This is a genomic window from Leifsonia sp. Y878 (genome assembly GCF_057669685.1).
Genome location: NZ_JBYHFS010000003.1, coordinates 169705 through 282254, shown reverse-complemented (window position 1 = coordinate 282254; position 112550 = coordinate 169705). Strand labels below are relative to the sequence as shown.

The following is a 112550-nucleotide window of genomic DNA, read 5'->3' as shown; positions in this document are numbered from 1 at the left end:
GCGATCTCCGGGTGCTCGAAAAGCACTGCCGCGTAGCTCTCGAGGAGGTCGATCAGGCGCGCGAGCCACGGGCCGGACGTGCCGGGTCGCACGTCCGCGAGCAATTCGTCGAGGATCTGCGCGTGGAGGTCAGCGGTGTTCTGCACATAGACGTAGAGCGAGGCGGCACCGGTGTCGAGCGCGGTCGCAATCCGGCGCATCGTGACCTTGTCCATTCCCTCGGCTTCGAGGATCGACACGCCGGCCGCAATGATGCCGGCCCGGGTCAGGGGCGGCTTTGCGGGTCGTTCGCGGCGACTCACGGGGCGGGTTGACTCAATCATCCGGCAAATCTATCACGAACATGTTCGCTACGACCGGGTTCTCCGGGTATGGTGATCACGAACATGTTTGTGAAGAACATGTTCCTTGAATGTCCACCACGTCCGAACCAGCACAGGAGAACGAACTATGAGTAAGACAGCCCTGGTCAACGCCAGAATCTTCGACGGCGAGACCGTCCTCGCCGACACCACCGTGGTGCTGGAGGGTGCCGTCATCCTCTCGGTAGGCGGGGAAATCCCGTCCGACGCGGAGATCATCGACGTCAGCGGCGCAACGCTGATGCCAGGACTCATCGATGCCCACGTGCACACCTCGATCGAATCTCTTGCACTCGCGCTGACGTTCGGCGTCACGACCGAACTGGAAATGCAGGGTGCACTCACCAAGCACAATCGTGAAGCCGTCACGAACAATGATCGCGTCGCAGACGTTCGGTCGGCTGGCTTCGGCTTGACCCCTCCCGGCGGACACCCCAGCGAGTTGTTCTCTCATGAAGGAAGCGACGAACACGGTGACGACCACGAGGGAAAGTCCATGCCCCAACATGGCGAGGCTGAGGATGGTGGCGAGAACCCGTGGGCGAACATCGTCATGCCGTTTTCAACTACTCCGGAAGAAGCGGTCGCGTTCATCCCGCAGCTCGCTGCGAGTGGCTCTGACTACATCAAGTTCATGATTGACGACGGGACCGTCGAAGGCGCCCCTGGCCTGCCCTCGCTTGACCACGCCACCGTCGCAGCCGGCGTGGCAGAAGCTCACCGGCTCGAACTCCTCACCGTTGCTCACGCGCTGGCGATTGACGCAACCGTGTCGGCGATCGATGCCGGTATCGATGGGCTTGCCCACCTGTTCATGGACCAGCCAAGCACCCCGGAGGTTATCGAGCTGATTGCCCGATCCGGTGCGTTCGTCGTCCCCTGTGCTGTCTTGAACGCCTCCATGATGGGGCTCACCGGAGGGGCCTTCGCAGCCGACCCGCGCGTCTCGTCTCGGCTGGATGAGGCCTGGCTGGCCACCCTGAAGAGCAGCTTTAACAAGTACCCAGAAGGAAACCTCGATGATGTTCTCGCGAGCGTAAAAGCGCTCAGCGATGCTGGCGTCGATATCCTCGTCGGAACAGATGCTTCTGTCCCTGTGCCATCTTTCGGCGGTCTTGCGCATGGAGCGAGCGTGCACCACGAGCTCCAGCTGTTGGTCAGCGCCGGCCTGAGTCCCGTTCAGGCGCTGCGCGCGGCAACAGCCACGACGGCACGTCGCTTCGGCCTCACCGACCGTGGCCGCATTGCGCCTAGCCTCCGCGCCGATCTCCTCCTCGTCGATGGCGATCCAACGACCGACATCACCGACACTCTGAACATCCGTCAGGTGTGGCGTCGCGGCGCAGCACTCCTCCCCGCTTGAGCCATTGCAGAAGGATGCCGACCCCATCCGTGGTCGGCATCCTTCCGCCATGCTCGCCGAGCTTCGGCACACGCGATCAAAGCGCCCTGCCCCCTCGCTAAGCGACGACAGTCGACGCAGGCTCCGCCGCTCGCCGCGCGATAAACGCGATCCCGAGCGCCGAGACCAGGAACATCACGGCGAGCGCAACCCAGCCCGCCAGTCCGAACGCCAGTGCCGTCCCCGCCACGACGAACGGCGCACACATGGAGCCCAGTCCGAATCCCATCGCGAACACGCCCTGGTATGCCCCGGCGTTCGTCGGATCGGCGAGTTCAAAGCTGAGCCCCCACGTGCCGGCCTGCGACCAGACCTCGGCGAAGGCATGGGCCGCAGCCGCCACCACGAGCAGCACGACCGCTGGCACCACAGAGACCCCGGCGGCTAGCGCGTACACAACGGATGCCACCGCCATCAGTATCCCGGCGGTCGTCACGACCTTGCCAGCCTTCCTCAGGTCGTCGGTGCCGCGTGAGAGCGGAATCTGGAACACGATCACGATCACAGTGTTCAGGATGAGCAGCACGGACACGAGCGCGGTCGGCGCTTCTGTGTTGTGTGCGATCCACAAGGGGACACCGACCTCTGCCAGACCGAACTGCATGGCGAAGACGGCGGCGAGCGCCGTGAGGATCAGATAGCGCCGGTCCCGGAACGGAGAGCGCCCGGCGGGCCGTGCCGCCTCGCCCTCCTGGACCTGCCCAGCGGGAGCATTCACCCGCTTCGGCAGCCGCCAGACCGGGATGACACCGATGATGTAGACGACGCCCGCGCCGACCATGACGATTTGGTATGCGGCTACGGTGTCGGCCAGGAGTGCCACACCGGCGATGGCCGCGCCCAGCGCGATCGACACGTTCGTCACAGTGCGCAGGATGGCGCGGGTGCTCACCCGCGCAGGTCCCTCGAATGCGCGGGCAATGATCGCCATCCGCGTTGCGTTCGACGCACTCCCCACGGCTGACGCCACGCAGGCGATGACCAGCACACTCGTGAAGTCCCCTGCGAACGGATAGCAGCCAAGCGCGAGGCCCTCTGCGGCCATGAGGCCGAACAAGAGCCGTCTGGCACTGAACCTGTCGGCGAGCCGCCCGCCCAGGTACGACGTTCCCACCCCCACCGCGCTCGATATCCCGAGCACAGTGGCTGTCTCCCCCGCCGAGAGTCCGATCACAAAGGTGATGTACAGCACGGTGACGGTGAGGAAGACGCCGCGGCCCACTCGACTGATCAGGGTGGCAATCACCAGGATGCGCAGCACGGGGTCTGACATGGACTCCATCAGCCGGCGGACGAAGCCTGTCTGTTGGCCGGGCGAAGCGGATGCCAGGGGTTCAGGGAGGGAAATGACGCCCGTTGCAGGGTCTGAAGTGGGAGTGAGTGGCACAGGTCATTTGTCCCACGACCGTGATGACGGCGCGTATTGATGTAGCGTATGGCTTCATGTTGCGTTACGAGCTGAGCGATGCCGACCTGGGCGGCATCCGCTTTGGAATCTCGCCGCTCTGCGAACTCGGGCTGTCGCTGCGTGCCGTGAAAGACCCTGGACGCTATCCGCTCCAGCTGCCGTGGCTCTCGCGCACCCGCCAGGCAAGGGAGAGTCTCGACCTCGACCTGCTGCTCGGCCTCGTCAACGACCGGCTGTGGACGCCCGACTTCCTGAACCCGCGACCGTCATCGCCACTGACGCGCGTCGAAGACGAGTTCGCCGAGCTGGCCGCGCTCAGCCCTGCTCACTTCACCCACCAGCTTGAGAGTATCCATGGCAACCTGCCCGACGCGTTGAGTGGGCCACCTCGCGCAGCGATCCGTCGCATGGTGTCGGCGCTCAGCGACTATTGGGACAGCTGCTTCGCGCCACACTGGCCGCGCATGCGCACCATTCTGGAGGCGGATATCACCCACCGCGGGCGCGTGGTGGCGCAGACCGGCTTGGCCGAGATGCTGAATGGCATCTCCTCGTCGGTGTCATTCGACGGAGCGTCGTTGGACGTACAGCTGGCCTCTGTGCCTACTGACCGGACGGTGCACGCCGACGGGCGCGGCGTCATGTTGGTGCCCACCATGTTCACACGGCGCGCCTCAGCACCCGTCGACCTCGAAGAACCCCCGCTGGTGATGTATCCGGCCCGCGGGCAGGGAGCGATGTGGGAGACGGAGCGCGTGGTCAATCCGCGTGCCGTCGCACACCTGCTCGGTCAGACGCGAGCCAGCCTGCTCACCGCTCTGGCGACGCCTGCCTCATCGACAGAGCTCGGCATCCGCTTCGGCGTGAGCACCTCTGCGGTGAACCAGCATCTGCGTGCGCTGCGGGAGGTGGGCCTGGTGACGTCGACCCGATACGGGCACAGCATGCTGTATCTGCGGAGCCCGCTGGGTTCGGCGTTGCTTGGCACGGCGCAGCTGGGATAGCGCGGAGAAAAGCTAGCGCGTCGGCGGACGAACGCCGAGACGCGGCAGACGCGGGACATCCGCGACCGCTCCGGCTGACTGCGGCACGATGATCTCCTGGCTGGCGGCGATCGAGATGCCCTGCGACTCAACGTAGAGCGTGACATCCGCTGGCACAGTGCGCTTGATCACGGCGAGCGCGATCGGCCCGAGCTCATAGTGGATGGCACTGGACGTGATCGCACCGACAGGTCGACGCTCCGGCTCACCGCCGGGCAGCACCCTGGTTCCCTCGACCACGTCTCCGTGCACGGGGAGCACCGAATCTGAGCCATCGAGGTGCAGCATCACGAGTCGACGCGGCGGGTGCCCGAGATTGTGCACCTTGGCCACGGTCTCCTGCCCCCGGTAGCAACCCTTGTTCAGGTGCACAGCGGTGCGAAGCCAATCCAGTTCGTGCGGCAGCGTCTTCTCGTCAACCTCTGTCGCCGCTCGGGGACGCCAGGCAGCGATTCGCAGCGCTTCCTCGGCCAGCAGGCCAGCCGCGGCAACTTCACCGGATGCGACCCGGTCGCGAAGCGCAGGCAGGTCGCTGCGAGCAATCAGCACTTCAGACCAATTCCAGTGGATGCCGGGATGCTCGGCGACCTGGGCGTACTGGAACCCGCCAGGGTTCACACCGCTCCACGGGTCGCGCCACACCAGCGGTACTCCATTCGAGCTCGCCGGCATCAGCTGCACATCGGCGACATCGCGGGCCATGGTGCCGATCACCGCGTAGTCATCGGTGAGGTCGAGCACCTCGACGCGCAGCATGAAACGCATCTTGGACAACCAGGCATGCAGGCCAGGCAGTTCGGCCGCCTCAAGAACGAGCCAGGTGGCGACGCCGTCGTCCAACACGTGGACGGCGTACTCAAGGTGGCCGGCAGGGTCGAGCAGCAGCATCTCGGTCGACTCGCCGACGGGCAGGCCGAGCAGCGCCTGGCTGGTGAGCGAGTTCAGCCAGCTGAGCCGGTCTGGCCCAACGACCGAGAGGACGCCGCGGTTCGACAGGTCAACGACAGCCTCACCGGCGAGCAGGTGACGCTGCTCGATCATCGGGTTGCCGTAGTGCGCGGCTATGCCGGCATCCGCTCCCCCCATGGCGACAGCGCCGTCGAGTTCGAGAAGCGGTGACACGAAACGAGGAGGCACGTCGGGGGAATCCATATCCAACTTAGTTAGTCAGCTCTGGCCAGGCGGCCAGACGAGTGTGTGCGCAGGTCCTGGCCGAGAGCGGCGATGTCCCACGCCCATAGCAGGTGGTTCTCCACCAGGCCGTAGATGCGAGTTGCCGCCGCATAGGGCTTGGCGCCCTGGGTGCGCATGACGGCATCCGTTGCCAGGTCGATGCGGGGACCCTTGACCTGCCCGAGGTAGAGCTCTGCCACCCCGTCAGGGTGCGCAAGCGTCACTTCGATGTCGAAGCCGCCGTCTGCGTTCCGCAACGTTTCGACAGCCTCTGCCGTGGTGAACGGACGTTCGCCAACACCGAGAAGCATTCCGGGTCCAGGATCGCCGTCCTGTCGCTCACGGCTGAGACGCCAGTAGCCGGTCTCGGTGGCGAGCGGGATCTTCTCGTCTGACCCAGAGTCAGGTTCTGGCTCAAGCCAGGTGTACGAGTTGTAGTTCAGGTGAGGCAGACCGTCGTGGCTGAAGCTCACACGGTGGCCGAATTCACGGGTGACCGACGTGTCGCCGATGGCGTAGTCGAGTACGCCGGAACCTTCCCATACCCCGATAAGCCAGGACAGCGGAACGAGTTCAGAGGGAAGATCCACCGGGAGGTCAAACATGATGGACTACCGCTGCCCCCTGAACAGCTTGTACACAACCACTCCGGAGATCCAGACGATTGCAAGGCTGGCCAGCGCGAGTAGCCCTAGGAAGAGGATTTCGAGTGCAAGCGGCGACATGGTTCGATTCTAACCCGACGTGCGCTCAGACACGGATCAGCCGAGCTGCGCTATCCCGAAAAATGCTGTTGCGATGCCGAAGACGACAACGCCGCCCGCCAGGCTCGCGATGACCCTGGAGACGTAACCGTCCTTCTCTCCCAGCGCGATTTGAATCGCAAGAGTAACAATCGTGCAACCAGCCAAACCGAGGCTTGTCCACACGATCTGTTGCTCAGGCGTGGAAAAGACGGCGATCAACACCACAATGATCACGGCGAGGACCCACACAACGACGATGCCAGACCAGTGTTTGCTCACGTACCCATTCTGCCTGTTCAAGGCCGATTCTGAGGCACAGTAGTATGAGGGCACGATATTTGGAGGATGCGCGTGGCGCAGTTACTAATCCTTACCTCGGCTGTGGACAATGAGGTTCTGCCTGCCCTGGCTTTGCTTTCACACAGCACACGACTGATCCCCGCACGCCCGGATCAGCTGATCACAGCGCCTGATTCGGATTTGATCCTGGTCGATGCCCGCACCAACCTCATGGCGTCCAAGTCGCTCTGCCAGATTCTGCGCACAACAGGCATCTCCGTCCCCCTTATGTTGGTGATCACAGAGGGCGGGCTCACCGCCGTCAGCCCCGACTGGGGTATCGACGATGTCGTGCTCGACTCAGCAGGCCCGGCCGAAGTGGATGCCCGCATCCGTCTCGCTGTCGGCCGCGTTTCACGCATGGCTGTCTCCCCCACTATTCGTGCGGCCGGCGTTGTCATCGACGAGGCCAACTATTCGGCCAAGGTGCACGGCACCCCGCTCGACCTCACCTATAAGGAATTCGAGCTCCTGCGCTTCCTCGCCGCGCATCCGTCACGGGTGTTCACCCGCGAGCAGCTGCTCAGTGAGGTCTGGGGCTACGACTACTTCGGAGGAACGCGCACCGTTGACGTGCACGTCCGTCGCCTCCGCGCCAAGCTCGGTGACCAGGAATCCCTCATCGGTACCGTGCGCAACGTCGGTTACCGCTTCAACGTGCAGGAAGAAAACGACGAGCGTGTCGCTGGCCCTGTCTCCAGCTGATCTCAGCGATCCAGCAGTCGCAGCGCAGTTCACACACGTTGCGGATGCCGCCACTGCCGTCGACGGTTATGCCCCGTTCAACGAGCAGGCACTGCTCGACCTCGCGGCGGGCCGCCGCGAGGCATACCTGTTCCTGTTCCATGACGAGTCACACCCGGCCAAGCCGGCGAAGGTCGTCGGCGCCGCAGCCGTCGGCCGCGGAGAGAACACGGCAGAACTCGACCTCGTGATCATTCCGAAGCGCCGCGGCAAGGGCTTCGGCAACGCGGCGCTCAGCCTGCTGCTGCCGCACCTGCCGAGCGAAGTGACCGCATGGTCGCACGGCGATCATCCGGCCGCGCGCGTGCTCGCCGTACACCACCGTTTTGTCGCGACCCGCACGCTGCTGCACCTGCGCCTCTCGCCACTGCGTGTGCCTGCTGCCGCTAACTCCGCGAAACCAGAGGTGACGATCAACGCTTTCGTTCCCGGTGTCGACGATGAGGAATGGGTCGCCCTCAACGCGCTGATCTTCGCCTCGCACCCCGAACAGGGTTCCATCACCCTGGGCGACCTGGCAGACAGACAAGCCGAGTCATGGTTCAACGCCGGCGATTTTTTGGTGGCGCGCGATGCATCCGGTCGCATGATCGGATACAACTGGCTGAAGATCGAGCCGAGCACGGACCACGGCGACGATGACGACGACCCTGACGACGACGATGACGCCGGTGGCGGGGAACCTGACGCAGGCGAGATCTACGTGATTGGCATTCATCCGGATGCCGCAGGCCAGGGCCTCGGGCGCCTGCTGATGGAGCGCGGGCTGGCCAGGCTCAGCGAACGCGGCTGCACGAGTGCTTCGCTGTATGTCGAAGCTGACAACACCAGCGCCGTGCGGTTGTATCGGTCGCTCGGCTTCACCGATTTCACCATCGACGTGCAGTACAGACGGTTGTCAGTTAAGTAACCGTTCATGCCGATCGTGCGTTTCGCGCAGTCGGCAGTGTCAAGATGGTCGAATGGACGGCGAAAACATCCAAAACGACAGCGGGCTCGGCAGCGACTTTGACGACGACTTCGATCCCTATCTTCTCTCTGATGACCCCGCGCTACCAGAGGATCGCTTCCTCGACCGGGAAATCAGCTGGCTGGCGTTCAACCAGCGCGTCCTGGAACTCGCCGAAGACCCCGACATTCCCGTGTTGGAACGCGCCAACTTCCTGGCCATCTTCGCCAGCAACCTCGACGAGTTCTTCATGGTGCGAGTTGCCGGGCTGAAGCGCCGCATCCTCACGGGACTGGCCGTTCCCACGAACGTCGGACGCGCACCAGCGGATGTGCTCAGCGACATCTCGAAGGCGGCGCACGTGCTGCAGTTGCGCCATGCCGCAGCCTTCCAGGATCTGGTGCGCCCAGACCTCGCGGCGGCCGGCATCGACGTCGTCGACTGGGACACGCTGAATGACGAAGATCGCGAATCACTGCGCGACTATTTCGGGAAGCAGATCTTCCCCGTCTTGATGCCGCTGGCTGTCGACCCTGCGCATCCGTTCCCCTACATCTCCGGCCTCTCGCTGAACCTTGCGGTACGGGTTCGCAACCCGAAGACAAGCAAGCAGGAGATCGCCAGGCTCAAGGTGCCGCAGATGCTGCCCCGCTTCGTGCGAGTCGATCGCAGTGAGTCCGTCGACAAGGTGCGTTTCATCACCCTCGAAGACCTGATGGCCAACCACCTCGGCGACCTGTTCCCCGGCATGGAAATCCTCGAGCACCACATCTTCCGCGTCACTCGCAACGAAGACGTCGAGATCGAGGAAGACGAGACAGAGAACCTCATCCAGGCTCTCGAGAAGGAGCTGCTGCGTCGCCGCTTCGGTCCGCCCATCCGTCTCGAAATCACCGAAGAGATGGATGACGTCACCCTCGACCTGCTCGTGCGTGAACTCGACATCACCACACAGGAGGTCTACCGGCTGCCGACGCCGCTCGACCTCGGTGGCCTGTTCGACCTGGCGCGCATCGATCGCCCAGACCTGCACTACCCCAAGCACGTTCCGACGACGGCCGTGCAGCTCATGCCAGCAGAGCCAAACCTGGCCCCTGATGTGTTCAGGTCGATTGCACGCGGCGACATCCTGCTGCACCACCCGTACGAATCGTTCACGACAAGCGTGCAGGCGTTCCTGGAGCAGGCCGCTGCCGACCCGAACGTGCTCGCCATCAAGCAGACGCTGTACCGCACCTCCGGCGACAGCCCCATCGTCGAAGCGCTCATCGCCGCTGCTGAGTCCGGCAAGCAGGTGCTCGCCCTCGTCGAGATCAAGGCCCGCTTTGACGAGCAGGCGAACATCTCATGGGCGCGGAAGCTCGAGAAGGCCGGCGTGCACGTCGTCTACGGGCTCGTCGGGCTGAAGACCCACTGCAAGGCGGCTCTCGTAGTGCGCAAGGAAGGCAAGGTGCTCCGGCACTACAGCCACATCGGCACCGGAAACTACAACCCGAAGACCAGCCGCATCTACGAAGACCTCGGCCTGCTCACCGCAGACGACCAGGTGGGCAAGGACCTCACCAGACTGTTCAACGAACTCTCCGGCTACGCGATCGAGAAGAAGTTCAAGCGTCTGCTCGTCGCTCCCCTGCACCTGAGGAAGGGCCTGCTCAAGCGCATCGCCGATGAAACGGCCAACGCCGCGGCCGGCCTGCCATCCGGCATCCGGATCAAGGTCAACTCCATGGTCGACGAGACGATCATCGACGCGCTGTACAGGGCCAGCCAGGCCGGTGTGCCCGTCGACGTCTGGGTGCGCGGAATCTGCAGCCTGCGGCCGGGCGTCGAGGGCATGAGCGAGAACATCCGCGTGCGGTCGATCCTTGGTCGCTACCTGGAGCACTCGCGGATCTTCTCGTTCCACACCCTCGGCGACCCCCAGGTCTTCATCGGCAGCGCCGACATGATGCACCGCAACCTCGACCGCCGCGTCGAAGCCCTGGTGCGCCTGACCGACCCAGACCACCTCGTCGAGATCGACGGCCTGTTCGAGCGCGCCATGGATCCGCGCACGTCATCGTGGTGGCTCGACAGCGACGGCACCTGGGTTCGGCACTCGCGTGACGATGCCGGGCACCTGCTCGACGACATGCAAAATAGGCTTATGCAACAGATTGGCAACCGCAAGCGTACGGCCGCTCGCCGATGACCGACACAGCGGTGTACGCGGCCGGAGCCGTGTGCTGGCGTTTCATCGATGGCAAGATGCACATTCTTGTCATTCATCGGACCGTGCACGGCGACGTCACCATCCCCAAGGGCAAGGTTGACCCAGGAGAATCACTGCCTGAGACCGCCGTGCGCGAGATCAAGGAAGAGACCGGCCTCACCGTCAGGCTTGGCGTTCCCCTTGGTGTGTCCAATTACACGATGCCGGCCGGCCGCGACAAGATCGTGCACTACTGGGCTGCAGAGGTGACACCGGATGCCATCCTGCACTCCACTTTCGTGCCGAACGGCGAGGTGGCGGCCCTGGAGTGGGTGACCATCAAGCGCGCCCGCACGTACCTCAGCTATCCAGCGGATGTCGAGATCCTCGACGCATTCGACCTTCTCGTGAACAACGGGGTCACCAGCACCTTCGGGGTCATCGTGCTCCGGCATGGCAAGGCAGTCCCTGCCAACAGCTGGGACGGCCCGGACGCGACGCGCCCCCTCGCTCCGCGCGGCATCAAGCAGGCCGCGGCCCTGGTGGGCACGCTGAGCGCCTGGCGACCAACGCGCATCGTCACCAGCACGGCCACACGCTGCGTGACGACCGTTGTGCCGCTTGCCGCGGCATCCGGTGTGGAGATCAAGCGCACAGACCTCATCAGCCAGGATGCCTGGGATGCCGGCACGGCCGACGTGCGCCGCGTGGTCGGCAAGCGGGTGCGCTCTGGGAAGAATGCTGTCGTGTGCGGCCATGGTCCAGTGCTGCCAGAGATCCTGCGCGAACTCGCGCTGGCAACGGGCACCACGCTCGGCGCCTACATCTCGGATGCCGCTGACCTCGAGACCGGCGGGTTCTCCGTCGTGCACCTCTCCAGCGACAATCCGAGCTCTGGCATCATCGCCATCGAAACGCACGCGCCGCGGGTGTAGTCCCCCGTACAGGGGTGAAGTCAGGGCCGTTTGTCGGGTGTCGTTCACCTCCCGTTCACCTGGAAGCAGGAGGGTCGTTAATCGGAGCACTTAGCGTCACTTGAGGGCCAGCACCGGCCCCCACTGCATCCAAACCCCTCGAAAGGGAATCACGTGAACTTCAAGCGTTTTGGCCGCCCAGCGGTCATTGCTGTCGCAGCCGCTCTTGCACTGTCCTCATGTGCAGCAAACGAAGGGGCAACGAGCACTGACTCCGCCGCCCCCGAAAGCACGCTTTCTGGCACCATCAACGCCGCCGGCGCCTCATCGCAGGGCTCAGCCCAGGAGGCGTGGACCGCTGCATTCCAGTCCGCCAACTCCGGCGTCACGATCAACTACGACCCGTCGGGCTCCGGCGCCGGCCGCGAGACCTTCGCCGCTGGCGGCTCGGCCTTCGCCGGCTCTGACTCGTTCCTGAAGGACGAGGAACTGGCAGGGGAATTCGCCAGCTGTGTTCCAGGCACCACCGCGGTCGACCTTCCCGTCTACATCTCCCCGATCGCCGTGATCTTCAACGTCGACGGCGTCGACGAGCTGAACCTCGACGCAGCGACCCTCGCCAAGATCTTCAAGGGCGACATCACCACTTGGAACGACCCGGCCATCGCCGCGCTGAACGCCAAGGCAACCCTGCCGGCCACGCCGATCACCGCCGTGCACCGCTCAGACGACTCCGGCACCACCAAGAACTTCGCTGACTACCTGAACCAGGTTGCACCGGATGTCTGGACCGAGAAGCCCGCAGACGCGTTCCCGTTCCAGACCGGTGAGGGTGCACAGGGCACCTCCGGTGTCGTTGACGCCGTCACCAACGGTGTTGGCACCATCGGCTACGCCGACGCCTCCCGCGCCGGTGACCTCGGTGTCGCCAAGATCAAGGTAGGCGACGAGTTCGTCGGCTACACGGCAGAGGCCGCCGCCGCAGTCGTCAACGACTCCCCGATGGTCGAAGGCCGTGCCGATGGCGACCTCGCCATCCAGCTTGACCGCACCACCACGGACGCGACGCACTACCCGCTCGTTCTGGTGAGCTACGCCATCGTCTGCACCGAGTACGCAGATGCCGCACAGGGTGAGCTCGTGAAGTCGTACGTCGGCTACATGGCCAGCGCTGACGGCCAGGCTGTAGCAGCGGAATCCGCTGGCGCCGCCCCGCTGTCCGCTGAACTGCAGGACAAGGTTGCCGCAGTAATCGCGACAATCAAGTAACAACGCACCTCCTGCCCCGGCCGGGCGTAAAACCCGGCCGGGGCTCCACGCTCCAGCTACACCCCACGCTCCAGGGAGACGCCAGGCATGACCACCGCAGTTGACAAGAGGTCGCGCACGCCACGCGTGTCGGCCAAGGCCAAACAACGCCCGGGGGATCAGGTCTTCTCCACCCTGACCGTTGTCGCGGGTGGGTTGATCCTCGCCGTTCTCGCGGCCGTCGCCGTGTTCCTGATGGTGCAGAGCATCCCGGCCTTCGTCGCCCCGGCCGACGACTTCAAGGGCGACTTCACCAACTTCTGGTCGTACGTTCTGCCGCTGGCCTTCGGCACCATCTGGTCGGCGTTCCTCGCCCTGCTGATCGCCGTTCCGATCGCCATCGGTATCGCACTCTTCATCTCGCACTACGCCCCGCGCAAACTGGCACAGGGCCTCGGGTACATCATCGACCTGCTGGCTGCTGTGCCATCCGTCGTTTTCGGCCTCTGGGGCATCGGCGTTCTCGCCCCGCTCGTGCAGCCGTTCTACACGACCCTCGTCGAGTGGTTCGGTTGGATCCCCCTCTTCGCCGGCCCGGTCTCTGGTACCGGCCGCACCATTCTCACCGTCGCCATCGTGCTGGCCGTGATGGTGCTCCCGATCATCACCGCGATCTGCCGTGAGGTCTTCCTGCAGACGCCTGTGCTGCACGAGGAGGCCGCACTGGCCCTCGGTGCAACACGCTGGGAAATGATCAGGATGGCCGTGCTGCCGTTCGGTCGCCCCGGCATCATCTCTGCGTCGATGCTCGGTCTTGGCCGGGCACTCGGTGAGACCATGGCCGTTGCCATGGTGCTCTCCCCCAGCCCGCAGATCCTCTTCCAGCTGCTCACCTCGCAGAACCCGACGACGATCGCAGCGAACATCGCCCTCAACTTCCCTGAAGCGCACGGCACCGGCGTGAACATCCTGCTCGCCACCGGCCTGATCCTCTTCATCATCACGCTCGCCGTGAACATGCTGGCGCGGTACATCATCAACCGCCGCAAGGCATTCTCTGGAGCGAACTGATGACGACGATGACCTCCACCCCGACTCCCTCCTCGCCGGCATCCGGCGGACTGACTAACTCGCTGACCGCCGGCAAGCTCCCCAAGCGCTCATCGCTCTGGGTTCTGCTCGGCAGCTGGTTCGTAACCGCCCTCGTCTTCGTCGTGCTGCAGCTGTCAGGTGCAACGGACAGCTTCAACATTGTCGGCACCCTGTTCTTCGGCACCGTGCTGTACTGCTTCGCGATCTACCTGCTGTCGTTGTTCGTCGAAGGATCGCGCAAGGCGAAGGACCGCCTCGTCACAGCCCTGGTCACCTCGGCATTTGTGATCGCCCTGCTCCCGCTCGCCTCGCTCATCTACACGACGGTGACGAACGGCCTGCCGGCGTTCCTGACGCCCACCTTCTTCAACGAGTCCCAGCGCAACGTCGTCGGCGAGGGTGGCGGCGCACTGCACGCCATCGTCGGCACACTGATGATCACCGGTGTCGCCACACTGATCTCGGTGCCGATTGGCCTGCTCGCCGCGATCTACCTCACCGAATACGGCCGTGGCCGGCTCGCTCGTGGCATCACGTTCTTCGTCGATGTGATGACGGGCATCCCGTCGATCGTTGCGGGCCTGTTCGCCTTCGCCCTCTTCTCGCTGCTCTTCAACGACCCGGGCATCCGCTTCGGTTTTGGTGGTGCCATCGCGCTGTCTGTGCTGATGATCCCTGTCGTCGTGCGGTCAAGTGAAGAGATGCTGAAGCTCGTGCCGAACGAGCTGCGTGAGGCCGCGTTCGCGCTCGGTGTGCCGAAATGGCTGACCATTCTGAAGGTCGTGCTGCCGACATCCATCGCCGGAATCGTGACGGGCATCATGATCTCGATCGCGCGCGTCATTGGCGAGACCGCCCCGCTGCTGATCATCTCCGGCTTCACCTCAAGCATGAACTACAACCTGTTCAGCGAGCGGATGATGACCCTTCCCGTCTTCGTGTACACCCAGTACGCCAACCAGGGAGCGAATGCGCAGGCCTATATCGACCGCGCGTGGGCCGGCGCCCTCACCCTCATTCTCATCGTGATGCTGCTCAACGGGCTCGCCCGCCTCATCGCCAAGATCTTCTCTCCCAAATTCGGCCGCTAACGCGTCCAGAACCCCAAAGGAATCCCCGTGTCAAAGCGCATTGAAGTCAACGACCTCAACGTCTACTACACCAACTTCTTAGCCGTCGAAGGCGTCTCGCTGACGATTGAGCCCCGTACCGTCACTGCCTTCATCGGCCCGAGCGGATGCGGCAAGTCGACATTCCTGCGCACGCTGAACCGCATGCACGAAGTGATTCCAGGCGCGCGCGTCGATGGTGAAGTGCTCATCGACGGCAACAACCTTTACGGGCCTGGCGTCGACCCCGTGCTCGTGCGCCGCCAGGTTGGCATGGTCTTCCAGCGCCCGAACCCGTTCCCCACCATGTCGATTCAGGACAACGTGCTGGCCGGTGTGAAGCTCAACAACCGCCGGATGTCCAAGAGCGACGGCGACGCGCTCACAGAGAAGGCCCTGCGCGGCGCGAACCTCTGGAACGAGGTCAAGGACCGCCTCGACCGTCCGGGCTCAGGCCTCTCCGGTGGCCAGCAGCAGCGACTCTGCATCGCCCGCGCGATCGCGGTGCAGCCAGACGTGATCCTGATGGACGAGCCATGCTCTGCCCTCGACCCGATCTCGACGCTGGCCATCGAAGACCTCATCGAGGAGATGAAGGCCGAGTACACGATCGTGATCGTGACGCACAACATGCAGCAGGCATCACGCGTGTCAGACCGCACCGCATTCTTCAACATTGCGGGCACCGGCAAGCCTGGGAAGCTCATCGAGTACGACGACACCACGACGATCTTCTCGAACCCGAGCGTGCAGGCGACGGAAGACTACGTGTCTGGCCGCTTCGGCTAAAGTGCAGGCACCTGCTGGCACGCAGCGGCGGCTATGCCGTGCGTGCCAGCAGGTACGCGTTGATCGCGTGGGTGAGCGGGAAGTCCACCGGGAACGGTTCATTGTCGAGAGCCGTGATTGCGACGGCGAGACGCACGCTGGAGACGAGCCAGGCGGCATCCGCTGAGCGGAGTTCGTCGACGGTGACGTCGCGGTACTCGGTGGTCTGCCCCTGCGACTCGAGGTATTCGAAAACAGCCTGCTGCGTGGTGCCGTGCAGGATGGCGCCGCTCGGCGCCGGGGTCACGTAGACGCCCTTGGTGCGCAGGATGACGCTTGACGTCGGCCCCTCCATCACGTAGCCGTCTGTGGTGAGGAAGATGGTGTCGTCTGCGCCTCGGCGGTGCGCCTCACGGAGCGCGGCCATATTCACGGCGTAGCTAAGCGTCTTAGCGCCCATCAGCAGCCATGGAGCGCGCTCTGCGACGCCGCGGGGGTAGCCGCGGTCCAGCGTCACCACCCGGATGCCGTTCTCGCGCACAGCGGCGAAATCGGGGGTGGCCGTGGCGTGCAGCCACGCGGTGGGAGCAGGTCCGGCCTCCACGCCGCGGCTGAGCACGAACTTCAGCGAGAACTGTCCTTCGGCTGGCAGCTGGCTCACCGCATAATCGATCGCAGCGCGCCACTGGTTCTCGTTGGGCATCGGCAGCTCGCAAATGCGTGCGGAGTTGCTGAGGCGCGCAATGTGCGGCTCGACCTCCTGCGGGTGCGAGTCGACGACGCTGAGCGTCTCGAAGATGCCGTCGCCGCGCTGCGTGCTGAGTTCAGCGACGCGAAGTGCCGGTTCTGACGAGTCGACCTCGTGGAAGGTGTCGGCGAAGTCGGTGCGGGCGTCATCGGCGGCAACGGGATCGATCAGCAGCGTGTACGGCAGAGGCATGACCAGATCCTATCGCCAGGAAGATTAAGGCCAGGCCGCAGAACGCCTCTCGGCGCGAGGCCGCTCAAAGCGGCGAATATTGGAGCCCGGGGTTACTGCGGCCCGACCAGATACCAGTGTAAAGCAGGCTGCGCGGCGCTGCTGACTGTTCGCTCTGAGCGGCACGTGGCACGCCGGGCGCGTTCCCTGCTAATCGAGCGAGTTGCTGCTGCTAGTCGAGCGAATTGCTGCGCCAGAGCCGCGCGCAGGAGGCAAATTCCTGGGCCGTCGTTGAGAAGCGCAGAGCGCGCGTGGTCAGTTCGGTGGAACGCTCCGGCTCGGTGAGCTCGAGGTCGTCGGCGACGCTGGTGCATCCGGTGGCCGTCACCCGGCAGAAGGCAGCCGCGCGGTCGAGCGCAACGGCGAAGTCGCCGGTGAAGAGTCCGCGCAGGATCTGGTCGGCGAGAACCATGATCTCGGCTGGACCAGTGGGCGCAGAGGCCCCAGCCACGAGCGGGTCGATGCTCGGAACCACTTCCGTGCCGCGCTGGAACAGGTATGCGACGCCGTCGGGGTCTTGCCGGATCAACACCCGCACCAGGTAGATGCGCCAGAGCGCGCCTGGCAGGCTGCGGGGAGTGGCGCTCGACCAGAGTTCGGCGACTGCGTCGATGCCGTGAACGTCGGTGTATTCGACCAGACGAGTGACTATGTCGGGGTCGGGATCGTCCCTCACGCGCGCCAGCAGCGCGTGCGCGGTTTCGTGGGCGATCCTGCTGATGTGTGCGGGATCTTCGCCACCTTTGAGGCTCTCAAACTTGCTCCCAGAGAACTTGGTGGGCTTGTGGAATTCGTCAGCCATAAGATCCACGCTAGATTATTAACCGCGGGCCTCTAGCTCAGTTGGTAGAGCAAAGGACTTTTAATCCTTGGGTCGTCGGTTCGAGCCCGACGGGGCCCACCGCTAAAGCCCCCGATTCGTCGGGGGCTTTGTGCTGTCTGGGGCGGGAAACGGTCAGGCGAGGAGCGCAGCGATTGCCTGCGCGATGGTGAAGATCGCCAGCCCAGCCAGCGAACCGACGATCGTGCCGTTCAGACGGATGAACTGCAGGTCCTTGCCCACCATCAGCTCGATCTTCTCTGTCGTCTCCTTCGCATCCCAGCGTTCAACGGTCTCGGTGATCACGCCGGCCAGCTCATGCCGGTACTGCTGCACCGCGTAGCTCACCGAATCCGCGATCCAGCGGTCGATGCGTGCGCCGAGCGCGGCATCCGTCGAGAGTTTGACCCCGACATCCATCAACGTCGAGCGGATGCCGCCGCGCAACGCACTCGACGGATCGGCCAGCCCCTCACGCAGCGACGCCTTCACGGACTCCCAGGCCTCACTGGCGAACTCACGCAGACGCGGGCTGTCGAGCAGGCCGGTCTTCAGCGCCTCTGCCCGCTCGATCGTGGTGCGGTCGTACTGCAGGTCGCGGGCGAGATCGGCCAGATAACGGTCGATGGCCGCACGCAGCGGATGCGACTGGTCAGCCCGCACATTCTGCACGAACGCAAGCACCTCTTTGAAGGCCCTGTCGTCGACGAGCTTGTCTACGAAGCCAGGCATCCAGCTGGGTAGCCTGGCCGACACGGCACGCCCGAAGGCCTCCGGATGCGTGACCAGCCAGCCTTCGGCCTTCTCCAGTAGCAGGTCAACGCCCGCGTGCTGCTGGCCGGAGTCGACCAGCCGCTCCCCCACCCGCCCGATGGCCGGGCCCCACTCCGGCTCGATCAGGTGCGAGCGGGCGATGGTTTCGATGAGGTCCTTGATGTCATCGTCGGCCAGCACATCGAGCACGCCGGTACCGGCGACCGCAAGCTGGTCAGAGATGCGCTGCGCGTTCGCAGGCTGGCTCAGCCAGACGCCGGCCCGCTTCGAAATGCCGATCGATTCGAGCTTCCCGCGCACGACGTCGCTCGAGAGGAAATTTGTCTCGACGAACTCACCGAGGGACGCCCCGATCTCGTCCTTGCGACTCGCGATGATGTTGGTGTGCGGAATCCGAAGGCCAAGCGGGTACCTGAATAGCGCCGTGACAGCGAACCAGTCTGCGATGGCACCAACCATGCCACCCTCCGCGGCGGCCCGCACGTACTCCAGCCATGGATAGCGGTCTTCGAGGGCAAACGACACGGCAAAAATCACGGCCATGACGAGCAGCAGCGCGGTCGCCAGGCGCTTCATGCTGTTCAGGGCATACAGACGCTCCTGGTCGGCGGGGCTGAGCGTCGTGGCCGGTGCGCTCATCACGCGTCGCCACCAAAACCGTGGTGACGGATGCCCCAGCGCACGCTCCAGTGCGCGTCGGGCTCGAGCCAGTGCACGCCCTCCCCCGAGTTGAACGCGTTGGCCGGGGCCGTCATGGGTTCGATGGCCACGGCCTGGTGCACGGCGGGGGCGTCTCCGAAGGTCGGGAAGTTGCGCGGGGTGTACATCTGGACGTATCGCATGTTCTCGTCGCCCCACACGGTGAGACTGCGCCCGTCTGGCGCGCTGAGGGTGTACTCGACGCGGCCGTCAATGACGGCGACATCACCGAACCCGGAGTCAAGGTCGAGCTCACCGACGAGTCGGCCGGCCCGCAGGTCGAATGGTGTGCCGGCCACGGGTTCCGTGCCGATCGGGTTGCTGCGCTCGTCGACCAGGATCCGCGTCGCCGCACTGCTCGTCAGCGTCAGTTCATTGGTCGGCACGCCGCCTATCTGGAAGTACGGATGGGCGCCGATGGCATAGGGCGCGGCATCCGCCCCGACGTTTCGCACCGCATACTCAACATCGAGACCCTCGGCGGTGAGCGTGTACGTGACCGTGGTGTCGAGGTGGAACGGGTAGCCGGACTGCGGGAAGATCGTCGCGGCCAGCGTCACAGAGTTCTCGGTGTGCGCCACTTCTCTGTATGGCGCAAACCGCAGCAGCCCATGGCTGGCGTTGTATTTCACCGGCTCTGTGATGGCCAGCTGCCGGGTAACACCCTCGTGCGTCCACTTCCCGTCACGGATGCGATTGGGCCAGGGAGCGAGGACGATGCCGGCCGCCATCGGTGGCGTTGACTCTTCAGGGAACGTCTCGACCAGGTCGATGCCGTTGACGGCATATGACCGGAGCCCGGCCGCCACTTCCGTGATTGTCGCCGTCGACGTTCCGTGCGGCCCGGCGGCCACGAGGTGATGTTGGATGCCAGTTGGTGCGCGCATACTTTCAGCCTATTGCGATTGCAGCACGCGGAGCCCGGCATCTTCGAGTGGGGCCAGGAGATCGGCCGACGCCGTGGCATCCGTGATGAGCGTGTCGAATGCCGCCAGCGCACCGATGGTACCGAGATGGGCCTGGCCGAGCTTCGAGGCGTCGGCCACGACGATCGCCCTGGCAGCTGCGCGCAACATGAGCGCTTTGACGCCCGCCTCAGGCAGGTTGATGTTGGTGACCCCAGCCACCGCGTCAACACCGTTGCAGCCGATGAAGGCGAGGTCGGCGTGCACGCTGCTGAGGATGGTGGAGGCCAGCGGCTCGACGAGCGAGTGCTGCAGCGGGCGCAGCGAGCCGCCAGTGACGATCACGGTGAAGCGCGGTATGGCCTGCTCCAGCTCGAGCGCGATACTGAGACCGTTCGTGATGATCACGACCTCGGAGAGATCGGTGCGCGCGACGAGCGCACGCGCAATCGCCAGGGCTGTCGAGCCGACATCAAGGATGATGCTCTGGCCGCTCTGCACCAGCGACGCTGCGAGCGTGCCGATCTGCTGCTTGGGGATGACGGATGATTCGAGCGACTCCTCGAACGACGGCTCGCGGTCGGTGCGTCCCCGCCCCATGGCCCGCGTCGGCATCGCCCCGCCGTGCACACGGCTGATCTGCCCGGCGGCGACAAGCGCATCGAGATCGGCGCGTGCGGTGACGCCGGACACCCCGAACGTCTCGCGCAGTTCGCTGACCCGCACAAAGCCACGTTCGTCGATGAGGCGCTGGATCTGCTCTCGGCGCACCGCGGCGGGCACGGGTTCTCGCTCGCTATTCTCCGCGGTCATTGTTCTTCCGCCATGATCGCCAGACCTACGCTTTCTTCGCTTTACTTGCGTGCTCGAAAGCATACATTTCGATTACGCAAATCGGCTATTCTGGGCACTGTTATGGACACCACCACACCCACCACTTTTGTCAGCGATGACGGCATCAAACGACAGCGGCATACGCTCGCCGACGGCCGCGAGCTGATCTATTTCGACGACCCGGACACCACGCTGGCCCCAGACAGGGCCCCTGACGAGCGTGATCTGGCGCCGCGTCCAGCCACCGCGACCATGCGACAGGATGCTCTCACCGGCGAGTGGATCTCCATCGCCGCCGCCCGGCAGAACCGCGTCTTCCTGCCCCCTGCGCACCTCGACCCGCTTGCGCCGTCGACGCCGGAGAACCCGTCAGAGATTCCGAGCAACTACGACGTAGCGGTCTTCGAGAACAAGTCGCCGTCGTTCGGCCCACTCCTTGACGACGACAACGCCCCAGCCGACCTCGACGACCTCAGCACGATCGGCCTTGGCCGCACGCGCACCTCCGTCGGGCGCTGCGAAGTCGTGTGCTTCAGCCCCGCCACAGAGGGCTCATTCGCCAGCCTGTCGACCACCCGCGCGCGCACCGTGATCGAGGCATGGGCAGAACGCACCCACGCGCTCTCGCAGATGCCAGGCATCCAGCAGGTGTTCCCGTTTGAGAACCGCGGAGAGGCCATCGGCGTCACCCTGCACCACCCGCACGGCCAGATCTACTCCTACCCGTACGTGACCCCGCGCACACAGCGCGTGATCGAATCGGTCGAGCAGTACGGCCCCACGCTGTTCGCCGACATCCTGGCGAGCGAGCAGGCCGGTGACCGTGTCATCCTGCGTGGAGAGCACTGGACAGCCTTTGTGCCGTTCGCCGCCCGCTGGCCCATCGAGGTGCACATGCTGCCGCACCGCCACGTGCCCGACTTCGCCGCCACCTCGCTCGCCGAACGTGACGAGCTCGCCGTGCTGTACCGCCAGCTGTTGCGCGGCATCGACGAGCTGTACGACACCCCAACGCCGTACATCGCCGCCTGGCACCAGGCCCCCGTCGCCACGCATCGTGACGACATCCGTCTCATGCTGCAGGTGACGAGCCCTCGTCGTGCTGCAGACAAACTCAAGTTCCTCGCCGGATCAGAGGCAGCCATGGGCGCCTGGATCGGCGACGTCGCCCCCGAGCAGGCCGCCGCCTCGATTCGGGATGCTGTGGCTCGTGCCGCAGGAAAGGATTCATAAATGAGCACCCAGACACTCGAGACAGCAGTTCGCGCCGGCTTCGAGAGCGCATACTCCCGCCAGCCGGACGGCATCTGGTCAGCGCCAGGTCGCGTGAACCTGATTGGTGAGCACACCGACTACAACGACGGCTTCGTCTTCCCGTTCGCCATCGATCGGCGCACCGTTGTCGCCCTCGCCCAGCGCGCCGACCGCTTGATTCGCATCGCCAGCTCGTTCTCTGAGGCCGTCGTCGAGATCTCACTCGACGACCTGGCACCCGAGAACCTGCACGACTGGTCGGCTTACCCGCTCGGCGTCGCCTGGGCGCTCGGCGAATTCGGTGCCGACCTGGCGCAGGTGACCGGTTTCGAGATCTACATCGACTCTGACGTGCCGATCGGGGCCGGCCTGTCGTCGTCGGCCGCCATCGAGAGCGCGGTTGCCGTTGCCCTCAACGAGGTCTGGGGCCTGGACTTCGACCGCCGCACCCTGGCCAAGGTGGGCCAGCTCGCCGAGAACCGCGCGGTCGGCGCCCCGACGGGCATCATGGACCAGTCGGCGTCGTTGCTCGGTGAAGCGGATGCCGGTGTCTTCCTTGACTGCCGCAGCCTCGACTCCGAGGTCATCCCCCTCGGCTTCGACGAAGCAGGCCTCGAGCTGCTGATCATCGACACGCGGGTCAGCCACTCGCACGCCACCGGCGGCTACGCATCGCGCAGGGCCTCCTGCGAGCGGGGCGCTGCCGCGCTCGGCGCAGACTCCCTCCGCGACGTCAGCGTGGCCGACCTCGACCGGGCGGCAGAGCTGCTCGACGACGAGACCTTCCGCCGGGTGCGCCACGTTGTCACCGAGAACCAGCGCGTGCTCGACACCGTGCGCACACTCCGCGAACAGGGGCCAACCGCCATCGGCGCGCTGCTCGACGCCTCACACGTGTCGATGCGGGATGACTTCGAGATCTCCGTCGCCGAGCTTGACCTCGCCGTGGAGACAGCCAGGTCCACGGGGGCCATCGGCGCCCGGATGACCGGCGGCGGCTTCGGTGGAGCGGCGATTGCGCTGACGCCGAGCGAACTCATCCCCACCGTGAAGGACGCCGTGCTCGCCGCCTTCGCCGCAGCAGGCTTCGGCACCCCGAACCTGTTCGTCGTGCGCGCTGCCGATGGAGCCATGCGCAACGAGTAGCAGCGGCGCCTGGCCGCCACGCCGCTACGCGGTCGCGGCCAGGCGCTCTCTCACTGCCGATCGATCGATCGGGAGTGCGGCGAGCAGAGTCGCGGCCGGATCGGGTTCATGACTGTCGAGCACGGCAAGCATCATGTGCCGTGCCGTGATCGCCCGCGCCTTTTCGGCCGCCGCGTTGGCCAGGGATTTCTGCAGCACCGCTTTAGCACCGGAGGTCATCCGCGACACGGGTTTGCCGAATGCCGTGCTCCCGCTGGGCCGGAATTCACCGAGCGTGAGCCCGATCGCGGCGAGTGCGGTGCGATCGAGTTGATCGGCGGCCTCGTGCGCGGCTGCGACATCGACGCCCACGATCTCGGCCAGCGAGTCGTCGTGCAGGAGAGCAAGCAACAGGTGATCGGATCCGATCCGTCGATCACCGCGACGTCCGGCCTCACAGCGCGCGTCCTCGACAGCGGCCCGTGCCGTGTGAGCGAATCTCTCAAACATTGTTGTCTCGCTTTCCGTATTTTGCGTGCACCGACTGCCGCGTGACGCCGAGCACATCGCCGATCTGCTCCCACGACCAGCCTGCGCGGCGCGCTTCGGCAACATGCACGGCCTCCACACGCTCGGCAAGACGGTGCAGCGCGCCGACGGCGTGCAGCCCGGTGGCCGGGTCTGTTGTGTACACGTGGTCCAGGTCGAACGATTCCATGGTGTCAGTCTGACTTGACACGCGGCATCCGTCAACCCAAACTGACGCCGAGAATCAGTGACTGCGTTAGTGGGCGCGCGGTTCCGCGCCTCGACGACGCGTGATCACGAAGTGGATGAGCAGTGCGACGAACACCGCGACGCAGATCAACGCGCCGATCGCGAGCGTGGTGCTAATCCCAGTGTCGGTCGGGTGCACGTCGGCCCCCATATGCGCCGCGAGCACGGCGCCGGAGATTGCGGTGCCGAACGAGCTGCCCACCGTGCGCAGCACCTGGTTGAAGCTCACCGAGCTGCCGAGCTCTGCCGTGGCCACACTGCGGGCGATCAAGGCGGGCATGGCGGCATAGCTGGTTCCCATGCCAAGGCCGAGCACGAGCATCCCGATCAGCACCTCCCAGAGTTCGGCGTGGGCGAACCAGAGCAGCATCGCAGAGGCCGTCATCATGGCGGCCCCGATCGGCAGGAGCGTCGTCAAGCGAATGCGGTTCGAGAGACGGCGCACGAGGCGGTTCGCGCTGAAGCTGCCCACCGACAGCGGGAACATCACGAAGCCGGCCCAAAACACCGGCAGGGCTATCCCGTAGCCGGTGGAGGCGGGCGCCTGGGCAACGAGGCTCGAGACAGAGAGGCCGAGGTACATCGCGGCACCCAGCCCGATTGCCGTGGCGTTGGCCAGCAGCACGTCGCCGTTCCGAAGAACGCGCAGGTTGACCAGCGGATGCCGCGAGCGGAGTTCAGCCCTCACCCAGACGCCCAGGATGACGACCGCGACGACGCAGGTGCCGATGGTCAAGACCGATGCCCAGCCCCAGTTGGATCCCTCGCTGATGCCGAGCAGCAGCGCTCCGAGCCCGAGCCCGAGCAGGCCGGCGCCCGTGAAGTCGAACGGCACGCGGGGAGCGCGCTCGTCGGGGCCGGCGGGCACGATGCGTAGCACCACGACAATCGCCGTGACCACGAACACCGCGGCAAACCAGAATGCGAATCGGTAGTCGACCAGCCCTGCGATGATCCCGGTCAGGGGGTAGCCGATGCCGATGCCTGTCGACACGGTCACTGACAGGCTGGAAATGGACGACTGGACCTTGTGGGTGGCAAGGTAACGGCGGGCCAGGGCGATCGTCACCGGGACTATCCCGTACGTCAGACCCTGCAGTGCACGACCGATCAGAAAGACGGTGAAGTTAGGCGCCGTGGCGGCGACAACCGAACCGATGAGGATGATCACCAGCGACCACACGAGCAGCCGCTTCTTGTGCGGACCATCACTCAGCCGACCCATGACGGGCGTGGCGATGGCGCCGACCAGAAGATTGAGCGTGAGCATCCACTGGGCCGTGCTGATCGACACGTCCATCGCCTGGGAGATGGACGGCACCAGCAGCATGCCGAGCGAGCTGACGATTGCCGTGGAGAGGGCAGCGTAGACCAGGGCAGGCATCAAGTGCGCGCGGGGTGTCGACTCAGTCAACGGATGCCTCTGCGCTCAGTTTCCGGAGCGTCGGGATAACCGCTTCGAGCGTCTTCAGCTCGTCGGGGGTCAGCCGTTCTGCGATTGCCTGCTCGAGCCAGCCGTGGCCGGCCAGCCGTTCTGCGGCCAGCTTCTGCCGCCCGGCGTCGGTGAGCTCGATCCAGATCCGGCGGCGATCCGTTGAATCCCGCACCCGCAGAACGAACCCCAGCTGTTCGAGTTCCTGCATGGCCAGCGACATCGCCTGGGGGCTCACGTGTTGCGTGGCCGCCAGCTCCGAGCTGGTTGCGCGCCCGTGCTCCGCCAAGTGGCTGAGCGCCCCCATTTTGCCGGCAGAGATCGTGCGTTCGGCACTCAGTCGTCGCGACAGCGGGCGGAGCGCCTCCAGGAAGGGCTGTGTTACGGGATCACTCATTTACGCAATTGTACAACCTAATTGATCAAGTTGCTTGAGTATTGCGTGAGCCTAGAGCGGCAGTTGCCTGTCCGCCCAGGGCATGGCCTGTTCCAGCTGGGCCGCCACCTGCACCAGCAGGTCTTCGCGACCATGGGCGGCGACCAGCTGCACGCCGATCGGCAGCCCTTCCCTGCTCTGGCCGAGTGGCAGGCTGATTGCCGGATTGCCAGACACGTTGAAGGGCGCCGTGAACGGCCCGTGCTCGAAGATCCGGCGCAGCCACGCGCGCGTTGTGTAATTGGGATTGTCGTAGTCGAGCGTGCCGTGTGGGGCCGGCGGCTGCCCAAGCGTGGGCGTGACGAGCAGGTCGTAGTGGGTGAAGAAGAGCCCGACGGCGCGCGTCACGCGGTGCTGCGCGTCGAGCGCCGCCATCACCTCGAGCGCAGAAGCTGCCGCGGTCTCGGCCAGCACCGTGCGCGATACCGCTTCAAGCAGCGACGGATCCGGCCGCAGGGGCGATCGGAGCATCGCCCCGCCCGTTGCGTACGCCGCGAGCATGGAGCCCTCGACGATGTCCTCCGGCTCGATGGCGGGGCCTGCGGGCGTCACGGTATGACCGATCCACTCCAGCATCGTTCCCACCGAAGCGGATACCGCTGCCACCTGCTCATCGACGGCCACCCCTGACCACGCCTCGGTCATGAGTGCGATCCTGAGCCGCCCTGGATCGGCCCGAAGCTCCGATACATAAGAGCGGGTGGGCGGCGGCGCTGTGTACTTCTCGCCGTACCCCTCGCCCGCGGCCGGTGTAGAGACGGCGTCGAGAAGCGTCGCGGCATCCCGTACCGTGCGGGTGAGCGCGAACTCGGCGATGAGGCCGAAGCCGGCTTCCCCGACGAGCGGACCGCTCGGGGTGCGTCCGCGGCTGGGCTTTAGGCCGACGAGTCCGCAGCTGGAGGCGGGGATGCGCAGCGATCCCCCGCCGTCGTTTCCGTGGGCCATCGGCACGGCGCCAGCGGCGACGAGCGCTGCGGACCCCCCGCTCGACCCGCCAACGCCTCTGTCGAGTGCCCACGGGTTGCGGGTAACCCCGTAGCGCAGCGATTCCGTTGCAAAGCTCAGCCCGAGCTCTGGGGCGGTGGTCTGGCCGAGGGTCACAAGTCCCGCAGCGCGGAAGCGCCTCATCAGCGCGTGGTCGACCTCAGCGAACGCACCGCGGATGCTCCGGCTGCCGAGCGTGAACGAGACGCCGCGGGCAAAGGGCCCGCTGTCCTTGATCAGGAAGGGCACCCCGGCCAGCGGCCCTGCCGAGTCGTAGTCAAGCGCAAGGTCGAACAGCGGCTGGGTGAGTGCGTTGAGGTCGGGGTTCACGAGTTCGATGGCGCGCCTGGCGGTCGCTTCGACCTCCGCTGCACTCACCTCGCCGGATCGGATCAGCCCGGCCAGCCCGACCGCGTCGAGGCTGGCGTATTCGTGTAATTCCAAGACTCTGCCCATCCACTGTTTTGAATAGCCTGCGCAGGTCGTGCGCGGGGGTTACGTTACGGGGCGACAGCCGCTGGTTCGCCGCCGGTGATGCGCAACAGCTCACTGTAGGTGGTGGGGAACACCGTGTGGGCGTGGCCGGCGGCTGCCCAGACGGTGTCGTAGTCGGCGAGGGCAACGTCCACCAGGGTACGAATGGGCGACGGATGCCCGATGGGCGCCACTCCCCCGATGACCTGCCCGGTGGCATCCTTCACGACGTCCTTCGACGCGCGTGCGATCGTGCCGCCCAGCTGTTCGCCGAGCCAGGTGGTGTCGACGCGGTGCGAGCCAGACGTCAACACGAGCAGCGGCTCACCATCGAGCGTGAAGATGAGCGAGTTGGCAATGGCACCGACCTCGATGCCGAGGGCCTCTGCCGCGGCCTGGGCTGTGGGCGTTGCCACCTCGAACCAACGCACCTCAGGCGCCAAGTCGTGGGCGGCGAGCGCTGCTGTGACACGGTCGACGGCCGGATGTTTCATATTCACCATGCAGGAATCCTAGATGGCTGTGACACAGAACCGGGCACTGCGCTGAGGCGAACTGTTACTCTTCGGCAATGGGCCTCCTCATCGAATATTTTGTGGCAGATTCCGACGCCCATGCGGCCAAAACTATTGATTGGCTGAGTGGGCCAAGTGAAGGTAGCGGCCGCTGGCAGGATAGGCTTCTCGGCCGTCGCGGCGGCTATTCGGTCATTTCGGAAACGATTGAGCCTGTTGTCGTTCTCGGCAGCTTGGAGGAACTCTTAACCGGTCGCGCGTTCGAAGAACAACTTGACGATCCCGAGTCGCGGCGTGTCATCGCGCTGCGGAACGAAGGGGAGCGCGTCGTTCTCCGAATCGGAGAATTCTTAGTGAGGGCACTACGCGGAACGGCGGAGTCGGACGTTTTGAGTCTGGCTGACGATTGGTCAGAGATCGAAGAATTCTCCAATAGCTATCCGGCCGACGACCTCAAACTCTTCCTCCGTGATTTCAAGGTCATGTGCGACGGAGTTGAGCCCCACCAGGCGGTCTACTGCTGGCTGTCCGTATAGATGTCCAATGGACAGGGCACCAAGTGCCGATGCCGGTCGGACGATTGCAGTTCTGAGTAGGCCGATCATAAGGATCAGCACCCTGGAAACGATCTGCACAGAATTGAACTGCACGATATAGGAGTGCTCCTGGTGCTGGAGCCCAATTGGGCTCGCAATAGGTTCCGCCTACAGACGTTCGTCTGGGGCGATCGTCCCTTTCGCTTCAATATCGCTGTACCGAACAGAAACGTGCTCAGCCTCACCATTCGGCGGACTGGTGGGTGCTTCTCGGCTCCCCTAGGGTTGCACTGAAGCTGTGCCAGCATCCAGCTCGCGCGTCTGAGGAAGGATATTCATGACTTCTCGAGCAGCCAGGCTCTCACTGGCCGTGCTTGCAGTGTTAGCGCTCAGCGCGTGTTCCGCTGATGCTGGCGCCGACGAGACAACGTCGGCTACCGGGGGAACGATCGAGTTGGCGGTATCGAAAACGTGCACTGAGGTTTCCGACTACCCGTGCGTCTTGGTCAATGGTGTGAATGTTGTACTCCCATCCACATTCGACCGAGCCGGTGTTGCGGATGCCACCGTCGCCGACGGTGACGGGCAGAATGCGGTTGACGTGACCTTCAGCGACGATGGAGCGGAGGTCCTTCGCACGCTCACGGAGCAGGCTGCCCAATCCGGAGATTCGGCGCGTCTGCTGATGAAGATCGGTATAAAGGTACGGGCCGCCGCCAGGGTGATGCAAGCGTTGGAAGACAACCACCTCCAGATCCTGCTCTCGCCAGATGACAACGCCCAGGAGCTCGTAGACCTCATTCGCGCCGGCTGAGAAGAGCAAGGTGAACATCTGGTTACGATGCGCGGCCAGCCTGCCGCAGCCAGTTTTAGCGCAGCTAGCATCTGAGGCATGCGTGCAAACAAGAGTCGCCGAGTTCTTGCAGCGTCCGGAATCCCACTACTTCTGATGACCACGGCAGCTGGGTGTGGCGCAATCAAGACGACCGCGATCGATGCAACCGTTGAATGTCTGGAAGATGCTGGTATTCCTTACACGATCGATGACGGCGCTATCGTCGTCACGACCTACGCGACTGACGACGTCGCCTACTCCAGAGACTACGTCCAGGCCTGCTTGGAGCCCGTCCCCGCGAAGTGATGCGGGCACTCGAACCATGCAAGCAGCCAGAAATGCTGGCGTTTATCGGCAGGCTTCAGGCGCGACGCCGGGCCACCTAAGCCCTTGGCTAGGCTGGCGCCATGAGCATTGATTCCTCCGCACGCCTGATCACCCTGCCCGGTCTGCCTGCGCCCGTTGTTGTAGACACCGCATTCGTGGCGGCCGGCGCCATCCTCGTCGGACAGGTCACGCTCGGTGATCGCTCCAGCGTTTGGTACAACTCCGTGCTGCGCGCTGAGGCAGAGCCGATCACGATCGGCGCCGGGTCCAACCTGCAGGACAACGTCTCCTGCCACGTCGACCGCGGCTTCCCGCTCACGCTCGGCACGGGTGTCTCCGTTGGTCACGGCGCGGTTCTGCACGGCTGCACCATCGAAGATGACGTGCTCATCGGCATGGCGGCCGCCGTGATGAACGGAGCTGTCATCGGCTCGGGGTCCCTCGTCGCGGCAGGGGCCGTCGTGCTCGAAGGCATGGTCGTGCCGCCGGGGTCGCTCGTGGCCGGGGTGCCGGCAAAGGTACGTCGTGAGCTGACGGATGACGAGATTGCCGGCATCCGTCGGAACGCTGAGAACTATCTCGGACACGTGGCACTGCACGCGGCGGCGCTGGCGTAACAACGCACCCCGCAGCTCGGCGCGCAGCACCCGGCGCCCCGTACGACGCCGAAAGTCGCCGTTTGTGCCGAGTGTCGCTGTTACAGCGGCGACTCTCGGCACAAACGGCGACTCTCGAGGACTTCGTAGGTCTCGAGACGGCCGCGAGCGGCCTCCTCGACCAACGAGGAGGTGCGTTACTAGAAGTGACGGATGGCCGCAGCCAGATCGCGCTCTGCCGCCTTCACCACGTTGCTCAGCAGCATGGCACGGGTCATCGGGCCCACTCCGCGCGGGTTCGGCGACAGGAATCCGGCCACCTCTGCCACATCGGGGTGCACATCGCCGATGAGCGTGCCCTTGCCGGTCTCCGGGTCTTCGACGCGGGTGATTCCCACGTCGAGCACGGCGGCACCTGGCTTGATCCAGTCCGGCTGGATGAGGTGCGGCACACCAACGGCGGCCACCACGATGTCTGCCCGGCGCACTTCGGCGGCCAGGTCGACCGTGCGGGAGTGTGTCAGCGTAACCGTGGCGTCGAGACCCTTGCGGGTGAACAGCAGCCCGAGCGGTCGCCCGACGGTCAGGCCGCGGCCCACGATGACCACGTGCTTCCCAGCGATCGGCACCTCGTAACGCTGCAGCAGTTCGACGATACCGGCCGGGGTGCACGGCAGCGGCGAGGCGAGCTCTCCGCTGATTCCGGCGACCAGACGACCGAGGTTCATCGGGTGCAGGCCGTCGGCGTCCTTCGACGGGTCGATCAGTTCGAGCATCGCGTTCTCGTCGTGACCGGCGGGCAGCGGCAGCTGCACGATGTAGCCGGTGACGGCCGGGTTGGCGTTCAGGTCGGCGATCGCCGCCCGAATTTCAGCGGATGTCGCGGTGGCAGGCAGATCGACACGGATCGACTCGATTCCCACTTCAGCGCAGTCGCGGTGCTTGCCGGCGACGTACGAGCGCGATCCGGGGTCGTCGCCGACCAGCAGCGTGCCAAGTCCTGGCACGATGCCGCGCTGGCGGAGCGCGGTGATGCGCTCGGCCAGCTCGGATTTGACCGCAGATGCAGTCTGGACGCCGTCGAGTACGACAGCGGCCATTACTGGACCAGGCCGGAGTAGAGCGGGAAGGCATCCGTCAGCACCTTGACGCGTGAGCGCAGGCCCTGGATGTCTGCACCGGGCTTCAGAGCCTCTGCAATGACATCGGAGACCTCAGTGAACTCGGCGTCGCCGAAGCCACGCGTTGCAAGGGCAGGGGTACCGATGCGGAGTCCGCTGGTGACCATCGGCGGGCGAGGGTCGAACGGAACCGAGTTGCGGTTCACGGTGATGCCCACCTCGTGCAGTGCGTCTTCAGCCTGCTGGCCGTTGATCTCCGAGTTGCGGAGGTCGGCGAGCACCAGGTGCACATCGGTGCCACCGGTGAGCACGTCGACGCCGCCGGCCTTGGAGTCATCGGCGGTGAGGCGTGAGGCGAGGATGCTTGCACCGCGCAGGGTGCGCTCCTGGCGGTCCTTGAACTCTGGCTCAGCTGCCAGCTTGAACGCGGTGGCCTTGGCAGCGATCACGTGCATGAGCGGGCCGCCCTGCTGGCCGGGGAACACGTTCGAGTTGAGCTTCTTGGCCAGTGCGGTGTCGCGCGACAGGATGAAGCCTGAACGCGGGCCGGCGAGCGTCTTGTGAGCGGTGCTCGAGACGACATCGGCGTAGGGAACCGGTGACGGGTGCAGGCCGGCTGCGACGAGACCGGCGAAGTGAGCCATGTCGACCCAGAGCTTGGCGCCGACCTCATCGGCGATCGCACGGAATGCAGCGAAGTCGAGGTGACGCGGGTAGGCAGACCAGCCGGCGATGATGACCTGCGGCTTGTGTTCGAGGGCCTTGTCGCGCACGACATCCATGTCGACACGGAAGGTCTCTGGGTCGACGCCGTATGCAACCGGGTTGTACAGCTTGCCCGAGAAGTTGAGCTTCATGCCGTGGGTGAGGTGACCGCCGTGGGCCAGCTCGAGGCCCAGGATGGTGTCGCCAGGCGTTGCGATGGCCGACAGCACTGCTGCGTTGGCGGTCGCGCCCGAGTGCGGCTGGACGTTGGCGTACTCAGCGCCGAACAGGGCCTTTGCGCGGTCGATGGCGAGCTGCTCAGCAACGTCGACGTACTCGCAGCCACCGTAGTAGCGGCGTCCGGGGTAGCCCTCCGCGTACTTGTTGGTGAGCACAGAGCCCTGCGACTGCAGGATGGCGCGCGGAACGAAGTTCTCGCTGGCGATCATCTCGAGGTAGTCGCGCTGGCGGCCGAGCTCCTGCTCGAGGACCGCGGCGATCTCAGGGTCAACGACCTCAAGCGGCTCGTTGAAGCTGGACGGCGTTGAATTAGCAGGCACATTCGTAGACACGGGCGTCTCCTTAGACATATTCAAAGTGGATGTTGCGGCCCAGGCGTGCGGCCACGAACCGTGTCAGTCGCTCCCCGATGGTGACCCATCTTTCGTGCTACGCCAGTTGCGACTCTTGGAGCATATCAGCCGCGAACGGTCAGCTGCCCTGTGTGTCTCGGTAGGGCTTCAGCTCATCGGCGATGAGTAGGTCGGTGCGCAGGTGCTGGGTGTCGTAGGCGGCGCGCGCCACCAGGTGGGCGGCCAGCGGGGCGGTCAGCGACTGGAAGAAGACGATCGAGACCACGAGGGTGACCGTGCCGATTGTCAGGTTGTTGAGTGCGACATCCGCTGTGATGGCCATGAGACCGAAGATCTGCGGCTTCGTGGCCGCGTGCAGGCGGCTGAGCACATCGGGAAAGCGCAGCACCCCGACGCCGGCCGCAAAGCACATCAATGCCCCGGCCAGCACGAGCACGGCGGTGATCACATCGCGCACGGTATCGCTCATGCGCTGTCCTGCCTCGGGAGGAAGCGGGCGACGCTCAGCGAGCCGAGCACGCCGAACAGGGCAAGCGCCAGCAGGACGGGCAGCGTGTCGATGTGGTTGTTGAAGGCCATGTCGGCGCCGAGCGCACACATGACCGTGGAGACGAGCACGTCGGCGGCGATCACCCTGTCGAGCACGGATGGCCCTTTGACGATGCGGTACACCGCGCACAGCGACGCGGCGCCGAGCAGGATTCCCGTGATGATGATGACAACGCTCATACGAATGTTCCTCCTTGCCTACCCTGGTCGTTCTGTTGCTCGCCCTGGTCGTTCGGTTCTTCGTCAGCCGCCCGCAATCGCTCCAGGTCTTCTTTCGACCCGATGGCGAGCACAACCCGCCGTTCGGTGTCGAGCACCGACTGACGGAAACGCTCGAGTTCCTCGGTGTTCCGCACGTTCAACACGTGCAGGTACAGCGTGGAGTGCACGCGGTCGATATCGACGACGATGGAGCCGGGCACGATTGACGTCGACACCGCAACCCAGGTGAGAATGAGGTCGCTGCGCGTGCGCAGGTGGATCGCTTCGATGGCATTGCTCGCTTTGTACCGCGGCGCCAGCGCCAGATAGGCCACCTGCACAGAAGCGCGCACGATGTCGGTGAGCAGCCAGATGAGGTAGAGCGCGAGCCGCCAGATGTTCAGCCGCCCGCTCAGCTGCACCGCTGGCAGGTAGAACACCACGGAGACGACGAACGCGAAGATCGCTCCCGTCAGCACGTTCAGCCACGAGAAATTGCCCCAGAGCAGCATCCACAGCAGCACGAGCCCTAAGAAGAGTGGGAGCTGGTTGTAGGTGCGAGCCCTGCGCTCCTTAGCGGATGTCATGGCGTTCCATTCGGGAACACGGCGTCGATGTAGGTGGCCGGGTTCTCAATATCTGCCGCCGCACGGTTCGTGAGCGCGAACATCGGCCCCGCGAAGATGGTGAGCGCAACCGTGAGGGCGAGCATGGCTGTCGTTGCGCCGGTCATCAGGGGTGAGATGGTCTTGGTGAGCACGGTGCCCTCATCGTGCGGGTCTTCCTGCAGGGCGCCGAGCACCGGGGAATCGTAGTTCTTGACCTCTGAGCGCGACCGCCAGAACGCGATGTTCCAGGCGCGGGCGAGGGCGTACAGCGTGAGGAGCGAGGTTGCGGCACCGGCTGCGATCAGCACGTAGACCAGCGGGCCACCGACCGCTACACCGCCCTGGAACAAGGCCACCTTGCCGAGGAATCCGGAGAATGGCGGGATGCCACCGAGGTTCAGGGCTCCGATGAAGAACAGGATTGCGACAACGGGCGCGCCCTTCAATAGTCCCCCGAGCCGCGACAGCGAGGTGGTCCCTCCGGTGCGCTCGATGAGGCCGGCGACGAGGAACAGAGTCGTCTGCACGCTGATGTGGTGCACCACGTAGTAGATGGTGGCGCCCATGCCGAACTGCGTGCCGAGCGCGATGCCGAAGATCATGTACCCGATATGGCTGACCAGTGTGAACGACAGCAATCGTTTGATGTCGGCCTGGGCGAGCGCACCGAGGATGCCGACAATCATGGTGAGGAACGCCACGATCATGAGCGGGACCATCAGACTGTCGTCGGGGAACAACAGCGTCTGCGTGCGAATGATGGCGTAGATGCCCACCTTGGTGAGCAACCCGGCGAACACAGCAGTGACCGGTGCAGGCGCTGTCGGATAGGAGTCAGGCAGCCAGAACGACAGCGGGAACACGGCAGCCTTCACGCAGAATGCGAGCAGGAGCAGCAGGTGCAGGATCAGCTGCACGTCGGCCGGCAGGTCGGGGATGCGTTCGGCCAGCAGCGCCATGGTGACGGTGCCCGTCGCACCGTAGAGCAGGGCAATCGCGCTGAGGAAGAGCAGCGACGACATGAGGCTGACCACGATGTATGTGACGCCGACGCGAATGCGCGCACCAGTGCCGCCGAGGGTGAGCAGCACGTAACTCGCAGAGAGCAGCATTTCGAAGCCCACGTACATGTTGAACAGGTCGCCGGCGATGAACGCGTCGAACAGTCCGGCGGAGAGCACCAGGTAGGTGGGGTGGAAGATCGAGATCGGGGTTTCCCTGTGCCCGTCGATGATGCCCTGGCCGACGGCGAAGAGCAGCACGCCGAGCAGCATGAGCCCTGAGATGAGAAGCATGATCGCCGAGAGTCGGTCGACGACCAGCACGATCCCCCACGGTGCGTCCCAGCCACCGACGTGCACGACGGCTGGACCGTCGCGGTCGACGAGCACGAGCAGGATGGCGCTGATTGCGACGACGGCCGTGAGCGCCGCGACGCTCACGACGATCTGTGGGCGTCGGCGGCGACCCAGCATCAGCGCGATGGCGGAGCCGAGCAGCGGAATCGCGACCACGAGGGGAACGAGCACGTTCACGTTCATTGCTGGTCGCCTCCCTCGTGTGCGGCTGCAACGGCGGCGGCGATCTCTTCTGGCGTCATATCCTCACGCTCGCTGGCGTCCAGGACGGCCTGGATGGCTGCTTCGTCGTCTGTCGACGAGCGGAACGTCTCTTCGGTCTCATCAGAGGTTTCTGTGGCGTGCTCATCGCTGACCTCGTCACCTTCATCGCCGAGCTGCGCCAGCCACCACGACCGGTAGATGAGGGCGAGCAGCAGCGCCGTGATGCCGAAGTTGATCACGATCGCCGTGAGCATCAACACCTGCGGCATCGGGTCGGCCATGTTGTCATCGAGCGGCGTGCCCGTGACGATGGGAGAGCTGCCGGGGCGACCGCTCATGATGAAGATGAGCAGGTTCGTGGCGTTGCCGACGAGCAGGAATCCGATCAACAGCCGGGTGAGGCTGCGCTCGAGCATGACGTAGACGCCCGCCGCGTACATCACGGCCATCACGATGACGAGGGTCAGGGATGCGCTCATCGCGTGACCTCCCACGTCGGGCGCCCAGCCTGGCCGGGGGCGTCCGTCACGGGCGTACGACTGTCATCCGCTTCTGGGCCGATTGCCTCTGAGGAGTCCGGCAGTGCGCCGTCGTCCGCTGTCGGCTCGTCAAGGCCGCCGCCGCCCGGTTCGCCGCCCGGTTCTTCAGGGGCATCGCTCTGCCTGTCGATCTCGCTGCCCAGGCTCCGCAGGATATCGAGGGCGAGGCCGATGACGACGAGGTAGACGCCGATGTCGAAGATGGTCGAGGTGCCGAACGAGAGGTGGCCGAGAACCGGGAGATCGGTGGAGAAGTAGGCGGACTCCAGCGGGATACCGGAGAAGAACAGCGATACGACGGCCATGCCGACGGCCAGGATCACGCCGAGGCCGAGGATCTTGCCAGGGTCGATGGGCGCGGCTTCTCCGAGCTCGTACCGTCCACCAGCGAGATAGCGGGACACCAGTGCGAGACCGGCGATGAGGCCGCCGGCGAAGCCGCCACCCGGCGCGTTATGGCCGGCGAAGAGCAGGTAGATCGACACGATGATCGCGGGGTGGAACAGCAGCCGCACGATGACCTCGATGAGGATCGAACGGTTGCGCCCTGACAGCGTGCGCCCGGCCAGCAGCCAGGACTGGCGGGTGACGTCTGCGCCCTCGTTCGAGGCAGTGGGATCGCTCACGATACGGCGACGATTCTTCGGCCGGCGGAGCTTCCGGGATTCGCGCAGCCGGTGCACATCGGGGTTGCGTCCAGAGACGAAGAGCAGGCTGGCGACACCCGTGGCCACCACGATGAGCACCGAGATCTCGCCCATGGTGTCCCAGGCGCGGATGTCGACGAGCATGACGTTCACGATGTTCGCGCCGTGGCCTTCTTCGACGGCGAGGCGCGGCAGTTCGGTCGCGATGCTCTCCGCCTGCCTGGCGCCGAGCGCAATGAAACCGATGGTTCCCATCACGAGGCCGACAAGCCCGCCGAGCAGCGCGCGACGCTTGCGGTGCATCGGCCGATTGTGCTGGGCGATCTTCGGTGGGAGCCGACGGAGCACCAGCACGAAAACGACGAGGGTCATCGTTTCGACGAGCGCCTGGGTGAGGGCGAGGTCTGGTGCGCCGTGGAAGGCGAACAAGGCCACCATGCCGTAGCCGGTCACACCGGCGAGCAGCACCGCCGTCATCCGCTGGCCTACGCGGGCCGCCATGATGGCCGCGATGCCCATGATGATGGCAATGATGACCTGGCCTGGGTAATCCCAGAGCACGATCTCGCTCGGCCAGGTGCGGTTCAGGGCCGCGGCGGCGCCGAGTGCGAGCACGAACACCACGAGGATCGTGGCGAGGTACTGCGGAAGGCCGCCCTTCTGGGCGATGCGCGTGACGTAGAGGGCGATGCGGTCGACGCCGCGAACCGTCGACCCGTATCCGCGGCCGGCATCAATGAGCGGCGGAACCGAGTCCTGCAGCCTGGCGACCCTGCGGCGCACGAGGAAGAGCCCCCAGCCGACGAGCAGCACGATGACCGTGATGAACAGCGCAGGTTCGAGGCCGTGCCAGAGGGCCAGGTGATAGTGGCCGCCGCCCGGAACGGTGTCGGCGTACGGCGCGAAGAGCGGGTCAAGCATGAAGGCGAGCGGGCCGAGCAGCAGCGTGGCTGCGGCCAGGATGCCGGGGGCCAGCATGAAGTCCCACCGGCTGGCATGCAGCGGTGTCGGCGCGGTATCCGGCCGGGTGGCGAACGCGCCCCAGAAGAACCTGACGCTATATGCCACGGTGAGCATAGATCCGATCGCGGTGCCGATGAGCGCGACCCAGCCCCAGCCGTCGCCGTGCAGGCCAGCGTCGATGAAGGCGGTGAACACGGCTTCCTTGGCCACGAACCCCAGCAGCGGTGGGATGCCGGCCATGGACGCGACGGCGATGAATGCGATGGTGGCGAGCACCGGTTCTCGGCGGCCGATCCCCGACAGCGCGCGCCAGTCTCTGGTGCCAGCCCGATGGTCGATGATGCCGACGATCAGGAAGAGCGCGGCCTTGTAGAGCGCGTGGGCTAGCACCAGGGTGACGCCAGCGAGAGCGGCGTCGCGCGTGCCGAAGCCCACCACGATCATGAGGAAGCCCAGCTGGCTGACCGTGCCGTATGCCAACACGAGCTTGAGGTCGTACTGGCGCAGGGATCGCCAAGCCCCGACGAGCATGGTCCAGACGCCGAGCACGATGAGCACCGGCATCCACCCCGTGGTGTCTGCATAACCGGGGGCGAGGCGTGCCACCAGGTAGATGCCGGCCTTCACCATGGCGGCCGCGTGCAGGTATGCGCTCACCGGGGTGGGCGCCGCCATCGCAGCCGGCAGCCAGAAGTGGAACGGGATCAGGGCCGACTTCGAGAATGCGCCGACCAGGATCAGCATGATCGCCCAGGTGAGCAGCGGGCCAGCCTCTGCCTCTGTCACGGGGTGTGCCACGATCTCAGCGAGAGATGTCGTGCCGGCGCGGCTCGCGAGCATCACCACGCCGACGAGCATCGCCAACCCACCGAACGTGGTGACCAGGAGCGCCTGCAGGGCAGCACCGCGGCTCTCCCGCTTACCCGTGTAGTGCCCGATCAGGAGGTACGAGAGGATGCTCGTGACTTCCCAGAACATGAACATGACCAGGATGTCGTCGGCTGTGACGAGCCCGTACATGGTGCCGGCGAACGCCAGCAGGCAGGCAGCGAAACGGCCGAGACCGGGCTCCGTCGGCGAGAAGTACCGTGCGCAGTAGAGCAGCACGAGCGCGCCAACGCCCGTGACGATGAGTGCGAGCAGCCAGGCGAGCGTGTCGACCCTGAACGAGAGTGAGATGCCGAGCGCCGGGATCCACGGGATGCGCTCTGTGACAGCGCCGCCGGCCATAACAGCGGATGTCTGCGTGAGCGTATAGACGAACGCTGCGGCGGGGAGCAGCGCGATGACATAGAAGACCCGCACGGACAGGAGGCGCGTGAGAGTGGGCGTGAGCACGGCCAGGAGCAGGAAAGCGAGGAGGAATGTCGCCATGCGGCCTCCCGGCTTGTTACGGTCGTGGTGTCTCCCCCAGCTTACCGGCAGCAGCGGGTAGTCATCCCCTGTGGTACAGGCCGACCGCTGGCGCTCGTCCTACTTGACGCTGCCCGCCGTCAGGCCGCCGACGAGGCGCTTCTCGATGAGCATGAACAGCACGACAACGGGGATGATCGCCACGATCGACACACCGAACACGTAGTGCCAGCTGGTCTCGTACTGCCCGACGAACTTCGTCAGGGCGACCGACAGCGGCTGGTTTCCCGCGGTCGAGAGGATGACGAGGCTCGCCGCGAACTCGTTCCAGCAGGCGACGAACGTGAAGACGATCGCCGTGACGATACCCGGCCAGACGAGCGGCAGGTTGATCTTGAACAGCACGGTCAGTCGGCCTGCGCCGTCGATCTGGGCGGCCTCGTCGACCTCCTTCGGCACTCCGGCGAAGAAGCTGTGCATGATCCAGACCGCGAACGACAGGTTGAAGGCGGCGTTCACCAGGATCATCGCGAGCCAGGTGTCAGAGATCCCGAAGAAGCTGAGCTGCCGGAACAGCCCTGAGGTCAGCACAGCCGGCTGCAGCATCTGCGTGACGATGACCAGGAAGAGGAACACCATCCGGCCGGGGAAGATGACCCTGGCCGTGTAGTAGGCCGCTGGCAGGGCGACCAGCAGCACCAGGATCGTGGCGAAGACGGCAATCACGATCGTGGAGATCAGGTTCTGCACCAGCGGTGTCTCTGGGGTCGACCACATGTTGACGTAGTTTTCCCATCGCCATTCCGTCGGGAAGTACGTCGGCTCCACCGACCGGATCTCGCTCTTGGTCTTCACAGACCCAAAGAACATGATCAGGTACGGGATGACGAAGATGACCAGCACGACAAGGCCGGCCGCCATCCGCCAGATGACATTGCCGAGCGGAACCTGATCTGCGGTGTATCGCTTGCGCCGACGGGTCTGGCGCGTGCCGGCGGTACCACCCCCCAGAGCGGATGTCGGTGGCTGGTCACGAGGGGCAGCAGCAGGCGGCGAGGTGAGCGCGGTCATCTCAGACCTCCTTCATGGGCTTGACGAGCTTGACGTAGATCGCGACGATCACGATGACGATGAGGAACGCGACAACACTCAGCGCGCTGGCCACGTCGATCTTGTGCTCGTTCTGGATGTACTTGAAGATCATGGTCATCACTGTGTCTGCGTCGTACCCCGGTATCGACCCGGTCATGGTCTTCAGGATCGGCAGCGAATTGAAGACGTTGATGATGTTGATGAGGATGGCGACAGAGAGTGCACCGCGCAGCTGCGGCAGCACAATGCCGAAGTAGGTGCGCGCCGGACCTGCGCCGTCCATTTTCGCGGCCTCGAGCACGTCGCCTGGCACAGACTGCAGGCCAGCGAGGATCGTATAGGTCGTGAACGGCAGCGAGACGAAGACGGCAATGCCGATCGACCAGCTGAACGCACTGACGGCGTTCTTCGTCCACCCGTACGGCGCATCGATCAGGTTGATGTCAACGAGGAACTTGTTGATGATGCCGATGTAGCCCTCTAGCCCGTAGTAGATCACGAGCGTCGTCATGACAACACTCGCCGCCCACGGGATGATGACGGCCAGGCGAACGAGCTGGCGGCCGGGGAACGCCTTGTTCAGCAGCTGGGCGAGGCCGAGCGACAGGATGACGGTAATGCTGACAACGGCGACGACCCAGATGAGCGTGCGGAGCATGATGCCGGCGAGCGGCTCGAAGTCGAGCAGCGTCTGGTAGTTCTCGAACCCGACGAAGCCCTTGTCAACACCGCTCAGGCTGATGTCCCTGGTCGAGTTGTAGAACATCACCACGGCGGGGAACAGGACAATGCCGAAGATCAGGATGAGCGCAGGCGCAATCCAGGGCAGCGCTCCCACCAGATCCGTCAGTCGGGTGCCGGCCCTGGCCGTGGCACGAGTGCCGACGGCCCCTCGGCGGGGACGACCATTGGTCGCCCCCGCCTGGGTCGGTGTCTGCTGGATTGTTTCAGTCATGTCCGTCAATCACCGATTCGTTGTGTTCGTCAATCAGGGTGTGATGCGGCTGGTTAGCCGGCGTCTGACTTCGCCTGGATCTCGGTCAGGACTGCCTGTGCATCCTTACCCTGTGCCAACTGGCCGACGAGGCTCTTGAATGCAGCATCCGTTGCAGACCAGTTGGGGTTGGTGCTCGGGTAGAACTGCGCGCTCGGCAGAGTGGCGAGGAACGGTGCGAGGTCTTCGTCGCTGTTCATCACTTCTGCGCCGGACTTCGTGGTCGGCAGGAACTTCTCCGTGGTGACCCAGTTGACGTACTGGTCTGGCGTGTAGAAGAAGTCGAGGAACTTGGTGATTGCGTCCTGCTTCTTCTCGTCGTTCTTGAATGCCATCAGGTGGTCGGCAACGCCGAGGGTGAACGCTGAACCATCAGCGGTCGGAATCGGGTTGATCGAGTAGTTGAGCTCTGGGTTGGCCTCTGCGATCTGGCCGACTGTCGGCGGGAGGCCGATGATCATGCCGATCTTGCCCTGGACGAAGACGTCCATCAGCGGGCTGCGGTCGGTGGCTCCTGCGTCTGGCTGGGTTGCACCCGCGTCGACCATGGTCTGGATGAACTGGGCGCCTTTGAGGTTCTCAGGGGTGTCGATCGTGATTTCCTTGGCGTCTCCGAAGCCGCCGCCTGCACCGTAGAACCAGATGGCGCTTTCAGCTTGGGCTTCTTCTGAGCCGAGGGGCATGCCGTAGCCGGCGACGCCGCCACCGATCGCGGAGATCTTCGTTGCAGCGTCAAGCAGTTCGTCCCAGTCGGTCGGCACTGCCGCGACGCCGGCCTGTGCGAGCAGGTCTTCGTTGACGAACAGGGCACGAGCGGATGCGATGAGCGGAGCGCCGTACTGCACACCGTCGACCGATGCGCTCTCCACGAAGGATTCCTGGAAGTCGGACAGGGTGTCGGCTGAGACGACGTCCTTGATCGGGTATAGCAGTTCATCCGCTGCAAAACCGGCGAACGGGCCACCGTTCATGATGTCTGGGGCCTTGCCTGCGGCCACCTTGGTGGTGATGACATCGTTGAGGTTGTCCCAGGACTGAACCTCGAGGTTGACCGTGATGTCGCTGTTCTCCGCCTCGAAGGCGTCGATCACACCTTCCCACAGGCCCTGGGTGTTATCTGAATAGCTGGGAACGAGCAGATCGATCGACGTTGCCGAATCGGATCCGCCTGAGTCGCCGCCGCCGAATCCGCAGGACGCGAGCGACATGGTGGCCAGCGCTGCCGTGGCAACGATGCCTCCAATGCGGAGAGACTTCTTCATGTGGTGCTTCCTCACTCTTGGATGGACTCCGCCCGCGACTTCACCTCACGCGACGGCGCGTGCAGCCTCTTTCACCGCGCCCAACCAACGGATGGTGTGATGAATGATGACTGTTTTAATCGCTAAACAATCACGACTGTTCAGCTATCGCCACAGCATGTCGGGAAACTTTTTCGTGGTCAAGAGGGGTGCAGCAATTTGTTATCCGTCCTTAATAAAAGGGAAAAGAATGAAATACTGATCGCTAGACACGAGTTACGATCATAAGTAATCATCGACGTGCAGTAATTGAGGAGAATAACCATGACGACCACCGCCACGCACATGGCCACCGAACTGGCCTCTCAGCCCGAGACCTGGGCGCGCGCCGCAGCCCTCACCGCCGACCAGGCACTCCTGCCGGCATCCGGACGCAAGGTCGCCATCGTCGGGTGCGGCACCTCCTGGTTCATGGCGCAGGCATACGCGGCTCTCCGCGAAACCGGAGGACACGGCGTGACAGACGCCTTCGCCGCATCTGAGGCATTCGTCAATCGCGACTACGACGACATCATCGCCCTGACCCGTTCAGGCACAACGAGCGAGGTTCTCGAACTCGTTTCGGCCCACCGCGGCTCCACCAACATCATCGGCATCGTCGGCGATGTCACCTCGCCGTTCGTCAACGAGGTCGACTCGCTCATTGCCCTCCCGTTCGCCGACGAGCAGTCCGTCGTGCAGACCCGCTTCGCCACGACGGCACTCGCGTTCCTCCGCGCCTCCCTCGGCGAAGACCTCACCAAGGCCATAGCGGATGCCGAGATCGCCGTCGCCGACAACCTCGACGACGACCTCATCAACGCTGAGCAGTACACCTTCCTCGGCCGCGGCTGGAGCGTCGGCCTTGCGCACGAGGCAGCCCTCAAGATGCGCGAGGCATCACAGTCGTGGACAGAGTCGTACCCGGCGATGGAATACCGCCACGGACCGATCAGCATCGCGGCCCCCGGTCGCGTCACCTGGATGTTCGGCGCTGCACCGGCCGGCATCGAGTCCGATGTCAACGCAACGGGCGCCCGCTTCGTCTCGAGCGATCTCGACCCGCTGGCCGAACTCGTCCGGGCCCAGAAGCTCGCCCTGCTGCGCGCAGAGGCCAAGGGACTGAACCCCGACCTGCCACGCAACCTCACGCGGTCTGTCATCCTCAACTAGTGACTATGAGCGCGAGCAACGATCAGACCCCTTCCCTCGGCACCGGCGGCGCCGTCGTCGCCTTCGACGTCGGAGGCACTGACACCAAGGCCGCGCTCTTCGACGCATCCGGAACCATGTTGGGCCTCAGCCGCACTCCGACACCTCACAGAGGAGCGGAGACGGCTGGCGCCGTGCTCGACCGCCTCGCCCAGCTCACAGAGGGATTCGCCCGTGACTTCCCATCGGTGACCCCGGTTGCCGGTGGTTTCCTGGTACCTGGCCTCGTCGACGATGAGAAGGGCATCGGCATCCACGCTGCCAACCTCAACTGGAGCAACGTCCCGTTCAGGAGCCTGGCAGAGGAACGTCTCGGCATGCCGGTGACCTTCTCCCACGACGTGCGGGGCGCTGGAAAGGCTGAGTACCTGCTCGGCGCTGCCGAACCGTTCACGGATGTCATGGTCCTCGTCATCGGTACCGGCATCGCCAGCGCGCTGTTCCTTGGCGGACGCGCTCACCTGGCCGACGGATATGCCGGCGAGATCGGCCACTCGATTGTCAATCCGGCCGGCCCGCTCTGCCCATGCGGCGCACGCGGCTGCCTCGAAGCCATCGCGTCAGCTGGCGCCATCGCCCGACGCTACGCGGAGCGAAGCGGCGAGACACCCGCCGGCGCGAAGGATGTGCTCGGCAGGGCAGCGGCGGGCGATCCCATCGCCCAGAGCGTGTGGGATGAGGCGCTCGACGCCCTCGCCCTCAGCATTGCGCAGGTTACGGCGGTTATCGCGCCCCAGGCCGTGGTCATCGGTGGCGGGCTGGCACAGGCCGGGGATACGCTCTTTGTGCCGCTGCGCGCTCGCGTCGACGCGATGCTCAGCTTCCACCGTCGTCCTGAACTCATCCCCGCCAAAATCGGCGAGAACGCCGGTCTGATCGGCGCCGCACTTCTCGCCAGGGAACTCGCCGATCGCTCTGGAGCCACATCATGATCGTCACCGTCACACCCAACCCCGCCCTCGACCTCACCTATGTCGTCCCAGGCATCGAACTCGGCGAGACCCATCGAGTCGGCGCCGCGGCCGTGCGGGCCGGCGGCAAGAGCCTGAACGTCGCCCGTGTCCTGCACCAGCAGGGCATCGACACCCTGGCCATCAGCGTGGCCGGCGGACTCACCGGAGACGAGTTCTCTGGCGAGCTGTCTGCCAGCGGGCTGCCTAACCGCATCATTCCGGTTCGGGCAGCGACCAGGCGAACCATTGCGCTCGTTGACGACACCAACGCCCAGACGAGCATCTTCAATGAACACGGCGAGAATCACTCCCCCGCTGAATGGCAGCGCCTCACCAACGCGACGCTGGCCGCCCTCGAGCAGGCCGCCTGCCTGGTGGGCTCTGGGAGCCTGCCACTCGACGCCCACCCCGGCTTCTACCCTGAGCTCGTCGCCGCGGCGATGGCGCTGGGTATTCCATCCGTCATCGACACGTCAGGCCCCGCGCTCCTCGCGGCGGCCGAGGCCGGTGCCACGGTCCTGAAGCCCAACCGGCACGAACTCGCCGAGGCAACGGGCGACGATGACCCCGTGCGTGGCGCACGGGCGCTGCTCTCCCGCGGCGCATCGCTCGTGTTGGTCTCGCTCGGCGAGGATGGCATGCTCGCGCTCTCGCAGGCCGACCAGAAGCATCCGTTGCGGGCCACGCTCAATCGCGTGCTGCGTGGGAACCCCACCGGCGCCGGCGACGCGGCCGTTGCTGCGATCGCCGCCTGCCTGGCCGACGGCGCTGTGAGCGACGGCGGTGTGGCAGACCCCGAGCGCATTCTCCGCCTCGCGACCGCCTGGTCTGCCGCCGCTGTGCTCATGCCGCTCGCGGGCGAGATCTCTCCCCTGCACCGTGAACTTGCCGACGACATCACCATCACCACAGACAGGATCAGTGCATGACCCTCATCCAGACGCGCGAACTGATGGACGCCGCGGCAGAGCGCGGAACTGGAATCGGCGCATTCAACGTGATCCACCTGGAAACGGCAGAGGCACTCGTTGCCGCGGCCGAGCGCGCCGGCCTGCCCGTGATCCTGCAGATCTCGCAGAACTGCGCCAGCTTCCACGGCGGCCTTGCACCGATCGCGCTGGCCAGCCTGGATGTCGCGCGCGCGGCATCCGTTCCCGTCGCCCTGCACCTCGATCATGCCGAAGACGAGCAGCTTGCCATGCAGGCCGTCGACCTCGGCTTCGGCTCCGTCATGTACGACGGCGCCCATCTCGCCTATGACGAGAACGTCGCAGCGACCCAGCGCGTGACGACGTACGCCCATGCCGCGAACGTCTACGTTGAAGCGGAGCTCGGCAAGGTTGGCGGCAAAGACGGCGCACACGCGCCCGGCGTGCGCACCGACCCCGACGAGGCTGTGGCCTTCGTTGCCGCGACGGGCGTTGACGCCCTGGCTGTCGCCGTCGGCTCATCGCACGCGATGACCAGCCGATCGGCGTCCCTCGACACCGACCTGATCGCCATCCTGCACGCCGCACTTACCGTTCCGCTCGTGCTGCACGGCTCCTCCGGGGCCTCCGACGGGCAGATCGTGGCCGCGATCAATGCCGGCATGACCAAGATCAACGTCTCTACCCATCTCAACGGCTTCTTCACGGCGGCCATCCGCGAGTACCTGGCGGAGAACCCCAGCGTCGTCGACTCCCGGAAATACCTGGCGGCGGGGCGTACGGCGATCACCGGAGAGGCTGCCAGACTTCTAGAGTTGTTCGCACTGCGACCGGGGACAGGAACCAGGAGTTAGTCATGAATCGCGCCGAGCGTTTGAACGCCGTGCTCGACCTCCTCGCCGAAACCGGCCAGGTCGAGGTCGACGACATCATCACCAAACTTGGTGTCTCTGCAGCCACCGCTCGACGCGATCTCGACACTCTGGCCAGCCAGCAGCTGCTCACCCGCACGCGCGGCGGTGCCATCGGCCAGTCGGTGGCCTACGACCTGCCGATCCGGTACAAGAAGGAGCAGCACGCCCCTGAGAAGCTCCGCATCGCACGGGCTGCCAGTGCACTCGTGCCGCGCGGCGCCGTCATCGGGCTCTGCGGTGGCACCACAAGCACCGCCATCGCAACGGTGCTCGGAGCCAGGGCCGACATCATGGAGGCGTCACCGCACTCCAACCTCACCGTCGTCACCAACGCCATCAACATCGCAGCCCAGCTCGCCATGCGCCCGCAGATCAAGACGGTCGTCACCGGCGGAGTCGTGCATTCCCGGTCGTATGAACTCGTCGGCCCGTACAGCGACATCGTGCTCGAGCAGATCACCATGGACATCGCATTCATCGGTGTGAACGGCATCGACCCCGTCGTCGGCCCCACCGTGCACGACGAGCGTGAGGCCGCCGTCAATTCCCTCATGGCCAGGCGCGCATCCCGCGCCGTCATCGTGGCCGATTCAAGCAAGATAGGTCGAAACGCGTTCGCCACCATGGGTTCCTCCAAGATTTTCAACACCCTCATCACCGATGCCGGCATCACCGCCGAGCAGCTCGCCGCCTTCGCCGAGAACGGCGTTGAGGTGATCGTCGCGTGAACGCCTCCGTCATCATTCATTCGGCCACCGTCGTTTCAGGCGGGTCCATCACAGCGGATGCGTGGGTCGCCTTCGACGGCGACGTCGTGTCTGCCGTCGGTACCGGCGACGGCTGGCGTGCGCACGTCGGTGGCGGGGACGATGTGCGTGTCGCAGACGCCGGCGGACGCTGGCTCACCCCCGGATTCATCGACATTCACTGCCATGGTGCCGGCGGCAGCGCCTTCGACGACGGTGCTGACGCCATCCGCACCGCGCTTGCTGTGCACCACGCGCACGGCACAACGCGCATCGTGCTCTCCCTTGTCACCGCAACCGTCGATGACCTGGAGACGCGACTCGACGCGATTGCCACAGAAGCTGAGCAGAACCCGCTGATCCTCGGTGCGCACCTCGAGGGCCCGTTCCTCGACGATGCGTTCCGCGGCGCTCACAACCCCGCTCTTCTGCGTGCTCCTGGCGCCGATTCCATTGCCCGGTTGATTCGGGCGGGGCGCGGTCACATCCGCCAGGTCACGCTGGCTCCTGAACTCCCCGGCGCACCGGAGGCCATCGCCACTTTGACGGATGCCGGCATCGCCGTCGCCGTCGGCCACAGTTCAACGGACTACGAGACGGCCATCTCTGCCTTCGCCTCAGGCGCGTCGATCCTGACGCATGCCTTCAACGGCATGCGAGGCATCCATCACCGCGCCCCGGGCCCGGTATCCGCAGCGACGCACAGCGACAACGTCACGCTGGAGATCATCAACGATGGCGTGCACGTGCACCCTGAGGTCGTTCGGCTGGCGTTCGCAGGAGCTCCAGGCCGCATCGCGCTGATCACTGACGCCATGGCGGCCACCGGCTCGACCGATGGAGCATACATGCTCGGCACCCTGGCCGTGACGGTCACCGACGGCGTCGCCCGTCTGACAGAGGGCGGCTCCATCGCCGGTTCAACGCTCACGCTCGACGACGCGCTGCGCCGCGCGGTGAACGAGGTCGGCGTCAGCATCACGGACGCCATCACCGCGCTCACCGAAACACCGGCTCGCACGGTGGGACGCGCGCATGACCTCGGCCGCCTCGCGGTCGGCTACGCCGCGGACGCCGTGCTGCTGAACGCCGCACTTGAGGTCGACGAGGTATACGCCGCCGGCATCCGCTTGCGCTAGGTCTCGAGACGGCCCTAGCGGGCCTCCTCGACCACCGAGCCCTGGCGCGCGGCCGGCAGCACATCTCCCCCGTTGATCGAGGTCGCGAAAACCGGAAACATCGTCGCAGAGAGCGCGATCTGTCCTGTATTCGGTTACATGTGCGCGATTCATCCTGTATTCGCTACACGGATGGGCCGCGCAGCGGCACTAGCGCTCAGTATCCGGTGAGCCGGCCCCCTAAAGAGCCAGAAGGCGACGCCGACGCATGACGAGGTCGCTGACGACCACGAGCGCGAGTGATGCGACGACGATGCCCACGTAAACGAACGGGAGCGCCGACAGTCCAACCACGTTGAGCAGGCCTGCACCGAGCAACGCGCCGCCACCGATTCCGGCATTGAATGCCGAGGTGTAGAACGCGCTGGCCGCGTCCCTGATGCGGGGCGATGCCGTGTGCAGCAGGCGCGTCTGCAGCATGGCTGGAATACCGCCGAATGCGACTCCCCAGAGCACGAACGCGCCGATGGCCACGGGCAGGTTGGCGGCGAACACAGCGAGGACCGTCACGCTCGCGGCGCAGACCGCGAGGAAGATCACGAGCCCCGCCTGCGGGCGCGGGCCGAAGACCGTGCCGGAGAGCAGGAGTCCGACCGCTCCGGCGATGCCATACGCGAAGAGGAGCGGGGCAACCGCTGAGCTGTCAACGCCCATGCCGTCGATGAGGAACGGCGCGATGTACGTGTAGAACGTGTAGTGGCCGATCATGGTGAGCCCGGTGATCGAACAGAGCAACACGACGGCCATCATGCTCGGGTCGCGCCAGATGCCGCGGTCAGTGGGGACGTCGGCCGCTGATTGGGCACTATCCGGGACGGCAGCTGCTTCTGCGCGCTCCCGCTTTTGTTTCGCACCGAAGTGCTCGACGGGTGGGAGGCACTTCCAGACGATGACGGCACCGACGAGCATGAGCACGGCGAGCAAGCCGAACGACTGGCGCCAGCCGAGCAGCTGCCCGGCAGCCGTGGCCAGCGGCACTCCGAAGATGAAGGCGAGGGTTCCACCGGCGACGGTGATCGACACCGCGCGCCCGATCTGCTCTTTCGGAACCAGGTGGCCGGCGTATGCGCCGACGACGGCCCAGAACAGCCCGTGCGCGAGACCGCCGATGACCCGGGAGGCAATGACGAGTTCGTAGCTCGGTGCGATGGCCGTCAGCACATTGCTGATGGCAAAGACGATGAGCACCGTCACGATGAGTCCGTGCCGCGGCAGGGTGCGCGTCAGGTGGGTCATGGGCGCTGTGGTGAGCACAACGGTGAAGGCGAACCAGGTGACCAGCAGGCCGACCTGGGATTCGCTGACGCCCAGGCTCTGGCTCATGTCCGGCAAAAGGCCGGTGGGCAGCATCTCGGATGTGACGGAGAGGAAGACAGCAGCTGCCAGGGTGATGAGTCCGAGCCACGGGAACGGCTTAGCAGTGGCAGGCGCGGACAGGGGAAGTGTTTTCGACATAGTGATGAGTGCTCGCGAACGGCGGATCTTGCACGCCCGTCACAGACAGGCCCAAAATCGACTGCGCGCCAACGTGCGCGCCCGGGGCCAACGAGTTGCGCCAACCACTGGGTAGCCTACCCGACGCTCCCTGTGTGTTCGAGAAGTCGCTGTGAGTTCGAGAAGTCCCGGTGTGTTCGAGAAGTCGCTGTGCGGTCCTTGGAATGGCCTGGGCCGGTAATCTGGCTGGATGGACACTTCGTCGCTCATCGCATCCGCTTCGGTTGGCGCTCACCACCACTGGGTGATCTCACTCGTATGTGCCGACCAGCCGGGAATCGTGCACGCGGTCAGCGGTGCCATCGTCAGCGCCCGCGGCAACATCACGGAGAGCCAGCAGTTCTCCAGTGCGGACACCGGCCGGTTCTTCATCAGACTTCAGGTGGAGTCCCCCGCAGACCGCGCCGAGATCGAAGCAGCCCTCGCGCCCGTCATCGAGCACTACGGCATGCACGCCATCGTCGACGTCGTCGGGCGCCCGCTCCGCACCCTGGTGCTGGCCTCGACGGCCGCGCACTGCGTCAACGACCTGTTGTTCCGCCAGCGTGGCGGCCAGCTTGCCGTCGAAGTGCCGCTGGTGCTCAGCAACCACGGCACGCTGCGCGACCTCGTCGGTTTCTACGGGGTGCCATTCGAGTCACACCCCGTAACGGATGCCGCCAGCAAGGCCGCCTTCGAAGCCCGCGTCATCGAGGCGATCGAGGAACACGACATCGAGCTCGTTGTGCTCGCTCGCTATATGCAGATCCTCTCCCCAGAGCTCTGCACGCGCCTTGAGGGCATGGCCATCAACATCCACCACTCGTTCCTGCCCGGCTTCAAGGGCGCGAACCCGTACCGGCAGGCACACGCCCGCGGCGTGAAGCTGATCGGCGCGACGGCGCACTTCGTGACCAGCGACCTCGACGAGGGACCGATCATCGAGCAGAACGTCGTACGCGTCGACCACTCTCGCAGCCCGGCAGAACTCGTGGCCATCGGCCAGGACGAGGAGAGCCGCACCCTCACGCAGGCCGTGAAGTGGTTCGCGGAGAACCGCGTGCTGCAGGACGGCGCCCGCACCATCATCTTCCGCTAGCCCCCGTAGAATTATCGAGTGACAGACACACCAGCGCCCGTCAAGATCGGCGCCAACGACATTCTCCGGTTCATCCTCGAACTGTTCGCCTTCGTCAGCCTCGGCATCTGGGGCTTCGTCGCCTGGCCGCTGCCATGGCCCGGCATACTCATCGGCATCGGCGCGCCCGTTTTCGCCATCCTGGTGTGGGCGCTGTTCCGCTCCCCCAAGGCCGTCTTCAAGCTCGACCCGTTCGGCAAGGCCATCGTGGAGATCTTCGTCTTCGGCGCAGCAGCGCTAGCGTGGTGGGACCTCGGCCAGCCGATCATCACCGTCGTCTTCGCTGTCGTCGCGACGGCAAGCGGCATCATCTCGGGCCGCAAGGAACTGCGCTAGTCCGCAGGTGCCGCCACCGGCCTGAGCACGTCCCTCGGCATCCGCAGTGCGTAAGCGGATGCCGCCAGGAACAGCAGCCCGCCCACCCCGAACGCCACGGGGTATGAGAACGTGTCGGCGAGCAGCCCTGCGGCCAGCGGACCGACGATAGCTCCAACGTCTGCGCACATCGAGAACACCGCGACAGCGCGACCACTTCGCGACCCTGCAGCGTCCCCCACGGCTGCGGCAGGCGCGGTGCCCATGAACGCCGACGCGATCCCGTAGAGGCACAGCAGCACGGTCAGCACGCCGATGTTCGGCGCAAACGGCACTGCGACGATGATGAGTGCTGCGGCCGCGAAGGAACCCACGATGGCAGGTTTCCGCCCCACCGTGTCGATGAAGCGGGCTGCGGGAGCCAGGGCGATCGTCTGGGCGATGGCCGCAATCGCGAAGGCGATGCCCGTCCACGCCGTTGGGCCGTTCAACACCTCGACGATGAGCACAGGGATGAGAGAGCTCCGCACCCCGAACGAGGTCCAGCCCTGCGCGAAGTTGGCCACGCACGCTGCCCGGTACCGGCGATCGGTGAGCACCATCCGGAAGGGGATCGGGACGGCGGCCTCGGCATCCGCTGCCGCGTCGTGGTGCAGAGTGCGCGGCCTGAGCAGGACCAGCCCGATGATCCCGGCAATCGCCAGTGTGCCGGCGTAGAAGAAGAACGGTGCGGTGAGAGAGATTGTGGCGAGCAGCCCGCCGATGGCCGGGCCTGCCATGCCGCCGAGCAGGAATCCGCCCTGGTAGAAGCCGATGGCCCTGGCCCGCAGCGCTGGCGAGGTGGAGCCGAGGAGCATGGTCATCGCAGCGACGGTGAACATCGCAGAGCCAATGCCGCCGACCCCGCGGAGGACCAGCAGCTGCGGATAGTTGGCCGCGATGCCGACCAGGCCACTTGATACCGCGACAATGCCGATTCCGATGGCCAGTACCAGGCGTTCGCCCATCCAGTCGATCAGCCGACCGCAGAACGGGCTCGCCACGAGACGCATCAGGGCGAACGCAGAGACGACAGCGCCGATCTCGAAGTTTCCGACGTTGAAGCTGCGCACGTACACGGGCAGCACGGGGATGACGACGCCGAAGCCGACCATCACGAAGAAGGAGATGACGCCCAGCACGTAGACATCGCGGGGCAACCGCGGCTTCGACCCGACTCGGCGGATATCAGTGCCGCCGTGCCGGAAAGATCTCATCCGACCAGCGTAATCGCTCGGGCTCTCAGGGGTGCAGGGGCGCTTTTGTCGGCAGGGTGAGGATCTCGGCTCCGTCGTCGGTGATGGCAATGGTGTGCTCGCTGTGCGCTGTGCGGCAGCCTGTCGCACTACGGAGCGTCCACCCGTCAGCATCGGTGACGAGCTCAGCGGTGTCCACCATGACCCACGGTTCCAGCGCGAGCAACAGCCCAGGGCGCAGCGTGTAGCCGCGGCCGGGCCGCCCGTCGTTTGAGACATGGGGGTCCTGGTGCATCGTCGTTCCGATGCCATGACCGCCGAACTCCATGTTGATCGGGTATCCGGCCTCGCTGAGAACCGTACCGATGGCGTGCGAGATGTCGCCGATGCGAGCGCCTGGTCCTGCGGCGGCAATTCCCGCGCTCAACGCGCGTTCGGTCGCGCTGATCAACGCGACGCTCTCCGGGGGCTTCGATTCGCCCACGATGAAGCTGATGGCAGAGTCTGCGGCGACTCCGCCGAGCAAGACGGCGAGGTCCAGGGTCAGCAGGTCGCCGTCGGCAAGCGCGTAGTCGTGTGGCAGTCCGTGGAGCACAGCGTCATTGACGGACGTGCAGATGTAGTGGCCGAACGGCCCGCGTCCGAAGGAGGGCTCGTAGTCCACGTAGCAGGACTGCGCTCCGGCCTCGATGATCATGGCCTTGGTCCACCGATCAATGTCGAGGAGGTTCGTGCCGACTGCGCTGCGACTCTTCATGGCCTGCAGGATGTCGGCGACCAGGCCGCCTGTGGCCTTCGCTTTGGCCAGTTCAGTGGGGTTCAGTATCTCGATCATGCGGTGCCTTCCTCGTGGAACCAATAACTATACCGGCCATATTATCCCGGTACTAGAATCGGAGCCATGGTCAGGTTGCCGCTTACTCCCGCAGAGGTCGAGCGTGGAGAGCGCCTTGGGGCCCTGTTGCGGCGAGCCAGGGGCGAGCGTTCGATGCTCCAGACCGCGCTCGACGCCCGAGTGTCCCCGGAGACCCTCCGGAAGATCGAGTCTGGCCGTGTGGCGACCCCTGCATTCCCGACGATCGCCGCCATCGCGGATGTCGTCGGCCTCTCCCTCGATGCGGTGTGGGCCGAGATCAACGAGCCCGATCACGTCGGTGAGCCGGAGCACTCCGGTCACCACCCACATGAGCGGTTGGTCTCGTAACCCACAACCCGAGCAGCCGGCGAACGGCTGCCCAGGCGGCTACAGGTGCGGCTAGATGCCCTGCCAGGCGGGCTTGTGCGCCCAGGCGTGCTTGTAATACGGCAGGTTGGCGAGCTGGCTGGCTGCGGCCTCATCGACCACGACCGTCACCCGCGGGTGCAGCTGGATCGCGGTGCCCGGCTGGCTGGCAGAGAGCGCACCCTCGACGGCCTCAGCGATCGCGTGGGCCTTGGCCTCACCGAACGCGAGCAGCACGAGGTGCTTGGCCCGCAGGATGGTGCCGAGTCCCTGGGTGATGCAGTGCATGGGCACGTCGTCGGGGGAATCGAAGAACCGTGCGTTGTCTTCCCTGGTCTTCTCGGTGAGCGTCTTGATGCGGGTGGTCGACGCGAACGACGATCCGGGCTCGTTGAAACCGAGGTGGCCGGTGCGACCGATCCCGAGGATCTGCACGTCGACCCCACCGGCTTCGGTGATCGCACGCTCGTAGTCGTCGCCAGCGGTGGCGATGGTGGCCAGGTCGCCGTTCGGCACGTGGATGTTCGCTGCGGTCAGGCCGAGGGGCTCAACGACATCGCGCGTGATGACCGCGCGGTAGCTCTCCGGGTGTCCGGCCGGCAGGCCAACGTACTCGTCAAGCGCAAAGCCGCGCACGCGGGATACGTCGAGAGGATCGGCCGCAAACGACTCTGCGAGCGCGCGATAAACAGGCAGCGGCGTTGACCCCGTGGCCAGGCCGAGCACGGCATCCGGCTTGTGCGCGATCAAATCCCGAATGGATGCTGCAATCAGCTCACCGGCTGCCCACTCATTTTCTACAACGACAACCTCAGCCATTACCCAACTCCAACCACATAACTCTGACTTTCCTTGCGCTAATCCTATCTTTACCAATCAGAATCAATCACATCGTCGCCGGCCAGAATTCGCCCGGTGGCGCCGCTGCGCGGCGTCGTTGGTGGAAACAAACCACCGCCCCGTTGGTCGAGGAGGCCGGCAGCGGCCGTCTCGAGACCCATAGCGCAGGGATCGGCCGACAGATTTCGAGACACTCGCTGGCGCTCGCTCCTCAATCAACGGGGGTATTTACCAGCAGCGCCAACAGTGCTCGGCCCACCAGCCGCGACGCCCCGAAGGTGGCGATATCGGCGTACGCCAGGTCATCAGAGGGCCAGCCCATGTCGACGACAAGTACCTCGCGCCCCTCTGCTCGCAGCCGATCGATGATCGCCCTGGCGAATTCGTGCCTGTGGTTGTCCTTGCCGATCACGAGCACCGGGGCCAGGCCGGCGAGCACGATCTCGCGTTCACTGTCGACCGTGCAGGTCACGACCGGGTGCGAAGCCCACGCCTCGACCGACGGAGATTCTGGGTGCTCCGCCGCCTCGGCGAATGGCCCCCACGGTGCCACTCCAACGGCGATGTTCGCGACCGTCTCGAGCCGCACCACCGAGTAGGCCGCAGGGGCGGAAGCCAGCCAGGTCGCCGCCGCCTCATTCACCGCAAACGAATCCACGATCAAGCGGATGTCGAACTCAGGCTCATCGACGGAATTCACGCCGGCCGGGATCGGCAGCTCCACCGCAGCGGCCCGTGTCGTCTCTGCCAGGGCGAGCACTCGCGCGGCGGCCTCGGCCACCCGGTCGGTGTCCAGTTCGCCGGACTCGATCGCGCCGAGCACCGCAGCCTCAATCTCATCGAGCTGGGCGTCGGTGTTCTCTGTACCGATGCAGAGCAGGTCACAGCCGGCGGCCAGCGCTGCGGCAGCCGCAGCCGGAATGCCCAGCTGCGCGCTTGCCCCTGCCATGTCGAGCGCATCGCTCACGATGACGCCGTCAAAGCCGAGTTCGTCGCGCAGCAATCCGAGCAGGATGCGCTTGGACAGCGTGGCCGGGTACACCGGATCCACCTGGGGCAGCAGAATGTGCGACGTCATGACGGTCAGAGCACCCGCGGCGATCGCTGCCCTGAACGGCACCAGCTCCCGCTCCTGCAGCTCAGCGAGGGTCAGATCGACAACCGGCATCGCCAGGTGCGAGTCCTGGGCGGTGTCGCCGTGGCCAGGGAAGTGCTTCGGGCTCGACGCGACGCCCGTCGACTGCAGCCCGCGCACCCACGCCGCGCTGTGGGCAGCCACGTGCTCAGGGTCAGTGCCGAAGCTCCGCACCCCGATGACGGGGTTGTCCGCGTTGGAGTTGATGTCGACATCCGGTGCGAATGTCAGGGTGCAGCCGGTCTGCCGCAGATCCCAGCCGACCATGCGCCCGACGCGTTCGGTGCGCTCCAGATCGTCGAGTCGACCAAGAATGGCGTTGCCGGGGTACGGCGACCCCGATTCGTAGTACAGCCGGGTGACATCGCCACCCTCCTCGTCGATGGCGATGACGGCATTCGGATTCGCGGCCAGGATCTCAGCCGTCAGCCGACGCAGCTGCGTGCGCGAGACGATGTTGGGCCCGAAGATGCACACCGCACCGAGTCCGCCCCGCAGGCGACGCTCCAGCCAGGCCGGGAGGGTGGTGCCGACGAAGCCGGGCATGAGTGTTGTGGCGATCTGTCGACGCAGCACGTCGCGCTCCACCGCCGTGTCCACGAGGCTCAACCCTTGACCGCCCCGCTGACCAGCCCGCTGGTCATCCGCCCCTGCACGAAGAGGAAGAAGATGATGACGGGTACGGCGACCAGCGTCGATGCGGCCATGACCTGGCCCCAGTCGATCGCCCTGCTCGCGCTGGCCTGGATGAAGCCGCGCAGCCACAGCGGCAGCGTCTGGTCTGAATTGTTCTGCAGCAACACCAGCGCCACCGTGAACTCGTTCCAGGCCTGCAGGAACGCATAGACACCGGATGCCACGAGCCCAGGGGCCAGCAACGGGAACGTAATTCGCATGAACGCCTGCGTACGGCTGAGCCCGTCGATCATGCCGGCCTCCTCGAGGTCGGCTGGCACGCCGGCGACGAAGCCGCGCAGCATCCAGATCGTGAATGGCACAACGGCGGCAATGTAGATGATGCTCACGCCGACGATGGAGTTGAGCAGGTTGAGGCTGCCCATCAGCTTGTACTGGGCGATGAACAGGCCTTCGGCCGGCAGCATCTGGATCAGCAGCACCGCGAGCACGAACGACTTCCGCCCCCTGAATCGGAACCGGCTGATTGCCAGTGCGCCGAAGAAGGCGAACAGCAGGCAGAACGTCACAGTGATGAACGCAATCGCCACGCTCATGCCGAGCGCAGGCAGGAAGCTTCCCCCCTCGACGACCGCGACGAAGTTGTCGAGGGATCCGCCGAACGGCAGCCAGGTCGGTGTGGTGTTCTGCAGCACGACGTTCGGCAGCAGCGACGAGTTGACCATCCAGTACACCGGGAACACCCAGATGAGCGAGACGACGATCCCGACGACGCCGAGGAGTACTTTGGTGGGCTTGAAACGGCGGTTGCCGCTCCGTGCCCCCTGGGTTCCACTGGCGCCAGCAGGGCGATAACCCTGTCGCGCGGGCGCTGTGCCCGCTGCACCATCTTCGGTGCGGGGCGAGGTCAGTTCTGAGGTCATGATTCGTCCTCCTTGAGCATGCTGCGCACGTAGAACCAGCTGAGTGCGACGGTCAGGATCAGCACGAAGATCGAGACGGCGCTGGCCATGGCGAAGTCGCTGGAGCCAACGCCGAGCTGGTAGATGTACGTGCCGAGCAGGTTGGTTTCGGATGCGATCGAGCCGGCATCCTGCAACAACCGAATTTGGGTGAAGACGCGCAGGTCCCAGATCACCTGCAGCAGCATGATGATCGCAAGCACGGGACGGATGATCGGCACGATGATGAACCGCAGCCGCTGCGCGGGCCGCGCGCCGTCCATCTGGGCCGCTTCCAGCACCTCGGTTGACACCTGTGTCAGGCCGGCATAGATGGAGAAAGCCACGAACGGCACGCTCATCCAGACCACGATCACCATGGCGATGAAGAAGAAGGAAAGCGGTTCGGCCAGCCAATTGTGGTTCTGGAAGTCGAGGCCCATGCTCACCAGCACCGAGTTGAGCACGCCACGACGCCAGTCGATGAGCCAGTTCCAGACCGTCATGGCCGCGACGACGGGCATCGCCCATGCCAGCAGCATGGCGATCTGCAGGGTGATGCGCACCACGGCGTTGACGGCGTTCATCAGCAGCGCGAGCAGGGTGCCGACGACCATGGTGACGCCGGCGGTGACGAGGCAGAACGCCACAGACCTGGCGACGACTGCCCACATGTACGGGTCGGTGAAGAGGGTGATGTAGTTGTCGAACCAGACGAATTCAGGGGGCTGCCCGAACTGCTGGGCAAGGCCGAACTTCTGCATCGAGGTGACGAACTGCCAGACCAGCGGATAGCCGAGTGCCAGCACGAGGATGGCGATGGCGGGGACGATGAGCAGGTAGGGGGTGAATCGGCCCCTTTTCCTGCGTGGCCTCTCGGCCAACACGAGGTTCTGCGTTGTCACGCTGTCCCTCCTTTCATGTGGTGACTGACACGTCGCTGGTTGAGGAGGGCCGCCAGGCCCGTCTCGAAACCATCACGAGGTTTCGAGACGGCCGTGAACGGCCTCCTCAACCAACGACGGCGTGGTGCGGTGTTACTTGCCGTTCAACATCGGGGTCAGCTTCTTGTCGTACTCGGTGGCGAGCGCCTTCAGGTCGGGTGCGTCCTTGATCTTGCTGAAGAACTCTTCCATCACGAGCGACCCTTCGACCGTTGCCCACCCGGGTGCTGCAGGGGTGAGCTTCGAGTTGGAGGCTGACTCGATCAGTGCCTGTGCGAACTGGTCGTCACCGAGTGAGTTCACGTAGTCGCTGTTTGCCGGGCCGAGGCCGTTCTCGCCGAGCATGGTCTGGTAGTCCTCTGAGTAGATGATCTTCAGAAGGGTCTTAGCCAGTTCAGGGTTCTTGCTCGTGGCGGAGATACCGATGTTGGAGCCACCGGCGAAGACCGGTGCCGGCTTGCCATCGTTGCCCGGCAGTGCGAAGACGGCGTTCTTGGTGTCATCCCAGGTGCGGGTGGCCTTGCCGTCGGCATCCGTTCCCAGCGTTCCGATCGACCAGTGCGCCCAGGTCGGCGCCATGATCGTCGCGGCGGAAAGTGAGGTGCTCGACGTGACGTTTCCGTCGGCGTCTTTGATCTCGTCGCTGTCGTTCAGGTAGATGTACTGGTTGGAGTCCTTGGCGTCGTTCGGCGCGTTGGACGCCGTGTTGTACAGCTCCTGAAGCTGCTCGAGGCCCTTCTGGGTGTTTTCAGACGCGAGTGTCGACGTCCAGGTGCCGTCCTTCACCGTGGCGAGCTCTCCGTCGTTGGCGAAGATCCAGGAGATACCGTTCCGCCAGTCCTGTCCCCCCAGATAGAAGCCAGAGAAGCCGGGGATGTTCAGCGGGTTGGCTGCGTTGACGGCTGCAACCGCGGTGTTGAACTCATCGAGCGTGGTGGGCTGGGCAACGCCGGCAGCTTCCCACACGTCTGAGCGAGTGAAGACGGCACGCGACCCGAAGTAGTACGGCAGCGTGTAGTTCTTGTCGCCCACCTTGCCGGCGTCAACGAAGGACTGCAGCAGCTTGTCGCCGCCGAGCTCGTCGTACATGTCGGAGATGTCGAGGAACGCACCGACGTTCGTGAACGTTGGCGACTGCGTGTTGCCCATCTCCGTGACATCCGGCGTGTTGTTGGCGTCTGGGAGCGAGGTCGTCAGCTTGGTGACGAGGTCTCCCCAGTCCTGCTGCTGAATATTCAGTGTTGCGCCGGTCTCCTTGTTGAACTCCGTCTTCAGGTAGTCCCGGAGCGTGTCTGGAGTGTCGCCGCCCGCCAGCCACAACGTGATTGTCTTGCCTGCGCCGTCTGTGCTGGCGTCATCGCCAGGCGCGGCGGAGGAGCATCCTGCAAGAACGAGGGCGGACGCTGTCGCCACTGCGGCGAGCGTGATGAGCTTTCTCTTCATGAGAGGTTCCTTTCTTGGATTGCCGGCGTATGCGGATGCCACACCGAGTGGAGCAGGGAAAAGCTGTGTTAAGAAACCCCGAGTCGGCCGGACAAGACCATCACGGCTGCGCCGCGAAGTACGATGTCCGCTCCTTGCGAGGTCATCCGAAGCGTGAGGTCGCTGTGAAAATCGACCATGGTTCTGCTTCGAAGCGTCTCGATGGTTGCCGCTGCCAGCGGCCCATCAAGAAGTGAGGTGGGGCCGCTCAACACGATTTCGTGCAGGTTGAGGGCGCCGACGACGGGAGCGAGCACGATGCCGAGGCGTCGGCCTGCTTCCGCAAGAATGTGGTCACGGGCCTCTGCCGCATTCGCCTGGTCAGCGGATGCCATGGCCAGCTTGATCTCCTGGGTCAGGCGGGGAGCGGCCAGCCAGGCTTCGAGGCAACCGGTCTTGCCGCAGGCGCACAGCGGACCACCGTCTGTGCCGACGACCACGTGACCGATCTCACCGGCTGCGAACCGGCCGCCGAAGACCGGGCGCCCGCCGATGATGAGCCCGGCACCGACGCCGTGACCGACCTTGACCAGCAGGAGGTCGTGATCCGCTCCCCCGAAGCTGTGCTCAGCGAGCACGGCGGCGTTCGCGTCGTTGGCAACGATGACCGGGAGGTCGGTGTGCTGCTCGAGAAGCGCGCAGAGCGGCAGGTTCTCCCAGCCGAGGTTTGGGGCGCTGCGCACGACACCATCGAGGTCGACGATGCCTGGGGACCCGATGCCGACGCCAAGGATTGGAGCCGTGGCGAGCGCGATCACCGCATCGAGCAGGGCGATCACCTGGGCTACCGCGCTGTCGCCCGTCGCAGCCCCGAGTGCGACCTCTGATCGCTCCAGCACGGTGCCGTCGAGGCTGAGGACGCCGCCGCGCAGCATCCGGTGCTCCGACAGGTCGAGGGAGATGATCTGGAAGGCTGCCCTGTCGATGTCGACGAGGGTGGCCGGCTTGCCAGGACGCACTGACTCGCGCTGCCCGAGCTCAATGACGAGCTTGTCGGCGATGAGGTCAGAGACCAGGTCGGAGATGGTCACCCGCGTCAGGCCCGTCTCGCGAGCCAGGTCGGCCCTGCTCTGGGACCCGGCGTGATAGAGGGTCTGCAGCACGAGAGCGCGGTTATGCCCACGGGCATGCTCCGGCAACACCTTGGAGGTGGTGCGTAGCGCCCGACTGTGAATCAGTCGTTGGGCATCCGTTGCCGTCATGTTTGTTAGTAAAGCTTACGAACTAAAGGAAGGCAAGAAAAAGATCCGCCGATTCGGGTTCTTTACCCAGTTGTAACATTCGGCAGTCACACTGCACGGGTGGTCGCGCCAGGTTCGCGATTCGAGAGAGGGCGGGAATGTCGTACTCGTGCGCCCGGCATCTGCCAGTTCAGAGGTAATCGTCGTATGCTGGCTCACCGCACGCACGTCATGCGCAGGCACCACTCGTTACACGCAACTCGTTACACGCAACTCGTTACAAGAATTGAGGCAGGTCGTTCGTGAGGGTCATCAGCTATAACCTCCGCAAGAACCGCGCAGTCGGCGAACTAGTCGCACTGACAGAGGACTACCGGCCAGACGTTCTCTGCCTGCAGGAATGCGACACCGTCGACCTCCCGGCAGAGATCGGCAACCTGCACCTGGCAGACTCCACGAGCCGCAACCGGCTGGGCCTTGCCGTGTATTACCGCAAGGACAGGTTCGACGCTGTCACCACACAGGCCTTCGAGCTCAAGAAGTCATTGCACGACCGTGTGCTGAAGCCTGCCCACGAGCGCCTCATCGGCACGCGCCTCATTGACAGGGAAGCCGAACGCGAACTTGTCGTCGCCTCCTTCCACGCCGCGCCACTCACGGCGCTCAACTCCCTGCGGCGCAAGCAGATCCACACGGCGCTCCACGAGCTGCGGCTGCTGGGCCCAGGACTGCCCACTCTCATGGTCGGCGACTACAACTACCCAATCTTCAAAGCGCACCTCAGCGATCGAGTCAAGGAGTCTGGCTACGACCTCACACTGAGCGACAACCGAACGTACACGCGATACAAGTTCTTCCGTGGCCACTTCGACCTCGCCACGTCTGTCGGTCTCACCATCGACAACATCGAGACGCTGGCTCGTGGCACGAGCGACCACATGCCGATCCTGGTCACCTCGTCATACACGACGGGCAAGCAGGGCGCCGGACACGAGGAAGCCGTGCGGGAGAGCGTGACTCACGAGCCAGCCGGACGTGTTGCCCCGCCGAAGGCGGAGCCAACGGACGACGACTTCGTGCTCTAACCAAACGGCGATCCTGAGGAATCTCTCACGTCGTACCGGCGAATTGGTACCGAGCGGATGCGACGCGCGCCTCACGACCGGGCTGCTGGCACGCGCGACGGGCTGGGGCTCGGCAGCAGCTTCCCGGCCGCATCGCGGCGCGCACCGATGGCCCGCAGTGCGTTCAGGATCGTGGCGAGGTCGACCAGCTCCTGAAGCAAGGCGCCGATCGTGGCCGGAATCAGGCCGAATGCCGCGATGATCATCAGGCCGATGCTGAGCGCGATGCCGAGCCAGATGCTCTGCAGGGCGATGCGCACGGTGTCCTGCCCGATGATGACAGCGCGGGCGGCGCGGGAGATGTCATCGAGCATGATGACGACATCCGCTGATTCGCTGGCCGCTGTCGAACCCTTAGCCCCCATCGCAATGCCGACATCGGCAACGGCCAGCACCGGGGCGTCATTCACGCCGTCGCCGACCATGATGACCGGGCGAAGGGTCAACCCGCGCACGGTGTCGACCTTGTCGCTGGGGAGGCATTCTGCCTGAACCTGGTCGATGCCGACATCCTTGGCAATGTGCTCCGCCGTCACGCGGGCATCGCCGGTGAGCATCATGGTGTTCCGCACGCCGTGAGCGGCGAGGTTCTCGATGGTGGCGCGCGCGTTGTCACGCACCCGGTCGCTGGCCACGATGCTGCCGGCAAAGGAATCATCGACGGCGACGTAAATGGCCAGTTCTCCGCTCTGCAGTTCGGTCGTAACAGCATCGCTCGCCCGCTGGGCGATGAAGGCGAATTTGCCGATGGCCACCTCGCGACCGTGGATCCTCGCCACCACGCCGTTGGTGGCCACCTCGCTGGCTGCATCAGCCGGTTCGAGCGCGAGTCCGCGGGCGTGGGCTTCGGCGATGATCGACGCCGCCAACACGTGCGACGAATACTGCTCAGCGGATGCGGCCAGCCTCAGCAGCTCGCTCTCGGCATCTGGCCGTTCGGCGACGGCACCGGCCGGGTTGATGCGGTTGATCGACGGCTGCCCATACGTGAGGGTGCCGGTCTTGTCGAAGACCACCGTCTTGGCGCGAGACAACTGCTCGAGCACTCCCCCGCCCTTCACGATGATGCCGTTGCGAGCCGACCTGCTCATGCCACCCATGAATGCGACGGGAGCTGCGATGAGCAGCGGGCACGGCGTGGCAACGACGAGCACCTCCGCGAAGCGCACGGGGTCACCGGTGACGATCCAGGCCGTCGCCGCGATCAGCAGGGACACGACCGTGAATGGCACCGCGTAGCGGTCGGCCAGGCGCACAACGGGTGCGCGGCTCTCAGAGGCCTCTGCGACCAGGGCGACGATGCGCTGGTACTGGCTGTTCGCGGCCGAGGCCGTCGCCCGCATCGTCACCGCTGACTGGCCGTTGATCGACCCGCTCAGGATACTGTCGCCGGTGACGTGCTCAACGGGGATGCTTTCCCCGGTCAGCGACGACTCGTCGAAGGACGCGCTCGGCGAGAGGAGGTCGCCGTCGACGGGAACGATTTCTGCGGGGCGGAGCAGCAGGATGTCTCCTGGCCGCACCTGCGTGGCCGGCACGTCTTCGACATCCGTTTCGCCGCTGCCAGTTTCGACGCTGCCGGTACCGGTGCTGCCAGTTTCGACGCTGCCGGTTTCGGTGCTGCCGGTTTCGGTGCTGCCGATCCGGTGCGCGATCTGTGGCGCCCGACTGAGCAGCGCAGTCAGTTCACGCTTGGCCCTGCCGGCCGCATAATCCTCCAGCGCCTCGCCGCCCGTGAGCATGAGCACGATGAGCAGGCTGGCCACGTATTCGCCGACGAGCACGGTGGCGATGATCGCCGTGACGGCGAGGATGTCGATTCCCCAGCTGCCGCTCTTCAGCTCCCTGAGCATGTCGATGAACGACCTGGCCGCCACCAGAAGCGCAAAGAGGCTGAAAATCCAGGGGATCGGCTCGGTAAATCCGATCGCCCACAGCACCAGGCCAAGGATGCCGATGACGATGGTCGCCGCGACCAGCGGATACCGACGCATGAGTGAGAGCACTTCTCGCATGACTCCAGTGTCGTCACTCGTGGCGGGTTGCGCCAGCGAGGACAGGCTCGCCTCGGTGTCCTCACTCACGACGCACTGCAACACAAAGGGCCCCGATCGAATCGATCGAGGCCCTTCGGGGTGTCACAGGTGCGAAGCGACCGTGACGAGAGACGAACTACGCCAGGCGAGCCTGCAGGTTCTCCGCGATGGCCGCGAGGAACTCTTCGGTGGTCTGGTACGCCTGGTCAGGTCCGACCAGGAGCGCGAGGTCCTTGGTCATCTTGCCGCTCTCAACGGTCTTGGTGACGACATCCTCGAGGATGTGCGAGAACTCGATGAGTGCGTCGTTGTTGTCCAGCTTTCCGCGGTGCGCGAGCCCACGGGTCCAGGCGTAGATCGACGCGATCGGGTTGGTCGACGTGGGCTTGCCCTGCTGGTGCTGGCGGTAGTGACGGGTCACGGTGCCGTGAGCAGCCTCAGCCTCGACGACCTTTCCGTCTGGCGTGGCCAGCACGGAGGTCATCAGGCCGAGCGAGCCGAAGCCCTGTGCAACGGTGTCGGACTGCACGTCGCCGTCGTAGTTCTTGCAGGCCCAGACGTAGCCGCCCTCCCACTTCATGGCGGATGCCACCATGTCGTCGATGAGACGGTGCTCGTAGGTCAGCCCTGCTTCTTCGAACGCAGCCTTGAACTCGGTGTCGAAGACTTCCTGGAACAGGTCCTTGAAGCGACCGTCGTATGCCTTGAGGATGGTGTTCTTGGTCGAGAGGTAGACCGGGTAGTTGCGGGAGATGCCGTAGTTGAGCGATGCACGAGCGAAGTCGCGGATCGAGTCATCCAGGTTGTACATACCCATGGCGACGCCGCTGCCCGGTGACTGGAAGACCTCGAACGACTGGGCCTCGCTGCCATCCTTCGGCGTGAACGTCATGGTGAGGGTGCCTTCACCCTCGAAGCGGAAGTCGGTGGCGCGGTACTGGTCGCCGAACGCGTGACGGCCGATGATGATCGGCTTGTTCCAGCCGGGAACCAGGCGCGGGATGTTGCTGATGATGATCGGCTCGCGGAAGATCGTGCCGCCGAGGATGTTGCGGATGGTGCCGTTCGGCGAGCGCCACATCTTCTTCAGGCCGAACTCTTCGACGCGTGCCTCGTCGGGGGTGATCGTCGCGCACTTGACGCCAACGCCGTGCTTCTGGATGGCGTGGGCCGCGTCGATCGTGATCTGGTCGTCGGTCTCGTCACGCTTCTGGATCGAGAGGTCGTAGTACTCGAGGTTGATGTCGAGGTACGGGTGAATGAGCGTGTCCTTGATGGCCTGCCAGATGATGCGGGTCATCTCGTCGCCGTCGAGTTCGACGACTGTGCCTTCAACCTTGATCTTCGACAATTATTTCTCCTCAGGAAAGTGGGCCGCGCTGGCCAGCGTCAAGCTTACCTGAGCCAGTCAAGTATCTCGACATCGAGACAGTTTTCAGCTGAATGCAGCCAAACATCCGCTGTGCGTCGTCTAAGGTTTGCGGTGAAGTAGCAAGGATTCGCTGTGAACGGCAGATGTCATCCCTACGGACGACTACCACCAGCCCCACCGGCACGTTAGCCTGTTCACATGCCTGAGCTGAGACTGGAAGAACTGTCCGCACGCAACATCGTTGCTGCCAACAACCTGAGCTTGAAGCCCGGCCAGGAGCAATTCATCGCCCCTGTCACGTACTCCGTCGCCGCGTCGACTATCAACCCGGCCACCTCCTGGCAGCGCGTTGTGCTGAGCGAAGAAAAGGTCGTTGGCTTCATTCACGGCAACTTCGACCCAGAGTCTCCCCAGGAAGAACTGCGCGCCTGCATCTGGCGCATCAACGTCGACGCCGACGCGCAGGGCCAGGGTGTCGGCAAGTTTGCCGCGCACGCCCTCGCCGAAGAAGCGCGGAAGCGTGGCTTCAACCGCATCACCGTCATCTGGGAGCCGGGCGAAGACGGCCCTGAAGCGTTCTTCCACCGCATCGGCTTCACCGACGTCGGCGAGACCCAGTACGGCGAGACCATCGGCGCGCTCGAACTCTAGCGCCCTCCCCCAGCGATGCGCCTCGGCCCCGACAGCCCGTTCGTGGCCAGCGTGCTCGACATCGTCGACTCAATTCCAGCCGGCCGCGTGATGACCTATGGGGATGTCGCGGCTGTACTCGGCTCACGCGGTGCTCGTCTCGTGGGCCAGGTGATGTCGCACTACGGAGCGGATGTCGCGTGGTGGCGCGTCATCCGCGCCGGCGGGCATCCGCCGATTGAGCACGAGCAGCGCGCCCTGCAGCACTACCTGGCGGAGAAGACGCCACTGGTGCTGGCGTCGGGGACGGGCACGTGCATCAGCACAGACACACGCACGGCCACGTATCGCATTGCTCCCGCCGCACGCTGGTTCCCGCCCAACGACGACCTCGGCTGACGACGAACGCCTGAGGGACGAGGTCGGGCCTCGACACCACGCGCGCCGATCTCGAAACGTGCTGAGCTCGACATGGAACCCACCCCCGGTGGTCGAGGAGCGAGCGCCAGCGAGCGTCTCGAGACCTCTCGGCCGGCGCCAGAGAGGCCTCCTCCACATGTCACCCCTCGCGACAGTTGTCCACAGCAGAATACCCAGATCAGGGCTTATTTCTGTTACCTAAGAATGTCGGTGGTGCCGAGGATAATTCAGGGCATGAACCCCCTCATGAAACAACTCGGCAGAGAAGTCGAGGAGGCCGCCCGATTACATCGGAGCCTCGCGACGATCGCGGCGGAAGAGGCCGTCGCGATCGACCGGGCCCGCCTGACTAGCGAATCCATGACCACCGCCCCGATCACCGCCCCACTAGTCGAACAGGCCTGGGCGAACGAGCGGCTGCTCGTCACCGAACTGGCCTGCGCGTTCCGCGTGCCGGAGCGCACCATGGAAACGACGATCGCCGTCAGCAAGATCCTCGTGCACCAGCTGCCCACCACCCTGGCCGTGTTGCAGGCCGGGGACATCAGTTACCGGCACGCCACCACCCTCGTCGACCAGAGCATCGGGCTGTCCCCGGAGAACACGGCTGCCCTTGAGGGGGCCGTGCTGCCGGATGCCGGCCGGCTCACCGTGGCGAAGTTCGCGCAGAAGACCCGGCGAGTGCGGGAACGGCTCGACGCGGAGTCAATCACCGCTCGGCATGAGCGCAGCGTCGCGGACCGAGCGGTATTCTTCGAACCCGCCCAGGACGGTATGTGCTGGGTCAGCGCATTCCTGCCGGCAGCGAAAGGACAGGCGATCGTGAACCGGGTGACGAACTTCGCGATGAGTTTGCAGGGTTCGGATGAGTCCCGCACGCTGACGCAGTTGAAGGCAGACGTACTCGTCGATCTCATCCTCGACTCGGACTGCGGTGATAGCGACGGTGCTGGTGCTGGTACTCGTGGCATCAAAGCCGATGTCGCCATCCTGGTGCCAGCACTGACGCTCCTTGGGCGAAGCGACGAACCCGCCATCCTCGAGGGCTACGGGCCGATCGACCTCGACACCGCCAAGGAGTTGGTCGGCGACGCGACGAGCTTCCTCCGCATCCTCACCAACCCCGAGACCGGAGCATTCCTGTCCGTGGGGCGGGATCGCTACCGGCCGCCAGCCGATCTCCGCACGGTATTGCAGCTACGGGACGGCACCTGCCGGTTTCCCGGCTGCAACCGGGCGGCCAGGCAGAGCGATATCGATCACACTGTTCCATTCGCGGAGAACGGTTACCAGGGCGAGACAAGGCTGACGAACATGGCCTGCCTCTGCGCGAAGAACCACCGCGACAAACACGAAATCGGCTGGCAGGTCAGCCAGGCAGACGACGGAATCCTCCACTGGACATCACCAACCGGCAACAAGTACGACACCGAACCTGAGAACGAGATCGGGCCAACCGCTCTGCCTACAGGCTCGGTCTCGGTCTCGGTCCCGGTCCTAGTCTCGGTCTCGGTCGAACCGGACGCCAGCATCCCGCCGTTCTAGCATCGCTGCGCCGCGCCAGCGGTGCCATTGCTCGACACCGCAGCGAACACGCCCGCATGTCAGAGCAACGGTCACAACTGGAACTACGATCAAAGCCATGAGTGTCGATATCTACGAGCAGCTGCGCGACGCCATTGCGACCGGGCAGCTGCACCCCAATGAGCGCCTGGTCGAAGCCGACCTCAGCGCCCGCTACGCCGCGTCGCGCAGCGCGGTGCGCACGGCACTCGTCCGCCTCGAGCAGGAAGGGCTCGTCGAGCACGAACGCAACCGCGGAGCCAGGGTGCGATTCATCGGCGAGGCAGAGGCGATCGAGATCTACGAGGTGCGCGCCCTGCTCGAAGGACTCGCCGCGCGGAAGGCCGCAGAGCTCGCCACCGATGCCGACCTCGCCCGTCTGAATGCGCTCGTCTCCGACATCCGCTCACGCCTCGACGCCGATGACCTGATGGGCGCCTCAGAGGTCAACATGCAGTTGCACAGCGAGATCATGGAGCTGGCTGGGCACACGACGGCCTCGCGCCTCGTCGCCAACCTCAATTCACACCTGGTGCGGTACCACTACCGCACCATCATGCAGCCGGGCAGGCCGGAGAAATCGTTCGCGGAGCACAGCGCCGTCGTCGATGCCATCGTGCGGCGTGATCCGGATGCCGCAGAGCAGGCCATGCGCAGCCACCTCGCCCAGCTGACCAGAACCCTCTCAGACCCGCTGCGCACCGCCGACGTCTAGACCCGCCGACCTCTAGACAGGGACGACCGGCGTGCCGTGCGTGTGGAACGTGTCGATCGTCTTCAGGCCCCAGGCCTGACCCTTCGCGCGTTCGGCAGCCGTCCAGCTGACGGTTCGCCAGTCCGGCGCCAGTATCAGCCGCGCGCCGGCGTTGCACAGCTCGATGCGATTGCCGCCCGGCTCCCAGACATAGAGGAAGAACGTCTGCTGGATGGCGTGCTTGTGCGGGCCGGTCTCGATGTGGATGCCGGCCTCCAGGAACACGTCTGCCGCCCGCAGGATGTCCTCGCGGGTGTCCGTCGCGAAGGCGACGTGGTGCAGCCGCCCTGAGGCTCCCGTCCAGTCGCCCGTGTAGACGAGGTCGTATGACTTGTTGCAGACGGAGTACCAGATCGCTGCCGGCTCACCGTCGTCCGTGACGATCCGCTCCGTGCAGCGAGCGCCAAGCACATCGCCGAGGAAATCGGCAACCGGCGGCACATCGCCCGTCAGGTAATTGACGTGGTCGAGCCTGCGCACATTCGCGCCGCGCCCGGGGAAGGCGGCCGCCTGGTTCTTCAGGGCCGGCCGGTCTGAGTCGTCTGCCTGGTAGCGCTCGACCTCCCAGTACAGTCCCATCGGGTGGCCGTCAGGGTCGTCAAACAGGTAGACGGGTCCGAGCCCGCGCACCGACGTGTCCCATCCCATCCCCCTGCCGCTGGCCTCGATATCGGCGACTTCGCGATCCAGCGCCTGGGGGCTCGCTGCCCGCAGGAACGTGCGTCCGATGCCGGCCGCCTCCCGCTGGATAAGCCGCACGGTATAGCTCTGGTAGTCATCCCAGGTGTGCAGGTACACCGACTCTGCGTCGCGGTACACCTCACGCAACGCCATCAGATTCACGAAGAAATCGCGCGATTCCTCCAGCACAGGCGTGTACAGCTCGATCGGCCCCACGTGCGCGATGTCGCGGGAACGCGCAGGGTCGTGCGTCAGCTTCGGCGCAGCGATGTCGACGAGTGGAGCGGTTGCGGGGCTGTCTGTCACGGTGTCAGTGTCCTTGCGTACGGGGCCAGACGCGGCCGTCGAAGAGCTTGCGAGCAGTGCGGATGACGGCGCTCCTGGTGAGCTGTAGCTCACCAGTGTGCGTCGCGAGTTCGACCTCGACGTCGAAGTACCCGGTTGGATGTTCGATGCGGAATGCCCCGCTAGCCGTGCGCGCACCGACCAGGTCCGCGGCGACAGAGCCGGGCACCAGCGCGCCAGCGGCCACCGAGATGGCGCCGACGACACCGATGGAGGTATGCACCCGCTTCGGAATGAACGTGCGGGTGGACAGGGTGCCACCGTGCTGGGGCGCCGACAGAATGGACATCTTCGGCACCGTGCTGTCGCGCACATCACCGAGTCCCATCGCGGGGCCGGCGAGCAACCGGATCTCCTCAACCAGCGCAGTGAGCGTGCCATTCTCCTCAAGCTCTGTGGGGCTCTCCGCACCGGAGACGTCGAGGTCCTCTGCTCGCAGCAACACGACGGGCATACCGGCGTCAACGCAGGTGACCTCCACCCCCGCGAACGTGTCCCTGGCATTGCCGGTCGGCAGCAGCGGCGAGCCAGTGCTCGGAAACTCGAGTGGCACCCCTGCGGCAGGGAACGGCACCCCGTCGATCAGCACATCGCCGGCGTAGTTCACCCGTCCATCCGGGGTCGACACGCGCGCGGTTGCCGTGCCCCCACCGCGGTTCAGGATGCGGATGCGCACGGCAGTGACGGCATCCGCTCCCCCGCCCAGCGCCGGCAGCAGCCCGCGTTCGAGCGCGAACGGCGCCACCCCGGCCAGGAGGTTGCCACAGGTCTGCTGGTCAGACACCAGCGGCGCATCGACCTGCACCTGCAGGAACAGGTAGTCGATGTCGATGTCCGGCTCGGCAGAGCGGGAGATCACCGCGACCTTGCTGGTGAGCGGATGCCCGCCGCCAATTCCGTCGATCTGCCGCGGATCGGGCGAACCCATGATGCGCAGTAACAGGTCGTCGCGCTCTACGGCATCCGCTGGCAGGTCATCGGCGAGAAAGTAGGCCCCCTTCGAGGTGCCTCCGCGCATGAGCATGCACGGGATGCCATCGGCCTCGCCGGACGCGGTCATCGCAGCACACCGCCCCGTGGAATGCTGACGGCGCCCACCGACATGAGCGTTTCAACGGTGCCACGCGTCATCACCGCAGAGATGCCTTCTCCCTCCACCATCTCAACGGCCGCCTGCATCTCGTGCACGCGGCGAGCGCTGTGCTGCATGGTTCCGTCGAGGAGCCGACCGAGCACCGCAGGGGTCAATCCGGTCAGGGTCTCTGTGACGTGGTCGGAGAACCAGTCGAGCTGGTCATAGGCCTCCGCCGTGCGCAGCGACTCGACCAGGAGCGCGGTGACGCCCTTGACCACGATGCTGCGAAGAAGCTTCCGCGTTGCGGCCGCCCCAGCCTCGCCACCCAGGGACTCGATCACCATGCCGTGCGGGGCGAGCTCATCGGCCAGCCGGTCTGCGCCGGGGCCGGACGCCAGCACAGGGGTCGCCAGCCCGGCCAATGTCACCGGTGCCATCAACACCGCGTCGACGAAGCTGATGCCGTGTTCGCTCGCGGTGCGGGCGAGGTCGGCCTTCAGGTGCGGGCTCGAACTGGAGAAGTCAACGTAGAGAGCACCGGGGCTGGCCGCCCCAAGCACCGATTCCAGTGCAGAGACGGCATCAGGAGCAGCGGTCAGGGCGAAGATGACCGCGGCGCCTGCCACGGCCTCGACGGCAGAGGACGCCGTCGTGTACCGGGTGGATTCGGGCGCAACCGCGGGGTCGTAGCCACTCACGCTGGCCGTCGCACCGAGGCCATCGGCCAGGACGCGACCGGCCTCACCGAGCCCCAGGACGGCAACGACCATCGTGTCTGGCATCAGAGCTCGCGAGCGGGAAGGCGGTCGACGTACTCCACGCCGAGCTCGGCCAGCAGCGGGCGCAAGCTGTACATATCAACGCCCAGGATGCCATCGGCCAGTTTCCGGCGCTTGGTCGCCTCGTTTGCCACCCGCGCTTCGGAGGCGGCGAGCACTGCAGCGCTGTCGACGCGGTCCACCCGCATCACCCCATCGTCGTCGGCGATGATCACGTCGCCGGGGTTGATCAGCTGGCCGGCGCACACGACGGGCACGTTCACAGAACCCGGCGTCGCCTTGACGGTGCCCTGCGAGTGCACGGCACGCGACCAGACCGGGAAGCCCATCTCACGCAGGGTGGCGATGTCGCGCACTCCGGCATCAATCACGAGGCCGCGCACCCCTCTCGCGAGCAACGACGTCGCCAGAAGGTCGCCGAACATGCCGTGCACGGACGGCGACGTTGTGGTGACGACCAGGATGTCTCCTGGCCTGCACACCTCAACGGCGGCGTGGATCATCAGGTTGTCGCCGGGGTGAGCAGAGACGGTGACCGCGCTGCCGGCTATGGCCGCGCCGTCCTGTCTGGCCTGGATCTCTGGTCCGAGGAGTCCGATACGACCAGCCGCTTCGTGCGCGGTTGCGACACCGACGCTGGCGAGTCCGTCGATCGTCTCCTGGTCAGCGCGGTCGATGGTGCGCACAACGAGGTGTTGCGACATCCGCTTCCCCCTAAGCCAGCTCTGAGGTGACCTGCGGATAGACCCGCTGGTACGCCTCGGCGAATGTATTGACCGGTAACCCGAGATTCGGCCCGCTGTTGCGTTTGGCCTGCACACCTCTTCGGCGTCCGAGGTCACTGTAGTACTCGACCAGGTGCCCCTGGGCGCCCAGGCTCTGCATGGCGGCGAGCTTGGTCTCCCAGACGGACGTGATGTCGAGCAGTACGTCTGGCACGAAGCCGGAGACCTCGCTCTGGTGCGGTTCGAAGCAGAACACCGGCGGAGCGCCGATGACATCGCCGGCCCCGACCACACCGGCCGCCTGGGCGAGGATGCGTGCCTTGCGCGCGATCTCGCCGGCGGCAGGGTGGTCGACGTTGTACGGATCGCCCGGCGTGTGGGTGAGTACGGCGCTCGGCTGCAGTTCACGGTAGAGCTCGACCAGCTGGGTGAGCAGTTCAGGGGTTTCCACCAGCGGATAGTCGCCGGCGTCGTAGAACCGCACCTCTGCGCCGAGATGGGAAGCGGCGACTTCGCCCTCTTCCCGACGTACGGCCTTGACCTCGTCCATGCTCTTCCCTGCGCGCCACAGGCTGGCGGACTCCCCCCGCTCCCCATAGCTCAGGCAGGCGATGACGGCACGCTGTCCGCGTGACACGGCCAGGGCCAGTGCGCCACCGGCCCGCCAGACAAAGTCACCAGGGTGAGCGGTGATGGCAAGCAGCGGACCAGGCTCGGTCATGGAATCTCCTCGGTGAGATAGGTGAGATGCAGGTGCGAATGGCGTGAAGCAGAAATTGGTACTGGACACACGCTACAAAGTCGTAACATAATTGTCAACAATCTCGTAGCACACCCTTAGCTCCCTCACACAACAGCCTCAACACAATGGAGTGTCATGAAGAAAACGCTTGTGATCGGACTCGCCTCTGCGGCCCTCATCGCCCTGAGCGCGTGCTCAAACACGCCCGCCGATACGCCAGAGTCGAATGCCGCCTCTGACGCCGCTCCCATCGCCGTGAAGGTCGGCGTCATCCCCATCGCAGATACCGCAGCCCTGTACCTCGGCGTTGACAAGGGTTTCTTCGCCGATGAGGGCCTGGACGTCACCATCGAGACAGCGACGGGCGGCGCGGCCATCGTGCCATCCGTGGTCAGCGGTGACTACCAGTTCGGCTTCAGCAACCTGCTCTCGCTCATGGTTGCCGAGGAGAAGGGGCTTCCGCTCCAGGTCGTCAGTGCAGCCGTTGCCTCGACCGGCGACACCGAAAGCGACTTCGGCGCGGTCATCGTGCCAGGGGACTCCCCCATCACCTCGATGAAGGACCTCGAAGGCAAGACGGTCTCCAGCAACAGCCTCGGTAACATCAACGACACCGTCGTGCGCACCCTTGTCGACGAAGACGGTGGAGACTCATCCACCATTGAATTCGTCGAGGTCGCGTTCCCCGATGCCGGCGCTGCCGTCGCCAACAAGCAGGTCGATGCAGCCTACGTCGTCGAACCCTTCGTCACGGCCGCCCTGGCCGCCGGCGATCGCGTGGTCTCTTATGCATACGCCGACTTCGACCCGAACCTCAACGTCGCCGGCTACTTCGCCACGTCCGACACCGTCGACAACGATCCTGAGCTCGTCTCCAAGTTCCAGAGCGCCATGAAGAAGTCGCTCGAATACGCAGAGGCCAACCCCGACGAGGTGCGCGCCATCATCGCGACGTACACCAAGACACCGGCCGACGTGCTGGCGACGATCGTCCTCCCCTCGTTCCCGACCGAGATCGACGCCGACGCGACAGAGAAGCTGGGTGAGGCCGCCGCCAAGTACGGTGTCCTGAAGAGCGCACCGGATATGAGCACCTTCCTGCCGTAGCCCGTCGCATCGCCCATCACCGGATACACACAACGAAGTGGCTTCCCAGTATGAGTAGTAGCAGTGACCAGAGTCAGAGGCGCAAGCCACGTGGCTCCGCCGGCATCACCCGGGCATCCAGCCTGGCCCTCGGTGCCGGCGGAATCATCCTGTTCCTGCTTATCTGGGAAGCCGCCCCGCGGCTCGGCCTGGTCAACGAACGGTTCCTGCCGCCGGCCAGCGAGGTACTGGCCCAGCTCGGCCAGTACCTCGTCGAACCGGAGTTCTGGGGCGACGTCGCCGACACCATGACCAGCTGGGCACTCGGCCTGGCCATTGCCAGCATCGCGGCGGTCGTGATCGGCCTCATCATCGGCTCCAGCCAATTCCTGCGGCGCGCCACCCACACCACGATCGAGTTCCTCCGGCCCATCCCGTCGGTCGCCCTCATCCCCCTGGCCGTGCTCCTGTTCGGCCAACGGATCGAATCAACCCTCCTGCTCGTCGTCTACGCGGCGTTCTGGCAGGTGTTGCTCCAGGTGCTGTACGGCATAGCGGATGTCGACAAAGTTGCTGACGACACCGCCAGGAGTTACGGGCTCGGCCGACTGGCACGCATCCGCTACGTTGTCTGGCCGACGACCCTCCCCTACCTGATGACAGGCCTTCGCCTGGCCGCCGCCGTGGCCCTGATCCTCGCCATCACGGCCGAACTGATCATCGGCACGCCAGGTCTCGGCAAGCAGATCGCTGACACCCAGGCCGGGGGCGCCGTCACCTCGATGTACGCCCTGGTGCTCGCGACCGGGATGATCGGGGTTCTGATCAACCTTGTCGCCCGCGCTGTCGAACGACGCGTCCTGGCCTGGCATCAATCCGTTCGAGGAGAGGTGATCGTATGAGCATGCTCAAGCGGATCGCGTATTTCATCGGCCTCCCCGTCATCCTCATCGCGCTCTGGGCAATTCTCACCGCCGGATCCACCAACTTCTATGTGCCGAAGCCGGGCCAGCTCGTTGAGACGTTTTGGGTCACCTGGTCGGGCGAGCGGTTCTGGGAGGACGTGCTCCCGAGTCTGGGCCGCCTGGCCATCGGCTTGATCTGCGCCATCGTCTTCGGCGTTGCACTCGGCGTGCTGATCGGGTCGAGCCAGTTCTTACGGAAGCTCCTGGAGCCGCTGCTCGAGTTCTTTCGCGCCATCCCTCCGCCCGTGCTTGTACCGCTGCTGCTGCTCATCATCGGCGTCAATGACCAGATGAAGATCGCCGTCATCATCTCCGGCTCGATCTGGCCGGTGCTGCTCAATACGGTCGAAGGGGTGCGGAGCGTCGATGCCACCCTCTCAGACAACTGCCGCAGTTACGGCATCACCGGCTTTGCGCGGGTGCGCTACCTTGTGCTGCCCGGCGCGAGCCCGCAGATCATGACCGGGGTGCGCCAGTGCCTGTCGATCGGCCTCATCCTCATGGTGATTTCAGAGATGTTCGCCTCGTCGTCTGGCCTCGGGTACACAATCGTGGCATTCCAGCGCAACTTCGCCATCCCAGAGATGTGGAGCGGCATCGTGGTGCTCGGCCTGATCGGCCTGGCGCTTGCCCTCATCTTCCAGTTCGTCGAGCGCCGGGTATTGCAGTGGTACCACGGCCTGAAAGAGGCCCAAAATGACAGTTAGCGAGTTCCCCATGCCCGTGTCTCCACCCACAGCGGCCAGCACCGCTGTTCCGATGCTCTCGGTGCGCGGCGTGCAGAAGATCTACAAGTCCCCCTCCGGCGACGTCGAGGCGGTGCGGAACCTCACCTTCGATCTGGCGGCCGGCGAACTGGTCTGCCTCGTCGGGCCGTCTGGTTCTGGCAAGACCACGCTGCTCAAGTGCATCGCCGGCCTGATGAGCCCAACGACGGGGTCCGTCGAGCTGAACGGCACGACGGTGGCAGGGCCGCCCAAGGCGATGGCCGTGGTGTTCCAGGAGTATGGGCGAAGTCTCTTCCCGTGGATGACAGTTCGGGCCAACGTCGAGCTGCCGCTCAAGAACCAGAAGGTTCCGAAGGCGGAGCGCACCCGCGTTGTCGACGAAGCCCTCGCCGCTGTCGGGCTCGACCACGTGCCGAAGAGCTTCCCCTGGCAGCTGTCTGGCGGCATGCAGCAGCGCGTGGCCATCGCTCGCGCTGTCGCGTACAAGCCGCAAGTGCTCCTGATGGACGAGCCGTTCGCCGCCGTAGACGCGCAGACGCGTGCCGACCTTGAGGACCTCATCCGCACGATCTGGAAGCAGCTCGGCGTGACCATCCTGTTCGTCACGCACGACATCGACGAATCGGTGTATCTCGGCGAGCGCGTGATCGTGCTGTCGAACTCGCCAACGGTGGTGCAGGAGGACCTCCGCATCGACCTGCCGGACGAGCGCGACCAGCTCACCACGCGCTCACTGCCGCGCTTCACAGAGCTGCGCTCACACGTGTATGCCCAGATTCAGCGGGCGAAGAGCGGCCAGGGCGCCCCTGACCAGCCAGCACCTCACTAGCCAGCACCTCGCTATCCAGCGGAGTGACGAGGCGGCGCGACATCAGCAGATGCGCGCCGCCTCGCTAACGACTAACTGCTACGGTTTGGTGCCTTGGCCGTGCCCGTTCGAGCCGCCCTTCGACGGATGGTGGGCCCCACCGCCGTTGTTGCCACCGCCGTTGTGGCCGCCACCGTTGCCGTGGCCGGAGTCCTCGTCGTCCGCTGCAGCGACCGCGTCAGCGATCCATTTCATCGCTTCCGGCACGTCGTAGTTTCCGGAGTGCGGCTGGTTCCACGCCAGGTGGAAGTTGACGTCCTCGACATCCGAATCGTCTGCCAGCGCACGGTCGAGGTTGATCGATACCGTGAATGCGGTGTCGCGGTCGCGCGTGCCGTGCCGGACGTACCAGTACGGCGCGGTGTCTGCCTTCGTGCCGATGTAGTGCATCGGATCGATGAGGTCCACCTGTTCATCCACGATGGTGCCGCGCTTCTGCACGAACTGCGCCCAGGTGAGCCCGGTGTCATCCAGCCCTGACCCGTCGCCGGCCACACTGTTGTGGTCCCAGCTGTACTCGGTGAAGTTCGAGTACAGCTGCGTCGCAGTGCCGAAGAGCGTCGACTCACCCATGGTCAGCGCGTTCACGCCACTCTGGTCGAATGCGGGCGCCGGCTTCAGCGTGGCCTGCGTTGCAACGAATGCGAGGTACCGCGTCATGTCGACGGAGACGACGGTATTCGCGTCGTTGTCGACGTCAATCCAGTCGTTCGTGTACGTCCCGGTCTTGGGCGGCGAGCCCGGCGACCCGGGGCTGGTGTAGACGATCTCTTCTCCGAGGTCGGGGATCGTGTTTGCCGGGTCTGCATTCAGGTAGATCTCTGCGGCCCTGATGACCTCGTCCTGGATGGTGGCGATCATGGTGTCAGCGGTCAGCGGCTCACCGTCGGGGTTCGTGAGCCCGAGGCTCTCCTGGTAGGCCGCGAACTTCGCCGCCAGCTCTGCCGTGGTGGCCGGGTTCGGGTCAGATCCCACCGTTGCGCGGGTGGCGAGCACGGAGTACAACCATTCGTAGGCGATGTCGGCGTTGCCGAGGTCGGTGATTGGGCAGTACGCGTTGATCGCGAACACGTCGTCGCGAATGGCGTTCTTGCCCTTGGTCGATGTTCCTGCGGCGCCGATCTCAGCGAGGTATGGGTCGTAATCGCGGCTGTTGCCAGAGGCGCCAAGCGCCACAGAGAGCGCTCCGCCGCCGCTCGTGCCGTTGACCACGATGCGTTCAGCACTGCCGGGCATGACCGTGTCGTTCAGTCGCAGGTAGCGCACTGCAGCCTTTGCATCGACAACGGCCGCCGGGGATTTGCCGGGAAACGTTCCATCGGCCGCCACGACCCCACGGGAGCGCGATGCGACATCAACGAATACGTAGCCGGCCTTCAGCGCAGCACCAACGTTGCTGGTGGCGCTGTCGTAGCTGGCGCCGTCCTTCACGGATGCCCGGATGTAACTCGCGAACCATCCGCTGTTATTGACTGCGAAATAGATCGCGCTGTCGGTGTCGTCGAACGCGCTCTCTGGGACGAAGATGTTCATGCTCTGGTAGCCGCACTCCGGGTTGGCGATCGTCGCCTGGCCCTGTGTGCTGCTCATCAGAATCGGCTTCGCGACGTAGCAGACCTCCTGGTACCAGCGAACGCTGGTCGGGGCACCATCGATGATGACCGAGATGGTCGAATAGGCGCTGCTGTCGAAGGCCAGCGCGGCATCCCCCTGACCCGGCTTCACGGGGTTTCGCCCCGTGGAGACGTCCGCGTGGGCAGCCGGGATCGTGCCGAGCGTCAACACGAGCGATGCGCCGATCGCGGTCCAGAGACGCCACGCTGAGCGTGCCGTTCGCCAAACCAATGGGTGGGGAGTTCGATACTCGCGCGAGTCATTCAGCGCTTGATTGCCTGGCAGCACACTGTTCCTCTCCGTTGGGGAACTCGCCTCACATGTTGTGAAGTGAGCGTCGCCTCGAACCTAACTCGACGTCGACAATGTGACAACCACTTTGGTTGACAATCCTGCTGACGAGATTCGAGCGGCAGGGAACCCGCGTGCGCCCTTCACCGCGCCCGTAACCGATGACCGCGCCCGCTGTAGCGGGCGCGGTCAGCGATAGCGAGCGCGATGATCACCGACTAGACCAGCGACTCCCGCCAGGCGGCGTGCAACTTGGCGAAGCGTCCGGTGCCGGAGATCAGGGCATCCGGTGTGCCGTCCTCGACGATCACACCGTGCTCCATGACCAGTACGCGGTCGGCGATCGCCACCGTCGACAACCGGTGCGCAATGATCACGGCGGTGCGGTCGGCCAGCAGCGTGGTCAGCCCCTCCTGCACGAGGCGCTCGCTCGGAATGTCGAGTGATGACGTCGCCTCGTCAAGGATCAGCACAGCTGGGTTGGCCAGGAACGCCCGCGCAAACGAGATCAGCTGGCGCTGTCCGGCAGACACGCGCCCGCCGCGCTTGTTCACGTCGGTGTTGTACCCGTTCGGCAGCCCCTCGATGAACTCGTGCGCCCCGACGGCGCGCGCCGCCGCGACGATCTCGTCGAAGGTGGCATCCGGTTTGCCGATCGCGATGTTGTCAGACACCGAGCCGCTGAAGAGGTATGACTCCTGGGTGACCATGACGATCGCCCTGCGCAGGTCCTTCGGGTGGAGGTCGCGCAGGTCGATGCCATCGAGCGTCACCTGGCCGTCTGACGGGTCGTAGAACCGAGAGATCAGCTTGGCGAGGGTTGTCTTCCCAGCCCCTGTCGACCCGACAAGGGCAATGGTCTGCCCAGCCGGAATCTCGAGGTCGAAGTGCGGCAGGATGACGCGATCGGCCCTGTAGGCGAACTGCACGTTGTCGAAGCCAATGGTTCCCTGGGCTACGAGGTGGTCGACGGGCTTCAACGGGTCCGGCACGCTCTGGCGCTCTTCGAGCACCCCAGAGATCTTCTCAAGCGCCGCGGCCGCCGACTGGTAGGAGTTGTAGAACATCGCCATCTCCTCCATGGGGTCGAAGAAGCGCCGGGTGTACAGCAGGGCCGCAAGCAGCGCACCGATCGCGAGCTGGCCATCCGCTACCCGGATTCCTCCGACGAGCAGCACACCGGCCACCGTCACGTTGCCGATCAGCACGAGTCCCGGGTCGAAGACACCGAACAACTGGATGACCTTGGCGTTGACATCGCGGTAGTCCTCGACGAACTCGCCGAACTCCTTCTCGTTGCGCTTCTCCTTGCGGAATGCCTTCACCGCACGGATGCCGGTCATCGTCTCGACGAACTGGACGATCAGGCGAGCGGATGCCACCCGCGACTGCCGGAACAGTGTCTGCGAGCGCGACTGGAACCAGCGCGTCAGGAAGAACAGTGGCACCAGCGATACGAACAGCACCAGGCCGCTCACCCAGTCGAGCGAGAACAGCGCGATGGCGACGAACACCATGTACAGCACGCCCTGCACGAGCTGGTTGATGCCGGAGTCCAGCAGCTCCTTGATCGAGTCGAGGTCACTGGTCTGGCGCGAGATGATGCGCCCTGAGGTGTACGACTCGTGGAACTCCAGGCTCAACTTCTGCGTGTGCAGGAAGACGCGCTTGCGCAGGTCGATCAGCACGGCCTGGCTGATACGGGCAGACAGCACGGTGTACCAGGCGATCAGCACAGCCCCGATCACGCCGGTGCCGAGGTAGATGATGCCGGTCGCCATGAGCGGCACCCAGTCCTGCTTCATCAAAGCAGGCAGGCCCTGGTCAATTCCGAAGGCGATCAGGGCTGGCCCTGCAACCTGCGCTGCCGTCGACACGACGACGACAACCATCGCCAGCAGCACCTTCCAGCGCACCGGGTACAGCAGCGAACGCAACAGCACCAGCGATCGGGAACGAATCTGCGCGCTTTCCTCCTTGGTGAAGTCGTTGCGCTCTTCACCCTCTACTCCGGTCACACTCACAGTGATGCCCCCTCTCGGCGTGCTTCGCGTCGTTGTTCGTCTTCCAGGCTGGAAATGACGAACCGGTAGTGGTCGTTCGCGGCCAACAGTTCGGCGTGGGTGCCAACTGCTGTGACCCGGCCGTCCTGCAACAGCGCCACCCGGTCGGCCATCATCACCGTGGATGGGCGGTGGGCGACGATCAACGCGGTGGTGGCCGCCAGTACACGACGGAGGCCGGCCTCGACCTTTGCTTCGGTGTTCACGTCGAGTGCGGACAACGGGTCGTCCAGCACAAGCACGGCCGGCTTGGCCGCCACGGCACGCGCCAGGGCGAGCCGCTGACGCTGACCACCGGACAGGCTCATGCCTTCTTCACCGACCTTGGTGTCTGCGCCCTCTGGCAGGTCGTAGACGAACGAGGCCTGGGCGATCTCGAGCGCCTCGTCCAGTGCGGCATCCGCTTCTGGACTGCGTTCGGCGAACTCGGGCCTGCCGAGCAGCACGTTGTCCCTGACGGATGTCGAGAACAGCGTTGCGTCTTCGAACGCCATGGCGAGGTGGCTGCGCAGCTCCTCCCTGCTGAAGTCGCGCACGTCGATGCCATCGAGCTTCACCGCGCCGCCCGTGACGTCGTAGAGGCGGGTGGTCAGCGCTGTCAGCGTCGACTTCCCAGATCCAGTGAGGCCGACAAGCGCCATCGTCTCGCCAGGCTCGAGCACCAGGTCGATGCCGTCGAGCAGGTCAGAGAACCGTTCTGGAGAGTCGTGGTACCTGAAGTGCACATTCTCGAACGACAGGCGGCCCTTCGGGTCGGCCAGTGTCCGGGGCGCCTCGGGGTCGGTGATCTCGTTCGGGGTGTCGAGGATGTCGAAGAACCTGTCGGTCGCGGTGCGCGCGTCGAACGTCATCGACAGCAGGAAGCCGATCGACTCAACGGGGAAGCGCAGCACGGTTGCCGTCGCGAAGAACGCGACGAGCTCGCCCACGCTGAGCTGGCCCTGGCTGGCCAGCCAGACGCCGGCCATCAGGCAGAGTGCGAATGCAACATCCGGCACCAGCAGCAGCCACAACCAGATCCCGGCGATCGCCTGGGCCTTCTCGATCTCGGTGCCGCGCAGGCTTTCGGCTTGGGTCTCAAAGTTCTTCAGCGCGAACTTGCCGCGCCCAAACGCCTTGAGCACCCGGATGCCGTGCACCGACTCCTCGACGGCTGTCGCGAGGTCGCCTGACTGGTCCTGGCTGCGCCTGGCGATCTCCGAGTACTTGTTCTCGAAGATGTACCCGTAGATCCAGACCGGAATCGAGCAGACCAGGAAGATCAGACCGAGGATCCAGTTCATCGAGATCAGGATGACAAATCCGACCAGAATCGTGAGGAAGTTGACCACGAGCAACACCAGGCCGAATGAGATCCAGCGCCTGATGAGGTTGAGGTCGCTGACCGCACGCGAGAGCAGCTGGCCGCTCGGCCAGCGGTCGTGGAAGGTCACGGGCAGATCCTGCAGACGCGCGTAGAGACCGTTGCGCATGCGCGCCTCGATGTGCGTGCCCGGCGTGAGCACGAACCAGCGTCGGAGGGCGATCATGATGGCTTCGAGCACGCCGAGCGCCAGCACGATGCCGACGGCAGGCCAGATCTCGCTCACGTCGCCGTCGGACAGCGGACCGTCAACGAGGCCGGCGAGCACCTGCGGGATCGCCAGGGCGACCAGTCCGGCAAGTAGCGCTGCGAGCATGCCGAGGTAGATCCGGGGCAGTGCGGGCTTGGCAAAGGGATACAGGCGCACGAGCGTCTGGAAGGTGTTCTTGCGCGCAGGTACTGGTGTGCCTGCGGGTTGTGGCGGATGGGAGTGTTCTGCGGTCGCAGTCATGGTGGGAATCCTGAATGTAAGAAAAAGCACGTGAACGCCGCGTCAGAGAGCAAGCCAGTGGCCGCGAGCGGCAGCGATCAGGAAGCGCAAGCTTCCTATAAGTGGGCAGCGAATGCTGCAAGGGATCCGAGACGGATGGGCCTTAATCGATGGACGGTGTACCAGGGCGACGCCGATAGGCGAGCACGGCAGAGAATGTGCCAGTGTTCGCAATCTCCACGATCGTGAGCTGTGCAGTCTTTGTCATGTCGTCCCCCAGTGCGTTTCGATTCATCGTCATGCCTTGTTCAGGCAGCCTTCCAGAATAGGGGCACGGAGCGGATGACCGCAAGCACTTTTTCGCGGGCGCGCTACTTCACCAGGTCGCGCTGCTTCACCAGGTCGCTGTGGTGAACCTCGGCCACATTCGGGTGTGCGCGCAGACGGTAGCGCAGCGCGTTGTCGCCATACGTCTCCAGGATCGGGCTGTTCGTCGGGTCGACGGACAGACCACGCGTCTGTGCCTCCAGCTCTGGCGAGAGCTCGAGGCGGGGCATGGTCGCATCAAGCGCCGGGTTGAAGAAGAACGGGATGGAGATTCTGTCGTCGCCGAGCAGCGGGGAGATCACCCGGTGCAGTGTCGCCTTGAGGTAGCCGTGAGTAGCCAGCTCGAGCATCTCTCCGATGTTCACCACGAACGCCCCGGGAACCGAGGGCGCCTCGATCCACTCGCCGTCGTGCTCAACCTGCAGGCCGCCCTTGCCTGGCTCGACGAGCAGCAGTGTCAGCACTCCGCCGTCGCGGTGGGCACCGACGCCCTGCTTCGGCTCCGGGTTGGACTCCCCCGGATAGCGCACGATCTTGGTCAACGAGAACGGATGCGTTGCGAAGCCCGCATCGAACACGTCCTCAGGGGCGCCGAGAGAGACCGCCCATGCCCGCAGGAGGCGGAGTGCGAGCGTGTTCAGCTCGTCATTCCAGCGCACGGCGACCTCGCGTAGTTCGGGGAGGGCATCCGGCCAGAGGTTCGGGCCTTCGAGCCGCCAGTAGTCGTCCACTCCTGACCCAGGCTCGACGGTCTCGCGCTCGACGCCGATGTCGATCTGTTCGCGCCAGTCGATGTCGCCGTGAGTGAGCTCCCCGCCCACACGCGTGTAACCGCGGAACTGCGGGCTGTTCACGTTTTCGATCGCCAGCTTCGCTTCGGCCGGAAGCTCGAAGAAACGCCGCGACACCGCGAGGAGTTCGTCGATCAGTTCTTGATCGACGCCATGGCCGACCAGATAGAAGAATCCGACCTCATGGGTGACGCGACGAAGTTCTGCGCGAAATGCGTCGGCCTCAGCGGGGCCGGCGTCGAGGCGGGAGAGATCGAGAATGGGGAGGGAGGCCAGCATGCTGCCATTCTGGCAGCGCGAGAATGACTCGAGAGGCATGTTACGACGCATCCGCGACATCGTTTCGGATTCGACACAAAACGGGTGAACCGGGCCCCGAAAAGCCCGTGTTCACCCGCTCGTTTTGTTGCGGTCCTAGTGGAAGAAGTGACGCTCTCCCGTGAAGTACATGGCGACGCCGGCTGCGGTGGCCGCGGCGATGACCTCTTCATCGCGCACAGACCCACCGGGCTGTACGACAGCCTTCACACCGGCGTCGAGCAGCACCTGCAGGCCGTCGGCGAACGGGAAGAACGCGTCTGAGGCTGCAACGGATCCCGCTGCACGCTCGCCGGCGCGGCTCACCGCGAGGTGGCAGGAGTCGACCCGGTTGACCTGGCCCATGCCAACACCCACGGATGCCCCGTCGTGCGCCAGCAGGATGGCGTTCGACTTCACAGAGCGGCACGCCTTCCAGGCGAACTCGAGGTCGGCGCGGGTGGCCGCGTCCACCTCCTCGCCGGAGACGAGGGTCCAGTCGGCGGAGGAGAACTCCTCGAACGTGTCGGCTTCCTGCACGAGCAGGCCACCGGAGATCTGACGCAGCTCGAGCGATGAACGACGGAACCCGTCTGGCAGCTCAAGCAGGCGGATGTTCTTCTTGGCGCTCAGCAGCTCGAAGGCTTCCTGCTCGAAGCCAGGAGCGACCAGCACCTCGGTGAAGATGGTGCTGACGGTCTCTGCCATCGCGAGGGTCACGGTGCGGTTGGCCGCGATGACGCCGCCGTATGCCGACACAGGGTCGCAGGCGTGCGCCCTGCGGTGCGCATCCGCGATGGCGTCAGCAGCACCCTCGCTCGACACGGCGATGCCGCACGGGTTGGCGTGCTTGATGATCGCAACGGCCGGCTGGTCGAAGTCGTATGCGGCGCGCACGGCGGCATCCGCGTCAACGTAGTTGTTGTACGACATTTCCTTGCCGTGCAGCACGTCGGCCTGCGCGATGCCGGCGCCGCCCTCGCCGAGGTAGAGCGCCGCAGCCTGGTGCGAGTTCTCGCCGTAGCGCAGCACAGAGCCGCGTTCAGCTTCGATCACGAGGGTGTCTGGGAAAGCGGATTCAGAGTCGAGGTTGTCAGCGGTGGTGCCGAGCAACGCGTCGAACTGTTCCAGGATGTCGTCGGCGAGCGACTCGTTGTCGTCCTGCCACTGGTCGTAGACGTTCTCGGTGAACCAGGCTGAGACGCTGAGGTCGTAGCTGGCGGTGTGTTCGAAGGCCAGCGAGGCGAACTTCTGGCGGAGCTTCAGGGTGGTGCCGCCGGCAGTGACGGCAGCGATCAGCTCGCCGTAATTGGCCGGGTCGACCACGATTGCGACGTTGGCGTGGTTCTTGGCCGAGGCGCGAACGAGGGCTGGACCGCCGATGTCGATCTGTTCGATGACGTCGGCGGGGGCAGCACCAGACTCAACGGTCTCCACGAACGGGTACAGGTTCACGACGACGAGCTCGAAGGGCGCGATCGACAGGTCTGCCAGCTGGTTCTCGTGCGCTTCGAGGCGCAGGTCGGCCAGGATGCCGGCGTGTACAGACGGGTGCAGCGTCTTGACGCGTCCGTCGAGGGACTCGGGGAAACCGGTGACGGCTGACACATCCGTCACCTCGAAGCCGGCAGCGCGGATGGTGGCCGCCGTCGATCCGGTCGAGACGATCTCGACGCCGGACCCTGCCAGCGCGGTGGCGAGCTCAACGAGGCCGGTCTTGTCGCTCACGGAGATCAGGGCGCGCGTCACGGGCACGAGATCGCGCTCACGGTAAAGGCTCTGCGGGGTGGTGTGGCCGCTCATGCGTGTGAAAGCTCCTTGAGGTTGACGTGTCCGGTGGCGATGTCGAGTACGGCCTGAACCAACAGGCGGCGTTCGACGGGTTTGATGCGGTCGTGGAGGGAGCTTTCGGTGTCTCCGGGCAAGACGGGCACCCGCTCCTGGGAGATGATCGGTCCTGCGTCAACGCCGGAATCGACGACGATGAGGCTGGCTCCGGTTTCGGTGACGCCGGCGGCGATGGCGTCGCGCACGCCGTGGGCGCCGGGGAATTCAGGCAGGTAGGCAGGGTGCGTGTTGATCAGGTTCGGCGACAGCGCGTCAACGACGGCGGCGGGCAGCAGCCGCATGAGGCCGCTCAGGATGACGACGTCAGGTGTCCATGTCTGGATCTGTGCCAGCAGCTCCTCGCCCCAGGCTTCGCGGCCGGGGTAGGCGGAGTACGGCACGGCGAAGGTCGGGATACCGAACTCCTCGCCGAGCGCGAGGCCGTCAGCGTTGCGGTCGGCGCCAATGGCGACGATCCTGGCGGGGAAATCAGCGTCCCTTGACGCCTCGAGCAGGGCGCGGAGGTTGGAACCGCCGCCGGAGATGAGCACGACCAGTGAGAGCACGTGACTGAGTTTATCCCGCGGTTTATCCCGCACGGGACGCTGCCCCTATTTGTGAACGGATGCCGCGCGAGCGGATGCCGTCAGCGGCAGTTTTCGGCCGCCGACCAGCATTCCGGCGACGGCGCCGATGCCGGTCTCCACGAAGGCGAGCGCGCCGACAATCAGCGGTGCAGGCCCGATCTCTGCGAGCTGCCCCGGTCCCATCGCACCGGCCGACCACCAGGCGAGCAGGCCGATCAGCACGGCGGCGACGAGGCCCATGGCCACACCGGAGAGCACGAACTCCCTGGTGCGAGACGCCGAGGCTGCCGAGGGGCCGGGCTCCGGCATCCGCTGCCTGATCAACACGGCGCAGACGAAGCCGGCGAGCACGGGAACGAGGAGTCCGAGGAAGCCCATGGCCGGGCTCCCCTGTGGCAGCGCGCCCAGGATGGGCAGGCCGGGCACCGTGCCGAGCACCGTTCCGACGGGTGACACGCTGGTTCCAACACCGACGGCGATTCCGGGACCAATGAGCCAGGCGACAGCCCAGAACACCAGGTTGGGGATGAGTGCGAGCTGGGCGAGCGTGATGACGATTCCGCCCATGATGCCGGCCTGCAGCGTTTCGTAGAGGCTGATGATGGTGGCGTAGTTCACGACGATGAGCACCGCGACGATTACGCCGGCCACGGCGACGACGGCAGCGACAATGGCGGTTCCGCCGCGGAGTGCTGCGGCGATGATGGCCCGCGCTTCGCTCGGGAGCCGCCGATACTGCGCTTCAACGGCCTCGGTGAGCCGGGAGATGAGGCCCTCATCGTCGCTCACAGACTGTCGACGGCCGAGCTCTGAGCCGATGACCACGCCGAGCGCATAGATCGCGGTTGGCAGCACGATGCCCTGCACGAGCGCTGGCGTCACCGCGGCAGCCCCCGCAGACAGCGTGAGCAGGGTGGCCAGGATGCCGTAGGCCACGATCGCGGCGGTGACTCCCACGGTGCGGTGCGCGGATTCAGCGGCGCGAGTTCCGGTGCGAACGCCCAGCAGCACGGCGAGCGTGGCAAAGCCGAGCAATGCCATCGTGAGTTCGAACGGGGCCTCTGCTCCGGGCACGCCGAGGGCCGCCACCATGACGGGGTCGAGAGTCACCGTGAGGTCGACGCCGTTGCCGAGCAGCCAGATGTCGACGGCAGCGCGCCAGAAGACCAGCCAGTCCACGGCGAGGTCGAAGTGGGTGGCCCACAGGATGGTGAGCGGAACCAGCGCGATGCCGACGCCGATAGCGACGACGATCACCGCCTCGAGTGCGGCAAGCATCGCGGTCGTTGTGCGGTTCATGGGCTGGTTCGTCGCCTGGTTCATCTGCTGGTTCATCGGCTTTTGAGCCTACCTGCCGACAACAGCGAAGGGCCCACCGACAAGCGGTGAGCCCTTCATGCGGATGCCGATTATCGACATCCGGTCATGCAATGGTTCTGCAGTTCTGCAGCCCTACAGGCTGGCGAGAACCTCGCGCAGCAGCGTAGCGGTCTCGCTCGGCGTCTTGCCGACCTTGACGCCTGCAGCCTCGAGGGCTTCCTTCTTGCCCTGGGCGGTTCCGGCTCCGTCGGAGACGATGGCGCCGGCGTGGCCCATAGTCTTTCCTTCAGGAGCGGTGAACCCTGCCACGTAGCCGACGACCGGCTTGGTGACGTGCGCCTTGATGTAGTCGGCGGCCTTCTCTTCAGCGTCGCCGCCGATTTCACCGATCATGACGATGGCGAGGGTCTCAGGGTCGTTCTCGAATGCTTCGAGAGCGTCGATGTGCGTGGTGCCGATGATGGGGTCGCCACCGATACCGATCGCGGTCGAGAAGCCGAGGTCGCGCAGTTCATACATCATCTGGTAGGTCAGGGTGCCCGACTTCGAGACGAGGCCGATGGGGCCCTTGCCGGTGATGGTCGCCGGGGTGATGCCGACGAGCGCTTCACCCGGCGTGATGATGCCGGGGCAGTTCGGACCGATGATGCGGGTCTTGTTGCCCTTGGCCTTGTTGTATGCCCAGAACTCAGCCGAGTCCTGCACGGGAACGCCCTCAGTGATGATGACGAGCAGCGGGATCTCGGCGTCGATGGCTTCGATCACGGCATCCTTGGTGAAGGCCGGCGGAACGAACGCGATGGAGACATCCGCGCCGGTCTTCTCGATGGCCTCTGCAACCGTGCCGAAGACAGGCAGCTCGACGTCGCCGTGTACGACACTGGTGCCGGCCTTGCGAGCGTTGACGCCACCGACGACCTGGGTGCCGGCCTTCAGCATGAGGGCGGTGTGCTTGGTGCCCTCACCGCCGGTGATGCCCTGCACGATGACCTTGGAGTCTTTGTTGAGGAAGATTGACATATTCGAAAATCCCTTACTTCGCGGCGTTGGCGAGTTCGGCGGCCTTGTCGGCGCCCTCGTCCATGGTGGCGGCCAGTGTGACAAGCGGGTGGTTCGCCTCGGCGAGGATACGACGGCCCTCTTCGACGTTGTTGCCATCGAGGCGCACGACGAGCGGCTTGTTCGCAGCGGAGCCGAGCTCGGCGAGTGCGCCGACGATGCCCTTGGCAACGGCGTCACAGGCGGTGATGCCGCCGAAGACGTTGACGAACACGCTCTTGACCTGCGGGTCGCCGAGGATGACGTCGAGACCGGCAGCCATGACCTCAGCGGATGCTCCGCCGCCGATGTCGAGGAAGTTGGCCGGCTTCACGCCGCCGTGGTTCTCGCCGGCGTATGCGACGACATCCAGCGTCGACATGACGAGGCCTGCACCGTTTCCGATGACACCGACCTCACCGTCGAGCTTGACGTAGTTGAGGTCGTTCTCCTTGGCCTTCGCCTCGAGCGGGTCTGCTGCTGCAGCGTCTTCGAGTGCGGCGTGCTTCGGGTGGCGGAAGTCAGCGTTCTCGTCGAGGGTGACCTTGCCGTCGAGAGCAATGATGTCGCCCTCTTCGGTGAGAACGAGCGGGTTGACCTCGACGAGCGTCGCGTCTTCACCCTTATAGACGTTGTAGAGCTGCACGAAAACGGGTGCAACCTTCTCAACGAGCTCTGCGGGGAACTTCGCGGCGATCGCGATCGCACGGGCTGTGTCCAGATCGATTCCGGTGTTCGGGTCGATCGACGTGTACGCGAGAGCCTCAGGCTTCTCAACGGCGAGCACCTCGATCTCGACGCCACCTTCGTAGCTGGCGAGCGAGAGGTATGAGCGGTTCGACCGGTCGAGCAGCACCGAGAAGTAGAACTCCTGCGCGATGCGTGCGCCGCCGGCGACCATGACGCGGTTGACGGTGTGACCCTTGATGTCGAGTCCGAGAATGGCGCGGCCTGCTGCCTCTGCCTCATCGGGAGTCTTGGCGACCTTGACGCCGCCGGCCTTGCCGCGACCGCCGACCTTGACCTGGGCCTTGACGACTACAACGCCGCCGAGCTTCTCGGCAGCTGCGCGCACCTCCTCTGGAGTGTCCGCGATGATGCCCGGAAGAACCGGGACTCCATACTGTTCAAACAGGTCTCTGGCCTGGTATTCGTAAAGATCCACGCTGCTCTTCCAATCCGCGTCTTAGCGTTCGTGCATGGGTGAGGTTGATGTGGTCGAGCGAATGACGTCGAAACTAGCTCGATATCAAGACAACTGACCCTGAAGAACTCTACCGCCTGATCGCGACGTGAAACGGTCACGCTCACGCTGATGCCCGGCCGCCGCTAGGAGGCCGGGCGGGCGGCGGGCGCTGCCGCTGCCGGGAACTGCTCACGTACCACCCGGCGTAACGTCTTTCCGATCAGGGATTTCGGCAGCTCATCCACCTGCACGATGCGCCTCGGCACCTTGTACGCCGCCAGGCGCTCGCGGAGGAAATCACGGAGCGCCTGTTCGTCGAAGTGTGCACCGGCAGCCAGCTGCACCGCGGCGACCACATCTTCGCCGCCATTCGGGCTCGGAAGACCGACCACGGCAGCATCGAGCACGCCTGTGGCGTGACGGAGCGCGTCCTCAACTTCGGACGGCGACACGTTGAAGCCACCGGTGATGATGAGTTCTTTGATGCGGTCAACGATGGTGAAGAAGCCGTCATCGTCCATGGTGGCGATGTCTCCGGTGCGGAACCAGTCGCCGTCCACGAACACGGCGGCCGTCTCCTCTGGCTTCTGGAAGTAGCCGCGGAAAACCTGCGGGCCGCGCACGATGAGTTCGCCTTCGGCACCCGTGGCGACATCCTGAGTGGGGTTCGCCGGATCGACGATGCGCGCCTCTGTCCCTGGCACAGGAAGGCCAACAGTGCCGGTCTTGCGGCCATCGCTGACCGGATTGACCATCAGCACCGGTGACGTCTCAGACAGCCCGTAGCCTTCGACGAGGTAGCCGCAGCTCTGGAACTCCCAGGGATCCACGATGGATGTCGGCAGGTTCATGGCACCAGATATCGAGATGCTGATGCCCTCAAGTGACACGCCCTTCTCAAGCGCCCGCGCCGCGAGTCGTGCGTAGATCGGGGGGACGGCTGGCAGGAACGTCGGCGGATGCTTCTTGATGGCCTTGAGCACCAGGTCTGCGTCGAATTTCGGGAACAGCACGAGCGTCGCGCCCATGCTCAGGGCGAAGGTGAGGCAGAGGGTGAGCCCATAGGCATGGAACATGGGAAGCACCGCGTACACGACGCAATTACCGCGCTCGATGGCAGGCACCCATGCTCGCGACTGCGCCGCATTGGCGGTGAGGTTGCCGTGCGTGAGTTCTGCGCCCTTCGGCCGGCTGATGGTGCCGCTGGTGTACTGGATCACGGCCAGATCGGCCTGTGCAGGGGAGATATGGTCAGGGTCGAGCAGCGGACTCGCGACGATCGCCGACCACGCCGTGGCTCCGCTGGTGCGCGCGGTGAGCGCATTCCTCGACTCACGGGCCTTCCGCACGGGAAGCAGCAGCGCCGCACGCGTGGCGAGCGACATGCCCTTGGTGATGTCAACGGAGATGATGGTTGGCACGCCGATGTCGTCTGTCATGTCCTGCAGGGTCGGCACAACCTTGTCCCAGGCGATGGCGAATTGTGCGCCATGGTCTTCGAACTGGTGGCGAAGCTCACGCGGCGTGTACAGCGGATTGTGCTCGACGACTATCGCGCCGAGGCGCAGCACCGCATAGAACGCCACAACGTGCTCCGGGCAGTTCGGCAGGATGAGGGCGACGGGGTCTCCCCGCTTCACGCCCAGCAGGCGAAGCCCCTCTGCCGCGCGGTTGATCCGCTCACCGAGTTCGGCATAGGTCACGGTGCCGCCGAAGAACTCGAGGGCCACCCTGGTCGGGAACTGGGTGACGGATGCCTCCACCAGGTCGATCAGGGATCCTTCGGGGGCGATGAACTCGGTCGGGACGCTCGGGGCGTAGTGGGCCAACCAGGGCTGTGCGGCTTCAATAGTCACCGGTCAACTCTAAGTGGGCAGACAGGTACACGCCGCGCAGCCCCGATGAGCTGCGCGGCGCCGGAATATGCCTAGACCAGAATGTTGAGTCCGGTGTTCCAGTTGAAGGTGTCGAAAGCCGGGTTGGCCTGCAGCGTCATGATGACGAACTGGATGCCTTCGAGCTCGCGAGCGCGGCGGAGCGGGCCGACTTCGATCGGTCGGAGTCCGGCATCCGCCACGAACGCGGCAACGGCGTTCGACGCCTCGGTGGAGTCTGAGGCGATGAAAACGTCGAGCGGCACACCGGCGACCGTGCCGCCGGCGAGCGACCCGGCGAAAGTGGTGTTGAAGGCCTTGACCACGGTGGACTCCGGGATCAGGGCTGCGATCTCTTCGGCTGCCGAACTGCCCGGTGCCACAACAAGAGAGTCGAACGTCTCGAAGTTGACCGGGTTCGAGATGTCAATGACAGTCTTGCCTGCGAGCACCTGGCGCTCTGCACCCGCAACCTCCTTCGCGGCATCGAACGGCAGGGCGAGAACGACGAGAGCACCGGAGATCTCGGAGCCGAGCTGCCCGGCCGTCACGGCAGAACCGAGCTCGCTGGCGAGCGCTGCTGCCTTGGCCGCGTCGCGGTCGAGGATCTGCAGGCTGCGCCCAGCTGCCACGGCGCGCGTTCCGATGCCGCGGGCCATGTTGCCGCTGCCGATGATGGTGATGTCAGTCATGAGTGCTCCTTCGGAGGAATTGTGTGTCACCTGGTGCTATTAGTTGAAGCGACAACTAAAAAGCTACCCCGCCTTACTTGAAGCGTCAAGTTAAATGTTAGAATGGCGTCATGACAGAGACTCGATGGCTCAACGACGATGAACGCCAGGCATGGCTGCGCCTGATGGCCGTCACCATGCTGCTGCCGAGCCGCCTTGAAGCTGAGCTGAAGCGCGACTCCGGACTCACACACTTCGAGTACTACGTGCTCGCGATGATTTCGGAGAGCCCGCACCGCTCCGCGCCGCTGACGAGTGTGGCGGCGAAAACCAATTCGTCGCTGTCTCGGCTGTCGCACGTGATTTCCCGCCTGGAGAAGAACGGCTACCTCACCCGCAGCGCGTCATCCACAGACGGGCGCACGTCTATCGCCACCCTGACGGATGCCGGTTGGCAGAAAGTGGTCGCCAGTGCGCCAGGCCACGTCGAGGAAGTCCGGTCGCTGGTCTTCGACTCGCTCACGCCAGGTCAGGTGACGCAACTCAATGACATCTGCGCGCGCCTGCTGACCACCCTCGACCCCGAGCATCGACTGCTCGGCATTGAGAGCGAACTGAGCTGACGCCGCAGTAGCAAACGCTAGACATCCGGGTCGTTCAAGGCTTCGACAGGGCGATCGTCTGCGTCGACCTTCACCTCGTCAAATTCCGGATCCTCCTCATCGAGGGCGGCAAGCGCCTCATCGACTTCCCGTTGCTCATCGATGCCATCACTGCCAGCGTCTGTGACGCGTGGCCAGAGTTCCTCATCCTTAACCATGAATCCGCCCTCCTCTAATGAGTTGGTGAGTCGGTGTGACTGGGTCGTTCGTGGTCGGTGCTGCCAACGCTACGCTCAGCCCCATCGGGTCACAAGGTCACAGATGAGAGACAAATGACCTATTCAGGTGGCGGTCAGGATGCCGGGGTCGCGCCCGCCGCAACGGGCTTCGCCGGCGGGAACAGCCACCGGGCGAGCAGCACCAGACCGATGGCGATCGCGCCGCCCAGCGCCGTTTCAACCGCGCGATCGACGAGCAGGCCGGTCACCGGCACGGGAGCCGCCAGGTGCGCAACGGTGAGTGCCAAAGGCGTGATGAACAGCAGCGCGGCCCCATAGTGACGCCCGACGAGGATCTCTGCACCGAATTGGCTCACGATGATCACGGCAACCAGAACACCGAGCGGCGGGCCCGGGAACAACACCAGGCCCGTCACAATCACACCGAGACAGGTGCCGACAATGCGGTGAATGGCCCGCACGATGGAGTGCGCAGCCCCTGGGGGTGGGATAACCGCCACCACGCTGACCACCGCCCAGTACGGATGTCCAATTCCCACGGCCATAGCGAGCCAACCGGCCAGCAGGGCTCCGACGACGTTCTGCACAATGGCCAGCCACACGCGCCGGTCACGGAATGCGCCGAAGCGGAGGTCTCTGCCCTCCTTGAGCGGCTTGAAGACGGCTTCTGTTCGGTCGCCGGAGAGTCGACGCAGCCACCACCCAGACATCGTGACCAGCCACGCGAAGGCCGCCGCGGCAACCGCGACCGCAAGTCGAACCACGACCTCATCGGCGGGGGTCGGCGACTGGGCACAGACCACATAGGCGAACACGAAGAAGATCGGGGTGGGGGGAAACAGCCCGCCGACCGCACCGACCAGCAGGCCGCCAGCGATCACGACAACCAAGCCGAGCACCAGCACGATGAGCGGCGCGTTCGTCACCGCCATCAGGATGCCGAGAGCGATGCAGACGAGGAGGGATACCCCACCGATCGTGACCGTGCGCATCCGCACCCGATACCGCTCCGTCCGACCGTACAGCGCCGTCATGGCACCGAACGATGCATACGCAATCCAGTCGATGTGCCCGATCGCCACAAGCACGATGAGGGGAAGCGCGACGGCGAGCGCGGCGCGCGACGCCACCTCGAGATCGAGTGCGCGCAACGACCGAAGCCAGTCGCGCAGGCTCTCTGGTTTGGCCGGCTGTGAGAGCTCTGGCTTGGCCGGCTGCGCGCCAGACTCCTCTGCCGCTGACCCGGGCTGAGGGCCGACGGCCATTAGATCTTCTCGATCGGAGCGATCTTGATCAGGAGCTTCTTTGCGCCCGCGGTGTCGAACTGTACGTGCGCGATGCGCTTGGTCCCATCACCGGTCACCTGGTTCACGCGCCCCTCGCCGAAATCGACGTGACGGATGCGGTCCCCGGCTTCCAGGGTGAGGTCGCCGTTGTCGCGCACCTGCGCGGTCACCCGGTTTGCCCACTCCGTCTTCGGCTTGGGCGATGGCGGCAGGCTCTGCTGGCCGTCGTATTGGTTGCCCCCACTGCGACTGCCGAAGCCGCCGTTGAATCCAGGCCTGGCATTCAGCGCGCGCGGCTGGGTGCCGCCACGTGAGTTCGCCATGCCTGGCGACTGGCGCCATTCGATGAGGTTGGCTGGGATCTCCTGCAGGTAGCGACTCGGCATCGCAACGTTGACGTCGCCGAACTGCGCACGCGTCATGGCCAGCGACAGGTAGAGGCGCTTGCGGGCCCTGGTGATTCCCACGTAGAAGAGACGACGCTCTTCGGCGGGGCCACCGGGTTCGCTGGCCGACATCTGGTGCGGGAGAAGGCCTTCTTCGATGCCGGTGAGGAACACCGCATCGTATTCAAGGCCCTTGGCCGTGTGCAGTGTCATGAGCGACACTGTGCCGGAGGCATCGTCGAGGTCATCCGCTGCGGCCACGAGGGAGACCTGGGTGAGGAAGTCGACCAGGCCGGCATCCGGATTCTCGCGGTTGAAGTCCTTGGTCTGCGCGACAAGTTCTTCGATGTTCTCTGCACGCGCTTCGTCTTGCGGGTCGCGACTGCTGCGCAGCACGGTGAGCAGGGTGCTCTGCTCCAGCAGGAACACCAGTACGTCGGAGACGCTCGAGACGCCGGCCGGGTTCTCTGGGTCGAGCATGAGCGCGGCCTCGTCGAGCAGGCGGGCCAGCTGCAGGATCGCTCCTGTCACCTTCGGGCCGAGCCCGAGGGATGCGGCGTTGCGCATTGCCTGTCGGTAGCTGATGCCGTTGTCTTCGGCGAAGCTGCCGATCTGGGTTTCTGTCGCAGGCCCGATGCCACGCTTGGGCGTGTTCAGGATGCGGCGAAGCGCCAGCTCGTCTTGTGGGTTCGCCACGGCAATCAGGTACGCGAGGGCATCCTTGATCTCGGCGCGCTCGTAGAACTTGGTGCCGCCGACAACGCGGTATGGCACGGCGGCGCGCACGAGGATCTCTTCGAGTGCACGCGTCTGGGCGTTGGTTCGATAGAACACGGCCATGTCGCGGTATGCCATGCCGCCCTGGTGCAGCACTTCGATCTCGTCTGCGACGAACTGCGCCTCATCGTGCCCTGAGTAGCCCGTGTAGCCGACGATCTTCTCGCCGTCGCCGTCTGCGGTCCACAGCTTCTTGTCTTTGCGGTCGAAGTTGTTGCCGATGACGGCGTTCGCCGCAGAGAGGATGTTCTGGGTCGACCGATAGTTCTGCTCGAGCAGCACCACCTTGGCCCCTGGGAAATCGCGTTCGAATTCGCTGATGTTGCGGATGTCGGCGCCACGGAAGGCGTAGATGGACTGGTCTGAGTCACCGACGACGGTGAGCGAGGCGCCTGGAATGGCACCGGTGGCATCCTGCACATTGCGCACGTGCAGGCCCTGGGCTTCGAGTTCTTCTGCCAGGTCTGGCTCCACAGGGCGAGTGAGCTCGCGTACGAGCGAGTACTGCGCGTGGTTGGTGTCCTGGTATTCGTCGACCAGCACGTGGCGGAACCGGCGCCTGTACAGCGCGGCGACGCGCGGGAAGGCGCGGAACAGGTAGACGGTCTCGCCGATGAGGTCGTCGAAGTCGAGCGCGCTGGCGGCCCGCAGCCGCTGCGTGTACTGCCGGAAGATCTCCACGAACATGACCTCTTGCGGGTCGCTCATGTTGGCGTCGCGAGAGTATGCGTCGGCGTCGATCAGTTCGTTCTTCAGCTTGGAGATCTTGGATGACGCACTGGCCGGGGTGAAGCCGAGGGTGTCGGCGTCGAGCGACTTGATGATGCGCTTCAGGGTGATCCTGGTGTCTGAGGAGTCGTAGATGCTGAACGTGCTGCTGAGCCCGGCCTTCTCGGCTTCCTGGCGCAGGATGCGCACGCAAGCGGAGTGGAAGGTGGAAATCCACATGCCACGGGCGCTCTGCCCCACCAGGCTCTCGACCCGCTCGCGCATTTCCGCTGCAGCCTTGTTGGTGAACGTGATGGCGAGGATCTGGCTCGGCCAGGCTTCGCGGCTCTCGAGCAGGCTGGCCACGCGGCGGGTGAGCACGCTGGTCTTGCCAGAGCCGGCCCCAGCGATGATGAGCAGCGCTGGCCCGCGGTACTGCACGGCCACGAGCTGTTGCGGGTTCAGGCCGTCGAGCAGCGAACTCCCGTTGTAGTCGCGCCCCTGTTCGCCCACGATGATGGGCGCGCCCACGACCTGCGTTGCGGTGGATTCGTCAGGGTTAGAGAGCGTCGTCATATCGTCTTCAATTCTAGGCGCTGCCACTGACAGCCAGCCGAGGACGCTGGACGCGACTGCAGCCCCCGATTCGGCTCACTCCCCGAGCTCGTCACGCACGGTCACAGCAAGGTCGGGATAGTCGGCGAATACACCGTCGATGCCCGTCGACATGATGGTGCGGAACTCGCCCTGCCAGTTGCCGAAGTTCGCACGCACCGTGCCCTGCCTGAATGACTTCGCCAGATATTTGTTCTCTGGGCGCAGCGTCCAACAGTAGATTTCCAGGCCGGCGGCATGGGCGTCGTCGACGAGCTCCGAAGCGCCCGTCACGGTGTGCTCTTCGTCCTCCTGCAGGATGAGCGATTTGTCCACGCTGACACCGTCGACCTGTCCGGCGAGGGAATACAGCCCCTCCTTCGTCAACGATGCCGAGTAGTCGGCGGCGGCACCACCTCGCGCGCTGACCTCGTCGAAGGGGGCGCCGGATGCCTCGATCAGGTAGATCCGTTTGGCTGTGATGCCGCGGTCGTCGATCGCTGTGAGCACCGTGCGTTCGAAGCTCTCCACGATCAGCCGTCCGTCACCGGTGTCCCACCCTGCGCGCCGCACCTCATCGACGAACAGTTCGTCGATGGGCAGCCCGATCGAGTCGAAATACGTGGCGTGCTTGATCTCCGCCACGATTCCCCGCCACAACCCGCTCGACTCCGCTGCGGCATCGACGATATCGAACAGGTCGCGGAGCCTCAGCAACGGGAACAGCCCGTCAAACGTCGCGCTGGAATGGCGGACAGCGGGGAGGCGTTCCCTGGCCCTGAGGGTACTGAGCTCTGCCCAGGTGAAGTCTTCGGTGAACCAGCCGGTCTGTGTGACACCGTCAATGCTCTTCGTGGCACGTCGGTCGGCGAATTCGGGCCGGGAGGCGACATCCGTTGTGCCTGAGATCTCGTTCTCGTGCCGAATCACCAGCACACCATCCTTGGTCGCCACCAGGTCTGGTTCAACGGCGTCTGCGCCGAGGGCGAATGCCAGGTCGTATGCGGCGCGGGTGTGCTCAGGGCGATAGCCGGGGGCGCCACGGTGGCCGATGACGAGGGGAAGCGAGAGTGGGTGCCGGGGCATGAGTCCAAGATATCCGTGCGACTGCCAGAATTGATGCAATGACTACCGCGACCCAGCCCACGACTACTGTCCAGCCCGTGCTGGACAGGCGTCGCGTCCGCTTCTGGGTGGGCCTGTCCCTGATTCTCATCGGCGTCGGCCTCTCCAACCTGATGAGCTCCTACACGCTCGCGCTGCTCGGTATCGGCCCGTTCGTGCAGCTCATCGGCTGGCTCGTGATGCCAGGCGCGCTCTGGCGGCGACTGATCGTGCTGCTCCCCTGCCTGCTGGCCGGCCTCGTGCTGCGGGCCGGCCCCGACTTCGCCGGCGCATTCACCGTGCTCCTGGCCGGATGGCTGCTGGTACGGCATCGGCCGCTGCTGAGCTACGTCACTCTGATACTCCCGATCATGGCGAGTTTCGTGTTCAAAGCCACCCTCGACTCCTATTCGCTCAGCTGGGTCATGCTGCTCTTCGGTTCACTCGTGACGATCGCCGCAGCATGGGCCGGCTGGTGGCTGGCAACTATTCGGCGAATACCCAGAAAATCTGTAAGGACTCTCAGGTAGATTGGTCGTGCGCGCTGACTACGGTGCGTACATACCCCAGCTGTTTGTGAGCAGAGGAAACCATGGCACTCGACAATCCCGCATTCTCGCGCAATCCCGCGTTCAACTCCTCGTCGGCATCGACGGTGGCCACGGTGTCTGCAGCGGAACTGCAGGACATCTACAACCGCCCGGCCGCGAATTCGTCTGACACCGACCGCATGACGGTTGAAGACACCGTTGTGAAGTCGGCGCTCACCTTCGTGGTGCTGCTCGCCGGCGCCGCCCTCGGCTGGATCTTCGCGTCTCCCGGCATCATGATCGTCGCCGGCATCATCGGCTTCGTCCTTGCCATGGTCAACATCTTCAAGAAGGAACCGTCACCGGCGCTCATCCTGGCCTACTCGGCCGCCCAGGGTGTTTTCGTCGGCGGTATCTCCGCCATCTACGAGGCGGCTTTCGACGGCATCGTGATCCAGGCTGTGCTCGCCACCCTCGTGGTCGTCGGAGTCACGCTCGCACTATTCGCGAGCGGCAAGATCCGTGCCTCCAAGAAGGCCACCAAGGTCTTCCTGATCGCCATGGTCGGCTACCTGGTGTTCTCGCTGGTCAACTTCGGCCTCAGCGCATTCGGCGCCATCGACAACCCGTTCGGCCTGCGCGGCAGCCTTGAGATCTTCGGCATTCCGTTCGGCCTGATCCTGGGTGTGCTCGTTGTCATCATGGCCGCGTACTCGCTGGTGCTCGACTTCGACTACATCCAGCGCGGCGTCAAGAACCGCGCTCCCCGCAAGTACGGCTGGAGCGGCGCCTTCGGCATCATGGTCACCGTCATCTGGCTGTACCTCGAGATCCTGCGCATGTTCGCCATCGCGCGCGACTAACACGCAGCACAGCGTTACCGAAGGGCCGGTCTGGTACAGACCGGCCCTTCGTCATTCTCCCCAGAGGGTGAGGAAAGCCACCAGCAGTGAGATGCGCTCGGCGAGCCCTGCGCGGGTCATACGCAGCCGCGCGGGTAGTACAGCTCCCGCGCAGCTGCGCACCTGCAGCGCAGCGCTAAACCGGCACGCCCACAGCGGCGACGGCCGCGAGGATTGCGTCGATGGTGACCGATGGTTGCGACACCATTGAGACGTGCGAGGCCGCCACTTCAGTGATGGTCGCTCCGGCGCGCTCTGCCATGCTGCGCTGGGTTGCCGGCGGAATCACCTTGTCTTCGGTGCCGACTACCGCCCAACTGGGAATGGTCTTCCACGCGGGTGCGGCAGAGGGTGACGTGTTGGCGCTGAGGGTGATCGGTCGCTGAGTTGCGACGATGAGGCTACGGTCTGCCTCTGCGAGGTCTTGCGCGAAGGAGTTATGCACAGTGGCGGGCTTGAGGAATGCTTCGGCGTCGCCCTCTGGCGCGCCGGGATACCCGACAACGTCGAGGACGGTGGTGGGATCGGGAACGGCGAGCGCCGATCCGGAGCCGCCGAGGATTTGAAAGACGAACTCGCCTTCATCGGGGATGAACGCATCCACATACACGAGCGCACGCACGTCTCCGCCGTTGGCCGCGGCATTGGTGATGACGAACCCGCCGTAGGAGTGGCCAACGAGCACCACAGGGCCGACCGTGCGTTGGCTGAGGAATGACGCGATGTAGGCGGCGTCAGAGGCGACACCACGCAACAGGTTCGGCGGAGCAAAGACCGTGAAGCCCTGGTTCTGCAGTTCGGTTGCAACGGCGTTCCAACTAGACGCGTCGGCCCACGCTCCGTGGACGAGAACGATCGTAGGTTTGGTCACAGCGGTGCCTTTCTATCCGGGATAGCCGCGAGGCCGCGGCCATTGCCCCGCATGGTATTCCTGCGACGCATGAAGGAACAGCCGCAGCCAACCGCGCTCAACGCACTCATTGCGCTCAACGTGACCCACGCACCCAACTCTCCGCGCGCCCAGCTCTCCGCGCAGAGCTCATCGCGAAGCGGTGGCGTCGCCATCCGCGGGGTGCCGAGTTATGACGAAGAAGGCCGGGCCACGTGCCTGCAGTTCGTAACCCGATCTGCAAACCGGTGTGGCCCGGCCTTCTTCGTCATTGTCTGAGCTGAGGAGCGGATGACGACGCCACCGCTCCCCCGCGGAGAGCTAAAAGCCCTCCACTACTCCCATTCGATAGTTCCCGGCGGCTTCGACGTGACGTCGAGCACGACGCGGTTGACCCCATCGACCTCATTGGTGATGCGGTTCGAGATCTTCGCCAGCACGTCGTACGGCAGGCGGGTCCAGTCGGCGGTCATCGCGTCTTCAGACGAGACAGGGCGCAGCACGATCGGGTGACCGTATGTACGGCCGTCGCCCTGAACGCCCACCGAGCGAACGTCGGCCAGCAGCACGACGGGGCACTGCCAGATCTCGCGGTCGAGGCCGGCGTTTGTCAGCTCTTCGCGAGCAATGGCATCCGCTTTACGCAGCAGGTCGAGACGTTCCTGGGTGACCTCGCCGACGATGCGGATTCCGAGGCCTGGGCCGGGGAACGGCTGGCGCTGCACGATGACGTCTGGCAGGCCGAGTTCAGAACCGATTGCGCGAACCTCGTCCTTGAACAAGGTGCGCAGCGGCTCGACGAGCTCGAACTGCAGGTCCTCTGGGAGGCCGCCAACGTTGTGGTGGCTCTTGATGTTCGCGGTGCCGCTTCCGCCGCCCGATTCGACGACATCCGGGTACAGGGTGCCCTGCACGAGGAAGCGGATCGGGTCGCCGTCTGCCGCTGATTCCGCGATGAGGTCGGCCTGGGCCTTCTCGAAGCTGCGAATGAACTCGCGGCCGATGATCTTGCGCTTCTGCTCCGGGTCGCTGACTCCGGCGAGGGCTGTGATGAACTGCTCACGGGCATCGACGGTGACGAGGCGCACACCGGTTGCCTTGACGTAGTCTTCCTCAACCTGGCGGCGCTCATCCTGGCGGAGCAGACCGTGGTCGACGAAGACGCAGACGAGCTGGTCGCCGACTGCCTTGTGCACGAGGGCTGCGGCCACGGCGGAGTCGACTCCACCGGACAGGCCACAGATGACCTTGCCGGTGCCGACCTGTGCCTGGATGCGAGCTACCTGCTCTGCGATGACGTTGCCGCTGTTCCAGTCTGCCGGGATGCCGGCGGCGCGGTGCAGGAAGTTCTCGAGAACGTGCTGGCCGTGCTCTGAGTGCTTCACCTCTGGGTGCCACTGCACGCCGTAGAGGCGACGCTCGTCGTTGGCGAACGCTGCGACGGGGGTCGATGCGGTCGAGGCCAGAACGGTGAAGCCTTCAGGAGCCTTCGACACAGAGTCGCCGTGGCTCATCCACACCGTCTGGTCGCTCGGCTGGTCGGCCAGGAGGGCGTTGCCACCATCCGTGACGGTGACCGGTGTCGAGCCGTACTCGCGAGCGCCGGTGTGCGCGACTTCGCCGCCGAGCGCCGTTGCCATCACCTGGAAGCCGTAGCAAATGCCAAGAATCGGCACGTCGAGGTCGAAGATCGCCGGGTCGAACGTTGGCGCACCTTCTGCGTACACGCTGGAGGGGCCGCCACTCAGCACGATGCCGATCGGATTCTTCGCGCGGACCTCCGCTGCGGTCACCGAATGCGGCACGATCTCTGAATAAACGGATGCCTCGCGCACGCGCCGTGCGATCAGCTGCGCGTACTGCGCGCCGAAGTCAACGACCAGCACGGGGCGCTGGGTTGTCGACGGCTCGCTCGGCTGCGGGCTTGTCTGCTCGCTCATTACTTGTTATGCCTCCACATTTGTTGCCGTGACTCCGGCATTGGTAGCGATGCTCTCTCGTGCGGCCAGGTAAGCAGTGACATCCTTGGCGACCTTCACTTCAACAAAGAACGACAGGGTGGGCACGATACCGCCGAGAGCGATCAGGATAAAACGAGAGAATGGCCAGCGCATCAAGCTCCACAGGTGGAAGTCACTGAAGAGGTAGAGCACGTAGAACCAACCGTGGGCCATCAGGATGCCGGTGCTGAGGTTGACCGCGGTGACGGTGTCGTTCGGGACCAGGGCCAGGAAGCCGTTCGGGCCGCCTAGTTCGAGTTCGTAGCCGAATGCGTACTTGGCAATCATTTCGGCGCAGAGCAGCAGCAACATGACACCGGTGATGATGGACGAAACTTTGTACAGCTTGAGCGCGCCAGGAATCCTCAGAAGGTCGGCGGGCTTTGGTTCGAGAGGCATTAGTCCAGTTTACGTGCCGGGTGGAGGAGGTGTGCCCTCGCCTGCTGCCAGGGCGGCGGCCTCGGCTTCCTCTTCTTCACGTTCCAGCGCGTCCTTCACGAGTCGATACCAGAGGAACACGGCAAAACCGGCAAAAACTGCCCATTCGACGGCGTAGAAAATATTCAGCCAGTTCACGGATAGTTCCTTCTCCGGAGCCGGAGAATGCACGGTTTCGAGCCCTGCTGGGGCCGTCGAGTCGAGCACGTAGCCGAAGTACACCGACTGGTCGGTGAAGTCGGTCCACAGGTTGATGAGCGCGGCCACAGACACGGTCGTCATGATGAACGGATCGCCACCCTTTTCGGGCAGCACTGGCGCGTTGCTCGACAGGAATCGGCCGGTGACCGTGACGGATGCCCCATCCTGGTCAGACTTGGCCAGTGCGTCCGCTGCCGCCAGGGCCTTCTCCTCCGTGGCGGCCCAGCCGCGCACGATCGGGATGTTCACGTCGTCGTCCGTTACGAAGCGGCTGACGACCCACCAGCCGAGTGCATCGTCCTGGTGCGCCTCTGCGACGAGCTGCTCGTCTCCGGCGATGTAGTGACCGGAGAGCGTCACGATCTGGGCTTCTGCCGCGATGGGCGTCGGACCGTCAGGTTGCACCAGGTCGGTCAGCGGCTGCACCTCTTCTGTCGCGCGCTCTTCCACCTGGATCGACGCCATCGCTCGCTCAAGTTGCCACTGACCGAGCAGCGCGAAAGCTGCGGCGATCGCGAGGGCAAGGAGAAGAGCGCCCACCCAGCGTGGGCGCAACATCATTTTGATCACGAGTAGTCCGTTGTCCGTTCGTCTCGCTTCGGCTTGTCGCCTGCGAGTTTGTCTGTGATGAACTCAGCCATCGGGTCTGTCTTGGGGGCTGATGCGCTTGGTGACGGCGCATCGCTTGGGGGTATACGAGCTGCTGGCGTACGAGCTGCTGGCGTGCGTGCTGCGGCAGAGCCGTAGCCGGTCTGGCTCTTGGCCTGTTCGACCACGCGCGCTACCGCCCGCTCTGTCGAATCCTTGCCGCGCGAGTTGCCCACGGCTTCGACGAGGGCGATTTCTTCCTCGCGCATGCGATCACGAGTCGGCGGCGTCGGCGGTCGACGCTTCCCGCCACGGAACAGGGCACCGATTTTTTCAGAGTTCGAGGCGAACAGCGGCCCGAGCACGGCCATCAGCAGCACGTAGAGGCCGGCGAACGGTTGCAGCAGATGGTTGAGTCCAGCTCCCACCGAGAGCGTGGCCAGAATCAGCGTGAACTCCCCACGATTCACCAGGATGGCTGCGGCGTTGATGGCTTCTGGCGGGCCCATCTTGTGCAGGCCGGCCAACAGCGCCCCCGACACCAGATTCAGCGCAAAGGTCATAACGACGGCGATCAGCACCACACCGATGACGGAACCGAATTCGTCGATGTGCAGGGCCAATCCGAAGTTCAGGAAGAAGAAGGCCGCGAAGACGTCGCGCAGTGGCACAGCGACGCGTTCGATCTTTGCCCGGTAGCTGCTCGCGCCGAGCACGACGCCGATGAGGAACGCGCCGATGGCATCCGTCACCCCGATGATCTCTCCGATGCCGGCGAAGAGCACCGCGAGGCCGAAGAAGAGGATGGTGAACAGCTCATCGTCCTTGGTGCGCACCAGTCGCGACACCACTTTCCCGCCCCACCTCGCCAGGGAGAACATGACGACGAGGAAGAGGAATGCGATGGTGAGTTGCAGCACGATCGGCCACACCTCGGTCTCTCCCCTCAGCACGACGGAGACGATGGAGAGGTAGATGGCGATGAAGATGTCGCCGACGACCGTGACCCCGAGGATCATCGGCGTCTCTTTGTTGGCCAGCCTGCGCAACTCAATGAGGAGTTTGGTGATGATGGCGCTCGACGATGTGCCGGTCATACCGGCAATGACCAGGGCTTCTCTTGTTCCCCAGCCGACCATCATGCCGAACGCGAAGCCAAGTCCCATGTTCAGCAGCACGTAGGTGCCGCCCGATATCAGGAGTTTTCCGGCGTTATTGAAGAACTCTTCCTGGTCGAACTCGAGGCCAAGGCTGAAGAGGAGCAGGATCAGGCCGAACACAGCAATGAGTTCGATGTCCGCCGCGTGGAAGTCGAGCGGGAACCAGCCGGTGTACGGGCTCGCGAGCAATCCAACGACCATGTAGATCGGGATCGACGGCAACCCGACGAGTTTGCCGAGGCGTCCTAGGACATAGGCGACAACCAGGAGGACGCCGAGGGTGATGAGGTCTTCGCCGAGGTGCATACTCAGCCCCCTGGCGGAGCGTCGACGGACTTCGCTTTGACTTCACCTTTACGGAAGAACGCGAAGGCCTTCGCAACTTTTTCGGGCGACCCTGCGACGACAAGGGTGTCACCAGGGAACACCTTGAAGTCGGCGGCGGGCGCGGGGCTTGCGGACTCGCCACGAACGACGGCCACCACGGTGAGACCGGCGATGCCGCGCTCTGCTGGGTTGCCGAGCGGCTGCCCGGCAATGTGGTCGTCGTAGTCGACGGTGAACCAGTCGATGGACAAGCCGGGGATCTGGTCGAGCGCGGTCAGCGACTCGGTGATCTGGGTTCCGCCGAGCAGCTCGGCGAGCGTGTGCGCCTCGTCCTCGCTGAGGCGCAATGACACCTTGCTGGCGTCAGGTCCGCCCTCGTCATCCGCGAATGTAATGAGATCGCTGTGACCGGAACGGTGGGCGATAACGCCGACCTTGCCCCCGTCATCCGTCACGAAGGTGTGCAGCACACCTACGCCGGGAAGTTTGACCCGCCGAACGTCAACCATGGTTTGGGCTCCTGGGGGCTAGAGGGTGGTTCACCCATTGTATCCGAGGGTTTTTGTGTCATCGCCCAGTGCCGGGCCGTGCTCCAGCGGCGTCGCTGGCGAGTGCTCCGGCAGGCGCGGCCCCTGTGCGTCGCTGCCGATCGCTGCGAAGATGAAGCCATGACTGGAAACCTGCATATCACCGGAGACGCCGCTGCTGACCAGCTGCTGTCGACCGATCCGCTTGCACTGCTGATCGGCATGCTCCTCGACCAGCAGATCGCAATGGAGACCGCGTTCTCCGGCCCGCTGAAGATCAAGGAGCGGCTGGGATCCCTTGACGCAGCCACCATCGCACACCAGGACGCCGATGCGTTCGCCGAGCTCTTCCGCCAGCCGCCTGCCGTGCACCGCTACCCCGCCAGCATGGCCGGACGCGTGCAGGCCCTGTGCCAGGCGATCGTCGATGACTGGGACGGCGACGCATCCGCTCTCTGGACCCGCGACGAGCCGAACGGCGCAGAGGTGTTCAAGCGCCTGAAAGCGTTGCCGGGGTTCGGCGACCAGAAGGCCAAAATCTTCGTGGCCCTGCTCGGCAAACAGTATGGCTTCACGGGCAGCGGATGGCAGGACGCCGCAGGGGCATACGGGGAGACCGGCAGCCACCGGTCAGTAGCCGACATCGTCGACCCTGAATCGCTGGCCACTGTGCGCGAAACGAAGAAGGCAATGAAGGCCGCAGCCAAGGCCAAGTGAGCCCTGGATAGCGACTGCAGGTACCGGTCCTAAGACTGCGTGACGATGTCCGGGGCCTCCAGGCGAACCCGATCAGCGGATGCGTCATCAGGCTGCTCCTGCGATCCACGCTCCGCCGCAACCCGTTTCAGGTAGACCGCCACTTCGCGTTCTTCCCGCTCCTTGTCCCAGCCGAGTGCTTCAGCCATGAGCCTGGCAGCAACGGGGGCAGCCGACACACCGCGGTCCCACGCCTCGATGGAGATGCGCGTGCGCCTGGCCAGCGCATCCTCCAGGTGCAGGGCGCCCTCGTGCGTGGCCGCGTACACAATTTCCGCGCCCACGTAGTCGTCGGCGCCCGGCAGCGGATCCGCCAGGGACGGGTCGTCCCGAATCAGATCGAGGATCTCATCCGTCAGCGTGCCGTAGCGGTTGAGCAGGTGTTCGACGCGGGCAGGGTGCAGTCCGAACGCGCGAGCAATCTTGCCGCGCTTGTTCCACGCCGCCTGGTAACCCTCTGCGCCAAGCAACGGAATCGTCTCCGTCGTCGACTCCGGGATCTTCCCGTCGAGCGCGTCGACAGCAGCGTCGATCGCGTCCTTCGCCATCACCCGGTATGTGGTCCACTTGCCGCCGGCGATGACGACGAGCCCAGGCACAGAATGCCCGACCAGGTGCTCTCGCGACAGCTTCGACGTCTGGTCTGACTCGCCGGCCAGCAGCGGTCGAAGCCCGGCGTACACGCCTTCAACGTCTTCGCGGGTCAGCGGCACCGTGAGCACAGAGTTCACGTGTTCGAGCAGGTAGTCGATATCGGCAGCCGTGGCCGCCGGATGCGCCTTGTCGAGGTGCCAGTCAGTGTCTGTGGTGCCGATCAGCCAGTGCCGACCCCACGGAATCACGAACAGCACGCTCTTCTCGGTGCGAAGCAGCAACCCCATGGCCGACTGGAACCTGTCACGCGGCACCACGAGGTGGATGCCCTTCGACGCACGCACCTTGAACGTGCCGCGTTCGCCGACCATCCGCTGGGTGTCGTCCGTCCAGACGCCGGTGGCGTTGACGACCTGCTTGGCGCGAACCTCGAACCGTTCGCCGGTCTGCAGGTCATGCGCCTGCACGCCGACCACCCGCTCGCCGACCTTGATAAAGCCCTCGACGCGCACCCGGCTCATGGCGTGGGCGCCATAGAACGAAGCGGTTCGCACCAGCGACGCCACAAAGCGCGCATCGTCGACCTGGGCGTCGTAGTAGGTGATGCCGCCGACCAGCGCATCGTTGGACAGGCTCGGCATGAGCCGCTGCACCTGTCGCTTCGACAGGTGGCGGTGGTGCGGCACCCCTGGGGAGCGCCCGCCCGTGTAGCTGAAGATGTCGTAGAGCAGCATGCCAGCGCCCACGTAGACCCGTTCCGTAACCCGCTTCTTCAGCGGGTACAGGAAGCGCACGGGCTTCACGAGGTGCGGCGCGAGCACCTGCAACAGCAGTCCGCGTTCAATCAGCGCTTCACGCACCAGCCGAAAGTCGAGCTGTTCCAGGTAGCGGATGCCGCCATGCACCAATTTGGATGACCGGCTCGACGTGCCGGATGCCCAGTCCCGCGCTTCCAGGATTCCGACGCTCAATCCGCGCGTGACAGCATCCATGGCTGCGCCGGCACCGACGATGCCACCACCAACCACCAGGATGTCCAGCTCTTTTTCCTTGAGCCTGGCCAGCGCGGCCTCGCGCTCTTCAGGCCCCAGTTTTGCCGACCGTGTCACCGAATTAAGCGTGCCCATGCTGACTCCCATCCTGAAAGGTGGTGGTACTTACATCGACGCTAGTTCACTTGGTACGGCGCTACAACTACTTCGACGCGCTGGAATTCCTTCAGGTCTGAGTAACCGGTCGTCGCCATCGACCGACGGAGTGCGCCGACCAGGTTGGCGGTGCCGTCTGCGACGGGGGCGGGGCCGTACAGGATCTCTTCAAGCGGGGCAACGCTGCCGACCTCGACGCGCTTGCCACGGGGCAGCTGCGAGTGGTGCGCCTCAGCACCCCAGTGGTATCCGCCGCCTGGAGCATCCGTTGCGCGCGCCAGCGTCGATCCGAGCATCACGGCGTCTGCACCGCAGGCGATGGCCTTGACGATGTCGCCCGACGTTCCGAGGCCGCCGTCGGCGATGACGTGTACGTAACGTCCGCCCGACTCGTCCATGTAGTCGCGACGAGCGCCGGCGACATCCGCTACGGCCGTGGCCATGGGAGCGTGGATACCGAGGGTGGCGCGTGTGGTGGATGCGGCTCCCCCGCCGAAACCGACGAGAACGCCGGCGGCACCGGTGCGCATCAGGTGCAGGGCAGCGGTGTATGTGGATGCGCCGCCGACGATGACGGGAACGTCGAGTTCGTAGATGAACTTCTTGAGGTTCAGCGGTTCCTGGGTCTTCGAGACGTGCTCGGCAGAAACGGTGGTGCCACGGATGACGAAGAGGTCGACACCGGCGGCGACGACGGTCTCGTACAGTTCCTGGGTGCGCTGCGGGGAGAGTGCTCCGGCAACGGTGACGCCTGCGGCACGAATCTCGGCCAGGCGCTGGGTGACGAGTTCAGGCTTGATCGGCTCTGAGTAGATCTCCTGCATGCGCGCTGTCGCCTTGTTGGCTGGCAGCGTACGAATCTCCGCGAGGAGGCTTTCGGGGTTCTCGTACCGGGTCCAGAGGCCCTCGAGGTCGAGAACGCCAAGTCCGCCGAGCTGGCCCATCATGATCGCCGTCTGCGGGGACACCACGGAATCCATGGGAGCCGCAATGAAGGGGATATCGAACTGGTAGGCGTCAATCCCCCAGCTGACCGATACATCTTCTGGGTCTCTGGTTCGACGACTGGGAACAATCGCAATGTCATCGAAGGCGTACACACGACGAGCGCGCTTGGAGCGGCCGATTTCAATCTCCATACTCACCCGTCCATTCTAGGTGCCACAGCCAGCCCATTCCGCCCCTCGACCGCGCCGGGCGATTGCGGCATCCTGATGCTATGGATGTCACCGCCGATCCCCTCCTGTTGCTCCGCGAACGCACCAGCCTGAAATGGCGGAACTACGACACTGACGTCCTTCCACTGTTCGTCGCCGAAATGGACTATCCGCTCGCCCCGGTGATCGGCGACGCGCTCATTGCCGCGGTGCGCCGGAGTGATACCGGATACGTGGCGCCAGACAATCCGCTCGCCGAGGCGTTCGCGGGCTTTGCGCTCCGGCGCTGGGGATGGTCCGTCGATCCCGGCCACGTGACCAGTACAACGGATGTCAGTGTGGCGATCGTCGAGACAATCCGCCGGGTGATCTCCCCCGGCGACGGCGTCGTCATCAACCCTCCGGTCTACCCGCCGTTCTTTGACCTGATTCCAGAGGCGGGCGGGACCATTGTCGAGGTACCGCTGTTGGACGGCCTCGGCGGCTGGGCACTCGACCTCGGAGGACTTGAGCGCGCGTTCGCCGCTGGCGCCCGCACCTATCTGTTGTGCAATCCGCACAACCCCATCGGGCATCCGCACACCGTCGAAGACCTGGTTGCGGTTGCCGACCTGGCCGCACGGTACGGCGTCACCGTTATCAGCGATGAGGTGCACGGGCCACTCACGCACTCCGATGGCATATTCACGCCCTTCCTCACGGTGTCGCCTGAGGCCACTGAACACGGCATCTGCCTGACGTCGGCGAGCAAGGCCTGGAACCTGGCGGGGTTGAAGTGCGCGCTCATGGTCACCGCTTCCTCACAGATGCGCGCCGTGGTGGCCGGGATGCCGGACGAGGTGGAGTGGCGAACGAGCCAGTTCGGTCTTATCGCCAGCGTTGCCGCGTACACAGAGGGCGAACCGTGGCTGGATGGGGTGATCGCGGCCATCGAGACCAACAGAAATCTGCTGTCACAGCTTCTCGCCCTGCAGCTGCCGGGCGTCGAGCACACGCCGCCGCGCGCCAGCTATCTGGCTTGGCTCGACTTCCGCGTGCTCGGCTGGGGCGACGACCCTGCAGCCGTCGCCCTGGAGCGGGCGAAGGTCGCACTGCACTCAGGGCCCATGTTCGGCAGGCAGGGAGCAGGCTTCGCGCGCTTGAACTTCGCCTGTTCGACGGACGTTCTCACCGAGGCTGTGTCACGGCTGGCCGCAGTGGTTTAGCGGTGGCTTAAACGAAACGGGGTGGAATCGCCCAGCGATTCCACCCCGTCAGTATCGGCGTATTGACTACCTGCGGTAGTTGGGCGCCTCAACTACGATCTGCACGTCGTGCGGGTGCGATTCCTTCAGCCCAGCCGGTGTGATCCGAACGAACTTACCCTTGTTCTTCAGTTCTTCGATGGTGCGAGCGCCCACGTAGAACATCGACTGGCGGAGTCCGCCGATCAGCTGGTACGCGACAGCGGAGACCGGTCCGCGGTACGGAACCTGGCCTTCGATGCCCTCTGGAATCAGCTTGTCGTCGGTGGGAACGTCCGACTGGAAGTAGCGGTCCTTCGAGTACGAGGTCTTGTTGCCGCGGGTCTGCAGCGCGCCAAGCGAGCCCATGCCGCGGTACGCCTTGAACTGCTTGCCGTTCACGAAGACGAGTTCGCCGGGGCTTTCGTCTGTTCCTGCCAGCAGCGAACCGAGCATGACGGTGTCTGCACCGGCGACGAGCGCCTTGGCGATGTCACCGGAGTACTGCAGTCCGCCATCGGCGATGACCGGGATGCCGGCCTCGCGTGCCGCAAGCGACGCCTGGTAGACGGCGGTGATCTGCGGAACGCCCACACCGGCGACGATGCGCGTGGTGCAGATGGAACCGGGTCCGACGCCGACCTTGATTGCGTCTGCGCCGGCCTCAATGAGGGCCTGGGCGCCCGAACGGGTCGCAACGTTTCCACCGATCACGTCAACACCGGCGAATGCAGGGTCTGACTTGAGCTTGCGGATGATGTCGAGCACACCGGCACTGTCGCCGTTGGCGGTGTCGACGACGAGCACGTCGACTCCGGCGTCGAGCAATGAGGAGGCGCGCTGCCACGCGTCGCCGAAGAAACCGATGGCTGCTCCGACGCGCAGGCGTCCGCCGTCATCCTTCGTGGCGTTCGGGAACTCCTCTGACTTGTCGAAGTCCTTCACCGTGATGAGGCCGGTCAGCTTGCCCGACTCGTCGATCAGCGGCAGCTTCTCGATCTTGTGCTTGGCGAAAATCGCCACAGCATCGAGCGGCGCCATGCCGACCTTGCCGGTGATCAGCGGTGAGGTGGTCATAACCTCGCGCACCAGGGTGGTGTGCTTTTTCGTGTCAGAGACGAAGCGCATGTCACGGTTGGTGATGATGCCGACCAGGATTCCCTTGGAATCAACGACCGGAAGCCCGCTGATGCGGAACTGGCCGCACAGGGCGTCCACTTCGGCGACAGTGGCGTCGGGAGTCGTCGTGACCGGGTTGGTGATCATGCCCGACTCATTGCGCTTGACGAGGTCGACCTGCTCGGCCTGGTCATCAATCGACAGGTTGCGGTGCAGGATGCCGAGGCCGCCTTCACGCGCCATGGCGATCGCCATGCGCGTTTCGGTCACGGTATCCATGGCACTGGAGAGCAGGGGCGTAGCCACATTGATCCGTCGCGTAAGTCGCGACGTGGTCTCCGCCTCGCTCGGGATGACGTCCGTGTGTCCTGGAAGGAGCAAGACGTCGTCGTAGGTGAGCCCGGTGAAACCGAACGGATCTGGCTGATCCATGTGTCCCCTTTGCATATGCGCATTAAGTGTGGTGTGTGCCGGCCCATGGAGCAGAGCCGGTCCTTCAATGTTAAGCGAAATAACGGGCAGAACATTCCGCCTCAGACCAATCGATACATCCCATCGAAACGTCGGCGGCGTGCAGCGTAAATCGCCGTGAAACCGCTCTCTGGCGCAACTGATTTGACAGTTCACGGCCCGCGCCACATATTCCGCTTATGTCACGATGTGGGCAGGCCGGTATCTTCCTGTACTCACCGCCGAAACATTTGCGACATAATCGGCACGTACTGTCAACATCGATGTCGGCAGGTGATACCCGGGGCCCGCTCGGAAGTGTTCATGCGGGCGCCCCCATGGAGGTGCGGTGAAGTTCATTCATACGGCTCGCAGATTCTCGCCCAGAGCAGTTGTGCTGCTTCTGGGTGTTCTGTTCGCAGCCCTGACCCTGTCCATGCTCTCCGTCGCTCCGGCACACGCCGATTCGATCGGTACAGACGAATACGACTATCTCATCGCGGGAAACGTCCAGTTCGACGGCGACCCCATCGATGGCGTGCTCATCACCGTGACCGACGGCGACTTCAAGTCTGAGGTGAAAACCGGCGACGATGGCAAGTGGGCGGTTGGCGTCCCTGAGAAGGCCACATACACGGTGACCCTCGACGAGGACACCCTGCCGGACGGTGTTGTTGTGGCCAAGGGCGGCAGCAGCATCGAAGCTGAGTTCGGCCTCACCAAGACGAAGTCGGTGAACTTCTTTCTCGGAGAAGGCGTCAGAACTACTGTCAGCTTCTTCGACCAGTTCCTCAACCGCCTG

108 protein-coding genes, 1 tRNA gene and 1 riboswitch (2 of these 110 only partly in view) are annotated in these 112550 nt (G+C 64.9%); of the genes, 42 read left to right on the top strand and 67 right to left on the bottom strand.

Annotated features, from left to right (window positions below):
- A protein-coding gene (locus AC25Y4_RS12455; protein ID WP_488120735.1) for a TetR/AcrR family transcriptional regulator crosses the window boundary here: on the bottom strand, positions 1-323 show its 5' portion. It extends 355 nt beyond the left edge of the window; the window shows 323 of its 678 coding nt (coding positions 1-323); its start codon is at positions 321-323; its stop codon lies beyond the left edge, outside the window.
- A gap of 127 nt (positions 324-450) precedes the next feature.
- Between AC25Y4_RS12455 and AC25Y4_RS12450 the strand changes: the two genes are divergently transcribed.
- Entirely contained in the window at positions 451-1725 is a 1275-nt protein-coding gene (locus AC25Y4_RS12450; protein WP_488120734.1) for an amidohydrolase family protein, read from the top strand.
- Positions 1726-1822: 97 nt separating this feature from the next.
- Here AC25Y4_RS12450 and AC25Y4_RS12445 read toward each other — a convergent pair whose 3' ends face one another.
- Positions 1823-3151 (bottom strand): MFS transporter, encoded by a 1329-nt coding sequence (locus AC25Y4_RS12445; RefSeq protein ID WP_488120733.1) that lies wholly within the window; start codon positions 3149-3151, stop codon positions 1823-1825.
- A 56-nt stretch (positions 3152-3207) separates the two neighbouring features.
- Here AC25Y4_RS12445 and AC25Y4_RS12440 point away from each other — a divergent pair, with 56 nt between their 5' ends.
- Positions 3208-4176 carry an ArsR/SmtB family transcription factor gene (locus AC25Y4_RS12440; protein ID WP_488120732.1) on the top strand — a complete coding sequence of 323 codons (969 nt, stop codon included), beginning with the start codon at positions 3208-3210 and terminating at the stop codon, positions 4174-4176.
- A gap of 12 nt (positions 4177-4188) precedes the next feature.
- Here the strand turns inward: AC25Y4_RS12440 and ygfZ are convergent, their stop codons facing one another.
- The 3 genes from ygfZ to AC25Y4_RS12425 form a co-directional block, all read right to left on the bottom strand.
- Entirely contained in the window at positions 4189-5367 is a 1179-nt protein-coding gene (gene ygfZ / locus AC25Y4_RS12435) for a CAF17-like 4Fe-4S cluster assembly/insertion protein YgfZ (protein WP_488120731.1), read from the bottom strand.
- Positions 5368-5378: 11 nt separating this feature from the next.
- Entirely contained in the window at positions 5379-5993 is a 615-nt protein-coding gene (locus AC25Y4_RS12430; RefSeq protein ID WP_488120730.1) for a nitrobindin family protein, read from the bottom strand.
- Between the two features lie 156 nt (positions 5994-6149).
- Entirely contained in the window at positions 6150-6413 is a 264-nt protein-coding gene (locus AC25Y4_RS12425) for a hypothetical protein (protein WP_488120729.1), read from the bottom strand.
- 72 nt (positions 6414-6485) lie between these two features.
- Here AC25Y4_RS12425 and AC25Y4_RS12420 point away from each other — a divergent pair, with 72 nt between their 5' ends.
- The 8 genes from AC25Y4_RS12420 to pstB all read left to right on the top strand — a co-directional run bounded on the left by AC25Y4_RS12420 (position 6486) and on the right by pstB (position 15509).
- On the top strand, positions 6486-7178 hold the full coding sequence (locus tag AC25Y4_RS12420; RefSeq protein ID WP_488120728.1) for a winged helix-turn-helix transcriptional regulator: 693 nt from the start codon (positions 6486-6488) through the stop codon (positions 7176-7178).
- Positions 7153-8127 (top strand): mycothiol synthase, encoded by a 975-nt coding sequence (mshD, locus tag AC25Y4_RS12415; protein WP_488120727.1) that lies wholly within the window; start codon positions 7153-7155, stop codon positions 8125-8127. The genes AC25Y4_RS12420 and mshD overlap by 26 nt, the downstream gene beginning before the upstream one ends.
- A gap of 52 nt (positions 8128-8179) precedes the next feature.
- Positions 8180-10357, top strand: a complete 2178-nt coding sequence (locus tag AC25Y4_RS12410; protein ID WP_488120726.1) for an RNA degradosome polyphosphate kinase — start codon at positions 8180-8182, stop codon at positions 10355-10357.
- Positions 10354-11292, top strand: coding sequence for an NUDIX hydrolase (locus tag AC25Y4_RS12405; RefSeq protein WP_488120725.1), 939 nt, complete (start codon positions 10354-10356; stop codon positions 11290-11292). The genes AC25Y4_RS12410 and AC25Y4_RS12405 overlap by 4 nt, the downstream gene beginning before the upstream one ends.
- Before the next feature lie 153 nt (positions 11293-11445).
- Positions 11446-12540 (top strand): phosphate ABC transporter substrate-binding protein PstS, encoded by a 1095-nt coding sequence (pstS, locus tag AC25Y4_RS12400; protein ID WP_488120724.1) that lies wholly within the window; start codon positions 11446-11448, stop codon positions 12538-12540.
- Between the two features lie 87 nt (positions 12541-12627).
- Positions 12628-13590 carry a phosphate ABC transporter permease subunit PstC gene (pstC, locus tag AC25Y4_RS12395; RefSeq protein ID WP_488120723.1) on the top strand — a complete coding sequence of 321 codons (963 nt, stop codon included), beginning with the start codon at positions 12628-12630 and terminating at the stop codon, positions 13588-13590.
- Complete coding sequence (gene pstA / locus AC25Y4_RS12390) at positions 13590-14702, top strand: phosphate ABC transporter permease PstA (RefSeq protein WP_488120722.1); 1113 nt, start codon at positions 13590-13592, stop codon at positions 14700-14702. Before pstC ends, pstA begins: the two co-directional genes overlap by 1 nt.
- 27 nt (positions 14703-14729) lie before the next feature.
- Positions 14730-15509 carry a phosphate ABC transporter ATP-binding protein PstB gene (gene pstB / locus AC25Y4_RS12385; protein WP_488120721.1) on the top strand — a complete coding sequence of 260 codons (780 nt, stop codon included), beginning with the start codon at positions 14730-14732 and terminating at the stop codon, positions 15507-15509.
- 31 nt (positions 15510-15540) lie between these two features.
- Here pstB and AC25Y4_RS12380 read toward each other — a convergent pair whose 3' ends face one another.
- A complete protein-coding gene (locus AC25Y4_RS12380) occupies positions 15541-16428 on the bottom strand; it encodes an aminodeoxychorismate lyase (protein ID WP_488120720.1) in 888 nt (295 codons plus the stop codon).
- 211 nt (positions 16429-16639) lie between these two features.
- On the bottom strand, positions 16640-17269 hold the full coding sequence (locus tag AC25Y4_RS12375; RefSeq protein WP_488120719.1) for a DNA-directed RNA polymerase subunit beta: 630 nt from the start codon (positions 17267-17269) through the stop codon (positions 16640-16642).
- Between the two features lie 26 nt (positions 17270-17295).
- On the opposite strand from AC25Y4_RS12375, the gene AC25Y4_RS12370 reads away from it, so the two are divergent.
- Positions 17296-17368: transfer RNA gene (locus AC25Y4_RS12370), tRNA-Lys, on the top strand.
- Between the two features lie 54 nt (positions 17369-17422).
- Here AC25Y4_RS12370 and AC25Y4_RS12365 read toward each other — a convergent pair.
- From AC25Y4_RS12365 to AC25Y4_RS12355, 3 genes are read right to left on the bottom strand one after another with little or no spacing between them, the layout of a single operon-like run.
- Positions 17423-18700, bottom strand: a complete 1278-nt coding sequence (locus tag AC25Y4_RS12365) for a DUF445 domain-containing protein (protein WP_488120718.1) — start codon at positions 18698-18700, stop codon at positions 17423-17425.
- The gene (locus tag AC25Y4_RS12360) at positions 18700-19647 is read right to left on the bottom strand and encodes an aldose 1-epimerase family protein (RefSeq protein ID WP_488120717.1); all 948 of its coding nucleotides are present in this window, start codon (positions 19645-19647) and stop codon (positions 18700-18702) included. The genes AC25Y4_RS12365 and AC25Y4_RS12360 overlap by 1 nt, the downstream gene beginning before the upstream one ends.
- A gap of 9 nt (positions 19648-19656) precedes the next feature.
- On the bottom strand, positions 19657-20478 hold the full coding sequence (locus tag AC25Y4_RS12355; RefSeq protein ID WP_488120716.1) for a DeoR/GlpR family DNA-binding transcription regulator: 822 nt from the start codon (positions 20476-20478) through the stop codon (positions 19657-19659).
- Between the two features lie 102 nt (positions 20479-20580).
- Between AC25Y4_RS12355 and galT the strand changes: the two genes are divergently transcribed.
- Both galT and galK read left to right on the top strand, forming a co-directional pair.
- Positions 20581-21732 carry a galactose-1-phosphate uridylyltransferase gene (galT, locus tag AC25Y4_RS12350; RefSeq protein WP_488120715.1) on the top strand — a complete coding sequence of 384 codons (1152 nt, stop codon included), beginning with the start codon at positions 20581-20583 and terminating at the stop codon, positions 21730-21732.
- On the top strand, positions 21733-22899 hold the full coding sequence (gene galK, locus AC25Y4_RS12345) for a galactokinase (protein WP_488120714.1): 1167 nt from the start codon (positions 21733-21735) through the stop codon (positions 22897-22899). It begins immediately after the preceding gene.
- Positions 22900-22923: 24 nt separating this feature from the next.
- Here galK and AC25Y4_RS12340 read toward each other — a convergent pair whose 3' ends face one another.
- From AC25Y4_RS12340 to AC25Y4_RS12315, 6 genes are read right to left on the bottom strand one after another with little or no spacing between them, the layout of a single operon-like run.
- Entirely contained in the window at positions 22924-23388 is a 465-nt protein-coding gene (locus AC25Y4_RS12340) for a Clp protease N-terminal domain-containing protein (protein WP_488120713.1), read from the bottom strand.
- Positions 23381-23617, bottom strand: coding sequence for a helix-turn-helix domain-containing protein (locus AC25Y4_RS12335; RefSeq protein WP_488120712.1), 237 nt, complete (start codon positions 23615-23617; stop codon positions 23381-23383). Before AC25Y4_RS12335 ends, AC25Y4_RS12340 begins: the two co-directional genes overlap by 8 nt.
- A gap of 45 nt (positions 23618-23662) precedes the next feature.
- On the bottom strand, positions 23663-25069 hold the full coding sequence (locus AC25Y4_RS12330) for an MFS transporter (RefSeq protein ID WP_488120711.1): 1407 nt from the start codon (positions 25067-25069) through the stop codon (positions 23663-23665).
- Positions 25062-25484 carry a MarR family winged helix-turn-helix transcriptional regulator gene (locus AC25Y4_RS12325; RefSeq protein WP_488120710.1) on the bottom strand — a complete coding sequence of 141 codons (423 nt, stop codon included), beginning with the start codon at positions 25482-25484 and terminating at the stop codon, positions 25062-25064. Before AC25Y4_RS12325 ends, AC25Y4_RS12330 begins: the two co-directional genes overlap by 8 nt.
- Before the next feature lie 51 nt (positions 25485-25535).
- On the bottom strand, positions 25536-26963 hold the full coding sequence (locus AC25Y4_RS12320) for an amidase (RefSeq protein ID WP_488120709.1): 1428 nt from the start codon (positions 26961-26963) through the stop codon (positions 25536-25538).
- Positions 26964-27007: 44 nt separating this feature from the next.
- Positions 27008-27484 (bottom strand): YbaK/EbsC family protein, encoded by a 477-nt coding sequence (locus tag AC25Y4_RS12315; protein ID WP_488120708.1) that lies wholly within the window; start codon positions 27482-27484, stop codon positions 27008-27010.
- Between the two features lie 68 nt (positions 27485-27552).
- Between AC25Y4_RS12315 and AC25Y4_RS12310 the strand changes: the two genes are divergently transcribed.
- The 4 genes from AC25Y4_RS12310 (at position 27553) to AC25Y4_RS12295 (ending at position 29811) form a co-directional block, all read left to right on the top strand.
- Positions 27553-28032 carry a hypothetical protein gene (locus AC25Y4_RS12310; RefSeq protein WP_488120707.1) on the top strand — a complete coding sequence of 160 codons (480 nt, stop codon included), beginning with the start codon at positions 27553-27555 and terminating at the stop codon, positions 28030-28032.
- Positions 28033-28369: 337 nt separating this feature from the next.
- Positions 28370-28846, top strand: coding sequence for a hypothetical protein (locus tag AC25Y4_RS12305; RefSeq protein WP_488120706.1), 477 nt, complete (start codon positions 28370-28372; stop codon positions 28844-28846).
- Positions 28847-28981: 135 nt separating this feature from the next.
- Positions 28982-29173, top strand: coding sequence for a hypothetical protein (locus tag AC25Y4_RS12300; RefSeq protein ID WP_488120705.1), 192 nt, complete (start codon positions 28982-28984; stop codon positions 29171-29173).
- A 101-nt stretch (positions 29174-29274) separates the two neighbouring features.
- Positions 29275-29811, top strand: a complete 537-nt coding sequence (locus tag AC25Y4_RS12295; RefSeq protein WP_488120704.1) for a gamma carbonic anhydrase family protein — start codon at positions 29275-29277, stop codon at positions 29809-29811.
- 179 nt (positions 29812-29990) lie between these two features.
- On the opposite strand, the gene AC25Y4_RS12290 is transcribed toward AC25Y4_RS12295, so the two are convergent.
- The 11 genes from AC25Y4_RS12290 to AC25Y4_RS12240 form a co-directional block, all read right to left on the bottom strand.
- Complete coding sequence (locus AC25Y4_RS12290) at positions 29991-30890, bottom strand: bifunctional methylenetetrahydrofolate dehydrogenase/methenyltetrahydrofolate cyclohydrolase (RefSeq protein ID WP_488120703.1); 900 nt, start codon at positions 30888-30890, stop codon at positions 29991-29993.
- On the bottom strand, positions 30890-32188 hold the full coding sequence (glyA, locus tag AC25Y4_RS12285; RefSeq protein WP_488120702.1) for a serine hydroxymethyltransferase: 1299 nt from the start codon (positions 32186-32188) through the stop codon (positions 30890-30892). Before glyA ends, AC25Y4_RS12290 begins: the two co-directional genes overlap by 1 nt.
- 30 nt (positions 32189-32218) lie before the next feature.
- A riboswitch (ZMP/ZTP riboswitch) is annotated at positions 32219-32308 on the bottom strand.
- Positions 32309-32327: 19 nt separating this feature from the next.
- Positions 32328-32678 (bottom strand): monovalent cation/H(+) antiporter subunit G, encoded by a 351-nt coding sequence (gene mnhG, locus AC25Y4_RS12280; protein ID WP_488120701.1) that lies wholly within the window; start codon positions 32676-32678, stop codon positions 32328-32330.
- Positions 32675-32938 carry an MrpF/PhaF family protein gene (locus AC25Y4_RS12275; protein ID WP_488120700.1) on the bottom strand — a complete coding sequence of 88 codons (264 nt, stop codon included), beginning with the start codon at positions 32936-32938 and terminating at the stop codon, positions 32675-32677. Before AC25Y4_RS12275 ends, mnhG begins: the two co-directional genes overlap by 4 nt.
- The gene (locus AC25Y4_RS12270) at positions 32935-33546 is read right to left on the bottom strand and encodes a Na+/H+ antiporter subunit E (protein WP_488120699.1); all 612 of its coding nucleotides are present in this window, start codon (positions 33544-33546) and stop codon (positions 32935-32937) included. Before AC25Y4_RS12270 ends, AC25Y4_RS12275 begins: the two co-directional genes overlap by 4 nt.
- Positions 33543-35108: a Na+/H+ antiporter subunit D gene (locus AC25Y4_RS12265; protein WP_488120698.1), complete on the bottom strand. Its 1566-nt coding sequence runs from the start codon at positions 35106-35108 to the stop codon at positions 33543-33545. The genes AC25Y4_RS12270 and AC25Y4_RS12265 overlap by 4 nt, the downstream gene beginning before the upstream one ends.
- Positions 35105-35608 (bottom strand): sodium:proton antiporter, encoded by a 504-nt coding sequence (locus tag AC25Y4_RS12260; protein ID WP_488120697.1) that lies wholly within the window; start codon positions 35606-35608, stop codon positions 35105-35107. The genes AC25Y4_RS12265 and AC25Y4_RS12260 overlap by 4 nt, the downstream gene beginning before the upstream one ends.
- Positions 35605-38652: a Na+/H+ antiporter subunit A gene (locus tag AC25Y4_RS12255; RefSeq protein ID WP_488120696.1), complete on the bottom strand. Its 3048-nt coding sequence runs from the start codon at positions 38650-38652 to the stop codon at positions 35605-35607. Before AC25Y4_RS12255 ends, AC25Y4_RS12260 begins: the two co-directional genes overlap by 4 nt.
- Before the next feature lie 99 nt (positions 38653-38751).
- On the bottom strand, positions 38752-39702 hold the full coding sequence (locus AC25Y4_RS12250) for a carbohydrate ABC transporter permease (RefSeq protein WP_488120695.1): 951 nt from the start codon (positions 39700-39702) through the stop codon (positions 38752-38754).
- A gap of 1 nt (position 39703) precedes the next feature.
- A complete protein-coding gene (locus tag AC25Y4_RS12245) occupies positions 39704-40678 on the bottom strand; it encodes a carbohydrate ABC transporter permease (protein ID WP_488120694.1) in 975 nt (324 codons plus the stop codon).
- A 53-nt stretch (positions 40679-40731) separates the two neighbouring features.
- Positions 40732-41979, bottom strand: a complete 1248-nt coding sequence (locus AC25Y4_RS12240; RefSeq protein ID WP_488120693.1) for an extracellular solute-binding protein — start codon at positions 41977-41979, stop codon at positions 40732-40734.
- 297 nt (positions 41980-42276) lie between these two features.
- Here AC25Y4_RS12240 and AC25Y4_RS12235 point away from each other — a divergent pair, with 297 nt between their 5' ends.
- From AC25Y4_RS12235 to nagA, 6 genes are read left to right on the top strand one after another with little or no spacing between them, the layout of a single operon-like run.
- A complete protein-coding gene (locus tag AC25Y4_RS12235) occupies positions 42277-43170 on the top strand; it encodes an SIS domain-containing protein (protein WP_488120902.1) in 894 nt (297 codons plus the stop codon).
- Between the two features lie 5 nt (positions 43171-43175).
- Entirely contained in the window at positions 43176-44141 is a 966-nt protein-coding gene (locus AC25Y4_RS12230; protein ID WP_488120692.1) for an ROK family protein, read from the top strand.
- On the top strand, positions 44138-45091 hold the full coding sequence (locus AC25Y4_RS12225) for a 1-phosphofructokinase family hexose kinase (RefSeq protein ID WP_488120691.1): 954 nt from the start codon (positions 44138-44140) through the stop codon (positions 45089-45091). The genes AC25Y4_RS12230 and AC25Y4_RS12225 overlap by 4 nt, the downstream gene beginning before the upstream one ends.
- Entirely contained in the window at positions 45088-45945 is an 858-nt protein-coding gene (locus AC25Y4_RS12220) for a class II fructose-bisphosphate aldolase (protein WP_488120690.1), read from the top strand. The genes AC25Y4_RS12225 and AC25Y4_RS12220 overlap by 4 nt, the downstream gene beginning before the upstream one ends.
- Positions 45946-45947: 2 nt before the next feature.
- Positions 45948-46733 (top strand): DeoR/GlpR family DNA-binding transcription regulator, encoded by a 786-nt coding sequence (locus AC25Y4_RS12215; protein WP_488120689.1) that lies wholly within the window; start codon positions 45948-45950, stop codon positions 46731-46733.
- On the top strand, positions 46730-47890 hold the full coding sequence (gene nagA / locus AC25Y4_RS12210; RefSeq protein ID WP_488120688.1) for an N-acetylglucosamine-6-phosphate deacetylase: 1161 nt from the start codon (positions 46730-46732) through the stop codon (positions 47888-47890). Before AC25Y4_RS12215 ends, nagA begins: the two co-directional genes overlap by 4 nt.
- Positions 47891-48109: 219 nt before the next feature.
- Here the strand turns inward: nagA and AC25Y4_RS12205 are convergent, their stop codons facing one another.
- The gene (locus AC25Y4_RS12205; protein ID WP_488120687.1) at positions 48110-49384 is read right to left on the bottom strand and encodes an MFS transporter; all 1275 of its coding nucleotides are present in this window, start codon (positions 49382-49384) and stop codon (positions 48110-48112) included.
- A gap of 229 nt (positions 49385-49613) precedes the next feature.
- On the opposite strand from AC25Y4_RS12205, the gene purU reads away from it, so the two are divergent.
- Positions 49614-50501, top strand: coding sequence for a formyltetrahydrofolate deformylase (purU, locus tag AC25Y4_RS12200; RefSeq protein WP_488120686.1), 888 nt, complete (start codon positions 49614-49616; stop codon positions 50499-50501).
- 18 nt (positions 50502-50519) lie between these two features.
- Positions 50520-50876, top strand: a complete 357-nt coding sequence (locus tag AC25Y4_RS12195) for a YrdB family protein (RefSeq protein WP_488120685.1) — start codon at positions 50520-50522, stop codon at positions 50874-50876.
- On the opposite strand, the gene AC25Y4_RS12190 is transcribed toward AC25Y4_RS12195, so the two are convergent.
- Both AC25Y4_RS12190 and map read right to left on the bottom strand, forming a co-directional pair.
- Positions 50873-52111, bottom strand: coding sequence for an MFS transporter (locus AC25Y4_RS12190; RefSeq protein WP_488120684.1), 1239 nt, complete (start codon positions 52109-52111; stop codon positions 50873-50875). The two genes, AC25Y4_RS12195 and AC25Y4_RS12190, sit on opposite strands and share 4 nt — an antisense overlap.
- 25 nt (positions 52112-52136) lie before the next feature.
- Entirely contained in the window at positions 52137-52925 is a 789-nt protein-coding gene (gene map / locus AC25Y4_RS12185; protein ID WP_488120683.1) for a type I methionyl aminopeptidase, read from the bottom strand.
- 66 nt (positions 52926-52991) lie between these two features.
- Here map and AC25Y4_RS12180 point away from each other — a divergent pair, with 66 nt between their 5' ends.
- Positions 52992-53294 carry a helix-turn-helix domain-containing protein gene (locus AC25Y4_RS12180; protein WP_488120682.1) on the top strand — a complete coding sequence of 101 codons (303 nt, stop codon included), beginning with the start codon at positions 52992-52994 and terminating at the stop codon, positions 53292-53294.
- A 51-nt stretch (positions 53295-53345) separates the two neighbouring features.
- Here AC25Y4_RS12180 and AC25Y4_RS12175 read toward each other — a convergent pair whose 3' ends face one another.
- The 6 genes from AC25Y4_RS12175 to AC25Y4_RS12150 form a co-directional block, all read right to left on the bottom strand.
- The gene (locus AC25Y4_RS12175; protein WP_488120681.1) at positions 53346-54131 is read right to left on the bottom strand and encodes a glucosamine-6-phosphate deaminase; all 786 of its coding nucleotides are present in this window, start codon (positions 54129-54131) and stop codon (positions 53346-53348) included.
- 232 nt (positions 54132-54363) lie between these two features.
- Entirely contained in the window at positions 54364-55887 is a 1524-nt protein-coding gene (locus AC25Y4_RS12170) for a glycoside hydrolase family 3 protein (RefSeq protein WP_488120680.1), read from the bottom strand.
- Between the two features lie 5 nt (positions 55888-55892).
- Positions 55893-56846 (bottom strand): carbohydrate ABC transporter permease, encoded by a 954-nt coding sequence (locus AC25Y4_RS12165; protein ID WP_488120679.1) that lies wholly within the window; start codon positions 56844-56846, stop codon positions 55893-55895.
- Positions 56843-57769, bottom strand: coding sequence for a carbohydrate ABC transporter permease (locus tag AC25Y4_RS12160; protein ID WP_488120678.1), 927 nt, complete (start codon positions 57767-57769; stop codon positions 56843-56845). Before AC25Y4_RS12160 ends, AC25Y4_RS12165 begins: the two co-directional genes overlap by 4 nt.
- Positions 57770-57901: 132 nt before the next feature.
- The gene (locus AC25Y4_RS12155) at positions 57902-59251 is read right to left on the bottom strand and encodes an extracellular solute-binding protein (protein WP_488120677.1); all 1350 of its coding nucleotides are present in this window, start codon (positions 59249-59251) and stop codon (positions 57902-57904) included.
- A gap of 68 nt (positions 59252-59319) precedes the next feature.
- Positions 59320-60492 carry an ROK family transcriptional regulator gene (locus AC25Y4_RS12150; protein WP_488120676.1) on the bottom strand — a complete coding sequence of 391 codons (1173 nt, stop codon included), beginning with the start codon at positions 60490-60492 and terminating at the stop codon, positions 59320-59322.
- 281 nt (positions 60493-60773) lie between these two features.
- Between AC25Y4_RS12150 and AC25Y4_RS12145 the strand changes: the two genes are divergently transcribed.
- Entirely contained in the window at positions 60774-61556 is a 783-nt protein-coding gene (locus AC25Y4_RS12145; RefSeq protein ID WP_488120675.1) for an endonuclease/exonuclease/phosphatase family protein, read from the top strand.
- Between the two features lie 71 nt (positions 61557-61627).
- On the opposite strand, the gene AC25Y4_RS12140 is transcribed toward AC25Y4_RS12145, so the two are convergent.
- Together AC25Y4_RS12140 and AC25Y4_RS12135 are read right to left on the bottom strand one after the other, a co-directional pair.
- Positions 61628-63610, bottom strand: coding sequence for a heavy metal translocating P-type ATPase (locus tag AC25Y4_RS12140; RefSeq protein ID WP_488120901.1), 1983 nt, complete (start codon positions 63608-63610; stop codon positions 61628-61630).
- A 157-nt stretch (positions 63611-63767) separates the two neighbouring features.
- Positions 63768-64982 carry an NADP-dependent isocitrate dehydrogenase gene (locus AC25Y4_RS12135; RefSeq protein ID WP_488120674.1) on the bottom strand — a complete coding sequence of 405 codons (1215 nt, stop codon included), beginning with the start codon at positions 64980-64982 and terminating at the stop codon, positions 63768-63770.
- 219 nt (positions 64983-65201) lie between these two features.
- Here AC25Y4_RS12135 and AC25Y4_RS12130 point away from each other — a divergent pair, with 219 nt between their 5' ends.
- From AC25Y4_RS12130 to AC25Y4_RS12115, 4 genes are all read left to right on the top strand, one after another.
- Positions 65202-65654, top strand: a complete 453-nt coding sequence (locus tag AC25Y4_RS12130; RefSeq protein WP_488120673.1) for a GNAT family N-acetyltransferase — start codon at positions 65202-65204, stop codon at positions 65652-65654.
- A gap of 15 nt (positions 65655-65669) precedes the next feature.
- Positions 65670-66032, top strand: coding sequence for an MGMT family protein (locus AC25Y4_RS12125; RefSeq protein ID WP_488120672.1), 363 nt, complete (start codon positions 65670-65672; stop codon positions 66030-66032).
- Between the two features lie 255 nt (positions 66033-66287).
- Positions 66288-67598: an HNH endonuclease signature motif containing protein gene (locus AC25Y4_RS12120; RefSeq protein ID WP_488120671.1), complete on the top strand. Its 1311-nt coding sequence runs from the start codon at positions 66288-66290 to the stop codon at positions 67596-67598.
- A 97-nt stretch (positions 67599-67695) separates the two neighbouring features.
- Positions 67696-68331 carry a GntR family transcriptional regulator gene (locus AC25Y4_RS12115; protein ID WP_488120670.1) on the top strand — a complete coding sequence of 212 codons (636 nt, stop codon included), beginning with the start codon at positions 67696-67698 and terminating at the stop codon, positions 68329-68331.
- 12 nt (positions 68332-68343) lie between these two features.
- Here the strand turns inward: AC25Y4_RS12115 and AC25Y4_RS12110 are convergent, their stop codons facing one another.
- Genes AC25Y4_RS12110 through AC25Y4_RS12090 form a run of 5 tightly spaced genes read right to left on the bottom strand, consistent with a single transcriptional unit; the run spans position 68344 to position 72696 of the window.
- Entirely contained in the window at positions 68344-69357 is a 1014-nt protein-coding gene (locus AC25Y4_RS12110; RefSeq protein WP_488120669.1) for a VOC family protein, read from the bottom strand.
- 4 nt (positions 69358-69361) lie between these two features.
- Complete coding sequence (locus AC25Y4_RS12105) at positions 69362-70456, bottom strand: 4-oxalomesaconate tautomerase (RefSeq protein ID WP_488120668.1); 1095 nt, start codon at positions 70454-70456, stop codon at positions 69362-69364.
- Positions 70453-71253, bottom strand: a complete 801-nt coding sequence (locus AC25Y4_RS12100; protein WP_488120667.1) for an NAD(P)-dependent oxidoreductase — start codon at positions 71251-71253, stop codon at positions 70453-70455. Before AC25Y4_RS12100 ends, AC25Y4_RS12105 begins: the two co-directional genes overlap by 4 nt.
- Entirely contained in the window at positions 71253-71954 is a 702-nt protein-coding gene (locus tag AC25Y4_RS12095) for a 4-carboxy-4-hydroxy-2-oxoadipate aldolase/oxaloacetate decarboxylase (protein WP_488120666.1), read from the bottom strand. Before AC25Y4_RS12095 ends, AC25Y4_RS12100 begins: the two co-directional genes overlap by 1 nt.
- Before the next feature lie 10 nt (positions 71955-71964).
- Complete coding sequence (locus AC25Y4_RS12090) at positions 71965-72696, bottom strand: PIG-L deacetylase family protein (RefSeq protein WP_488120665.1); 732 nt, start codon at positions 72694-72696, stop codon at positions 71965-71967.
- A 156-nt stretch (positions 72697-72852) separates the two neighbouring features.
- Between AC25Y4_RS12090 and AC25Y4_RS12085 the strand changes: the two genes are divergently transcribed.
- The 4 genes from AC25Y4_RS12085 to AC25Y4_RS12070 are packed head-to-tail and all read left to right on the top strand — an operon-like array spanning position 72853 to position 76325.
- The gene (locus tag AC25Y4_RS12085; protein WP_488120664.1) at positions 72853-73824 is read left to right on the top strand and encodes an ABC transporter substrate-binding protein; all 972 of its coding nucleotides are present in this window, start codon (positions 72853-72855) and stop codon (positions 73822-73824) included.
- A gap of 50 nt (positions 73825-73874) precedes the next feature.
- On the top strand, positions 73875-74705 hold the full coding sequence (locus AC25Y4_RS12080; RefSeq protein WP_488120663.1) for an ABC transporter permease: 831 nt from the start codon (positions 73875-73877) through the stop codon (positions 74703-74705).
- The gene (locus tag AC25Y4_RS12075; RefSeq protein WP_488120662.1) at positions 74702-75475 is read left to right on the top strand and encodes an ABC transporter permease; all 774 of its coding nucleotides are present in this window, start codon (positions 74702-74704) and stop codon (positions 75473-75475) included. Before AC25Y4_RS12080 ends, AC25Y4_RS12075 begins: the two co-directional genes overlap by 4 nt.
- A gap of 52 nt (positions 75476-75527) precedes the next feature.
- Positions 75528-76325 carry an ABC transporter ATP-binding protein gene (locus AC25Y4_RS12070; protein WP_488120900.1) on the top strand — a complete coding sequence of 266 codons (798 nt, stop codon included), beginning with the start codon at positions 75528-75530 and terminating at the stop codon, positions 76323-76325.
- A gap of 78 nt (positions 76326-76403) precedes the next feature.
- Here AC25Y4_RS12070 and AC25Y4_RS12065 read toward each other — a convergent pair whose 3' ends face one another.
- The 11 genes from AC25Y4_RS12065 to AC25Y4_RS12015 all read right to left on the bottom strand — a co-directional run bounded on the left by AC25Y4_RS12065 (position 76404) and on the right by AC25Y4_RS12015 (position 92064).
- Positions 76404-78209: a subtype B tannase gene (locus AC25Y4_RS12065; RefSeq protein WP_488120661.1), complete on the bottom strand. Its 1806-nt coding sequence runs from the start codon at positions 78207-78209 to the stop codon at positions 76404-76406.
- A gap of 278 nt (positions 78210-78487) precedes the next feature.
- Complete coding sequence (locus AC25Y4_RS12060) at positions 78488-80293, bottom strand: ABC transporter ATP-binding protein (RefSeq protein ID WP_488120660.1); 1806 nt, start codon at positions 80291-80293, stop codon at positions 78488-78490.
- Positions 80290-82146 carry an ABC transporter ATP-binding protein gene (locus tag AC25Y4_RS12055; protein ID WP_488120659.1) on the bottom strand — a complete coding sequence of 619 codons (1857 nt, stop codon included), beginning with the start codon at positions 82144-82146 and terminating at the stop codon, positions 80290-80292. Before AC25Y4_RS12055 ends, AC25Y4_RS12060 begins: the two co-directional genes overlap by 4 nt.
- Positions 82147-82496: 350 nt before the next feature.
- Positions 82497-83522 (bottom strand): isopenicillin N synthase family dioxygenase, encoded by a 1026-nt coding sequence (locus AC25Y4_RS12050; RefSeq protein WP_488120658.1) that lies wholly within the window; start codon positions 83520-83522, stop codon positions 82497-82499.
- Between the two features lie 135 nt (positions 83523-83657).
- Positions 83658-85343 carry a bifunctional phosphoribosylaminoimidazolecarboxamide formyltransferase/IMP cyclohydrolase gene (gene purH, locus AC25Y4_RS12045; protein ID WP_488120657.1) on the bottom strand — a complete coding sequence of 562 codons (1686 nt, stop codon included), beginning with the start codon at positions 85341-85343 and terminating at the stop codon, positions 83658-83660.
- Positions 85340-85933 carry a phosphoribosylglycinamide formyltransferase gene (gene purN / locus AC25Y4_RS12040; protein WP_488120656.1) on the bottom strand — a complete coding sequence of 198 codons (594 nt, stop codon included), beginning with the start codon at positions 85931-85933 and terminating at the stop codon, positions 85340-85342. Before purN ends, purH begins: the two co-directional genes overlap by 4 nt.
- Before the next feature lie 45 nt (positions 85934-85978).
- Positions 85979-87289 (bottom strand): cell division protein PerM, encoded by a 1311-nt coding sequence (locus AC25Y4_RS12035; protein WP_488120655.1) that lies wholly within the window; start codon positions 87287-87289, stop codon positions 85979-85981.
- Between the two features lie 117 nt (positions 87290-87406).
- Positions 87407-88294, bottom strand: a complete 888-nt coding sequence (gene sucD, locus AC25Y4_RS12030; protein ID WP_488120654.1) for a succinate--CoA ligase subunit alpha — start codon at positions 88292-88294, stop codon at positions 87407-87409.
- A 13-nt stretch (positions 88295-88307) separates the two neighbouring features.
- Entirely contained in the window at positions 88308-89477 is a 1170-nt protein-coding gene (gene sucC, locus AC25Y4_RS12025) for an ADP-forming succinate--CoA ligase subunit beta (RefSeq protein WP_488120653.1), read from the bottom strand.
- Between the two features lie 164 nt (positions 89478-89641).
- A complete protein-coding gene (locus AC25Y4_RS12020; RefSeq protein WP_488120652.1) occupies positions 89642-91354 on the bottom strand; it encodes a long-chain-fatty-acid--CoA ligase in 1713 nt (570 codons plus the stop codon).
- 71 nt (positions 91355-91425) lie between these two features.
- Complete coding sequence (locus tag AC25Y4_RS12015; RefSeq protein ID WP_488120651.1) at positions 91426-92064, bottom strand: NADPH-dependent F420 reductase; 639 nt, start codon at positions 92062-92064, stop codon at positions 91426-91428.
- A gap of 110 nt (positions 92065-92174) precedes the next feature.
- Here AC25Y4_RS12015 and AC25Y4_RS12010 point away from each other — a divergent pair, with 110 nt between their 5' ends.
- A complete protein-coding gene (locus AC25Y4_RS12010) occupies positions 92175-92666 on the top strand; it encodes a MarR family winged helix-turn-helix transcriptional regulator (RefSeq protein WP_488120650.1) in 492 nt (163 codons plus the stop codon).
- 17 nt (positions 92667-92683) lie between these two features.
- Here AC25Y4_RS12010 and AC25Y4_RS12005 read toward each other — a convergent pair whose 3' ends face one another.
- The 4 genes from AC25Y4_RS12005 to AC25Y4_RS11990 all read right to left on the bottom strand — a co-directional run bounded on the left by AC25Y4_RS12005 (position 92684) and on the right by AC25Y4_RS11990 (position 97721).
- Positions 92684-92863 carry a hypothetical protein gene (locus AC25Y4_RS12005; protein WP_488120649.1) on the bottom strand — a complete coding sequence of 60 codons (180 nt, stop codon included), beginning with the start codon at positions 92861-92863 and terminating at the stop codon, positions 92684-92686.
- A gap of 134 nt (positions 92864-92997) precedes the next feature.
- A complete protein-coding gene (locus AC25Y4_RS12000) occupies positions 92998-94149 on the bottom strand; it encodes an FUSC family protein (protein ID WP_488120648.1) in 1152 nt (383 codons plus the stop codon).
- Positions 94149-96617, bottom strand: coding sequence for an ATP-dependent helicase (locus AC25Y4_RS11995; RefSeq protein WP_488120647.1), 2469 nt, complete (start codon positions 96615-96617; stop codon positions 94149-94151). The genes AC25Y4_RS12000 and AC25Y4_RS11995 overlap by 1 nt, the downstream gene beginning before the upstream one ends.
- Positions 96618-96692: 75 nt before the next feature.
- Positions 96693-97721, bottom strand: coding sequence for a glycerophosphodiester phosphodiesterase family protein (locus tag AC25Y4_RS11990; RefSeq protein ID WP_488120646.1), 1029 nt, complete (start codon positions 97719-97721; stop codon positions 96693-96695).
- Positions 97722-97759: 38 nt separating this feature from the next.
- On the opposite strand from AC25Y4_RS11990, the gene AC25Y4_RS11985 reads away from it, so the two are divergent.
- Positions 97760-98269, top strand: coding sequence for a hypothetical protein (locus AC25Y4_RS11985; RefSeq protein WP_488120645.1), 510 nt, complete (start codon positions 97760-97762; stop codon positions 98267-98269).
- A 62-nt stretch (positions 98270-98331) separates the two neighbouring features.
- Positions 98332-99132 carry a Bax inhibitor-1/YccA family protein gene (locus tag AC25Y4_RS11980; protein ID WP_488120644.1) on the top strand — a complete coding sequence of 267 codons (801 nt, stop codon included), beginning with the start codon at positions 98332-98334 and terminating at the stop codon, positions 99130-99132.
- Between the two features lie 175 nt (positions 99133-99307).
- Here the strand turns inward: AC25Y4_RS11980 and AC25Y4_RS11975 are convergent, their stop codons facing one another.
- The gene (locus AC25Y4_RS11975; RefSeq protein ID WP_488120643.1) at positions 99308-100042 is read right to left on the bottom strand and encodes an alpha/beta fold hydrolase; all 735 of its coding nucleotides are present in this window, start codon (positions 100040-100042) and stop codon (positions 99308-99310) included.
- A gap of 69 nt (positions 100043-100111) precedes the next feature.
- On the opposite strand from AC25Y4_RS11975, the gene AC25Y4_RS11970 reads away from it, so the two are divergent.
- Complete coding sequence (locus AC25Y4_RS11970; RefSeq protein WP_488120642.1) at positions 100112-100339, top strand: hypothetical protein; 228 nt, start codon at positions 100112-100114, stop codon at positions 100337-100339.
- A 56-nt stretch (positions 100340-100395) separates the two neighbouring features.
- Here the strand turns inward: AC25Y4_RS11970 and guaA are convergent, their stop codons facing one another.
- The 5 genes from guaA to AC25Y4_RS11945 are packed head-to-tail and all read right to left on the bottom strand — an operon-like array spanning position 100396 to position 105283.
- Positions 100396-102000, bottom strand: coding sequence for a glutamine-hydrolyzing GMP synthase (gene guaA / locus AC25Y4_RS11965; protein WP_488120641.1), 1605 nt, complete (start codon positions 101998-102000; stop codon positions 100396-100398).
- Positions 102001-102006: 6 nt separating this feature from the next.
- Positions 102007-102459, bottom strand: coding sequence for a DUF3817 domain-containing protein (locus AC25Y4_RS11960; protein WP_488120640.1), 453 nt, complete (start codon positions 102457-102459; stop codon positions 102007-102009).
- A 9-nt stretch (positions 102460-102468) separates the two neighbouring features.
- The gene (locus AC25Y4_RS11955) at positions 102469-103260 is read right to left on the bottom strand and encodes an SURF1 family protein (protein ID WP_488120899.1); all 792 of its coding nucleotides are present in this window, start codon (positions 103258-103260) and stop codon (positions 102469-102471) included.
- Between the two features lie 5 nt (positions 103261-103265).
- Positions 103266-104753: a cation:proton antiporter gene (locus tag AC25Y4_RS11950; RefSeq protein ID WP_488120639.1), complete on the bottom strand. Its 1488-nt coding sequence runs from the start codon at positions 104751-104753 to the stop codon at positions 103266-103268.
- Between the two features lie 2 nt (positions 104754-104755).
- Entirely contained in the window at positions 104756-105283 is a 528-nt protein-coding gene (locus tag AC25Y4_RS11945; protein WP_488120638.1) for a cation:proton antiporter regulatory subunit, read from the bottom strand.
- A gap of 159 nt (positions 105284-105442) precedes the next feature.
- Here AC25Y4_RS11945 and AC25Y4_RS11940 point away from each other — a divergent pair, with 159 nt between their 5' ends.
- A complete protein-coding gene (locus AC25Y4_RS11940; protein ID WP_488120637.1) occupies positions 105443-106018 on the top strand; it encodes an HhH-GPD-type base excision DNA repair protein in 576 nt (191 codons plus the stop codon).
- A gap of 29 nt (positions 106019-106047) precedes the next feature.
- On the opposite strand, the gene AC25Y4_RS11935 is transcribed toward AC25Y4_RS11940, so the two are convergent.
- A complete protein-coding gene (locus tag AC25Y4_RS11935) occupies positions 106048-107778 on the bottom strand; it encodes a glycerol-3-phosphate dehydrogenase/oxidase (RefSeq protein WP_488120636.1) in 1731 nt (576 codons plus the stop codon).
- A 41-nt stretch (positions 107779-107819) separates the two neighbouring features.
- Positions 107820-108938 carry a GuaB3 family IMP dehydrogenase-related protein gene (locus AC25Y4_RS11930; protein ID WP_488120898.1) on the bottom strand — a complete coding sequence of 373 codons (1119 nt, stop codon included), beginning with the start codon at positions 108936-108938 and terminating at the stop codon, positions 107820-107822.
- An 80-nt stretch (positions 108939-109018) separates the two neighbouring features.
- Between AC25Y4_RS11930 and AC25Y4_RS11925 the strand changes: the two genes are divergently transcribed.
- A complete protein-coding gene (locus tag AC25Y4_RS11925; protein WP_488120635.1) occupies positions 109019-110161 on the top strand; it encodes a MalY/PatB family protein in 1143 nt (380 codons plus the stop codon).
- Between the two features lie 66 nt (positions 110162-110227).
- Here AC25Y4_RS11925 and guaB read toward each other — a convergent pair whose 3' ends face one another.
- Positions 110228-111730, bottom strand: a complete 1503-nt coding sequence (guaB, locus tag AC25Y4_RS11920) for an IMP dehydrogenase (RefSeq protein WP_488120634.1) — start codon at positions 111728-111730, stop codon at positions 110228-110230.
- Positions 111731-112184: 454 nt separating this feature from the next.
- Here guaB and AC25Y4_RS11915 point away from each other — a divergent pair, with 454 nt between their 5' ends.
- On the top strand, positions 112185-112550 hold the start of the coding sequence (locus AC25Y4_RS11915; RefSeq protein WP_488120897.1) for a branched-chain amino acid ABC transporter permease. It continues 855 nt past the right edge of the window; only the first 366 of its 1221 coding nucleotides appear in the window; its start codon is at positions 112185-112187; its stop codon lies beyond the right edge, outside the window.

What these genes read in the sequence shown, in the direction of transcription:
- AC25Y4_RS12450 (WP_488120734.1), top strand. Translation starts at nt 451, where the DNA reads ATGAGTAAGACAGCCCTGGTCAACGCCAGAATCTTCGACGGCGAGACC.
- AC25Y4_RS12440 (WP_488120732.1), top strand. Translation starts at nt 3,208, where the DNA reads ATGTTGCGTTACGAGCTGAGCGATGCCGACCTGGGCGGCATCCGCTTT.
- ygfZ (WP_488120731.1), bottom strand. Translation starts at nt 5,367, where the DNA reads ATGGATTCCCCCGACGTGCCTCCTCGTTTCGTGTCACCGCTTCTCGAA.
- AC25Y4_RS12430 (WP_488120730.1), bottom strand. Translation starts at nt 5,993, where the DNA reads ATGTTTGACCTCCCGGTGGATCTTCCCTCTGAACTCGTTCCGCTGTCC.
- AC25Y4_RS12410 (WP_488120726.1), top strand. Translation starts at nt 8,180, where the DNA reads ATGGACGGCGAAAACATCCAAAACGACAGCGGGCTCGGCAGCGACTTT.
- AC25Y4_RS12405 (WP_488120725.1), top strand. Translation starts at nt 10,354, where the DNA reads ATGACCGACACAGCGGTGTACGCGGCCGGAGCCGTGTGCTGGCGTTTC.
- pstC (WP_488120723.1), top strand. Translation starts at nt 12,628, where the DNA reads ATGACCACCGCAGTTGACAAGAGGTCGCGCACGCCACGCGTGTCGGCC.
- pstA (WP_488120722.1), top strand. Translation starts at nt 13,590, where the DNA reads ATGACGACGATGACCTCCACCCCGACTCCCTCCTCGCCGGCATCCGGC.
- AC25Y4_RS12380 (WP_488120720.1), bottom strand. Translation starts at nt 16,428, where the DNA reads ATGCCTCTGCCGTACACGCTGCTGATCGATCCCGTTGCCGCCGATGAC.
- AC25Y4_RS12375 (WP_488120719.1), bottom strand. Translation starts at nt 17,269, where the DNA reads ATGGCTGACGAATTCCACAAGCCCACCAAGTTCTCTGGGAGCAAGTTT.
- AC25Y4_RS12365 (WP_488120718.1), bottom strand. Translation starts at nt 18,700, where the DNA reads ATGAGCGCACCGGCCACGACGCTCAGCCCCGCCGACCAGGAGCGTCTG.
- AC25Y4_RS12360 (WP_488120717.1), bottom strand. Translation starts at nt 19,647, where the DNA reads ATGCGCGCACCAACTGGCATCCAACATCACCTCGTGGCCGCCGGGCCG.
- AC25Y4_RS12355 (WP_488120716.1), bottom strand. Translation starts at nt 20,478, where the DNA reads ATGACCGCGGAGAATAGCGAGCGAGAACCCGTGCCCGCCGCGGTGCGC.
- galT (WP_488120715.1), top strand. Translation starts at nt 20,581, where the DNA reads ATGGACACCACCACACCCACCACTTTTGTCAGCGATGACGGCATCAAA.
- galK (WP_488120714.1), top strand. Translation starts at nt 21,733, where the DNA reads ATGAGCACCCAGACACTCGAGACAGCAGTTCGCGCCGGCTTCGAGAGC.
- AC25Y4_RS12340 (WP_488120713.1), bottom strand. Translation starts at nt 23,388, where the DNA reads ATGTTTGAGAGATTCGCTCACACGGCACGGGCCGCTGTCGAGGACGCG.
- AC25Y4_RS12325 (WP_488120710.1), bottom strand. Translation starts at nt 25,484, where the DNA reads ATGAGTGATCCCGTAACACAGCCCTTCCTGGAGGCGCTCCGCCCGCTG.
- AC25Y4_RS12320 (WP_488120709.1), bottom strand. Translation starts at nt 26,963, where the DNA reads ATGGGCAGAGTCTTGGAATTACACGAATACGCCAGCCTCGACGCGGTC.
- AC25Y4_RS12315 (WP_488120708.1), bottom strand. Translation starts at nt 27,484, where the DNA reads ATGGTGAATATGAAACATCCGGCCGTCGACCGTGTCACAGCAGCGCTC.
- AC25Y4_RS12310 (WP_488120707.1), top strand. Translation starts at nt 27,553, where the DNA reads ATGGGCCTCCTCATCGAATATTTTGTGGCAGATTCCGACGCCCATGCG.
- AC25Y4_RS12305 (WP_488120706.1), top strand. Translation starts at nt 28,370, where the DNA reads ATGACTTCTCGAGCAGCCAGGCTCTCACTGGCCGTGCTTGCAGTGTTA.
- AC25Y4_RS12300 (WP_488120705.1), top strand. Translation starts at nt 28,982, where the DNA reads ATGACCACGGCAGCTGGGTGTGGCGCAATCAAGACGACCGCGATCGAT.
- AC25Y4_RS12295 (WP_488120704.1), top strand. Translation starts at nt 29,275, where the DNA reads ATGAGCATTGATTCCTCCGCACGCCTGATCACCCTGCCCGGTCTGCCT.
- AC25Y4_RS12290 (WP_488120703.1), bottom strand. Translation starts at nt 30,890, where the DNA reads ATGGCCGCTGTCGTACTCGACGGCGTCCAGACTGCATCTGCGGTCAAA.
- mnhG (WP_488120701.1), bottom strand. Translation starts at nt 32,678, where the DNA reads ATGAGCGATACCGTGCGCGATGTGATCACCGCCGTGCTCGTGCTGGCC.
- AC25Y4_RS12275 (WP_488120700.1), bottom strand. Translation starts at nt 32,938, where the DNA reads ATGAGCGTTGTCATCATCATCACGGGAATCCTGCTCGGCGCCGCGTCG.
- AC25Y4_RS12270 (WP_488120699.1), bottom strand. Translation starts at nt 33,546, where the DNA reads ATGACATCCGCTAAGGAGCGCAGGGCTCGCACCTACAACCAGCTCCCA.
- AC25Y4_RS12265 (WP_488120698.1), bottom strand. Translation starts at nt 35,108, where the DNA reads ATGAACGTGAACGTGCTCGTTCCCCTCGTGGTCGCGATTCCGCTGCTC.
- AC25Y4_RS12260 (WP_488120697.1), bottom strand. Translation starts at nt 35,608, where the DNA reads ATGAGCGCATCCCTGACCCTCGTCATCGTGATGGCCGTGATGTACGCG.
- AC25Y4_RS12255 (WP_488120696.1), bottom strand. Translation starts at nt 38,652, where the DNA reads ATGGCGACATTCCTCCTCGCTTTCCTGCTCCTGGCCGTGCTCACGCCC.
- AC25Y4_RS12250 (WP_488120695.1), bottom strand. Translation starts at nt 39,702, where the DNA reads ATGACCGCGCTCACCTCGCCGCCTGCTGCTGCCCCTCGTGACCAGCCA.
- AC25Y4_RS12245 (WP_488120694.1), bottom strand. Translation starts at nt 40,678, where the DNA reads ATGACTGAAACAATCCAGCAGACACCGACCCAGGCGGGGGCGACCAAT.
- AC25Y4_RS12240 (WP_488120693.1), bottom strand. Translation starts at nt 41,979, where the DNA reads ATGAAGAAGTCTCTCCGCATTGGAGGCATCGTTGCCACGGCAGCGCTG.
- AC25Y4_RS12230 (WP_488120692.1), top strand. Translation starts at nt 43,176, where the DNA reads ATGAGCGCGAGCAACGATCAGACCCCTTCCCTCGGCACCGGCGGCGCC.
- AC25Y4_RS12225 (WP_488120691.1), top strand. Translation starts at nt 44,138, where the DNA reads ATGATCGTCACCGTCACACCCAACCCCGCCCTCGACCTCACCTATGTC.
- AC25Y4_RS12220 (WP_488120690.1), top strand. Translation starts at nt 45,088, where the DNA reads ATGACCCTCATCCAGACGCGCGAACTGATGGACGCCGCGGCAGAGCGC.
- AC25Y4_RS12215 (WP_488120689.1), top strand. Translation starts at nt 45,948, where the DNA reads ATGAATCGCGCCGAGCGTTTGAACGCCGTGCTCGACCTCCTCGCCGAA.
- AC25Y4_RS12205 (WP_488120687.1), bottom strand. Translation starts at nt 49,384, where the DNA reads ATGTCGAAAACACTTCCCCTGTCCGCGCCTGCCACTGCTAAGCCGTTC.
- purU (WP_488120686.1), top strand. Translation starts at nt 49,614, where the DNA reads ATGGACACTTCGTCGCTCATCGCATCCGCTTCGGTTGGCGCTCACCAC.
- AC25Y4_RS12190 (WP_488120684.1), bottom strand. Translation starts at nt 52,111, where the DNA reads ATGAGATCTTTCCGGCACGGCGGCACTGATATCCGCCGAGTCGGGTCG.
- map (WP_488120683.1), bottom strand. Translation starts at nt 52,925, where the DNA reads ATGATCGAGATACTGAACCCCACTGAACTGGCCAAAGCGAAGGCCACA.
- AC25Y4_RS12180 (WP_488120682.1), top strand. Translation starts at nt 52,992, where the DNA reads ATGGTCAGGTTGCCGCTTACTCCCGCAGAGGTCGAGCGTGGAGAGCGC.
- AC25Y4_RS12175 (WP_488120681.1), bottom strand. Translation starts at nt 54,131, where the DNA reads ATGGCTGAGGTTGTCGTTGTAGAAAATGAGTGGGCAGCCGGTGAGCTG.
- AC25Y4_RS12165 (WP_488120679.1), bottom strand. Translation starts at nt 56,846, where the DNA reads ATGACCTCAGAACTGACCTCGCCCCGCACCGAAGATGGTGCAGCGGGC.
- AC25Y4_RS12155 (WP_488120677.1), bottom strand. Translation starts at nt 59,251, where the DNA reads ATGAAGAGAAAGCTCATCACGCTCGCCGCAGTGGCGACAGCGTCCGCC.
- AC25Y4_RS12150 (WP_488120676.1), bottom strand. Translation starts at nt 60,492, where the DNA reads ATGACGGCAACGGATGCCCAACGACTGATTCACAGTCGGGCGCTACGC.
- AC25Y4_RS12140 (WP_488120901.1), bottom strand. Translation starts at nt 63,610, where the DNA reads ATGCGAGAAGTGCTCTCACTCATGCGTCGGTATCCGCTGGTCGCGGCG.
- AC25Y4_RS12130 (WP_488120673.1), top strand. Translation starts at nt 65,202, where the DNA reads ATGCCTGAGCTGAGACTGGAAGAACTGTCCGCACGCAACATCGTTGCT.
- AC25Y4_RS12125 (WP_488120672.1), top strand. Translation starts at nt 65,670, where the DNA reads ATGCGCCTCGGCCCCGACAGCCCGTTCGTGGCCAGCGTGCTCGACATC.
- AC25Y4_RS12120 (WP_488120671.1), top strand. Translation starts at nt 66,288, where the DNA reads ATGAACCCCCTCATGAAACAACTCGGCAGAGAAGTCGAGGAGGCCGCC.
- AC25Y4_RS12115 (WP_488120670.1), top strand. Translation starts at nt 67,696, where the DNA reads ATGAGTGTCGATATCTACGAGCAGCTGCGCGACGCCATTGCGACCGGG.
- AC25Y4_RS12105 (WP_488120668.1), bottom strand. Translation starts at nt 70,456, where the DNA reads ATGACCGCGTCCGGCGAGGCCGATGGCATCCCGTGCATGCTCATGCGC.
- AC25Y4_RS12100 (WP_488120667.1), bottom strand. Translation starts at nt 71,253, where the DNA reads ATGCCAGACACGATGGTCGTTGCCGTCCTGGGGCTCGGTGAGGCCGGT.
- AC25Y4_RS12095 (WP_488120666.1), bottom strand. Translation starts at nt 71,954, where the DNA reads ATGTCGCAACACCTCGTTGTGCGCACCATCGACCGCGCTGACCAGGAG.
- AC25Y4_RS12090 (WP_488120665.1), bottom strand. Translation starts at nt 72,696, where the DNA reads ATGACCGAGCCTGGTCCGCTGCTTGCCATCACCGCTCACCCTGGTGAC.
- AC25Y4_RS12085 (WP_488120664.1), top strand. Translation starts at nt 72,853, where the DNA reads ATGAAGAAAACGCTTGTGATCGGACTCGCCTCTGCGGCCCTCATCGCC.
- AC25Y4_RS12080 (WP_488120663.1), top strand. Translation starts at nt 73,875, where the DNA reads ATGAGTAGTAGCAGTGACCAGAGTCAGAGGCGCAAGCCACGTGGCTCC.
- AC25Y4_RS12075 (WP_488120662.1), top strand. Translation starts at nt 74,702, where the DNA reads ATGAGCATGCTCAAGCGGATCGCGTATTTCATCGGCCTCCCCGTCATC.
- AC25Y4_RS12070 (WP_488120900.1), top strand. Translation starts at nt 75,528, where the DNA reads ATGCTCTCGGTGCGCGGCGTGCAGAAGATCTACAAGTCCCCCTCCGGC.
- AC25Y4_RS12055 (WP_488120659.1), bottom strand. Translation starts at nt 82,146, where the DNA reads ATGACTGCGACCGCAGAACACTCCCATCCGCCACAACCCGCAGGCACA.
- AC25Y4_RS12050 (WP_488120658.1), bottom strand. Translation starts at nt 83,522, where the DNA reads ATGCTGGCCTCCCTCCCCATTCTCGATCTCTCCCGCCTCGACGCCGGC.
- purH (WP_488120657.1), bottom strand. Translation starts at nt 85,343, where the DNA reads ATGAGCGGCCACACCACCCCGCAGAGCCTTTACCGTGAGCGCGATCTC.
- AC25Y4_RS12035 (WP_488120655.1), bottom strand. Translation starts at nt 87,289, where the DNA reads ATGAACCAGCAGATGAACCAGGCGACGAACCAGCCCATGAACCGCACA.
- sucD (WP_488120654.1), bottom strand. Translation starts at nt 88,294, where the DNA reads ATGTCAATCTTCCTCAACAAAGACTCCAAGGTCATCGTGCAGGGCATC.
- AC25Y4_RS12015 (WP_488120651.1), bottom strand. Translation starts at nt 92,064, where the DNA reads ATGACTGACATCACCATCATCGGCAGCGGCAACATGGCCCGCGGCATC.
- AC25Y4_RS12010 (WP_488120650.1), top strand. Translation starts at nt 92,175, where the DNA reads ATGACAGAGACTCGATGGCTCAACGACGATGAACGCCAGGCATGGCTG.
- AC25Y4_RS12005 (WP_488120649.1), bottom strand. Translation starts at nt 92,863, where the DNA reads ATGGTTAAGGATGAGGAACTCTGGCCACGCGTCACAGACGCTGGCAGT.
- AC25Y4_RS12000 (WP_488120648.1), bottom strand. Translation starts at nt 94,149, where the DNA reads ATGGCCGTCGGCCCTCAGCCCGGGTCAGCGGCAGAGGAGTCTGGCGCG.
- AC25Y4_RS11995 (WP_488120647.1), bottom strand. Translation starts at nt 96,617, where the DNA reads ATGACGACGCTCTCTAACCCTGACGAATCCACCGCAACGCAGGTCGTG.
- AC25Y4_RS11990 (WP_488120646.1), bottom strand. Translation starts at nt 97,721, where the DNA reads ATGCCCCGGCACCCACTCTCGCTTCCCCTCGTCATCGGCCACCGTGGC.
- AC25Y4_RS11985 (WP_488120645.1), top strand. Translation starts at nt 97,760, where the DNA reads ATGACTACCGCGACCCAGCCCACGACTACTGTCCAGCCCGTGCTGGAC.
- AC25Y4_RS11980 (WP_488120644.1), top strand. Translation starts at nt 98,332, where the DNA reads ATGGCACTCGACAATCCCGCATTCTCGCGCAATCCCGCGTTCAACTCC.
- AC25Y4_RS11970 (WP_488120642.1), top strand. Translation starts at nt 100,112, where the DNA reads ATGAAGGAACAGCCGCAGCCAACCGCGCTCAACGCACTCATTGCGCTC.
- guaA (WP_488120641.1), bottom strand. Translation starts at nt 102,000, where the DNA reads ATGAGCGAGCAGACAAGCCCGCAGCCGAGCGAGCCGTCGACAACCCAG.
- AC25Y4_RS11960 (WP_488120640.1), bottom strand. Translation starts at nt 102,459, where the DNA reads ATGCCTCTCGAACCAAAGCCCGCCGACCTTCTGAGGATTCCTGGCGCG.
- AC25Y4_RS11955 (WP_488120899.1), bottom strand. Translation starts at nt 103,260, where the DNA reads ATGATGTTGCGCCCACGCTGGGTGGGCGCTCTTCTCCTTGCCCTCGCG.
- AC25Y4_RS11950 (WP_488120639.1), bottom strand. Translation starts at nt 104,753, where the DNA reads ATGCACCTCGGCGAAGACCTCATCACCCTCGGCGTCCTCCTGGTTGTC.
- AC25Y4_RS11945 (WP_488120638.1), bottom strand. Translation starts at nt 105,283, where the DNA reads ATGGTTGACGTTCGGCGGGTCAAACTTCCCGGCGTAGGTGTGCTGCAC.
- AC25Y4_RS11940 (WP_488120637.1), top strand. Translation starts at nt 105,443, where the DNA reads ATGACTGGAAACCTGCATATCACCGGAGACGCCGCTGCTGACCAGCTG.
- AC25Y4_RS11935 (WP_488120636.1), bottom strand. Translation starts at nt 107,778, where the DNA reads ATGGGCACGCTTAATTCGGTGACACGGTCGGCAAAACTGGGGCCTGAA.
- AC25Y4_RS11930 (WP_488120898.1), bottom strand. Translation starts at nt 108,938, where the DNA reads ATGGAGATTGAAATCGGCCGCTCCAAGCGCGCTCGTCGTGTGTACGCC.
- AC25Y4_RS11925 (WP_488120635.1), top strand. Translation starts at nt 109,019, where the DNA reads ATGGATGTCACCGCCGATCCCCTCCTGTTGCTCCGCGAACGCACCAGC.
- guaB (WP_488120634.1), bottom strand. Translation starts at nt 111,730, where the DNA reads ATGGATCAGCCAGATCCGTTCGGTTTCACCGGGCTCACCTACGACGAC.